This is a genomic window from Paenibacillus sp. FSL H7-0943 (assembly GCF_037963265.1).
Classification (GTDB): domain Bacteria; phylum Bacillota; class Bacilli; order Paenibacillales; family Paenibacillaceae; genus Paenibacillus_AQ; species Paenibacillus_AQ odorifer.
In genome coordinates this window covers 6,805,235-6,893,391 of sequence record NZ_CP150148.1, presented here as the reverse complement: position 1 = coordinate 6,893,391, position 88,157 = coordinate 6,805,235, and the positions used below count along the sequence as shown (strand labels likewise).

Below are 88,157 nucleotides of genomic sequence, written 5' to 3'. Positions count from 1 at the left end.
AGACTGTCACTCCTTTAAATCTTCCAAATGTGGCATCAGCCATGAAGTGGAAATGTCGAAGAAAATAGGTTGGTGCTGATATTTATCCCCAGTAGGCAATATGAAGAGACAAAAAAATATGGATAAATTTGATTTGTTCACAACTTTATCCACAGCTTGTTGATAATTAAGAGAACAAACAAATCTATTCACATTCAAAAGTAATACCATCATAGCAAAACGCCCCTTGTTTTTCAATGAGCAGGGCTATTTTATCCACAAATTCAAGCACTTGTGTACAATTATTAGGAACACCACTACATATTGTTGATAATTTGTTTACGGTTCGACACTTTACGCCAAAGGTTCGATAATTTTATACACAGGTTGTGCTCAAATGTGAGTAGTCGACTTTATTTTTTGATCACAGGTGGATAACTGTCATATCTTGTGGATTACTTTTTTCCTGGGGAGAGTTGTGGATAAACACCTGAGCTTGAGGGGGAGGAACAAGCCTGTTACTAGGTTGACTTTTGCTCATAAAATATGTTTAAATATATAAAGGTGTTTTCTGTAAGGATATGTCTCGATATATAAAAATGATAATTCCTGTAGATACTGTCCCTACTATAAGGACGGCTTAGTCCGTTTCTGCTTATATGACAGTAATTAAGTTCCTGTAAGGGAGGTGCAATTATGAGACCGACATTTAGACCAAATGTGAGCAAACGTAGTAAGGTTCACGGTTTCCGTAAAAGAATGAGCACGAAAAACGGCCGTAAAGTGCTGGCAGCTCGCCGCTTGAAAGGCAGAAAAGTTTTGAGTGCGTAAGTTAGGCCACTAAGGGACCACTGCGGTGGTCTTTTTTTACTGCTTTTTATTATTATTGCTCTGCAAAAGTCTAGGATCTCGCTTAATGCGCTAGCTACACTTTGCGGGGCTATTTAACGTATATTGAGAAATATTTTGTGAGAAGTTGAAATTATTTTTCCTACTATATATAGAAGCTTAATTTCAGCACAGCAAATGTGGTCGTTTATGGCTGCTTGCAAATGCCTATACTATTAGAAGAAAAAATTCGGAGGGACACTTAAACCGGATTTTTATGAAGGAGATTCCCGTGCACAAAAAGTTACGTTTACGAAACCGTGCTGACTTCAGTCGTGTATACCGCCATGGGAAGTCATTTGCGAATCATCAATTTGTAGTGTATTGGTTTGGCAAAAAAGAGGTAGAGCGATTTAGAGTAGGTGTGTCTGTTAGTAAAAAGGTCGGAAACGCGGTTGTCCGTAACCGTATGAGAAGATTAGTTAAGGAAATCGTCCGTCACCATGAACCTGAGATTGCAGGTGGCTTAGACATAGTGTTTATCGTAAGAAAAGGAGCGCTTTCCATGGAGTATGCAGAGCTCGAAAAAAGTGTGCTGCATGTGCTTCGTAAAGCCAAGCTACTCAAGGCTTCCCGCAAATAAAGGGTGCTTAAGAGGCTTGTTTATTTGTATTCATAATTATGGTATGATTTACGGTGGAATGGAATGTTTAAGAGAGGGGTTTTGAAGTGTCTCTAATGAAGACTAGACGAGGAAAATGGTTTCTCCTCATCACGGTAATGGTGTTGTCGTTAGCTGTTCTGTCGGGATGCGCTCCGTCGACTGCTGTCACGCACACTACGGAGGATTTGAAGAATGGAGGCTTCTGGCAAAGTAATGTAGTGTATTATTTCGCCATTGCCTTGGACAAGTTTGCAGATTGGTTTAACGGAGAATATGGTTTAGCCGTACTTGTGATGGTTATTATTGTCCGCACGTTGATTCTTCCGCTTACTATTAAACAGGTGAAGAGCTCGCGTGCAATGCAAGCCATTCAACCGGAACTCCAAAAGATCCAGAAAAAATATAAAGACACACCTGAAAAGGTGCAGCAAGAAACAATGCGTTTGTTCCAAGAAAATAAGGTTAACCCAATGGCGGGTTGTTTACCGCTGATCGTACAAATGCCTATCTTTATCGCTCTCTACAACTCGATCTACTATAATCCACATCTACGGGAGCATACCTTCTTGTGGCTGGAGCTAGGTAAACCGGATCATCTGTTTATCTTGCCAGTGCTAGCAGCATTAACAACATTTATTCAAACTAGAATGATGACCAAAATGAACCCAGTGCAACAACAAGGGCCAATGCAGTTCATGATGATGATCTATCCAGTTCTGATCTTCGTTATGTCGTACAACTTCCCTGCAGCCTTGCCACTATACTGGGTGTACAGTAACCTTTACACTATTATTCAGAACTACTTCTTATACCGCAACAACGATAAACACAAATTGGCAATCGCAAGTGCTGTAAAAAGTACAGATGACTCCAGTCCTGCTCCGAAGAGCAAAGGCGGCAACAAGTCATCGAAGGGAGCCAAAAAGTCAAAATGAGCAAAGTCGTCGCAACAGGGAAAACCATTGAAGAAGCTGTAGAACGGGGACTAACCCAGCTTGGAGTTCAAAAGGACCGGGTAACGGTCAACGTACTTGAGCAGCCATCAAGAGGATTCCTGGGATTGATCGGTGCGAAAGGTGCCAAGGTTGAACTAACCTTGATAGCCGAAGCCGCACCGGCATCAGCGGCGAGTGCTCCGTCACTGCCTCAACAGTCAGCAAGAGAGAGCAAACAGGAGGCCATCGGCGGTGTGCCACGCCAAGATTCCGGACAACCGGTGGAGGAAGCTTACCAAGAAGCCGTTCATTTCATTGTGGATGTCGCTAAGAGCATGGGGCTCGAAGTGGAGGTAGAAATCGTCCACACCAAGGAATCCACAATTCTGCAAATTTCCGGTCCAGATTTGGGACTGTTAATTGGCAGAAGAGGACAAACTCTCGATGCTCTACAGTATTTGGCTAATATTGTAGCTAACCGTTATTCCGACAGTTTTATACGGCTTGTGTTAGATGCAGAGAACTTCCGTGAGCGCCGTAAAAAAACGCTTGAAGAGCTGGCTGATCGTTTAGCCGGACGTGTAATTCGCACTCGTAAAGAGGTTGTATTGGAGCCAATGTCTCCTCAGGAGCGCAAGATTATCCACTCCAGGTTACAGGATCACCGGCAAGTGAGTACCCTCAGTAAAGGCGAAGAGCCAAATCGCCGCGTCGTTATAACCTTGAAGTAAAGACTATATGGATGCAATGACTCCTTGACCAATGTAAGGGGTCATTGTTTTTTTAAAAATAAAAGAACGTTTCTATTCAAAAATATAAGTTTTGGGGTGAAAAACAGCATGCTTAGTGACACCATTGCTGCCGTATCGACGGCATTAGGCGAGGGAGGAATTGCTATTATTCGGGTAAGTGGCCCACAGGCTATTTCCCAAGTGGCACCATTATTTCGTAGCCGAGTTCCATTAACTGAAGCGGAATCGCATACCGTTCATTACGGACATATCGTCAGTCCTGATAACGGAGAGAAGATGGAAGAAGTGTTGGTAACCGTTATGAAAGGACCACGTTCTTTTACGACAGAGGATGTAGTAGAGATCAGTGCTCATGGCGGTGTAATTTCTGTAAGAAGAGTGATGGATTTACTTCTGCAGCAGGAGATAAGGTTAGCCGAGCCGGGGGAGTTCACCAAGCGTGCTTTTTTGGGCGGACGTATCGATTTATCGCAGGCTGAGGCTGTTATTGATCTGATTCGCTCTAAGTCTGACCGGGCTTTTTCTGTAGCTTTAAAACAGGTTAGCGGATCCTTATCGGATCGAATTCATGCTTTACGCCATACACTTATTGAGATGCTGGCTCATATTGAAGTGAATATAGATTATCCAGAACATGATGTAGAATCCATGACAGCTGAATTTATTAAAGATAAAAGCAGTGAGGTTATGGAGGGAATAACAAAGCTGCTTAAGACATCTAATGAAGGAAAAATACTTCGTGAAGGGATTACGACAGCTATTGTCGGACGTCCGAACGTTGGTAAATCATCATTGCTAAACGCATTAGCGCGTGATAACAAAGCGATTGTAACAGATATTCCAGGAACAACACGTGATGTAATAGAAGAATTTATAACGATAAATAATATACCGCTTAAGCTGCTCGATACAGCGGGAATTCGTGAAACGATGGATGTTGTTGAGAAAATTGGGGTGGAGCGCTCCAAAGCGGCAGTTAGTGACGCCGACCTGATTCTACTTGTGCTGAATGCTAATGAAGAGCTGCATGAGGATGAATTGGCATTGATGGAACAAATCCACGGTAGACAGTGCCTAGTAATCATGAATAAAATGGACTTACCGCCCAAACTGGATAAGGATAAGTTGCTCTCATTTTTTGAAGAGTCTAACATTGTACCGATGTCCGTTCTGGAAGAGGAAGGTCTAGACAAACTTGAAGATGCCATTTCGACACTCTTTTTTGGTGGAAAGCTGGAATCGGGTGACTTGACATATGTGAGTAATGTGAGACATATAGCCCTGCTCAAAAAAGCCTATAAATCACTTCAAGACGCATACGATGCTGCAGAACAGTATATACCGATTGATATGATTCAAATCGATGTACGGCTCGCATGGGAACAGCTTGGGGAAATAATTGGCGATACTGCAGCTGACTCTTTGTTAGACCAAATATTCTCACAATTTTGTTTAGGAAAATAAGATTCACGATTTAATATAATTTCAAGGGGGAAACAGGACATGAGTTATGATGGAGGCAACTATGACGTTATCGTCATTGGCGCTGGTCATGCTGGCTGTGAAGCAGCACTGGCTGCAGCCCGGATGGGTTGCAGTACGTTAATGATCACAATTAACCTGGATATGGTTGCATTCATGCCCTGCAATCCGTCCATAGGCGGACCTGCCAAAGGACATGTAGTGCGTGAAATTGATGCGCTTGGCGGAGAAATGGGCCGCAATATAGATAAGACATTCATTCAACTGCGTATGCTGAATACAGGTAAAGGACCAGCAGTACATGCTTTACGTGCACAAGCTGATAAATTCCTTTATCAACATACAATGAAGGAAACTATGGAGAAAACGCCTAATTTGACACTTCGTCAAGGGATGGTTGAGCGTTTAATCGTTGAGGATGGACGTTGTGTAGGTGTAGTTACGAAGACCGGAACCGAATACCATAGTAAGACTGTTATCCTGACAACAGGTACTTACCTGCGTGGTAAAGTGATTATGGGTGAGCTAACATATGAAAGTGGACCTAACAATCAACAGCCATCCGTGAAGCTTTCTGAGAACTTACGGGAGCTTGGGTTTGAATTGGTTCGTTTTAAAACAGGTACTCCACCACGTGTACATCGTGATACGATCGATTTCTCTAAGACAGAAATTCAACCAGGGGACGATGAACCGAAATTCTTTTCGTTCGAAACGAAATCATCCGATAACGAACAGCTTCCTTGTTGGTTAACGTATACCTCTGAGGTTACTCATCAGATTATTAATGATAACCTTCATCGTGCGCCGATGTTCACAGGTATTATCGAAGGAACTGGCCCACGTTATTGCCCTTCTATAGAAGATAAGGTCGTAAGATTCAGTGATAAATCTAAGCATCAGATCTTTTTAGAGCCAGAGGGGAAAAATACATCGGAATACTATGTACAAGGTCTGTCCACTAGTCTTCCTGAGGATGTACAGCTAGCTATCTTACGTTCCATTCCTGGTATGGAAAAGGTAGAGATGATGCGTAACGGCTATGCTATTGAATATGATGCAATGGTTCCTACACAGCTATGGCCATCTCTTGAAACCAAACGTCTTCCAGGTCTGTTCACTGCTGGACAAATCAATGGCACTTCCGGTTATGAGGAAGCAGCAGGCCAAGGGGTTATGGCTGGAATTAATGCAGCACGCAAAGTGCAAGACAAAGAACCCGTAATCCTAGATCGTTCACAGGGATACATTGGTGTACTCATTGATGATCTCGTGACTAAGGGAACGAATGAACCTTACCGTCTGCTTACTTCACGTGCAGAATATCGTTTGTTGCTTCGCCATGACAATGCAGATCTAAGACTTACACCTATCGGTTACGATATTGGTTTGATCACACAGGAGCGTTTCGATAACTTCACAGATAAGAAAGAACGGGTGGAGCGTGAAATTGTTCGTCTGCAAGAAACAAAGGTTAAACCTGTTGATGTAAACCAAGTACTAGCGCAATATGAATCGGCACCTATTGTAGATGGCAGTAATTTGCTTGTTCTGATGCGGCGCCCAGAGCTTGTATATAGTTTTGTTGATCAAGTATCACCATCACCAGAGATGCTGGATGCAGAAATGAAGGAGCAAGTAGAAATCCAAATTAAATATGCCGGATATATAGAAAAACAACTTCAACATGTGGAGCGCCTGCAAAAGATGGAGAAGAAAAAAATTCCAGATAACATTAATTATAATGAAATCCATGGATTAGCGATGGAAGCGCGGCAGAAGCTGACTAAGATTCACCCGATCTCTATCGGGCAGGCTTCTCGGATTGCGGGAGTTACACCTGCTGATATTTCCATTCTTCTTGTATATCTTGAGCATTACAACCGGGTAACCGCGGCGAAAGGATAAGCTATGGATAATACGGAAGTTCAATTCACACAACTATTACAGGAACGAGGCATATCCCTTACAGCAGAACAGTTAGCACAATTTGATCTGTATTATAATGAACTCGTAACCTGGAATGAAAAAATGAATCTCACGGGTATAACTGAGCGAGAGCAGGTATATACGAAGCATTTCTATGATTCTATTTCATTAGCTTTTTTCCTTGATATTAACGAGATCACCAATCTCGCAGATATCGGTTCAGGAGCTGGGTTTCCAGGAATCCCACTTAAAATATGTTTTCCTCATTTGAAGCTAACGATTGTTGATTCGCTCAATAAACGAATTTCATTTCTGCAGCATGTAAGTACGACATTGGGATTAACTGATGTACAATTGATCCATGGGCGGGCAGAGGATGTCGCGCGCAAGTTCACTCATCGTGATGCCTATGATTTGGTTACAGCACGTGCGGTAGCAAGACTGTCTTTATTGAATGAATTTTGTCTTCCCTTCACACGCAAAGATGGGGTGTTCGCTGCAATGAAGGGCAGCGATCCTTCAGAGGAATTAAGCGAAGCTAAGTACAGCTTAAAAGAGCTTCGTGCTGAACTCAGCAAAGTGGAGTCGTTCAGCTTACCAGTGGAGGAGTCGGATCGACATATTGTTATGATCCGGAAGACAGGAGCAACACCAGCTAAATACCCAAGAAAAGCGGGAATTCCTGCCAAAATGCCATTGATGAAATAATGTTTCACGTGAAACATTGCCGATACTCAAAGTTCCTTTAGGAGCATTCTCTTTGAACAAAGGGAATGCTCTTTTTTTATGAAGATGATGATAACAAAAATCGATAAATATCAAATTAGATAAAAATTAGATTTATAAGCTGATTTGGTTGTTGCACCTGTAAAAATGCAGGAAAAATAGGTCTTTACGGAGAATATGATTATGTGGAGAAAAGTGATAGAATAGCATAGTAGACTTTAATTTTGTATATAACTCCTTCTCTGTACTCTTGTTCGAAAGAAGGAGAGATTATGATGCCTGTTCATTACAGGTAATTCCATAATATCAGAATGTTTTAGATTGCTGTACGATATGCTTTCCGTGAAGAAGGTCAAGAAGATCGTACTATAACGAAATTAGGTGGTTATGAACGGAATGAAAGAACAATTTACCAAGCTATTTGGGTTTAACGAGCGGAGCAGCGGAGAAGAAATCAAACAAATACCAGTTCATGAGGTCGTTAGCAGTCCTTACCAACCACGGACTATATTCGATGATGACAAAATTGATGAGTTATGTCAGACAATTAAAACTCATGGTGTCATTCAGCCTATTGTTGTACGTATGCGAGATTCCATATATGAGATCATCGCAGGTGAACGGCGCTGGCGGGCAGTTAAAAAGCTTGGTTTAGAGACGATCCCTGCTATTGTCCGTGAGTTCAATGATTCTCAGGCAGCATCTATTGCGCTCATAGAAAATCTACAGCGTGAAGGTTTGACCTCCATAGAAGAAGCTGTCGCTTATCAGAAGTTAATTGATCTTCATCAATTAACACAAGAAAGCTTAGCACAACGCTTAGGCAAGAGTCAGTCGACTATTGCGAATAAGATTCGTTTACTCCACTTACCTGAAGAGGTTAAGACAGCGTTGATGGAACGTCAGATTTCCGAAAGACATGCGCGTTCACTCTTATCACTGGATAGTGTGGAAATGCAATTAAAAGTTTTGGCAGAGATTATTGCAAAAGGATTAAATGTTAAACAGACGGAAGCTCGTATTGCTTTCTATAAACAAGTTTCGCAAACTAAAAAGTCAAAACGGGTCTCCTATACCAAGGATGTTCGTCTAGCTCTTAATACAATTCGTCAATCTATTGATATGGTGTCAGGCTCAGGTATGGAAATCAAAACGTCAGAAAATGACCGTGGTGACCATTACGAGATTGTAATCCAGATCCCCAAAAGATAAATTGTTTCAAAAGCTGAAGGCGGCCTTAAAGTGATTGGCCGCCTTTTGTGTGACTTAAACCAGGATGTATTGCTCAGTCCTGCATTTTAGAGTTTTAGCTCATATTAAGTAACATAGTTTGGCCGTTTGTACTTGCGATCTACGAGAAGATTCTTCCTAACTATTCGAGGTGAAATTAGTGTCCAAGATTATTGCCATAGCAAATCAAAAAGGCGGTGTCGGTAAAACAACATCCTCTGTGAACCTAGGTGCCGGTATGGCTACATTAGGAAAAAGAGTGCTTCTAGTTGATATCGATCCTCAAGGTAACACTACCAGCGGCGTTGGCATCAACAAGGCGGACGTAGCGAATTGTATATATGACATTCTCATTAATGAAGTAAATCCTCTAGAAACGATACTTGAAACTCAAAATGAAGGACTGCACATCATCCCGGCGACCATTCAATTAGCGGGGGCGGAGATCGAATTAGTATCAACGATTTCCAGAGAGTTGAAATTGAAAAAAGCCCTAAATGCGGTTAAAAATAATTATGACTACATCATCATTGATTGTCCTCCATCCCTTGGGATTTTGACGATCAATTCCCTTACAGCTGCTGATTCGGTAATCATTCCGATTCAATGTGAATATTATGCGCTCGAAGGGTTGAGTCAGCTTTTAAACACCGTGCGTCTAGTACAAAAAAATCTTAATCCGCATTTAAAAATAGAGGGAGTACTATTAACCATGTTGGATGCCCGTACGAATCTAGGGATCCAAGTCATCGAAGAGGTTAAAAAGTATTTTCAGGAAAAAGTTTACAGAACTATCATTCCTCGGAATGTCCGCTTAAGTGAGGCACCGTCTCATGGACAATCCATTATTACTTATGATCCTCGCTCAAAGGGAGCAGAAGTGTATTTAGAGTTGGCAAAGGAAGTGATTTCTTATGAGTAAACGTTTAGGGAAAGGTCTGGATGCTCTGATTCCTTCTTTATCTATTAATGAAGATGATAAGGTAGTAGAAATCCCATTAGCTCAATTACGGGCTAACCCTTATCAACCACGCAAGGATTTCAATGAAGAAGCAATCCAGGAATTGGCTGAGTCCATCAGACAACATGGCGTGATTCAACCGATCATTGTACGTAGTGTTTTGAAGGGGTATGAAATCATTGCCGGTGAACGCAGATTCCGGGCATCGCAATATTGTGGTAAACCTACGATTCCAGCAGTCGTAAGAAATCTAAGTGATCAACAGGTCATGGAGATCGCCCTGATTGAGAACTTGCAACGTGAAAATTTAAATGCAATGGAAATCGCAGTTGCTTATCAAGGTTTGATGGATCAATTTTCACTCACACAAGAAGAGCTATCACTTAAAGTTGGAAAGTCCAGATCACACATCGCTAACTTCCTAAGATTGCTTACTTTACCGGAAGAAGTAAAAGAATATGTTTCACGTGGAACAATGTCTATGGGACATGCACGAGCTATTGTTGCCCTGAAAAATCCGGAAGTTATTAAACAATTGGCTGAACAATGCGTGGAACAGCAATGGAGCGTAAGAGAGCTTGAAGAAACAGTGAAAAATCTGGATCGAAAGCCAACGAACGGTACGAAGATTAAAGTTGTTAAACGTGATCCCTATATTGATAATGTAGAGGAAGTATTACGTGAACGGTTTAAAACAACGGTTAAGATAAAACAAGGTAAGGAAAAAGGGAAGATTGAACTGAATTACTACAGTGCGCAGGACTTAGAAAGATTGTTAGAATTATTGGGTAACTAAATGGGTATCTATGCCAAGAACATATCCTGAGCTATCCGTAATCGGATAAGTAGGGGTATGTTTTTTCAAAATATAAGGATGTATAAAGTGCAGCTGAATATTATCCTTATATTTTCTACAGATAAGGTTATTATCAATAAAGGGCGACAACGTTGTTTCTTCTTAATGAAAAAGAGTATGAGACGAGGAGCGGGGTTATGGAAGACTTCGTATATTTGGATCATGCGGCTACGTCCTGGCCTAAACCTCCAGAGGTGGCAGCTGCGATGATGAATGCTTTGCAGTCGGGAGCAAATGCTGGCAGAGGGAATTATTCGTTGGCCATGGGAAGCGGACGGGTGTTGGTGAGAGCCCGGAGTTTGCTGGCGGAGTTGTTTGGGGTTTCTAATGCACAAGACATAGCGTTTACCCAAAACACTACGATGGCATTAAATATGGCGATTAGAGGTACGCTCAAAGCAGGGGATCATGTAATCTCTACAATGACTGAACACAATTCTGTGCGGAGACCTTTGGAATATTTACGTAAGTCACTAGGGATAAGTGTTGATTATCTGAAGGTGGATCGAGCGGGTCAATTGGATTTGAACGAATTGGGCAAAACGTTTCGACCAAACACTAAAATGGTAATTTGTAATCATAGCTCCAACTTATTAGGTAGTATACTTCCCATTGGTGAAATCGGGGATCTAGCTAAAGCAAAGGGTGCTATATTTCTAGTGGATGCTGCTCAAAGTGCAGGCTCGCTTGATATTGATGTGAAAAAGATGAATATTGACTTATTAGCTTTTCCCGGGCATAAAGGATTGCTTGGACCACAAGGGACTGGTGGGCTCTATATATCACCTGAATTGGATCTCGAGCCCTTAATGCATGGAGGGACAGGCAGTCAATCTGAAAATAGTGAACAACCCTCTGTTCGCCCAGATCGGTATGAAGCGGGAACGCAAAATGCGGTAGGAATTGCTGGTTTACTAGCCGGTGTTCAAAAGGTAAAATCGATAGGGACAAACGTTATCCACGAAAGAGAGTGGAAGCTGACTCAACTGCTGATGGAGGGCTTGTCCCATATTCCAAACATTAAACTATTAGGGCCCACATTAGGGGCTCCGAGAACTGGAATTGTGTCGTTTGTAGTGGATGGGGAAGAATCGGCGAATATAGCCCACCGTCTAGATCGTGAGTATAAAATAGCCGTCAGAGCGGGTATGCATTGTACCCCACTGGCACATAAGGCTGTTGATACACTAGAAAGTGGTGCTGTTCGGGCGAGTGTAGGCGTAGATACAACAGAGCATAATATAAGCAGAATGCTAGCTGCTATGGATGAGTTATATGGCTGATGCCCGCAGCAGATAAATAAAAAGGATGGTCCATTCATGTCTGAAATGAATCAATTAATTAATGAACAGTTGCAGTGGTTTGTGTTTGGTTTCGTAGTAATTATGCTAGTACTGATAGTGACTGTAATCGCCCAGGGAGCTAAGCTGCGGACTATACGGCGCAAATATGAGGCCATGATGGCAGGAAGCGGTGTGGAGGATCTGGAAGGCCTTCTGGTTGATCTGAAGAACCAAAGCGACATGCTGGAAGAAGAACAACGTGAGCAAAAAGCGTTGATAGAAGCTACCCAAGTCAAAATCCGCGGCATGAAGTCAAATATCGCTCTGAAGCGTTATAATGCCTTCGGTGAACGTGGTAATGATTTGAGCTTCTCGGTGGCTATTCTGGATGACAATAGCAGTGGCATTGTATTAACCAGCCTTCATAATCGTGAGAACTCATATATTTACTCCAAGCCTATGCAAAATGGGGAATCACAATATGCCTTATCGCCTGAAGAAAAAGAAGTTATAACTCTCGCGTTGCAGCAGAAGTAGCATGCAGGTTCCATTGTTTTAAAGCAGAATATAGACTTGTAGCGATAATATCAGATAATCGCATGACTAGACTTAGCCGTGTATTCTGCAATACGAAATACTCCATAAAGCCGCCGACATTAACGATTCCAGTCAAATGGATATCTCCAACCGGCGGCAATTGTTTATTTACGCCAGCTCCTGGTCTGAGGGGACCTTCAACGACTTGGATGCAGCCAACACTAGTAGAGTGACCTAAGCAGGCATCTATTCCGATGACAAACGGGTTATTATATTTTCCATTAATTAGAGACAAAGTCTCTTCAAGATTGACGGCATGAACCGGTTCTTCAAGGGTACCGTATAAATGAAACAATGGACTATGAAAACGGGATAATGCAGTACCAACAAGAGGACCGAGAGAATCTCCGGTGGAGCGATCAGTGCCTACACAGATGACGATAATTTGAGTCTCTGGACGCGTGCGTGAAAAGTGAAAAAGTAGCCGATGAGTAATTGCGGAATAGATATCGGGATCTGTATGTGATATTTTTAAACAGGACGTTTCTTGCGCTGCTGTAGCCTTGGATGAGGAGTTCATACCATCTTCCTTTCTAAAGGTGATTCTATTTGTTGGTATCTAGTATATGGATAGAAGAGGGGTTTTATACTCCAGCTGCAAGAGATAGGACGATAAACCTATGGAGAGGCTTGACGTATATGCAGGATGAGATGTTAATAGCGTTTGACTCCACCCAGCAGGCGCTTCGTGCTGAAATGCTGCTTGAGTATGCTGAAATAGAAATTGATATATTTCCAACTCCGAAGGAGATCACCGCAGGCTGTGCAATTTCAATTCAGTTTTTTCAAAATGCGCTGGAAGAGGTAAAAAGAATTATAGTTGAGCAGGAAATAGAAATACGTGGCATCTACGGAAAACACAACGAGAACTACATACTGATTTAGGGGTAGGGAGGAGTACATGCGATGAATATGTGGATACTGGAGGCTGATACACCCGGTGCGGATACATTAAAAGATGCCATTCGCTTTAAAGATAAGGTGTGGAATTGGTTTACCGATGCTGATATGTGGGCGGATGTATTATTTGCGGGTCTACGGATTCTTGTTATTTTTCTCTTAACCCGGGTTATTATTAAAATTGTTTCTAATATTATTGATCGTTCGCTTGAGCGTAAAACCGGTGGCAGACTTCTGTCCAACACACGAAGGTTTACTACGGTTGGGGAATTGATGAAAAATGTAGTGACAGTTATCTGTAATTTTGTGATGATCATGCTCGTGCTTTCTGAGTTCCACTTCGATTTGGCACCATTGTTGGCTGGAGCGGGTGTGCTTGGTTTAGCAGTGGGTTTTGGGGCACAAAGTTTGGTGAAGGATGTTATTACAGGTTTCTTTATTATTTTAGAGGATCAATTTGCAGTGGGTGATGTAATTCAAACGGGGACCTATAAAGGAACGGTAGAATTAATTGGACTGCGAACAACCAGACTGTTAAGCACAACTGGAGAAGTATTTATTATCCCGAATGGATTAATCACGAACGTGACCAATTATTCTCTCTCGAATGCATTGGCTGTAGTTGATGTTCCTGTAAAAATGGAGCGGAGCTTGGAGGCCACGCTAGGTTTGATTGGAGAAGCGCTAAAAGGAATAGAAGAGCGTAACTCTAATGTTCTTGCTTATCCTAATGTGCTCGGTATACAGTCCATGAGTACTTCGGAATATGTAATTCGTATAGCGGCTAGCTGTTTACCTAATGCAAAAGAGGTTGCGGAGAGACAGATTCAGAATGATATTAAGCAGGCACTAGAGAAACTCAGCAGTCTAGAGCAGGCCCAAGCTGCTCAAGCCGAAGAGGAAGCGCGTTTGAAGGCAGAAGAAGAAGCAAAGGCTGAAATTGATCTGGCAAAAACAGAAAATGAGCAGGAAGTATCGGATACGCCTGACACTGGATCAAGACGCCAAATCGCAGCTACACAAGAGGGGAAAAAGGGGGAAGGGTAGTGGAACGTAAAGTTTTTCAGCTTGGAGATATTGTACAGATGAAGAAACAGCACCCTTGTGGTTCTAATGAGATGGAGATCATTCGTATGGGGATGGATATCCGCATTAAGTGTACAGGATGTCAGCATAGTGTTCTGATTCCCCGGGCGAAATTCGAGAAGAATATGAAGAAGGTACTGCGTTCTGCAGAGGGAAATACAGACAATAATTAAGCTTGCAAATGGCATGTCTGCATGATACAATTATTTTTGCTGCGGAGAGGTACCCAAGAGGCCCAAGGGGGCTGACTCGAAATCAGTTAGGCGTGTCACAGCGTGCGTGGGTTCGAATCCCACCCTCTCCGCCACTTCAGCATAATATAACATTTTAATGAATCCTTCGTTCCAGTAACGGAGGTTTTTTTGTGTCCACTGAGCTGTTTGCAAAAGATCATAACATGCAAAAAGAAGGGCCCTTTCGGGTCCTTCTTCAAGAGGCAGTACATCAATGATGTTGGAATTTCTCTGTATATAGCGACTAAAGTGATTTAGGCGTTGCTGAGGTTACTGCTTTTTAGACAATAACCCACTACTATTCCCAGCTAACAATAGATGCTGAATCAGATATCCTGTGATTGTGTTCGTCTACGACGGCCAACGGAACCACACCTCTCTTTTGTACTGCCTGAGTATAGTATGTGTAATGTCGGTTTTTTTATACACATTTATTTTTATTTAATGTACACGTGCTTTTTCAACCTTTTTCCACTTCCGATTTTTGTTACTGGTCTCGGGGAAGGTGTCCCCTTTTTCCATTTTAATATGCTGTGGATTCTGAATTTCGGTGTGGAAGCTTCGCGCTTCACCTACCTCTGTATACATGCCTGGATTGGGGGCTTTGTCGCCTTTTTCATATTCTGTCTTTTCGCCCATCATTATCGCTCCTTCCTTAAGTGCAGATGAATTCACTGATTATTGTGCGCAGGTAGGGTTTTTTTCATGTAAAAAGAGGGTGGAGGGTTGTCCGGTATTAATATTGCTTGCACTCTGCTGCTCGTTTTGGTATATTAATCAGGTGCGAGTCTATGTTTGTGCTCGTTCCTTGCTCCTGACGTGATTAGGGGCCTCAGACCATAAGGAGGTGAAAATTATGCGCAAATATGAAGTGATGTACATTATTCGTCCTGACATTGAACAAGAAGCTGTTCAAGCAGCAGTCGATAAATTCCAAGGCATCATCTCCAATGGCGGGGAAATTACAAAGCACGAAGTGCAAGGTAAACGCCGTCTTGCGTATGAGATCAAGAAATTCCGTGATGGCGTTTATGTTTTGGTTAACTTCAATGCAGAACCTGCAGTAGTTACTGAATTAGAACGTCTTATGAAGATTTCTGACGAAGTTATTCGTTATCTCATTACGAACGACGTTGCTTAAGATCTTGACAAGCTTTGTAATGAATCGCTCTAAAGGAGGGGACCAGAATTGTTGAACCGTATCATTTTGATCGGACGGTTGACCCGTGACCCGGAACTTCGTTATACTCCCGCTGGTGTTGCCGTAACTCAATTTACGCTTGCCGTAGATCGTAACTTTACGGGCCAGAACGGTGAACGTGAGGCAGACTTCATCCCGGTTGTTACCTGGAGACAGCTAGCAGAAACCTGTGCCAATTATTTGCGCAAAGGTCGTCTGACAGCAGTGGAAGGACGCATCCAAGTGCGGAACTATGAGAATAACGAAGGTAAACGTGTATACGTAACTGAAGTTATTGCTGATAATGTTCGTTTCCTGGAATCTTCACAGAGCCGTGAAGGTGGAAATACTTCAAGTGGTGCAAGTAGTATGCCTGAAGAGCCAGCATATGGTGGCGGTGGTAACGCTGGACGCGGAAATAACAACAATAATTTCTCGCGTAACAACAATACTCAAGATCCTTTTTCGGGCGATGGTAAACCGATTGATATATCGGATGATGATTTGCCATTTTAATTAGGAAGGACTGAAAAGAATATGGCTTTTAAACCAAGAGAAGGCGCTGACAACGACAAAAGACCAGCACGTCGTGGTGGACGCAACAAGCGTAAAAAAGTTTGCTTTTTCACTGTGAACAAGATTACTCACATTGATTATAAAGATACTGAACTTCTTAAGAAGTTCATCAGCGAACGTGGAAAGATTTTGCCACGTCGTGTAACAGGTACAAGTGCAAAATACCAACGCGCTCTTACCATTGCTGTAAAACGCTCGCGTCAAATCGCGTTGCTTCCTTACACAACGGAATAGGACGTTTTATAGAAGCAGTCGGGAAACCGGCTGCTTTTTTGTTGTGAAAAGCCAGCGTGTGGATTACGTTGACGTTCCATCTGGAATGTGTTAAATTACAGCTATCCTATAACAAAAGGGGAAATATTGATGTTGGTGACCGTTCTTAACTAGCAATTTCATAACACTGGATTAGGAAGGCTTTAGCAGGCTCGTCTTTTGGCGTTTACGTGCTCTATTTGAGTTCGTTTCGCGCAGAGGTCTGTTGTTCCTAACAGTGGATGATTTAGTTAAGAACACACGAAGCGTCATATGGCCTCTTTACGGCTGTTGTTCTCTTTGTAATTAACCGTGCTCTTAGAGCACGGTTTTTTTGTTTTTCGGCCACCCTGGCTTTTATGGGGACCTTAAGACGCCAGAGAACAATAGCATAAAAAGAAGGGCAAGGACTGCCATAGTGGCATTCTTTGTCCTTTTTGCGTTAGGGAGATTTAGTTCCAAAAAAAGTTAGATCAATAAGGAGGATTTGCTGTGAATTTACAAAGTCTAAACACGTTGGAATACGAAATTATTAAAACCGAGCTTAGCCGTCATGCGGTATCTTATGTAGGAAAGAAAACTGTAGAAGAGCTTATGCCTATGACCTATTTGCCTTCGATTCAAAGAGCGATGGAGGAAACGTCTGAAGCTAAAGAGCTGCTCGAGCGGGGGTCCAGTGTACCGATTCCTTCATTAGAGGGGATTGAGTGGATCATGTCACTAATGGGGACTGGATATTTGTACAGTGAGCAAGACTTCACTGCAGTGGCTACATTTCTAAAGAGCTGTAGTCAATTGCGCAAATATATGGCTTCTAAAGAGCAAAGTGCTCCCCGGATTGCTGCTTATGCTTCCTCGCTGCTGGAATTAAATCATGTGCGGGAAGCAATTGATCGTTGTATCCGCTTTGGGGCGATTGATGATGGAGCTAGTAAGGGGTTAGAGCGGGTTCGTAAACGGATTGGCGTAGCTAAAGAACGTCTTCATAAAAAAATTGACGGGATCATGTCGCGCCATCAATCGATTTTGCAAGAGAATATTTATAGCCAGCGTGGTGGACGATATGTTATCCCCGTAAAGCGGGAGTATCATAAGCAAATAAAGGGATCGGTACTTGATCAATCCACAAGTGGGCAGACGGTGTTCATCGAACCAGATGAGATCGCCTCCATGCAGATTGAGCTGGATTTGTTATTAGGAGAAGAGGCGCGTGAAGAAGCTGTGATCCTCAGTATGCTGACCAGCATGGTAGAACAGGAACAAACTGCACTGCGCCTAAATATCGAGGTTACAGGCACCTATGATTTTATTTTTGCCAAAGCAAAATATGCACGAACGCTGGGAGCATCTGAGGTTACTCTAAATGATAGGGGTTTTCTAAGGATGAACGGAGGCAGACATCCCATGCTGCAGGGCATGATTCCAATTAGCCTGGAGATAGGGAAGGGATATAAATCCCTAATCATTACAGGTCCAAATACAGGCGGGAAAACGGTGGTGCTCAAGACCCTCGGGCTGCTGACCCTCATGGCTCAATCCGGGTTGTTGATTCCGGTCGAGGAGGGGAGTGAGTTTACGGTCTTTACGGATGTGATCAGTGTAATCGGAGACGGACAAAGTTTGGCCCAATCACTCAGTACATTTTCGGCACAAATGAAGAGTATTGAGGGAATGCTGAGAGATGCCTCTAAAGGGGTGCTGCTGCTCATTGACGAGCTGGCGGCAGGTACAGACCCTGGTGAAGGAATCGCCCTCTCAATCGCCATTCTGGAAGAGCTGAGCCGTAAAGGGGCCAATATTATCGTCACAACCCATTTTAATGAGCTAAAAGCCTTTGCCGCTGCGACAGCCGGTTTTCAAAATGCACGAATGGAATTCGACAAAGAAACGCTGCAGCCGTTGTATCGTCTGACTATCGGAGAAGCGGGGGAGAGTTACGCTCTGCAAATTGCCAAAAAGCTGGGTATCCAGGATAACGTTATCAAGCGATCGTGGGAGATCGTTGAGGCGCAGCAGCAAAGGCTGCAGAAAGGTGATGGGTCGGCATGGGCAAGTCTTTTTAGCAAAGAGGGAGAGAAAGGGAAGACTGCACCTGTTATAGAGGATTTTGAAAAAGAAGAAAAGTCTGCGGAATCACTGAGCGATAAGGAGAAGCAGACCCAATATGAAATTGGTGATGCTGTTCTTGTAACTTCACTAGGGCGGATAGGCATTGTTTATGAGAAAAGAGATCACTTAGGAATGGTCGGAGTGATGATCCAGAAGCAAAAAATGCGGATTAATCATAAACGTTTAAAGCCATATCTATCCAAAGATGAGCTATATCCTGAGGAATATGACTTTGATATAATTTTTGAGAGCAAGGATACCCGTAAAAAGCGGAAATTGATGCAGCGTAAGCATGTCGAAGGCCTGAGAATTACGCATAAGGATGAAGAATAATGTAATAAAAGGATCTGCCTATGAGGTAGGTCCCTCTTTTTTTATAAATACTATGAAATATGCGTAAATTCAAGCAGGAGTATAGGCCTAAAGCTTAGAAGTTATTGTAACCATTCTAAAACTTTGTTACAGTAAATATTTATTCCATAGCTTATATGTAGATATACGTTCAACTAGAGAAGGGAAGGAACACATGAAGAATAAGAAGATATGCGGGTTCTTGTTAACAATGCTCGTGATGACTACTGTATTGTCAGCATGCAGCAGAGCAGGTACCAGCAGTAATTCATTATCTTTACATCACAATGAGGTGGTCGAAAAGCCACAGACTGGCGGAGTAGTTACTTATGGATACTCATCGCCGTTTATGGGCTTCTTTGAGCCTGCTTTTTATGAAGGTGAAGATGACTTTCATGTGCTGGAGTTTATTACTGAGGCCATGTTTACGATAGATGATGATTTATCAACGGTTCCTAATATCGCCACTTGGCAGGAGTCCGAGGATCATAGAATATTTACCTTTAAAATTAAACCGGGAATCCGTTGGCATAATGGAGATGAACTGACCGTAGAGGACTGGAAATTTGCGATGGAGACTATTGCTAGTCCAGACTACACCGGATCGCGTTATTATAGTGTGGAAATGATTCAAGGTGCAGAAGCCTATCATAAGGGTGAGGCGAAGAATATAACAGGTCTTAAGGTTATAGATCCTTATACTTTGAAAATAACAATGACAGCTGCCCGCGTAAATACGATTGATAATCTATGGCCGTATCCGATGAATAAAAAATATTATACTGGAGTCGCTGTTAAGGATATGCCTGAGAGTGATCAGATGCGAAAAAATCCGATTGGGATTGGCCCCTTTGAGGTGAGCCTTATTGAACCTGGCCAGCGGGTCGAGATGAAGCGCTTTGATCAATACTATAAAGGTAAGGCTTTATTGGATGGTGTGTTGTATAAGGTATTTGATGACAAGGAAATCATCAGCCTGTTTGAACAAGGCGTAATTGATATAGAGAATGCCCCACGAGATACTTATGAAAAGCTGAGCGAACTCGATAATATTAATATTTTACAATCAAATGAGCTTGCTTATGAGTATATAGGGTTTAAATTTGGGTATTGGGATAGTGAAGCTGAAAAAATCGTAATGGATAACCCTAAATTTGCGGATAAAAGATTACGTCAGGCGATGTATTATGCACTTGATCGGGAGGGGATCATTCAATCATTTTCTCATGGGTTAGGCAAGCCTATAGAAACTCCGGTTTCCAGTGCAAGCTGGGCGAAGATCCCTGACAGTCAGATTAATACGTATCCCTATGATCCGGAAAAAGCGAAGCAGCTGCTTGATGAGGCTGGTTTTGTAGATGTTGATGGAGATGGGCTGCGTGAGGATCAAAAAGGAGAAAAGTTAGTTATTCATTATGATTCTATGCTAGGCAGTCATTCAGCGGAGTTACGAACTGCTGCTATTCTGGAGGATTGGCGAAATGTGGGACTCGATGTGCAGCTTAATGGTGGGGCGTTAAAAGAGCTCAACACCTTCTATGAAGCAGTAGAGGCTGATGATCCGTCCATTGAGTTGTTTAACGGGGTATGGGGATTAGCTAATGATCCTGATCCTTCAGGTCTCTGGAGGGAGAATGATTTGTGGAACTACCCACGTTGGTCCTCGGAGCGGAATGAAGAATTGATTCGCGATGGCACAAGTATGAAGGCATATGATAGAGATTATCGACAACAAATCTATTATGAATGGCAGAAGCTAGTGAATGAAGAGGTTCCAATGATCTTTTTTGCGGAAAGAGAAAGCATTACTGCTGTTAATAAACGTCTACAAGGTGTGCGTGTTGATTCTTTGGGCTCCATAATTGAGCCTAATAAATGGTGGATAAAGGACTAAATTAAAAAAAATAAAAAAAATTACGCAAAAAGTGAAATCAAATTGCTGTTTCATTCGTCATATATATTATGGAGGATGACAACGATGAAGAGACGGATATTGATATGGGCTGGTGCAGCTTTGATAGTCGTTGTCTTAATTACGGTGTGGAGGCCTATCGAGCTGGGCTTTAAACCGGATATTGACGCGGGTTCAGCAGTGCTGCTAGATATGGATAGTGGAGACATATGGGTCAATATAAACGGCGATGTGCCTATGCCACCGGCCAGTGTGTCTAAATTAATGACTGAAATGATTGTGCTGGATCACATAACCTCTGGAACCCTTAGGTGGGAGGATAGAGTCCCTATTAGTGCTTACGCCAGTCAAATGGGAGGTATGAGTCTCTCATTAAAACGAGGAGATTTCTATACAGTAAGGGAGCTATTCGAAGGCATCACCATCTATTCTGCTAATGATGCTGCAGTTGCATTGGCAGAATATATGGCAGGATCAGAGGATTCTTTTGTACTTATGATGAATGATAGAGCACGTAGTTTAGGTTTATCTCCTAATACGGTATTTACCAACGCCTCTGGATTGTCGAGCAAGGATCTTGGTATCATTCGTCAGCCTACGCATATCGGTGGCCAGACGATGATGACAGCGAGGGATACAGCCAAATTGGCAGCTGCGCTAATCCATAATCATCCTGATGTACTGAATATTTCCGGTCGTACTCAGATGCAATTAAAGGATAAAGGGTTATATGTTAGTAATAGCAACCTTATGCTTCCAGGTATGGGCGGCGCTTACGCATACGATGGAGCAGATGGGTTGAAGACTGGATATGATAGCCAGACGGGATATTGTATTGCGGGATCAGCCCAGCGAGAGGGGCACCGGCTTATTGCGGTCGTTATGGGGGCAGAGACCTATGGCAGCCGATTTGAGGGTGCTGCTAAATTGTTCGATTATGGGTTTTTCCGCGGTTTACATTATGGAGAACGGGTAAAACATATTATACATGCCCTTGGAATTCGAAGTTAAATTTGGAGCATCATACCAGTAATTATTACTTGGTATGGTGCTTTTTCCCTATTCATGTCGGTATTTGTTGTTTCTTTTTATCCATTTAGTGATTACAATAGAAATATTGTTTTATCCCATATTATTTTAGAAACGCAAAAAAACTTTTTTCTATAATTTAGAATGACCCGAATTTCCTGAAAGGGGGGACAATAAGATAATGGAATAAGGGACAGTAAATTCGCCGCCGAGAGAAATAAAACCATGACTGCCTGAGAACGATCAGGAGGCATTGTAAATATATGGTATGTGTAATTATTCTACAATAAAGAAGGAATCAAAGATGAAAAAAATAAAGAAAAGATACATTGCGCTAATTGTTCTCGTCGTTGTTATAGCGGGAGGCTTTCTCTTTCGGAATTCTTTGGCCGTATTAGCCTTTGATCTCTTTTTGTCCGATCGGGTAGAAAGCAAGCTGAAAGAAGAATCTTACCAGCCACTTAAGGATGAGAATAAGGTTAAGCCAGAGCCGGTTGTATACAAAAGCGATCCATTCTCGCTGATGCTGCTCGGGACTGATCAACGCGACAATGAAACCGCACGTTCGGACACTATGATGTATGCTGTTGTTCGCCCTGAGGATTACAAAATTCTGCTTATTTCTATTCCACGTGATACGTATACCGAGATTATTGGGCATAACGATAATAAAAAAGATAAGATTACCCATGCTTATGCTTTTGGTGGGCAGCAAATGGCTAAGGATACTCTGGAAGCACTGCTGGAGCATGATATTCAGTATTATGCCACCATTAACTTTCAAGGGCTCAAGGATGCCGTTGATGCTATTGGAGGCGTTCCGCTGCCAATCAAGAAGGATATTGTAAACAAGGGTAAGGACCATGAAAAGTTTACGATCGAGGGTGGAAAGTCGAATTATAACGGTCAAGAAGCACTCAACTATACACGCTACCGTGAAGATAGTGACTTTAACCGGACCAAACGCCAACAGGTTTTTATTGATGTCGTAGCTAATAAAATGTTATCGATCAGCCAAATCGGCAATATTCCTAAGCTGCTGGATATTATGGGCGATAATTTCAAGACCGATATTGAGCCTTCAATGATCATTAGTCTGGCCAAGAAATTTATGGGCGGCAAAGATATGGATATCTCAAGCTTTACGGTAATGGGCGAAGGAAAACGTATTGACGGACTTTATTATGATATCGTTGATGAAGAGGACTTGCGCGAAGCTAAGGCGCTGATTGATAATTGGATGAATGCAGGAACACCTGTAGATCAACTGATTGAGCCGGGAAAAGCAAGTAATGCACTCGAGCCCAAAGCAACAGCAGTTACACAGTAATTCTAATTGGAAAGCTAAACTCATATAAATAAATTGCAGCAGCCATAAACATTCTCATGGCTGCTGCTTACTGTCTTCATGTTATAATGAGTTGGAACTATTATTTAGCTGCTACGTATAATCACATTGGCATGGCAGTAAAAGGAAGTTAAAGAACCGTAATTCCTTCGGAACTCTTTGAGGAGGATCAAGAGATGAATATTGCATTTTTTTTACTTCCGAAACAGGAGGTGGCCTGCGTAACGCTCGATTCTACGCTGCGCCAAACGCTTGAGAGGATGGAGTTTCACCGCTATACAGCAGTCCCGATTCTTAACCGTAATGGAGAGTATGCTGGCACGGTAACGGAAGGTGATCTGCTCTGGTACATGAAAGAGTCGGAGGGTAAGGTTTCGTTTGAGAACGCTTCAAAATTTTTGCTGAAGGACGTTCCATTACGTATGAATAACAAGCCGGTCTCGATTGATGCGGATATGGAAGATCTAATTAATTTGGCTAAGGTGCAGAACTTTGTACCTGTGGTCGATGATATGAACCGGTTTATTGGAATTGTTCGCCGGAGTCAAGTCATAGAATATTGCGAGAAATTTGTAACAAGACAATCACAGGAATCATTATAGTCCCAGTGTATTCGCGGTTATAGAAGCTATCGGAACAAGGCCTGTATTTCCGGCGATAACGGAATGCGGGTCTTTTTTAAAGAAAGCTCCTCTCCAAAAAGAGGCATAGTCAGCATGGATTGAAGCATACTTAAGGGGCGCGGGGCGTCCAGTGTGACACCGAATTTTTTATGCTATAATGGAGAATAAAGCTTTTTGCCGGAGGTAGAGAGACGTGTCCAATGTGCCGAAGGATCTGGATGTAGCCAAGCGCGCCAAGGTAATTGAATGGCTGAAAACCGAAGTGATTGATCAAGTTTCAAGGTTATTTAAAGCGTTATGGGAAGGCAGTACTACCCGTGTCGGTGACAGTCTGGCTAGCTTGATTATGAGCTCTTATATTTTGGGCCGCAGACTAGGGATTCCTTATCGTTCTTTAGATGACTTGCTACTGGAGAAGCTTAGAAAGCACAAGCAGGAAGGGCATCAACTGGAAGATTGGTACCAAGATATATCTGCTTTAGAAGAACATATGCGTAAGAGGTGAATACTGTTGAAATTTCGCTGGTCATCTGTGGCTTGGAGCGTAGCATACTTACTTTTGCTGCTTAGTTTAACGACTCCACTCCTCATCATCACTACCCTGTTTATGATTGTTCCGGCAGTAGTGTTGTTTACTACACTGAACACGAGACAATTTGTACTGCATGTATTGCCGGTGTTGCTGATTGTAGGCTTGATTACACCAATTTATCTGTTGATAGCTGCGTATTTCTTAATACCGGCTCTGGTTATGGGACGTTGGTATAAAAGACATGCCCCGGCCATGTCTACTGTGATCGCAGGTACGGTTACGATTCTTGCACAGTTCCTGCTGCTTTTGCTGCTGGGTACGGCATTATTTAATTTTGACCTGTCTACCTATGTGAACGATGTATTGCAAATGGTTAATTCACCTCTGTCTGAGCTCGGAACTACTAATCCTCTGCTCACTGATATTGGATTTTCAACTGAGGATGTAAACAAGATAAGTCATATGACGGTCCAAATGATCCCTATGACTCTAATCGTAAGCTCCTTCATGATTGCTGTGATTACGCATTCTATTGCCCGCCCGATTCTGAACAGTATGAATTATGCAGTGCCTAAGATGAAGCCTGCACGTGAATGGAGACTTTCGAGATCGTTTATTTGGTACTATCTGATTGGTGTTGTTCTACAGCTCTTCTTCTCAGGGTCGGAGAACAATTTCATCCTCATGATTTCTGCCAATCTTCTGCCATTGCTGCGAATTGGCTTTATGATTCAGGCCATCGGATTTTTCTTCTTCCTGGCGCATGAACGCAAATGGAACAAGATGTCTGCCGTTTTGTTAGCGATACCGGTTATTTTACTGCCGCCGCTGCGCATTATTGGTATTATTGATCTTGCGTTCCCACTGCGGGAGTATGTGACCAAATCGAAACGATAGGGTGAGAGTTCATGCCTAAATTTCTGCAAAGACGCTGGCACGGCTATCATACCGTATGGGCGTTCATGCTGCTGTTGGTCCTTATTATAATTGTCAGTGTTTATAACTGGGCGCTTGGGGTCGCCGGCCTGTTTCTGTCAGGTACTTTATGCTTCTATATGTTGAAAGCGGAGATCTCGTTCCGCCGTAATCTGGTGGAATATATTAATGGGCTATCTTTCCGCATTAAGCGGGTAGAGGGCGAAGCAGTCAGCATGCTGCCGCTTGGAATCATTCTGTTTAGCGAGGATCGAACGGTGGAATGGAATAACCGCTATGCCGGCGATATTTTCGCACGCAAGTCTTTAGTTGGGGAATCACTGCAAGAATTATTGCCTGATATGCAGTCTTTTTTCACAGGTGCTGCAGCGGGTAAGCGGGAGGTCGCCAAAGAGGGTGTGCTCCATGACACCCGCCTTGAGATCACCGTGGATGAACGATTTTATCAAGCTGTCATTATTCCGAGTGAGCGTATTCTTTACTTGTATGATATCACTGAGCTTGTGGTGTTACGTGAGCGGTATGAGGATGAGAAGCTGGCAATCGGCATAGTGATGATGGATAACCTGGATGAATCCGCTCAAGGGATGGATGATCAACAGCGAACCTCGCTGATTGCTAAGGTGACGAGTGAAATCACTGAATGGAGTAAGCAGTTTGAGGTTTATCTGCGGCGGTTGTCCTCGGAACGTTATCTAATGCTGCTTAATCATCGTAGCCTGCAAGCGTTGGAAGAGAGCCGCTTCGTGATTCTAGATGAAGTCAGAGAAATGACTGCTGATCTTAAGGTACCCATGACACTGAGTATTGGTCTGGCCTTTGGCGCAGACTCTGCAAGTGAATTAGGGGCATTGGCCCAATCCAGTCTAGATATGGCGCTTGGCCGAGGTGGTGATCAGGCAGCTGTAAAAGCAGGCCAACGGTTATCCTTCTACGGCGGCAAGAGTAATGCTGCTGAGAAGCGTACCCGAGTGCGGGCGCGGGTCATTGCGCATGCTTTGCGGGATCTGATGCAGGAGAGCGATCGTGTGCTGATCCTCGGTCATCGGACACCGGATATCGATGCTGTAGGTGCTGCAATCGGCCTGTTAAGGGCTGCGCAGATGTATAATGTAGAGGCTAGCATTGTGATGGAGACTCCTAATCCATCGATAACTAACATGATGGAGCAGATTCGTAAGGATGATGAATTGTATAAGTCATTCATCACAACGGAGCAATCCCTACAGATCATGACAGAGCATACCCTGCTTATTGTTGTGGATACACATAAGGCGTCTATGACGATGGAGCCGCGGCTAGTGCAATATGCCAGCAGAATTGTAGTGGTGGATCATCACCGCAGAGGTGAAGAGTTCATTAACGATGCTGTATTGGTGTATTTGGAGCCATACGCTTCATCGACTTGTGAGCTGGTGACAGAGCTGCTTCAGTATATTCATGAGAAGGTAAAGATCAGTCCGTTGGATGCTACAATGTTGTTAGCGGGGATCACGGTGGATACGAAGCATTTTGCGCTTCATACGGGGTCGCGTACCTTTGAGGCCGCAGGCTTCCTGCGCCGGAATGGTGCCGATACCGTACTTATTCAGCGCATGCTGAAGGAGGATTTACAGGAGTATATTTCCAAAGCCGAAATTATCAAACATGCGCGGATGGTGTATGACCAAATCGCGCTCGTAGTTACGGCACCAGGCATGAAAATTCCGCAGCTTCTTATTGCTCAGACTGCGGACACGCTGCTTGGGATGACCAACGTAGTCGCTTCATTCGTCATCAGCGAGCGGCCTGACGGCCTGATTGGCATTAGTGCCCGATCACTAGGACGTATGAATGTACAGGTCGTGATGGAGAAATTAGGCGGCGGAGGGCATCTGTCCAATGCCGCGGTACAGCTTGAAGGAACATGTAAAGAAGCAGAAGCCAGATTACTGCAGGTGCTGGCTGAAATCGAATCGAAAGAGGGGTTATTCGAATGAAGGTCATATTCATAAAAGATGTTAAGGGTCAAGGTAAAAAAGGTCAGGTTAAAGAGGTATCCGAAGGTTATGCTTCTAACTTCTTATTGCCACGTGGATTGGTTCGTCCGGCAACGGAAGGTAACGTGAAGACGCTGGAGAATCAAGCGGCTGCTGAACAACGCCGTAAAGATAACGAAAAAGAAGAAGCACAGCAATTGGGTAAGAAGCTTGACGAGCTAACACTGACAATGAAAGCAAAATCAGGTGAAGGCGGACGTTTATTCGGTGCTATTACAAGCAAACAGATTGCTGAAACACTGGCTTCCACCAAAGGAATTACTATTGATAAGCGCAAGATTGAATTAGGTGAGCCAATTCGCCATATAGGAGTATTTCAAGTAAGCGTAAAATTGCATACTGAAGTAAAGGCCACACTTAAGGTTGAGGTAACGGAGGAGTAACATGGGTGGAGATCTCTTTTTCGATCGGGTTCCCCCGCAGAATCTTGAAGCCGAGCAGGCGGTAATTGGTGCGGTTCTGTTGCAGGATGAAGCGCTCATTACTGCAATGGAACGGGTGAATACCGAAGACTTCTACGATAAAGCGCATCAAATGATTTTTGAGGCGATGGTGCAGCTCGGAGAAGAGAGCCAGCCGATTGATCTTGTTACACTTACATCCAGACTGCAGGACAAAGGAGAGCTTGAAGATATTGGTGGGGTTAGCTACTTAGCTAAGCTGGCGCATGCCGTGCCTACTGCCGCTAACGTAGAATACTACGCCCAGATTATCGAAGAGAAAGCCATGCTGCGCCGTTTGATTCGCACAGCCACGCAAATTGTGAGCGAAGGTTATACGGGCGGTGAAGATGTAGCCGATATGCTGAGTGATGCAGAGCGGCGCATTCTTGAAATCTCCAACCGGCGGAGCGGCAGTGGATTTATTGCGATCCGCGATGTCTTGATGGAAGTGTTCGACAAGGTTGAGTTGCTTCATCAAAATAAGGGAGGTACCTCAGGTATCCCAACCGGATTTGTGGATTTAGATCATATGACTAACGGATTCCAACGTAACGATCTGATCATTGTTGCGGCTCGTCCATCTGTTGGTAAGACTGCATTCGCCCTGAATATTGCACAGAACGTGGCAGTACGTGCTAAAGAAACTGTTGCGATATTCAGTCTGGAAATGTCAGCGCCACAGCTGGTACAGCGGATGATTTGTGCTGAAGCCAACTTAGATGCCAATATTATGCGTACCGGTGACTTCAAGAGTGATGATGATTGGTCCAAGCTGACGATGGGTATTCAGTCTCTATCTGAAGCGGAGATTTATATCGACGATACACCAGGTATCACGGTAACCGATATTCGTGCAAAGTGCCGGAGACTGAAGAAGGAAAAAGGACTTGGCATGATCGTCATTGACTACTTGCAGCTTATTCAGGGCCGCGGTAAAGGCGGAGAGAACCGTCAGCAAGAAGTATCGGATATATCTCGTACACTGAAGCAGATTGCCCGTGAGCTGGATGTGCCGGTTATTGCCCTGTCGCAGTTAAGCCGGGGTGTAGAGCAGCGCCAGGATAAGCGTCCAATGATGAGTGACTTGCGTGAATCGGGTTCTATCGAGCAGGATGCTGATATTGTTGCGTTTCTGTATCGTGATGATTATTACAATGCGGATACGGAGAAGAAGAATATTATTGAGATCATTATAGCTAAACAGCGTAATGGTCCCGTAGGCACGGTAGAACTGGTCTTTCTTAAAAATTTCAACAAGTTCGTTAACTACGAGCGAGCACATGCGGAACCATTTGCTGGTTAAACCTGACATGTATAATTCCCGAACGATTGCACATTTCTTTGTGTAATCGTTCGTTTTATTTGACTTTGAAAAAAACCGCTGTTACACTGAGAATTGTCCTTTAGCGGGTTAAATCTGCTTGGCGTCCGGAGGGCCACGTACATAAGAATGACGTATAGGGTCCATATTATGAAAAATAATGGTGCTAAGTAGCACCTACGGAGGAATGAACATGTCAACGGTAGTCGTCGTGGGAACACAATGGGGAGACGAAGGTAAAGGGAAAATCACTGACTTTCTAGCGGAAAGTGCAGATGTGGTCGCCCGTTATCAAGGGGGCAATAATGCCGGTCACACGATTCTGATTGACGGTGAGAAGTTTAAGCTCAGCTTGATCCCTTCGGGTGTATTTTATAAAGAGAAAACTTGTGTAATTGGTAACGGAATGGTTATTAATCCGGCTGCCTTGATCCAAGAAATTAATTATATTCATGAGAACGGTTTTGATACTAAGAACTTAGTGATCAGTGATCGTGCTCATGTCATTATGCCATACCATATGGTGCTGGATGCTCTCGAAGAAGACCGTAAGGGTCCGAACAAGATTGGTACTACACGTAAAGGTATCGGTCCTTGTTATATGGATAAGGCAGCACGCAACGGTATCCGTATTGCTGACTTGATGGACGCTGAGGAATTCGAACTGAGACTCCGCCCCTTGATGCAAGAGAAGAACCAAGTGATTACGCAGGTCTATGGTGCTGAAGCTCTTAACGTAGAAGAGATTCTGACTCAATACCTGGAATATGCAGAAGTGCTGCGTAATTATGTAACAGACACCTCTGTTATTCTTAATGATGCCATTGATGCGGATCGCAAAGTGTTGTTTGAAGGTGCGCAAGGAGTAATGCTTGATATCGATCAAGGTACGTATCCGTTTGTTACTTCATCCAACCCATCTGCCGGTGGGGTGTGCATAGGTTCTGGTGTTGGACCGTCCAAAATCAAACAGGTTATTGGGGTTGCAAAAGCCTATACCACTCGTGTTGGAGATGGCCCATTCCCTACAGAACTTAATGATGCAACAGGTGATTATATCCGTGAAACAGGTCATGAATATGGCACAGTTACCGGACGTGCACGCCGTGTAGGCTGGTTCGACAGTGTAGTTGTGAGTCACGCTCGTCGTGTAAGTGGAATCACAGGGCTATCTCTTAACTCGCTCGATGTACTTAGCGGACTTGAGACTGTGAAGATCTGCACAGGCTACAAATACCGTGGTGAGGTAATTACTCATTACCCTGCTAGCCTCAAAATGCTGGCAGAATGTGAAGCGGTATATGAGGAGCTTCCAGGCTGGAGCGAAGATATTACTTCTGCAAAAACATTGGATGATCTTCCAGCAAATACACGTAGATATGTTGAACGTGTATCTGAGCTTACAGGTATTCCGATTGCTATCTTCTCAGTGGGTCGTAACCGTGAGCAGACGAATCAAGTATTGCCAATTTATATCTAAAATCTAGTTATAATAAGGAGCCCCGTTAGAGGCTCTTTTTTTTGTTCTGAGGACTATATCTCTCTCTTTTGGGGCCTAGATTTATACCTAGACGTTTCCCAAGGCCGGTTCTAGTCAATACTGGATGTATAGAAGAACATGTACATGATCTACCAGATAGACTTGAACATAGGTGAGAGGAGAAATGAAGATGAAGATCGTGAAGCGTGCACTTAGCGTATGTCTGATTGTGGTACTTGCCAGCACTCTTTCAATTCTAACAACGGGCGTGGTTGTAAATGCTTATATTCAGTCGGTACTGGCTAGCTTCGATATTAAAGTGAATACTCCCGGTCCGGGATTTGGAGGAATGATTCGGAGCATCATTGGCATGGATAACAAATCTGACTCGGATACAGCCAATAAAGAAGTAACCACAGGGAGTACAGTTAGCAAGGAGACCGAAAAAAGCACGGATTCGCCAGCTAAAGGCAAGGGCGAGCCCGTAGATGATAATACTCCGACTGATGCCTTACCAGTTATGGGGCAACTTACAACCGAAAGTTCAGCTGATAACGGAAGTGGAAGTGTTGGTGACCAACAATTAGTAATGACACCTGAGGCACTCAGTGACTTCAAAGATAATCTTCCATCGGAAGAGAAGGTAAATATATTCAATATTTTGATGTCCAAACTACCCCAGGATGAGATGGCAAAAATTTCAACAGCGATGGAGGATGGATTAACAGAAGATGAGGTTAAAGAGCTGCAACAGGTAATTGCAAAATATGTTGATGCAGACGAATATGAGAGCATAATGAAAATGCTTACACCAACTACAGAATCTACGCAATAGCTTTTATAATTGTCACTTTATAGACACAAGAAAAAGGTTAAAATTTCATATTTGCGCAAAAAACCCGCGTATTTGGCGGGTTTTTTATCATGTCTAAAGTTGAAATTTTTCTCTAAGCTATGGTACAGTAAACAAGGACCTCAAGAGGTTAAATTTTTGTAACCTCCTTAACAGCCTTTTTATAGGTTCATTAGAAGCAGGAATTAAGCACTAGTATACGCAGAAATTTACATGGACGTAATCTATATAATCGAGGTCGTACAATTAGCTTGGCCGCTTTTGTCGGAAGTAAAAGCGGACTGAAAGGGAGAGTTTCATGAAGGGATTTAAGTTCATGCGTCGGATGAGCAAGCTGCAGGATGGACATCCAGCAGAATCCGAGGCGAATGTTCAACAGAGCCACAATTTCGATCACGACTCCAAACACTTTCAACAAGAGAAAGGTACTCGCAGATTTCGGCGTGCTTGGATTTTGGGATCTGTCGGCCTTGTGCTTCTAGCTACGGTGTTGGTTGGAGCAGAGAAAAAGTATGTAGCCGCTAACACGGTTACCTATTATCAAGTGTTGGTGAAGGGCGAAGAAGTCGGAAGACTTACCGATCAGACGCAGCTTAACCAGCTATACGATAAGAAACAACGAGAATATCAGGAGAAATATCCGAATTCAACCATGGTGCTGCAAACAGAGGGCATAACAATAGAAGAGCAGAAGGCATACAAGCCAGAAGTTGATAGTGAGGCGACACTTACTAAACTAGATGGAATGCTGAAAGCTTATGCGGTAGGCGTGCAATTGATGGTAGATGGCAAGGCCGTTGGCATAGTTAAGGATCAGGAAACTGCTAATGCTGTGCTCGAAGGGGTAAAAAATCATTATGTCCCACAAGCAGAAGTAGCAACGACGGCTAGTAAGCTAACGAGAACAGCTGCTTCCAGCTCATCTGCTGCAAAATCGAAGGCTCCAGAGCAAGTAGAGTCGGTAGAGATTAGTGAAGATATTTCTATCGTTCCTATCAAAGCAGATCCTAATAAAGTGTTGGATGTGGAGGCAGCGGTCCAGACACTTACTGAAGGTAAAGAGGCGCCTCTTCTTTATACCGTTCAAGAGGGTGATACGATTTCGGGGATTGCCAAACGGTTTGAAATCACCCAAAAAGAGATTTATAGTAACAACCCTAACGTGAAAGAGCTGACGTTGAAGATTGGAGATACACTAAAGCTGAAGGTACCCCAACCAGATGTTACAGTAGTAACTGTGGAAAAAGTGACTGAGCAGATAGTGACTGAGCCGGAAGTGGTTGTGCGTTCGAGCGATCAGCTAGCGGCAGGCAAAAGCAAAGTGGTTCGTCCAGGACAAACTGGACTTAAAGAAATGGAGTATCGGGTAACAAAGGAAAATGGCATGGTTGTTCAAGAAGAATGGTTAGGCCAGACCGTTATAAAAGCCTCGCTGCCAGAAGTTGTTTATCGGGGAACGAAGGTTGTTGGTGAAGGAACAGGCATGTTCAGTTGGCCGGTAAGCGGGGCAACCCTGACAAGTAGCTTCGGTGAGCGTTGGAGCCGTGCCCATAAGGGTATTGATATGGTATCTAGCAATCGGAATATAAAAGCTTCTGATGCTGGGACCGTAATCTTTGCAGGGGTGCAGAGTGGATACGGGAATGTAGTTATTGTGGACCATCGCAACGGATATCAAACCTATTATGGTCATTTAAAAAGTATCTCGGTTTCTACAGGCCAACGTTTGGAGCAGGGTGGCAAGATTGGCGTAATGGGCAGCACCGGACGTTCGACGGGTACACATCTGCATTTTGAGATTCGGAAGAATGGCACTGCTGTAAATCCAATGAAGTATTTGCAATAATTCATACTTAATCCTTTAACTGCTCGATTTTAATCGGGCGGTTTTTATTTTTTTTAATCTACGAGTGACGGCAAAGCCGGTTCTTTTTGCTGGGCAGGGGGATTGCTTATTTCGTAGGATGTGACGGTTAGACAGGTATGTTAAAATAAAGGAATGATCATTAAGTAAGGATAGGAAGGTGAAGCTGGGACATGCAGATGGGAACGATTCTGGTAGTAGATGATGAACAGCCTATTGCTGATATATTGAAATTTAATTTAGAAAAAGAAGGCTACGAGGTTATTTGTGCTTTTGATGGTAACAGCGCAGTGGAGCTGGCATTGTCCAAAAGGCCCGATCTTATGCTGCTTGATCTTATGCTGCCCGGCAAAGATGGCATGGACGTCTGCCGCGAGGTGCGTTCTGCGCACTTGGACATTCCTATCATTATGCTTACAGCCAAGGACGGAGAGATTGATAAGGTACTTGGCCTGGAGCTTGGTGCTGATGACTATGTGACCAAACCTTTTAGTACACGTGAATTGCTGGCCCGAGTTAAAGCCCAGATGCGGAGACAGCATAAACCGTCACCACAGGGGATGGCGAGTGAACCAGCAGAGAATAAGCAGGGCATTTATCATTTTGATCTGTTTATAGATACAGATATGTATATGGTCTATAAGGGCGGGGAGCCACTTGACTTGACCCATCGTGAATATGAGCTGCTCTACTATATGATCAAACATGCCGGTAAGGTGATGACTCGGGAGCATTTGCTGCAGGCAGTGTGGGGATTTGAGTATTTCGGTGATGTGCGGACCGTTGACGTGACGATCCGTCGTCTAAGAGAGAAAATTGAGGAGAACCCCAGCAAGCCCGAATATATTTATACTCGGCGTGGACTTGGCTATTTGATGCATAGCCCTAAAAATGGAGGACTGTGATGAAGTGGCGGTCCTTTATCCGGACAATTCAGGCAAAACTTATTATTATTTACGTGTTGCTGATTCTGATAGCTATGCAGTTGATCGGGGTTTATTTTGTCAGCTCGATGAAGAACTCGTTAACAGATAATTTCACCAAGGACCTTAAAGCACGTGCTGAGATGTTGTCCATCCTGACTGCTGATAAATTTGGTAGTGAGGCTGGAACGGCTGATGAGGAAACGGCTGTGGAAAGTCTGCGCGGGATGGTCAATAATCTGTACATTAACGGGGCTGAAATTCAGGTACTGGATGCCAGCGGCAAAATCATCACCACTTCTGTTCCCTCGCAGAATGACTATGTCGGGCAGCGTAACACCCAGACAGTTGTGAATCGGGCCTTGCAGGGCATCAGTGATAACGAGGAATATATTATTGCGGATGATAATGTGCGGAAAAAGGTTGTGGCTAAGCCTGTGCTCTCGGGGGACAAGGTAGTGGGCGCAATCTATATTGCTGCTGACATGAAGGATCTATACGCCACGATGGGCCGGATCAATAGTGTATTTATCTCAGGTTTGCTGTTAGCTCTAGCGTTAACGGTTGTTTTATGCGTCATTCTGGCGCACACCATTACGCAGCCTATTAAGGAAATGACGAGGCATGCTACGGCTGTCGCTGAAGGCCGATTCAATCGTAAAATGCCTGTATTAGGCAATGATGAAATTGGACAACTCAGTCAGGCGTTCAATTATATGACCGGTAGATTGCGGGAAGCACTTTCGCAGAATGAAGAGGAGAAGGAGAAGCTTACTTCTATTCTGACGAACATGAGTGATGGTGTTGTGGCTACAGATGAGAACGGAGTAGTGATTCTGATGAATCGGCGGGCAGCGTTGATGCTCGGAAATGAAGGTCCGTTGCCGGAAGGCGCTCCTCTAGATAAACTGTTGGGCTTAGATTACGAACAAAGCGGATCTCTGGCTAAAGGCAATGCCCAATCTGCAATGCTTCATCTGACCCATATGGGTGGAGAAGATTCTAATATCGTAAGAGTGACGTTTACTCCCATTCATCGTCGTGAGGGTGGCATTGCCGGCACAATTGCTGTGTTGCAGGATGTCACCGAACAGGAGAATCTGGAGGAATCACGCCGGGAGTTCGTGGCGAACGTTTCGCATGAGCTAAGAACACCACTTACCACTATTAAAAGCTATGTTGAAGCACTGGATGATGGAGCACTTGAAGATCCGCAGCTGGCGGTTCGGTTTGTTGGGGTGATTCGCAACGAAACGGAACGGATGATTCGTCTGGTTACGGATTTGCTGCATCTTTCCCGTCTGGATTCCAAGGAAGCTCTTCTTCGAATTCAGCAGACAGATATTACCGAGATGCTGGAGGATGTTGCGGATCGTTTTTCTTTTCAAATTCGGCAAAAGCGTATCGATATCAGTACAAGGGTCCGCAAAGATGTTACTACGGCGTGGCTTGATCGTGATCAAATCGACCAGGTCTTGGGGAATTTGGTCTCCAATGCGCTAAAATATACGCCAGAAGGCGGTACAATTGAATTGGAAGCGTTGAAGAATGAGGATGGAATGCTCTCCATTTCTGTACGTGATTCGGGGATAGGGATTCCGAAAAAAGATATCGAGCGGATCTTCGAACGATTTTATCGCGTGGATAAGGCACGTTCGCGGAACATGGGAGGCACTGGACTTGGCCTTTCCATTGCCCGGGAAATTGTGAAGGCACATGGAGGCTCCATTTCCCTGCAATCCGAGCTAAATGAAGGTTCAAAGGTAACCTTTACCCTGCCTTTGAACGAGCAAAGGGGGAGTGAGGCGTGAAGGAACGAATCAAATCATGCATTCTAGCCTTGCTCGTGCTCGGAAGCCTGGTTGAAAGCTATTATTTGATCTACCGCTTGCCTGGTGCTGATTCTGCGGTGCTTTCTGAGAACCTGTATGTGAAGACAGATAATATGGGTCCGGAAGAGAAGGTAGAGAACCTGTTATACCCTGACAAAATGATCATCCATATGGGGGAAGGCAAGCATACGCTTTTTTATCCGGACTCTACGTTCTATAGCTTGATCATGAATCGCTTAAAAGGTCGTGGCTTTGAAAGCTTTCAGCGGCACTCGGTACAGGATTATGATTGGAATAAGATCCGCAATGAGAATCCTGGGATTGAGCTTTCGTTCGGAGCGGGCATTCCGGTAACGTTATTGCAGCGGGTGATGCAGTTATCGCCAGATTCCCTTTTTGAAGGAGAAAGCATCGATCGCATTTGGATCTATAACATTAAGAACGATTCCAAGGCCCATGCTATTTTCTTCAGTACGAGAGGCGACATCATATACGAAGCGGCAAAAGCGGATTTAACGGTTCAGGATGTGCAGCAGCATGTTGATTTCGGTAAGAATTGGACGCCTTACAAGACCGTAAGCGGGGATTATTATGTGCCAGACAGTAAGATTTCTCTGGTTCAGGTAGACATGCCTTCCGGGATGTACACCATAGAGCAAATGCAGAGTAATCTTTTCTTCGATGTTGGAAGTACTAGATATATCCGGGAGAAAAACGGCTCGGAGATTTATACGGACAGCAAACGAAGCCTTCAGGTGGACCAGGGTAAGAACTGGATGAGCTATAGCGACCCTGCGGCTCTTCCAGCTGGAGAAAGTACCCCTGCCAAGGATGCTTTGGAAGCTGTAGAATTTGTGAACCAGCATGGCGGATGGAATGGGACTTACCGTTTGGAGGCTACAGAGGAAGGCAGACAGGAGAGAAAGGTCTCTTTTCAACAATATTATGGCTCCTACCCGTACGGCTCCTATCCGATAATGAGCCATTCATCATTACAGTATGGTGTAATAAATCTGGAACTGCAGCAGGGAACAGTATCCTCTTATGAACGTTCTCTAATCTATATACATGAAAGTAAGGCCGTAAAAAAGGTAGTGGAGCTATCTGGAGGTGCGGATCTGGAGTATAGGTTGTCTCTGGTCAGTAAAACTTCGGCAGTGAAGGATTTAACGCCTGCTTATGTGCCTGAGGTGAAGGAAGATCATCTGGAGCTGATACCTGTCTGGAAAGTTACACTTAGTGATGGCAGCGTGCTTACTTTGAATTAATGGGCAAGTGGTTCATATAACATTTAGGAGGTTCGGGTATGGATTGGGGAAGAGCTAAAAATGTACTGATTTGCGCCTTTTTAGGTCTGAATCTGCTGCTATGTTACCAGCTGTGGGTCGATTTGCGCGATCAGGTTAGTGCTAATCTTGATTTTACTTCCCTGTCTGCTGAGACCCAAGCCGTAATGGAGCAGAAAGGGATTCGTGTATTGTGTCCCATTCCGGCCTCTACCCCGCAGCTTCCTAACATTACTTATCGTTATTCTGCTGAAGAGCAGACTGAACCACCAATTAAATTAGATGTACCTATAGACAGCAAGCTGATCTATTCTTCCTTCTCAGAGCTTAGCAAGGCACTTGAGGATAAGATTCCTGACATTTCCAATTATCGCTTTGATTCACAGGAAAGTGAGGTTGGAAAGTTTGTTCTTCATCCGCTGGTTCAAAATCAGTGGTCGTTGTTCCGTGTTAGGCTAGAGTTGATTAACAGTGATCAAAAAATCGTAGCTTACCGCTGGCCGAAGATTGAAATAGGGACAAGCAGCAGCGATAAAGAACAGAAGGTGCTTCCAGCATCGCAAGCACTTAGTAGTTTGATAGAGAAGTATTTCCCGGCAGATTCCGTAGTGAAGGAGATTGAGCTGGGATATTACGGTGAGCTGTTCAACTCGGAAAGTCAGGTAGCTTCGCCGATGTGGCGGTTTATGCTGGAGAACGGCAATGCCTATTATGTGGATGCTATTAGTGCGGACATCATCAGTCCTAAGACAACAGAGTAGAAGGAGTAAGGAAAATGGGGATTTCATTTACAGTACTGTCCAGTGGTTCTACCGGCAATGTAACGGTGGTACGAAACGGGGAGACAACACTTATGATTGACGCAGGTTTTAGTGCCAAGCGGATCGATGAGCTGTTGGCCATGCGTGAACTAACGGGTAATGATATAGACGGGATTCTAGTTACACACGAACATTCCGATCATATCAAGGGACTCGGGGCCATGGCCCGTAAATACGATCTTCCGATTTATGCGAACACCAATACCTGGGGAGCTATCGAGAAGGGAATTGGTAAAATACCGGAGTATAACCGTATGATCATGGAGTCTGGCCAGCACAAGGATTTCGGCAGTATGCGAGTAGAATCCTTTGCGATTTCTCATGATGCAGCGGAGCCAGTGGGTTACAATTTTTATGATGGAAAAGAGAAGTTATGTGTAGCTACAGACCTGGGCTATGTTAGTGATAAGGTAAGAGATGCAATTTCAGATGCAGATGTATTGGTGCTGGAGGCGAATCATGATATCGAATTGCTGAGAATGGGACGTTATCCGTGGAATACGAAACGGCGCATCCTAGGCGACATGGGTCACCTTTCCAATGAGGCAGCTGGAGCTGCGCTTAGCGAAATTCTTACAGGGCGGACTAAACGGACCTATTTGGCGCATTTAAGCCGGGATCACAATATGATGGATTTGGCAAAAATGTCAGTACGCGGCGCAATGGAGGATCGGGGCTGTTTTTTCAAAGATAGTGAGTTCAGACTGTGTGATACGTATTATGATCAACCTACGCCATGGGATAAGCTGAGCCAGTCATAAGCTGATCAAGTTCAGCGGTCTTGCGATCTAATTCTTGACGGGAGATTAGGCCTTTTTCAATCATCAATTCGATCATTGCGCTAAAGGCAAGGGTCATGTGGTAGTGTTCATCCTTTAAGTCACCTAGCTTACCGATAAACTCGACTAAATCCATACTTGTTGAAAAAGAACTCATAATTAATCCTCCTTTAATAGTGTGAATATATAGTGTAATTAGAACTGAAAACTGTAAAAAATTCGCAGGTGTTTTAGCTGAGGAAAATCCCGAATTGCAGGTTGCCTGTGATACAATTAAAAGCGTGATGAGCAATGCTAAAATTTTAGGGACACTTCTATTTTATTGTAGTCTTTTAAGTTGCAAAATATTCCTAATAGAGAAGATATATTAAAAGATTATCATAATCTAACGATTGACCGAAACTCTTGTGGGGTTAATGGATAAAGTGAAACTTTTTAGTGATATTTGGAGTCTAATGGTTACAGAGGTTTGGTTCGGACGTGGTTGCTATAGGTTCAGGTCTTACCAACAGTGAACGCTTGGCAATAGAAGGGGGAGATTTTCGGTGGGATTGTTTGATGATGATTTCTATTCAACTAAAGTTTCGCGGTCCAGAGGGGATGAAGCATCAAAGGGATCGTTTGCTAATCGTAGACATTCTGTACGCAGATCGCGTAAGGGTTTATCTACTTGGCAAATATCCGCCGTTTGCTCCTTAGTCAGCGCTGTGGTGGCAGTTTTGTTATTCAGTATGTTTACAGGCCAGATGAGTCATGAGACTGCTCAGAAGCCGGTTGTAGCAACTGGAAATGTTGCCCCAAGCAGTAGTGATCCATTTGACCGGATTATTCAAGCTGCTGCCACGGTTCGCCCTGCAGTAGTAAGTATTATCAATCATAAAGAAGATAATGAAGAATTAAACATTCTGGATGAGTCTGCACTAGGCTCAGGAGTGATCTATAAAAAGACAGGGAATAAAGCATTTATCATTACCAATAATCATGTCATTGAAGACTCCGGTAATCTCGAAGTAGTTACAGTGAACGGAGAGACTCGTAAGGCAACACTCGTTGGAACGGATAAAGTAAGCGACATTGCGGTACTCTCTATTGATGCCAAAGGAATCGATACCATCGCGCAGCTCGGTGATTCCTCTAAGCTTCGTCTAGGTGAAACGGTCATTGCTATCGGTAATCCGCTAGGACTTGGTGATACATTGACCTCGGGGATTGTTAGCTATACTGAACGGATGGTTCCCGTATCCCTTAATCAGGATGGAGTATATGACTGGGAACAAGAAGTGATACAGACCGATGCGGCGATTAATGAAGGAAACAGTGGCGGCGCATTAGTGGATCTGGATGGCAAGGTCATTGGAATTAACACAATGAAGATTTCAGATACGGGTGTAGAGGGTCTGGGTTTTGCAATTCCTGCGAATCATGTGATAGATATCGCTAATGAGCTGGCTGAAAAAGGACATATTGCCCGTTCGTACTTGGGTGTATATTCAGTTGATTTGAACAATCCGTACGTTCCACTAGCAGAAGATCAACGCAATGAATTGAACCTGCCGAACAGTGTTAAGGATGGAGTAGTTGTTCTAGAAGCCGTTGGCCCTGCGAAGGAAGCTGGACTGCAATTCAATGATGTCATTACCAAATTTAATGATCAATCAATCATATCTACCCTTTCTCTTCGCAAGTACTTATATAATCATACGAAGATCGGTGATGATCTGAAAATTACTTACTATCGAAACGGCGAGGCCAAACAGGCAACAGTTAAACTTCTTGAAAAACCACAGGAATAATATGCTGGAAGTCGGTATATAATGATATAGCAGTTACGACAAGTAGAGCGGACTACCCCTTCGATTCCGAGGGGGTACCTTCTTGAAAAAGCGGATAAAAGTAACGTTTTTGGGAAAGCTATTTTTCTAAAACCATGATAATTATGCCAGAAAAAGGATCTATTTAGGGAATAAACACTAAGTGGCAGCCCTTACATTGGAAGGTAATACTTATTAGGGCAAAAACGGATATATTCGGATGCTTGCTTGCCTTTGCTAATCAGGTGTGGTAATATGATATCAATCATACATTTAGTCCCTAATTCTCGCATTGAAAAGGGCTGTCATATTTGGTAATACAACCTTTTTCAATGTGTGAATTTTTTCTTTGTTTGAAGATAAAAAGAACATATTAATTTAAATTTGTGGAGGTAACACACATGCAAACAGGTACAGTTAAATGGTTCAACGCAGAAAAAGGATTCGGATTTATCGAAGTTGAAGGCGGAAGCGACGTATTCGTTCACTTCAGCGCAATCACTGGCGACGGCTTCAAAACTTTGGACGAAGGCCAACGCGTTGAATTCAACGTTGTTCAAGGCAACCGTGGACCACAAGCCGAAAACGTTGTAAAACTGTAATAATAGAAGAAACCGTCCCAGCTTGTGAAAGTTGGGACGGTCTTTTTATATCTAGTTACTCACTATTGACTTACAGGATGGGAGGAACGGCAATGAACTACCGGAAGAAACCTTTGGAAGAAATACCGGAAGAAAATACCGCAATTTGGGCATGTACCAATGAGGGATGCAACGGATGGATGAGGGATAATTTCGCATTTGAACATGCGCCTTCTTGCCGTCTATGTGACTCTCCAATGGTTCGCAGCACGAAGATGCTACCCCAATTGCTTAATTCGAATGGCGATCTCAAATCGCTGAAGAAGGGTATTTCCATCTAACCAATACCTAAATGAGTCAAGCATTTAATAGAACGACGAACCACTCAAGACGGGTAAACCGTCTTATTTTTTTTGCTTTCTTTATGCTAAATTGTGATCTTTGTCACAAATCATTTGAATTTCACCGTTAAATGACTATCTTTATGTGACATTTATCACAAAAAGAAGTTTAAATTTTTGACAGAATATAATTAACGAAAAGGGGAGAAGGAAGGGACAAATATGGATACAGTAATGCTGTCGCGTATACAATTTGCGTCGACGACAATATTCCACTATTTCTTTGTACCGGTATCAATCGGACTAGCGCTCTTGATTGCAATCATGGAGACAATGTACGTTAGAAAAGGTAATGAAGAGTACAAAAAAATGGCGCAGTTCTGGGGAAAGCTATTCCTCATCAATTTTGCAGTAGGGGTAGTTACAGGGATATTGCAGGAATTTCAGTTCGGGATGAACTGGTCCGATTATTCACGTTTTGTTGGTGATGTATTCGGGGCTCCACTTGCAGTTGAGGCATTGGCAGCCTTTTTTCTGGAGTCTACTTTTATTGGGATATGGATATTCGGTTGGGATAAAGTGTCCAAGCGAGTACATTTACTGTCCATCTGGCTGGTAGCATTCGGTACGATGTTATCTGCATTCTGGATTCTAGCGGCTAACTCTTTTATGCAGCATCCTGTGGGTTTTGCGATAAATAATGGACGTGCAGAAATGAACGATTTCTTCGCGCTTATTACGAACGGACAATTGCTGGTTGAATTCCCACACACCGTACTGGCTGCTTATGCAACAGGTGCTTTTCTTGTAACTGGTATTAGTGCTTATAAAATATTGAAGAAACAAGAGGTTTCTTTCTTTAAAAAGTCTTTTCAGATTGCAGCCATCGTAGGGATTATTTCTTCTATTGGTGTAGCTGTTGCTGGTCACGCCCAAGCGCAATATTTGGTTGAAACTCAACCAATGAAAATGGCAGCTTCCGAAGGACTGTGGGGTAAGAGTGGTGACCCAGCACCTTGGACCGTATGGGCAAACATTGATCCAAAAAATCAAATTAGTAGTGGAGAATTTCAAATTCCTTATATGCTGAGTTTCCTTTCATACAGTAAATTTTCCGGTGAAGTTAAAGGTATGCTTGAGCTGCAAGCGGAGTATGAGCAAACCTATGGCCCCGGTGACTATATTCCACCTGTACGTACGACATTCTGGAGTTTCCGGATCATGGTTCTAGCAGGAACGTTAATGATTGTATTGGGAATGTACGCTATGTACTTAATGTGGCGCAAAAAAATGGACCGTCCGAACACTTGGTTTATGCGGTTTATGTTATGGGGCTTGTTGCTTCCTCCGATTGCGAATACAGCCGGTTGGGTTATGACCGAATTCGGGCGTCAGCCATGGACGGTATTCGGACTGATGACAACGGAAGACAGTGTGTCGCCTAATATTACAAGTGGTCAAGTTCTGTTCTCCGTGATTTCTTTTACAACGATTTATTTAATTCTAGGATTAGTGTTGGTCGGATTGTTTATTAAAGTGATTAAAAAAGGTCCTTATGCAATGGATAACGATCACGGCGATTCGAATGATCCATATAACGAGGAGGGTTCCCATGATATCTCTTAATGAATTGTGGTTTGTGCTGATTGCAGTTCTGTTTATAGGGTTCTTCTTCCTGGAGGGTTTCGATTTCGGCGTAGGGATGGAAACACAAATTCTCGCTAAAAATGATACAGAGCGCCGTGTTCTGATTAACTCGATCGGACCCTTCTGGGATGGGAATGAGGTATGGCTTATCACAGCTGCGGGTGCAATGTTTGCGGCTTTCCCGGAGTGGTATGCAACGCTGTTTAGTGGATTCTATATTCCTTTTGTATTTGCCTTATTAGCTTTGATAGCGCGTGGTGTCGCTTTTGAATTCAGAGGTAAACGTGATTCATTGGCTTGGAAAAGAACTTGGGATGCTTGTATCTTTATCGGCAGCTTCCTTCCACCATTCCTCTTGGCAGTAGTATTTGCAAGCTTTATCAAAGGATTGCCTATTGATGGGGAGATGCAAATGTATGCAGGGTTCACAGATATCGTGAATGTGTACACTGTAGTAGCAGGGCTTACTGTTGTCCTTCTGTGCCTGGTGCATGGTCTCATGTTCACAACACTGCGTACAGTGGGGGATCTACAGGCTCGCGCTCGCAAGTTGGCTCAAAAATTGCTAATCCCGCTCGCAGTTTTATTTACTGCTTTTGTGATTATGACTTATAATATGACGGATATTTTCGAGCAACGTGGAACGATTCTTATGATTATTGTAGCCCTGGGAGTTATCGCCTTTGTACTGTCCGGTTACTTCATGACGAAGAAGAAGGATGGCTACGCTTTTGGAATGACAGGAGCGGTAATGGCGCTTTCGGTAACTTCTATCTTTGTAGGATTGTTCCCGCGTGTTATGATTAGTTCAATTGATCAAGCTTTTAATTTGACGATCACTAATGCGGCTTCGGGCCATTACTCTTTGAAGGTAATGACGATTGTGGCACTGACTATCCTTCCGTTCGTATTGGGATATCAAATTTGGAGTTACTTTGTCTTTCATAAACGGGTTCACGAGAAGGAGCATCTTGAATACTAATGGATAAAAACTTGCTTGGGTATAAAGGAGTTAAGCCAGTCTTTCTGATTGTAGGCTTCCTTACCCTGGTGCAAAGCTTGTCCATACTTCTGCTGGCTAAATCGCTGGCAGAAGTCATCTCTGCGCTATTTGCGGGAGAACCTCTGAAGGAACAATGGGGCACTGCGCTATTGTTCCTTCTTGCATTTCTTGTGCGCCATGCTTGTGCTATGCTGATGAGCCGTGTCTCTTACCGCTTCGCGGAAGCAACGGGCAGCACTATGCGGAGGGAAATGATGGACAAGCTCTTCCAGCTTGGCCCTAGAATGGTGGGCGGGCGTGGAACCGGGGATCTTGTTACACTGGTGCTGGAAGGCGTAACTAAATTCCGCACGTATCTGGAAGCGATCATTCCTAGAATGGTAGGGATGTCTGTTACACCGATCTTGGTGCTTATTTACGTCTTTACGATGGACACTACGAGCGGGATTATTCTTACGGTAACTATGCCGATTATTATTGTTTTTATGATTTTGATTGGGATGACGGCCCGTAAGCAAATGGATCGGCAATTGAAATCGTATCGCACATTATCTAATCATTTCGTAGACTCATTACGTGGGCTAGAAACATTAAAATTTCTAGGACGCAGTCGTAGTCATAGCGACAGCATTGCTACTGTCAGCGATCGTTATCGCTCGGCGACCATGCGTACGCTACGAGTGGCCTTTTTGTCATCGTTCGCCCTGGATTTCTTCACTATGCTGTCTGTAGCTTCTGTAGCGGTAAGTCTTGGTTTGCGGCTTGTAAATGAACAAATGACATTGGTTACGGGCTTAACGATTCTAATCTTGGCTCCGGAATATTTTCTGCCTGTCAGATTGGTAGGTTCAGATTTCCATGCTACTTTGGATGGGAAAGAAGCCGCTGAAGCAATGAAGAGCATTATAGATCAAGATGAGGTGAAGGCTGAAGTAATCGTCCCTAACGGTGATCTATCTGTCGGTTCTGCAGCAAAAACATCGGAACAAATATTCACTTGGCATGAGAATAGCGTGCTCACATTAAATGACGTTAGCGTGAAGTATGAGGAAGCAGGGCTTTCTTCGCTGGAAGCGCTGAACCTGCAATTTAAAGGAGCTAGCAAAATTGGGATTATCGGAGAGAGCGGGGCCGGTAAATCTACTTTAGTGGATATATTAGGGGGCTTCTTACACCCTACTTCAGGAAGTATCACGGTTAACGGTACTACGGTTAGTGCATTAACGGATGAGGCTTGGCGAAAACAGACCTCGTATATCCCGCAGCGTCCGTATATTTTTAGCGGTACGTTAGCTGATAATATACGTTTTTATTACCCTGAGGCTTCTATGGAGGCTGTTGCCGCGGCAGTGAAAGCTACTGGTTTATCGGGTTTGGTGGATACTCTTCCGCATGGCTTAGATGAGATGATTGGTGGCGGCGGCCGTTCGTTCAGCGGTGGCCAGGAGCAACGGGTGGCATTAGCCCGGGCACTGCTTAGCAGCCGTCCGATTATGCTTCTAGACGAGCCAACGGCGCATCTGGATATTGAAACGGAATATGAGCTGAAGGAGACGATGGTGCCCCTTTTTGAAGGAAAGCTGGTCTTTCTGGCTACCCATCGCCTGCACTGGATGCTCGATATGGACATTATTGTAGTAATGAAGCAAGGCCAAGTGGCAGAAATCGGTACCCATCAGGAGTTACTTGCCCGCAAGGGTGCGTATTATGAGTTGATTGGGTCGCAATTGGAGGGAATCCATTGAAACGTGAAGGATGGTTTGCTCCCTATGTATCGTCGTATTTTTGGCGTTTTGTGTTAATTATTGTGCTTGGGGCGTTGACGATTTTTACTGCCTCTTCATTGATGTATACTTCAGGATTTCTGATCTCAAAAGCGTCTACACCGGTCGAAAATATCCTGATGATCTACGTGCCGATTGTTGGTGTACGTACGTTCGGAACAAGCCGGGCAGTCATTCACTACGTAGAACGGCTGATTGGGCATGACACCATTTTACGGATTCTTTCTAAAATGCGTGTGCGCCTGTACAATATTTTGGAGCCACAGGCCTTGTTCCTGTCGTCGCGTTTCCGTACTGGGGATATTCTCGGGATGTTAGCTGATGACATCGAATATTTGCAAAATGTATATCTGAGAACCGTATTTCCAAGTGTTATTGCTTTATTGATCTACGGGGTTGCGGTGATTGCGTTGGGCACCTTTGATATCGGTTTTGCGTTATTAATGGCTTTGTATATTTTGGTGCTGGTCGTGGTATTGCCGCTTATATCTTTGTTGTTCACCCAGAAACGTCAACGTGAAGTGAAGGTAGAGCGTAATCGCCTCTATCAAAAGCTGACGGACGCCGTTCTCGGTATGGGCGATTGGGTCATTAGTGGACGGCAAAGCCAGTTCGTGGAGACCTATGAAGCAGATGAGAAAAAAGTGGCCAAAACTGATGCAGCGCTGCGCAGCTGGGCGCGTCTACGTGCGTTCATCGGGCAAGCAGTCGTTGGGGTTGGTGTACTTTCGATGTTATATTGGGCCGCCGGAGAGTATGCGGATGGTGCTATTGCAGGTACTTTGATTGCGGCGTTTGTCTTGGTTGTTTTTCCTGTAGCAGATGCTTTTTTGCCAGTATCCGAAGCAGTGGAGAAAATCCCGCAGTACCGTAACTCGCTGGAGCGGTTGTCTGGAGTGGTCGGAGAAGAGCAGAATATAGTTTCCGAACAGGCATCTGTAGTCGATGTTCTACCTCAGGTCATAAAAAGTGCTCATATCAAGCTCGAAAATGTGGGTTACCGCTATGGATCAGAGGATAATTGGTCGGTTCGTGATCTCAGCCTCGACATCCCACAAGGTAAAAAAATTGCCATCATTGGCCGTAGCGGGGCAGGGAAATCGACGTTGTTAAAGGCTATTCAAGGGGTTATCCAACCTTCTGCAGGTTCGGCTATGATTAATGGAATCGCGGCTGCTGCCTATGGCGATAATATTCCTTCTATTATAGCGGTGCTAAATCAAAGCCCACACTTATTTGATACTACGGTAGCGAACAATATTCGTATGGGTGATCCGAAGGCTTCCGAACAAGCGATTAAAGAAGCTGGCGCATTAGCCAAAATGGATACGCTGATCTCCTCGTTACCAGATGGATACAGTACCTTTGTCCGTGAAGCGGGGCAACGTTTCTCCGGTGGAGAGCGCCAGCGGATAGCGTTAGCTCGTATTTTGCTGCAAAATACACCTGTCGTCATTCTTGACGAACCGACCGTAGGGTTGGACCCAAGCACGGAGCGTGATCTTTTGCAGACGATGTTTGAAGCTATGGACGGTAAATCTCTGATCTGGGTAACGCATCATTTGGTTGGTGCGGAGCAGATGGATGAAGTGATTTTTATGGAAAATGGCTCGGTAGAAATGCGTGGAACCCATGCAGAGCTGATGGAAAAAGAACCTCGTTACCGCAGATTGTATGAGCTGGATCGTCCAGTGGAGTTTCTAGGGTAGGATGGAGAGTTTGCAGATAACATTTATAGAAATTAGAGAGATATAAGTGAAGAGATTCCTTTTGCCCGTTTGGGGTGGGAGGAATCTTTTTTTTCGGTAGGGCAAGAATATAGACAATGGATGAACAGATTGCTGGAATGGATAGATAGGAGTTCCATTTTCGTGGGAAGTATGGTAGAACAATAGAAGGAGTATTAGGCCGCAGCGGCACAGAAAGGGATGCTTGGTTGAATGTATGTAGTATGTAAAGAACATGTAGAGTTAGCCATCGACAAATTTGTGGACGAGTATGAGGATGCACCTGATATTGTGGACTTGAAGGAGACCGAGTTCTCGGACTGGGACCCGCCGGCCAAATGTGCGGAATGTGAGAAGAATGCGGAATATTTAGTGGTCTAAAGGACTGTTAAAATTTATTAAAAACACCTTGCAGTTCCGGAAATGGGCCGCAGGGTGTTTTTTTGCATGAAATAATATATGTGTTAGCCGATTAGGTCTTATGCATCTGCTGCATCTACTATGTCGGTCAGCGAGCTACTTCGGTTGCCTCGGCGATAGAGAATAGCTGAGATGATGGCGATCAATGCTGCAATAGAGAGTCCCCAGTAGATATTGGAGTAGGCTGCAGAAAGCGGCAGTCCGCGCTGCCATTCCAGAGCGCTTGCGGCCATAGCCACGCTGAAGGCGCCGCTAAAGAATTGCAGCAGCTGGAACAGGCCCATCCCAGAGCCGATTTGCGAAGAAGGCAGAATCCGAGAGATTTCATTGGATACACTACTGGACAGTGTCGTGAAGGCCAGACTCATAATCATATAGATGAACATGACGGAAATCCATGACCGCCCAGCAAAGAAAGCGAATAGGATGGTAGCGGTCAATACGAGCAATGGTGCAAAACGTAAAATCCCCGCATTGCCATAACGGTCAATGATTCGCCCCACGGAGCGGGAGACAAAGATGGCGAGCAGCGAACCCGGAAAGATCACAAGCCCGGCATGGCTTGCGCTGAAGCCGAAACGGTGAGTCAGAATCTGCGGCAGCAGGAATAACGTGGCAAAACTGCACAGGTAGGAGGCAACTCCGATCAGAGCCAACACGAGATATGAGCGGTTAAGGAAAAGCTCCGGCATCACGAATGGATCAGGTGTGCTGCGGATACGGCCAACAAATAAAGCAATGGCGACAATTCCGGCGATCAAGGCAATCCACAGCCCGCTGGTCAGGAACAGCAGCAGCCCGGTCGTGCCGACGCCCAAGAACAGCCCGCCAAGCACATCAAAGGAGCCACGGGTGGGTACTTCTTTGGGCAGCAGAATAAGGAACAGCGGCACTAGAAGCAGAATAGCTGCCGTTACAGAGAATAACCAAATCCAACCGAGATATTCGACGATGGCTCCGCCCGCGACCGGCCCAAGCCCTAGACCCAGCGAGACGGCTGACATAATTGTCGCCATTGCTTTGCCGCGGCGGGCTTGCGGGATATAGCGGGTAAATAGGACAAGCGACAAGGACATTACTGCGCCCGCGCCTGAGGCCTGGAGAATACGAACGATAAGCAGGAAGATAAAGTTGGTGCTGAAAAAGCCGGCAACAGCCGCGAGGCCCAGCGTCAACAAGCCTATAACCAACAGACGGCGAATCGGCAGAAAATCAGAAAGCCGGCTGTACGTGATTGAGGCAATCGAGAACATAATGGAATACCCGGTGACAATCCAAGAAGCGGACGCAGCCGTAATCCCGAAGGCTTCGGTCACATCAGGCAGCGCCAGATTGAACATAGCCGTATTCATGATGACGAGAACCACAGCGACACTGAACAGCAGGGTCAGCAGGCCTTCTCGTGGAAGAGGCGCTTCCGGAACGGAGGCTTCATGATCCGCATTCGCGGAGAGGTTATTTACAGAAGTCATGTGCGAAGCACTCCTTTTATTATTGTTTAATAGTTCGATTCCTTACGAACAATTGAAATATAGCATGCGTTGATATAAAATGCAATTAGGAACACCAATATTTTTTTCGCATTCATCGTACGACAAAAGGGGATAATCATCCGTGAAAATACTATTTCATCCGGACCGCAAGGACATTCAGCTTGCCTCCGTATTGTATGCACTCAGCGATCCGATTCGCTTACATATCGTATCGGATATTCACTTAAATGGAGAACAGGCTTGCAACTGCTTCAACGTCCCTATCGCAAAATCCACCATGTCTCACCATGCCCGTACTTTGCGCGAGTCAGGGGTTGTTTTTACACGAGTTCAAGGAACACAGCGCATGTTGTCCCTGCGGACTGAGGATCTTAATGCACGTTTCCCAGGCTTGCTGGACTCTATATTGAGTGCTTATGAAGCTGGGGAGAAACCGGATTTTGTGATGGAGGAGCAGGGGGAGAGTAAGTAGAAGTAGATTGAACCTGCTGAGGACGGGGAATACATGAAATTCTAGATTCAGGCAATCTAGGAATACGTGGGATCAGATCCAGGGATTGCATGAAAAATAGGACATTTAGGGACTGCGCAAGAGTAGGCCGTTTTAATTGTCGTTTCTTTTCCACCAAATATGTGATAGAACAGAAGGTACTTACTAAAACTACAAGGGACGCCCAGTGCGCGTCCTTTTGCTATTTCTATAGAGGATTATGACAGGAGGCACTTATGCTTATTCAAATTATTGGCGTAGGAAAGTTGAAGGAAAAGTACTTGATCGATGGCATCGCGGAGTATGCAAAACGGCTGACACCATACCTGAAGTTTCAGGTCATTGAGGTGGCAGATGAAAAAGCACCCGATTCTCTAAGCGAAGCAGAGGTCGTGCAGGTGAAGGGACGCGAGGGCGAACGCATCCTCGCGCAGATTAAGAGCGAGGCGCATGTCATTGCGCTCGCGATCGACGGCAAGCTGTGGAGCTCGGAAGAGCTTGCCGCAGAAATTGACCGGCTCGGCACCTACGGGACGAGCCATGTCGTGTTCGTCATCGGAGGGAGCCACGGGCTCTCCGACGAGGTCATGCGCCGCGCGCAGCAGCGCATGAGCTTCGGGCGCATGACGCTGCCACATCAGCTCATGCGCTTGGTGCTGGTGGAGCAGGTGTATCGCGCGGTGAAGATCAATCGGGGGGAACCGTATCATAAGTAGGGGCAAGTTTTTTGCTGACTTTTTCGTGCAGAAATTGCAAGGTATTCATTTTTTATTTCCGATAAAATTACCTTGAAGGGAGGGAATACGATGGATTGGTTGGACAGGATGAATAGTGCCATGGAATATATCGAAACAAATCTAGCGGACACTATTTCATTTGATGAAATAGCACAGAGAGCCTGTTGCTCTACCTATCATTTTCAAAGAATGTTTCCATTTATTACTGGCGTATCGTTATCGGAGTACATTCGACGTCGACGGTTGACATTGGCGGCATTCGAACTGCAGACAACAGACTCAAAGGTTATTGATGTAGCTATGAAATATGGATATGATTCGCCGGAGGCGTTTGCACGGGCCTTTAAGAATCTTCATGGTATTATGCCGACATCTGCGCGCGATACAGGTGTTTCTCTAAAAGCCTATCCTCGAATGTCCTTTCATATTTCAATAAAAGGGGATGTCGAAATGAATTACCGTATTGAGCAAAGAGGTTCTTTTGAGATGTTTGGAGTATATGGATTTATAAATGCAGACCAGAAAACAGCGTTCTCTGAAGTTCCTCAATTCCGTATAAAATGTGATGATGATGGCAGCGTTGATCTTATGAACGACTTACTGGGACGTTTTGGTGACACCATGTTACACGCCGCCCTTTACGATCACACTAAAGAATCTTTCAAATACATGGTCTGTTATCATTTACCTAAGGGTCTTGAAATTCCGGAGAGATTTACAAAACTTTCTGTCCCAACATTAACGTGGGCGATTTTCCCGGAGCCGCAATGTGATATGCAAAAACTATGGCAACGAATCTATTCTGAGTGGTTTCCGACATCTGAATACGAACAGGTTGAGGGCCCTAGTTTCGAAATGTATTATGGAATGGCACGGCATGGGAATGTTTCAGGAGAAATCTGGATACCGGTGAAGAAAAAATAACGCTCTTATGCGAGCGAAATGTAGGCGTTAACGAAGATGACAACTGAACAAATCTAGATTAATAAAGGGTCATCCCCACAAAGGATGGCCCTATAACTTGCCGTTACAGACAGCGCGGTGAACCGTATCATAAGTAGTGGTAAAGCGGAGAACAGAACTCAATATTAGTTTAAATGACTTGAACTGCACGGCATAACGGTTGAAAGCCAATACAATTGAAATAACAAAAATGTAAAAAGAGCCTCCACTTCGATTTTAGTGGAGGCTCTTTTAAGGCTGCTAATCAATGCGCCAGATGCTCGCTCATACTTATGTAAAATTAAATGTTTGCTACTTGGCAATGATAGGCACCCATAATTCCTGCTCAATTTTGGCTCCAGGAGCCAAATAATTCTCTATACATGAGGAGTGAAGAGTTTATTGTTATCTCAGCTGAGAGCGATATTCAGGATATTGTAGGTATGCTTCGTGACGCTAATGATGAGAAGATACGCGTACGCGTGGCGAAAAATGTACTTAAAGAATTATTATGAGATACGTCCCTCAGAGCAAATGAGGTCATTTAAAACAAGCGCACAAGCCATTGGCTTGTGCGTTTTGCTGCAGCTTAAGTATAGTTCTTATTTTATGATTAATGGTAATAGTCTGAAATTTGATTTTCTAATAATCTTATTAATTTAAACGGGAGCGGCCATGTCGTCATTTATCGGATTTATAGTAGTTATTATCGTATTATCCATCTTAACTGGGATGAAGCAGGGGACTAAGAAGAAGAGAGGACGCAGTACGGCAAGCGGAAACCTGCTGTTAAGAAAAGCAATAACAAAAGCGTGAAAACGACCTTTAACTGTTCTTCAATAACATGCAGTCCTGACGATGTACTTTTAAGAACACCTTTGGACAAACTAGCATGCAAACTTGCCGTTACAGACAAAGCGCTGAACCGTATCACAAGTAACTACAAATTTTATTAATTTTTGGGTCATAAGGAGGAAGAAATGACTGAATTACTAGCTCCAGCAGGAAATATGGAAGCTTTAAAAGCTGCAATTTCTAATGGTTGTGATGCAATATACTTAGGAATGCAAAAATTTGGTGCACGTGCATACTCATCTAATTTTGATTTAGAAACGTTAAAAGAGGCTGTTACGTATGCGCACCTGAGGGACGTTAAACTCTATGTTGCAATGAATACCATCGTTTTTGAAAACGAAGTTGAAGAGATGAAAGAGCAGATCCACGAATTAAATAAAATCGGTGTGGATGGCATTATCGTCCAGGATCTGACTGCGTTCGATTATATCGTTAAAAACTTTCTTGATATGGAAGCACATTGTTCAACTCAAATGGGAATAGACGATTTAGACGGAACTTTATTATTAAAAGAACTTGGTGCCAAAAGAGTTGTTCTGTCCCGTGAGGTTGAGATTGAAAAAGTAAAAGAGATCAAAAGAAAAGCTGAGATACCTTTAGAAATTTTCGTTCACGGTGCTTTATGTGTATCTTACTCGGGAAACTGTCTAATGTCAGGATTAATGGGTAATCGAAGCGCAAATCGCGGAAGATGTGTGGGTTCATGCCGTAAGGAGTATGAACTCATGGATAAGACAACAGGTACATCTTTAGGGAAAAACCATATTCTATCTACCAAGGACTTAAACACAATCGACTATATCGAGGATTTAAAAGAAATCGATTCTTTAAAAATAGAAGGCCGAATGAAAGTGCCTACGTATGTTGCTAATGTTGTATCCAAATATCGCATGGCCTTAGATCATAAAATAACCGAAGAAGATAAAGAAAATCTAAAAAAAACATTCAATCGAACATTTACTAAAGGATATTTGTTTCACGAAGATAGGAGAAATATTACAAACATTTTAAGACCTAATCACTTTGGTTATGAAATTGGAACAATCAGCAAGATTGTTAAAGATAGGTATGAAATAACACTTACACGTCCTTTAAATCAGAACGATACCATTCGAATCAGTCACAACAATGAAGATGTTAATTTAACGGTTGCAAAACTGTACGATAAAGAGGGCGAATTAATCAACAAAGCAGAGGATGTCTGCTATATCAAAATCAAAGAAAAGATGTCTACGGGAGATTTAGTATATAAAACGAAGGATTATTTCTATAACAAAGAATTAGAATCATCACTGGAAAAAGAATTTAAGCGGTTTAACCTCGATATTAGAGTATATGCACGTCCAGATTCAAAGCTTGTCATAGATGCGGAGGGCTTAGGCTGTCATTATTCATATGAAAGCGAGGAAATACTAGGCGAAGCCATTAATAATCCAACAACAAAAGACCAGGTAATCAAGCAATTTTCAAGATTAAATGATACGATATTCGAACTTAATCATGTGGATTTTGAGGAATGCAATGCTTTTATTCCAGCTAAACTGTTAAATGCAGCAAGAAGAGATATTGTACTGGGCTTATATGACTTAAAGCTTAACAGCCAGAAGAAAAGAACCAAGGCTTTGGAAGCAAAAGAAAAAATAAGCTTTGCCCCTGAAAAACCATACTTTACGGCCTCTGTAACGACTAAGGAGCAGTATGATGCTTGCGTGAGCTGTGGAATTAAGGAAATCTATTATGAAAATGTTGTTAGAAGAAATCAGAATCGTTATAAGGAAAAAGAAGGGCAGCTACTAATCGGAGGATACGGCGGAATTTATCACTACAGAGAAACGAATCCGTTTGTTACGGACTATTCTATAAATGTTGTTAATGCTACTAGTTGCTATGAATTATATAAATTAGGTGCAAAACGAGTCACTTTATCTTATGAATTGAATAAGAGCCAAATTGAAGATTTAAGGAATGCCTATTATGAAGAAAATGACGGCTATCCTGCACTGGAAATGATTGTATATGGCAAGGTTCCTTTGATGTTTACAAAATATTGTCCGATGAAAAAAATGAATCAATGCAGAATTTGCAAAACGAAGAGCTATGAGTTAAAAGATGAGCACGGAACGTTCCCTATCATTTCCCATAATGATTGTACAACGACTCTCCTTAATGGGAAGACGCTTAATCTTTTAGATGAGCTACAAAACATCAAAGGAATCGAGGCGCTCAGATTAAACTTCACAGTTGAATCCAAAGAGCAGGTTGTGAAAGTCATTAATATGGCGTCAGGCAAATTAAATGGCTCTATGAATAATGCTGTCTTTAATCAGGAAACAGACACAAGAGGACATTTTAATAAAGAGATTGTGTAGTCGTGGAATTCATTAAATGTTCTAAAATCTTGGGGAATACTATAAGTAAATCCGAGACAGGTGCAATTCAATCCAATCCTAAGGATGAACTTCAGATGAAAATATTATTAGTTGAAGATGATAAGACGATCGCGTCGGGACTGGAATATTCGCTGCAGCAAGAGGGTTATTGGACTGTTCTCTGCCATAATGCCGCTTCAGCCCGAAAGGTGCTCGCCGAAGACATCGATCAGTTCACTATTACGAGCTAGAGAAGCTGTCCATCTATTTACGGGAGATTAGCAGCGGCCAGGCCTCCCTTGACCCTCGCGATAATCAAGAAGGTGAGCTTAGCATCTTAAAGAATGATATTTACAAGGTGACACGCATGCTCTCCGAGCATCGTTCTCTATTGCAGCAGGATAAGCTTCAACTGACCGATGCCATCTCCGATATTTCACATCAACTCAAAACACCGATCACCTCTATGACAGTCATGGCAGATCTGTTAAGCGCCCCTGATCTGCCTCCACTCAAAAGAACGGAGTTCACCCATCATATTCGCATTCAACTTGAACGGATCGATTGGCTTGTTTCATCTTTATTAAAGCTAGCGAAAATGGATGGGGGACTATCCCGTTCAAAAAAGATCGAATACACATGAAAACCCTAATCCTAAATGCACTGGAGCCGGTTATGATTCCGATGGATATTAAGGGACAGACCGTTTCCATCACAGGGGATGACAACGTCTCTTTTGACGGCGATTTCCATTGGACTGCTGAAGCGGTTATCAATATTTTGAAGAATGGAGTGGAGCATACACCTGAGGGCGGTGCGATTACCATCATATTTTCCGACAACGTGCTATTTACGGAAATCGTTATTGCTGACAACGGAGAGGGCATCCCGAAAGAGGATTTGCCTTATATATTCAAACGTTTTTATAAAGGAAAGAATGCTAATGAAGGAAGCATCGGTATAGGGCTTGCGATGGCTCACAGCATCATTGCAAGCCAGAACGGCGTGATTGATGTAACGAGCGACAGCGGGACTGGTACAGAGTTTCGGATCAAATTTTATAAGCATGTGATTTAACAGCACTCCATAAGTGACTAAACTGTCACCTCCAATGTCACTGTAAAGTCATTTTGGACAGATAAAATGATATTCATCAGATGAACGATGGAGGTACAACCATGCAAATGAAGCAGCAGCGCAAGATTACTTTTTTTATCACGATAGGCTACACCCTGATTATTCTTTATTTTATGTTTTTTGCTTTCGGCAGAGCGGATAAGGTAGATCTAACCAGTCAGTACACCTTTATTTTTTTGCCGGACGATTTTTTTAGGGTGCCGGGTCTTTCCGATCTTCTACATCCGACACTGATGGACTTGGTGGGTATTGGAAACATTGCAGCCTTCATACCTTTTGGCATACTGTTTCCGTTGTTATACCGCACCAGCTTTGTTCGCTTCATGACAGGGTTTATCCTGTCCATTCTTGTGGTGGAGACCATCCAGGCACTAACATTCCTCGGCAGCTTTGACACGAACGACGTCATAAAGAACTCATTGGGCGCTGCTATTGGATTCGGGGCCTACAAGATTGGCTTCCGTACAAAAAACTACTGGAGAAATATCACTGCTACGGGAATTGCCAGTGCTGTCTTAATGCTCGGCGTGTGGGGGGTCTTAGGAGTAGTTGATCAAGTGTTCACCAAAGAGTTGGCCCCTTTTGTAGCGATAAACGAATGGGAAGATAGTACCGGAAATCGATTAACGGGAACCAAACAGGACAGTCTTAAGATTGGCGGTCAAGACGTGACACCCCAATATAATGTGTATGGCATCGAAGGTAAAAAGAAGGAAACATATACGTATTCGCTAGGCAATAAGGGAGATCTGTATCTTAGCTTGAATTATGGAATTCCTGATCATAAGGATTTTCAGGGCAGCATTAAGGTTACCGTTGACGGGCATGAGCTCCTGTCTGTATCTGCAGAAGATCAGCTCCATGAGCCGGATATGAGGATCCTTTATCTCACCGGGGCTAATGAGCTTAAGATAACCATTGAGGGGAATGAAACCCTTTGGGATGTTGGATATAGAGAGATGGTATACACCTGGAATTGAGCATCTAGGGAAGGAGGGATGGCAATGGAGATTTTAACAATTGAAAATTTGTCCGAAATATACGGTACAGGCGAATCGGCGGTGAGGGCGCTTGATGATGTTTCCTTTTCGGTCCAAAAAGGTGAATTCGTCGCAATTATCGGACCTTCCGGATCGGGGAAATCGACATTCCTTCATATGCTAGGCGGTGTGGATCGACCGACTGGCGGGAAAGTGTATGTTCAGGATACGGATATGTATACCTTGGACGAAACGCAGCTGGCCATCTTCAGACGCAGGCAAATCGGGCTGATCTTGTGAATACGTTGAATTTGCAGCATCGATTAAACCATCTGCCAAATCAGCTATCCGGTGGACAGCAGCAGCGTGTCTCGATTGGCAGGGCGATCATCGGCAATCCTGCGATCATGCTGGCCGACGAACCCACCGGGAATCTGGACAGCAGGAATAGCAGCGAGATCGTCGTTTTATTGAAAATACTGAATAAGACCTATCATCAGACACTGATCGTAATCACGCATGACGAACGGATCGCCCTGCAAGCCGACAGAATCATTTCGATTGAAGATGGGAGGATTGCCAAAAACGAGGTGATAAGGCGATGAATATTGTCAATACATTAACCATCCGGCATCTGAAGCAGAACAAGAGACGAACACTTGTGACTATTTTTGGCGTAATTATTTCGGTATCCATGATGACCGCTGTCATTACGCTTATTTTTTCCTTTGCGGATTTAATGATCAGACAAACGATCACAGATACAGGGGAGTGGCATATTCAGTATCAAGATATAACTAAGAAACAGCTTGCGGCGATACAGGGCGATGATGCAACCAAAACGGTTGCAATCACAAGAGACCTTGGGTATGCCCCATTAGAAGGGGGACAAAATACCAATAAGCCGTACTTGTTCATTAAGGAATATAATGTGCAAGGGTTCACACAATTTCAGATTGAAATAAGCAAGGGACGTCTTCCGCACACGGACAAGGAGGTTGTGATCTCCGAGTCTGTTGCAACAAATGGCAAAGTGAAGTACGAAATCGGCGACCGTCTAACGCTTCGCGTCGGCGACCGATTCGAACAAGGGGGCGATCATCCCCTGGATCAGACGGAACCGCTGCGCAGGAAAGACGGCACATTGACCGAGACATTACAGCATAGCATAATTAGGGATTATACGGTGGTAGGCTTCATTAAACGTCCTGTGTCGGAAACGGCTTGGGCTCCGGCTTATACGATCATTAGCTATGTCGATGATCATATCATCGGGGGGGACGATCGGGTCGATGCGTCGGTGGTCTTGCAGCGGGTCAATCCGTTCTTGTTCGCACATGCGGAGAAGCTGGCTGAGAAAAACCAAATTGACACTGTCCAATATAATAACGATTTGCTTCGTTATTATGGCTTGTCCAGCAGCGGGGCCTCATCCAGCATGATGTTCTCATTATCGGCAATCATTATAGGGACTATTATAATTGGCTCGGTTGGACTCATCTATAACGCTTTTGCGATATCCGTCTCGGAACGTTCCCGCCATTTAGGGATGCTCGCGAGCGTGGGGGCGACGAAAAGGCAGAAGCGAAATTCCGTATTTTTTGAAGGTATCGTCATTGGTTTGATCAGCATTCCCATTGGCATCTTATGCGGTCTTGCCGGAATCGGAATCGCCTTTTCGTTCATGAACACAATGATTGAAGGGGCATTATGGACTAGTGAAAAGCTGAGGCTTATCGTCACGCCGTTATTGCTCTTGATTACTTGTCTTGTTTCGATGCTGACGATTTTCGTTTCGGCGTATCTCCCGGCGGTTAAAGCATCCAGGGCATCTCCCGTGGACGCGATTCGCCAAACCACTGACGTAAAGCTTACGGCCAAAGCAGTGAAGACGTCGAAGATCATTCGTAAGCTCTTCGGAATCGAAGCAGAAATCGGGCTGAAAAACTTAAAAAGGAACAAACGAAGACATCATGTTATTCTTTTTTCGCTTGTCATCAGCATCGTTTTGTTTTTGACGATATCGTTTTTCACGACTGGCCTGACACAATCTCTGGCATTGTCGCTGGAAGGCATCAATTACGATATTGAAGTGTCGTCCAGTAATGGCGAAAGACTAGATGACCGGTTGATGCAATCGCTTGTATCTCTGGATGGCGTCACGGAATACAACGTGAGTCATGAGTTAGTCGGGAACGCTTGGGTCGATGCAGCAAGCATCGCCGACGAGTTGCAAGAGAAGGTTAAGCAGGATAAAAGTATGCTGCAAGACGGGAAATACCCTTACGAAATTAAGCTCTATGCAATGAATGATTCGAGCCTGCAAGCCTATGCCAGAGCGGTTGGCGCAGATTACGAACAGCTTACGGATCTGGATCATCCCGCCGCAATCTTGATGGATACGATTCATTACAAAGATATAGATACGGGGAAATATATTCAGACGAAGTCCATATATGCGAATATCGGACAACATATCGAGCTAACGAGTTTTATTAAAGCGAGCGGGGAAGAAACGAAGGCAAATAAAGTGATATTTGCCGTATTGACGGATAAGGCACCGATGGGGATGAGCCCGGTAGGCGTAGGCGGGTTAAATATGATCGTGTCGGAACGCGTCATGAATCGGCTGGCAGACGGCGAGGAGCTGGCTAACGCTTCGATGTACCTCCATTTGAAAAGCACGGAACCGGTGAAAACGCAGCAGGAAATTGAAGCGATGAATGAGACCAATCTGAATGTCTACAATGTATATCAATTCAGAATAAGAGAAGAACAACAGATTCTGCTGATGAACGTCTTTTCTTACGGTTTTATCGTATTAATCTCTGCGATTTCTGTTGCGAACATCTTTAATACGATCTCAACAGGGCTGGCTCTTCGCAAACGGGAATTCGCGATGCTGAAATCCGTAGGCGCGACGCCAAAGGGGTTTGCAAAAATGCTGAACTATGAGAGTGTTTTTTATGGGGTCAAGTCGCTCTTGTATGGGCTTCCTGTCAGTTTCGCCGTGATGTTTCTGATCTATAAAGCATTTGCGAACAAATTTAGCTATGGGTTCACCCTGCCCTGGATGAGCATTCTGTCTGTCATTGTGTGTGTATTTGTCATTGTCAGCTCTGCGGTTGTTTATTCCGGAGCTAAAGTAAAAAAGGAGAATATTATTGATGCATTAAAGCAAGAGAATATATGATTCACTTACTTCACCCAGAGGAGGAGACGTTACCCGACGTCACACACAATCATGCGAGTCGACCGATTGCTCTCCATGCTGCTGATCATCTCCGGTAAAGGTACGGTAACGGGCAAGGAGCTTGCCGAGCATTTCGAGGTATCCTTGCGGACGATCTACCGGGATATCGAAAAAATAAGCGAAGCTGGCATACCGATTGCCTCGTCCAGCGGCAAGGGCGGAGGATACTATATTATGGACTGATCCCTTTATGGGCGTCATTCCACAGGCCCTTTGTCAGGCGAATGCGCAGCAGACATGTGTTAGGGTCTTCGTCGTTATTGGCTTCGTTATACCACCCGGCGAATATTGTGCGCAGCTTTGTCATCATCTCCGCGTTTTTCTCGTCACATACCCAGCCCAGGTTTTCACCGATACCATCGGCCGTAAAGTTTTCGACGATGATACAAACAGCGACTTCGGGGTTTTGGGCGATCTGCTGCATCTTGCCTGAGGTTGCGTAAGTAACGGTGTAGAACGCACCGTCCTCATAATAGGCGTCTACAATGCGGGCGGAGGGACGGCTTTTGCCATTAGCCCCCGGTTCCAGTGCGATGGTGGATAGTGAGATCAGGCCGTCCTTGTTACCCGCTTGTTCTTCCAGCAGCTTCATGGCTTCGTCGTACTTGCTCATTATATTACCTCCTAAAGTGTCATAAGGCATACATTATTAAGCTTATCATTGTAAAATCTTAGTGCATGTGAAGAATAATACGATAAAATATTAAATCGCCATCAATCCAAGCTTATACTCGATGGTCTTTTTTTTATGCCATTTAATCTCCAGTCTACAAATATATCTATTTTTTTTATGTAATAGACATTGTAAATTACCCTGGTCCTATTGTAGAATCAAGAAGTTGTCGAATAATGGTGTAAAATGCCATCCTTGGAACTCACTAGGACGACAGACTCATTGATATTTTTAGAGTAAGAAGGGGGAAGAAACAATGTTATTCCAAGCAGCACGCCGTAAACTCAGTCTGATGATTGTGTTTGCCCTATTATTAAGCACTCTTACGCCACATATGGTGTTTGGTGAGGCCGCGCAGTTCAAAGACATCACAGGCTCTTATGCGCAAAAGGAGATTCAATCATTAACTGAAGCAGGAATAATCTCAGGTTATGAAGATAACTCTTTTAAACCGAAAAAGGCTATGTCACGTGCCGAACTGGCGAAAATCATAGTTCTGTCGTTGGGTCTAGAAGAAAATGCTGATCAAGCCGCACCGTTTAAAGACGTTGCCGCGAACAGTTGGTATCGCGGTTATGTAGGTGCATTGGTAAAGGCAGGCATTACGGAGGGGACATCGGCCACCACCTTCAGTCCTAATGCAAATGTCACCCGTGAGGAGCTGGTCGTGTTTTTCATCCGAGCTTTCGAATTGGATGAAACAGCGAAGAAGCTTCCGGTTGATAGCAAGCTGTCGGATATCTCAGAGGTGTCCGAATGGGCAAAAGCGCAAGTATCCCTTGCCTTCAAAAATGGTTTCATCAACGGGGTCCAAGGCAGTGACGGCACTCTGAAATTCAAACCGAAAGAGCATGCGGAGCGCCAGGCTCTGGCTCGTCTGGCTTATGAGTTCAAAACCAATAAATCAGTATATGTCGAGAAATCCAAACAGCTTCTGGCTGAAGAGCTTAATAAGGGCAAGAGTCCTGAGGCAACACCGACTGCCACCCCGGCAACAACTGACCGCGGGACATCTGTGACAGCACCGGCGCCGGGAGCTTCAGGTCCGGGAACGCCAGCATCGGCAACCCCAGCACCAGTGACACCAACACCGACACCAACACCGACACCGACACCAACACCAACACCGACACCGACACCGGCACCGACACCGGCAAATGCTCTCCAGGTTGTGGTGAAGGGGGAGAGTTCAGATGCCATTTATGTGGAAGAGCCAACAGAAGTTATATTCCGCTCATCGATTAATGCGCCAGGAACGGTAATCGCTAGTGTCTATCAAGTAGATGACAGCGGCAAAGTCATTTCGCAAATCATTTCGTTGTACGATGACGGTTTGGAAGCCCATGGAGACAGTCTTGAGGCAGACGGACTGTACAGTGGCAAAGCAGTATTGACTGAAAGTACGGAGGGTTACATAAATCTGCAGGCGTTTGTGGGAGATGTGCCAAGCAGCACAGTTTTTAAATTATCTGTAATGAAGCATCTTACGGATGAACAGCTTGCACAAACGGAAATCATTGAAAATAATACACAGAGTAAGCTTGATCAACTGGCTACTTCATATGGTAATTTGCAAAAAGCAAAGGAAGAAACTGTGGCTTGGCTCCAAACCCAAGCAGAAGTAGAGCATGCTGGGATTTCGGGTGAAGGAGGAAGCATCTGGTATTTGCTGGACAACGGGATTCTAGGGGGGATATCCGCAGCTCCTGAGAATACAAAAGGGTTAAGCAGCACCGTAGAAGAGGCTGCGTCCAGTGCTGCATTGGCGGCTGAGGCGCTAACGCAAAATGTGGAACAAACCGTAGCCACCATAGGAAGCCAGCGGGTTGCTGTAATTTCTCCGTTCTCAGGCACACTTCCATCTTCGACTGTTTATGATGCTGTATATCACAGCTTCGACCAGTCGAGTTACCCTTTCCTTGTGGAAAGAGTAAAGGACACCGCAGCGGGCGTTAATTTCTTTAAAGGGCTGAATCAGTATGGCGTCGTGGTCTTGGATACCCACGGAGATACTTACTATGATGAAATAGTGCTACAGAAGCTCCATAATAAATACGGCATTGATTTCAAATACGCTGGACCGCAAGTCATGTTCTTGACAGGAGAAAAGGCAACGACAGAGAGCAAAAAGACCTATGAGTTGGACTTGAAAAAGGGAAGATTGGCTATTATATCCGGTTATTATGCTATTACACCGTCTTTTATTACACGGTACAACGATATGCTTCCTGATACCATCGTATATAATGGCAGCTGCCGCAGCGCGTACAACGATTCCATGGCAGATGCCTTCATCAACAATGGTGCTGGTACTTATTATGGATATACCGATTATGTAAAGCTTGCATATGATCAAGCTATTGCTAAATCCGTATTTACCGCTTTAAACGATGACAACATGACAACCGAAAAAGCCTTTCAGGCAGCAGTAGCTGCCCATGGAGCAAACGATGGGTTGGCAGCATTCTTCATGAAAGGAAGCAGCATGGGCACTAAGACCGAAGGGGTCATCAACGGAACCTTTGAAAACGGAACTTGGACCGGCTGGAATGGAAACGGCGATGTTCGGGTGATTTCCAAGCTGGGACCGCTTAAACCGACAGAGGGGAACTACATGGCTATTATCAGCACTGGCCTTGGGTATGAAAACAATGATCAAGGAGGATATGACTACAATTCAGACAGTTATATCGAGCAAAGTTTCATTGTTCCGGCGGGTGCAACAACCCTATCGTTCGATTACAATTTCATTTCTGAGGAGCCTAAGGAATTCGTTGGAAGCAAATTCAATGACACCTTCAGAGCAACGGTAACTTCCAGTGTATACATTAATACGGCTTCCCTCATTACTTCTCACATAAATGGCGGCAATACAGTGACGTCCAGTGTCTATGGTAATGATTCTGTTATTATCGGGGCTGAATCGATTAATGAATCCACGGCCTATTGGATTGAAGAGAACAAAGTAGCGATTGATTTCTACGGCGGGGATCATACAACATACATGACGAATTGGAAGCATGTACAATTTGATGTAAGCCAATTTGCCGGCAAGGGCTCCATTGTCCTTCGGTTCCATGTTTGGGATCAAGGAGATAGTATCTACGATACGGCGGTACTAATCGATAATGTAATATTAAAGTAATCAAAAAACGGCTGGATCAGGGGAACCTGACCAGCCGTTTCTTTTGGAAATAAGCTAATGGGCGTGCGTTTGGATATGGATTCCAAATAAAATGTGCATATTGCACATAATTTGTGTTATACTTTATTATGTGCAATATGCACATAATATGGGGTGGAAGAAGGGTGTAAATATGAAGGCAGCAATCGTAAAGGTTAAGGGGACGATTCCCGTAATGGGTCATTTTGATTCCCCCGTTGGGACAGAGGGGCTAGTTATAATTAACGTTACGGCCACAGCCTTGAGTCGAGTTAGCAAGTTCCGTTCAATGGGTATGCACTATTCTTCTGAAGATAACTTTCCAATTGTAGCCGGTATCGACGGTGTAGGAACTTTGAAAGATGGGTCTCGTGTTTACTTTGCGCTGCCTACTGCACCATATGGCAGTTTGGCTGAGCAAACAATCGTCAACGAAAAGCTGACTGTCCGTTTACCAGATGGTATTGATGATCTCACTGCTGCCGCTATCGCCAACCCTGCTATGTCGTCATGGGCTGCATTGGTATTTCGAGCTGGTTTTAAATCCGGTCAAACTGTATTGATTAATGGCGCTACTGGTGCATCCGGTAGTTTAGCAGTTCAGATTGCTAAGGGTCTGGGGGCCAAGAAGGTCATTGTAACAGGACGCAACGAATCAAAGTTGCAAGCACTTGAAGCTGATGAGGCCATTGCATTTGATATGACAGCCGACAACGGTCAAAAAATGTTTGAAAACGTCCTAATGCCAGTTATTGCTGAAGGTGTTGATGTTATATTGGATTATCTTTGGGGCGACAGCGCACTCGCCATCATGTCAGCTCTTGCTAAGGCGAAAACGGATCGTTCAACCCGTTTTGTAAGCATTGGAACTTCATCTGGCCAAGAAAGCATTCATTTACCTTCATCTCTTTTACGCTCATCAACAATCGAACTCGTAGGTAGCGGAGATAAGAGTGTTTCCAAAGCTGATATGCTATCCGCTGTTAGAGGTGTCTTTGAAATGGCCGCCGAGGGGAAGATAAAAATTACCACAAAAGAGTTCGCTCTAGAAGATATTGAAGAGGCCTGGAATGCCCCGCTAATGCCTCGTCCTGTTGTAAGGGTGAAATAAAATGGAAAACGATATTTTTAAAGCGCTGATCGATTTAGTTTCCATTATCAATAGGCCAGACCGCGATAAGAAGATGATTGCTAATGCTGGCGTAAATTTGGAGGCAGCAACCTTTCGTGTCTTTGTGGGCATCGTGCATCTCCAACCGACTAGTGTTGGTGATTTGGCCGCCATGATGGGAAAAAACTATTCGAGTGTTAGCCGGCAAATCGATAAGTTAGAAAACGCGGGGTTGGTTCATACGTATCCATCAAGTGCAGATTCCCGCATTCGTGTGTCTGAATTGACGAAAAGCGGGGAGAAAATCAATGCAATGATTAGCCTCACCCGTGAACGAATTTTGCATGAAGCTTTGGATGACTGGACTCTGGAGGAAAAAAACAGCTTATTGAATAACTTAAGGCGTTTATTTGAATCGCTGCAAAGATTCGACTAGTTGCAGATTATGACTGTTCACACACAGTTCGATGTTTATTGCCATGGTGGATATTCGGGTAAAAGGAATTACGGATTCAATGGGGAACCATTCTGAAATCGGATTTACGAGGAAGCCGCAAAAATGCTAAAACGCTACTGACACAACGTTGTCAGTAGCGTTTTTGTATATTAGGTGTATAGCGAGTAGCGCATTGTTTTGGAGATAGGTGACCTTGCTCATAATCTTATTATAGAGGTGGAATTTATTCATGAGTAATATCAAATGGGAAGTGGATCCGGACCACAGCTCCGTCGAGTTTTCGGTGACGCATTTAATGATTAATAAAATCAAAGGAGTATTTGAGCGTTTCCAGGCGATTTTAAGTTTTGATCCCAACGAGTTAACGACCATGGGTATTCAGGCTTCCATAGACGCAAATAGTATCACAACTCGCCAAGCGCAACGAGATGAACATTTGAGGGGCGACGATTTCCTTCATGCTGCCAAGTATCCAACCATTGCATTTCAAAGCACCAACTGTGTCTTTGCTGGTGAGCGGCAATATGAACTTACAGGCAATCTAACACTGCATGGAGTAACCCAATCTGTTACTTTTCATACTGTTTTTGAAGGACTAAACAAGGACCCCCGCGGACGGGAACGTGTAGGATTTCATTCAACAGCCAGTATTGATCGTAATGAATTTGGATTGAAATTCAACTCGCCTCTGGAAACGGGTGGAATTATAGTCGGAAATGAAGTGAGGATCGAGCTTTGTATTGAGGCAATTAAAATAAATTAGTGACCCTAAAGACTATCCTTTTATCGGGATGGTCTTTATTCAAAACTTGCTGTTACAGAAATTGCGCTGAACCGTATTACTAATTAATTTACTCTTGCACCGAGCGGAGAAGCTGCTTGGGCTTTTTTTATGTGCAGAAATGACTAGAAGATGCCTTGACTTATATTTGCATTAAATATTACCTAAATCGTATTTATCGAGCAGGAAATAACAGGAACTAAATTGAAAAAGTATACCCTATAGCAGCACTGACCGGGAGGATGGCATGCAATTTCAACCAATTTATTATAATGGGGAATTATTTCTACCGAAGATCGAATTAAATATGACACCGAATCAATCGGTTGGCATCATAACGGACTTGAAGCGAAAGCAGCTTTTAATGAATCAATTAGGTGATCATTCCCAATATTATTTATTTCGGGCTGGGCAAAACGAGTATATGCGTTTATCGGTGGAGGAACTAATCACTTTTCTAATCAGAATAACGGAGAGGAATGAGCGTGCCGCTTCGTTGATAGATTATTTTGCTTTAAAGGAAGAACGGAAGGTAAAGATCAAGGATCTAAGCTCATCGAAAAGAATGTATGTGACATTGCTGCGTGTGTTTTTTGCGCATCAGCCTACATTTGTACTGGAGGAACCCTATTTTTACTTGGAAGAGCAAGATTGTCGTCAACTCAAACGGATTCTTGATGATCTTTCACAAGAAAAGCAGATTTTAATTTTAACTTCGAATTTAGAGGATGCCCTTATTTCCTGTGATGCCATTTATCGGTTGAACGAATCGGGATTTCATCCATTGGATATTCGGGACTTCGACGAGGATAAGCAGGAAGTACAGAAACAAGACGAGGCCAATATAACCTTGCAGAAGATCTCTACCAAAAGAAATGACAAAGTGATTTTATTTAATCCGCCTGAAATTGATTTTATAGAAAGTGTAGAGGGGTCAATCCTTGTTCATGTGGGCGGTGAAAATTATGACTGTGCGCTAACGCTGACCGAGCTCGAGCAGAGATTATTAAATTTCGGTTTTTTTAGGTGTCACCGATCCTATATTGTTAATCTGCAAAAAGTAAGAGAGATTATTACATGGACGAAAAATAGCTACAGCTTGCGATTAAATACAGGTCAAGATGCCGTGGTTCCGTTATCCCGTTCAAAATTGTCTGAATTAAAAGCTCTTCTTAACATTTAAAGGGTACCATTCAGGCGCTTACAGCTACATTTCGGCGCGTTTTGATGGCAGGGAGCATGTAATCTGTATATGTTTAAGCCATCAACACTAAGGATGTGGAGTTAATGAATGTTATCCGGGTAGAACGTATCCGTAAGAGATTTGGAGAAAAGGATGCGTTAGCAGATGTTTCTTTTTCAATTCCTAAGGGTGAAATTTTTGGTTTCCTTGGCCCGAGTGGCTCAGGCAAAACAACATTAATCAAGATTCTAACGGCACAATTAAATCCGACAAGTGGACAGGCAAGTGTATTTGACCAGCCCGCGGAGATGATGCAGCAGTCTGCTCAGAAGATGCGTTTTGGCATTTTGACGGATAACAGTGGTCTATATGAGAGGTTAAGTATTGAGGAAAATCTGGAGCTGTATCGTAAGCTATATGATCTTCCCAAATCTGCGGTCGACAAGGTGCTGCAGTTTGTAAACTTAAGCGGAGAGCGCAAAAAGAAAGCCAACCTCTTATCCAAAGGGATGCGTCAGCGTGTCATGCTGGCATGCGCGATTATCCATGAGCCGGAATTATTATTTCTGGATGAACCAACTTCGACTTTAGATCCGGTAAACACAGCACATATTTATAAAGGCTTACGCTACTTAAATGAGAAAGGAACAACGATTTTTCTGACTACGCATGATATGTCTGAAGCAGAATTGATATGCAACCGTGTAGCGATTCTGTATCAGGGACAAATCCAAACCATAGGCTCTCCAAAGGAACTTAAACGACAGCACCGGGAGAACGTAATTTGTGTGGACTTAATCAATGGGGAAACCTACGAGCTCCCGATCGATGAGGGGGCGGCTGATCAAATCGCGGATTGGATGAAGCGGGGGCTAATTGACCGGTTAGAGATGAAAGAACCAAGTCTAGGTGATATCTTTATTAAAATGACAGGAAGTGAGCTACTATGAGTATCTCATACAAACGTGCCCGGGCGATATTTGTGAAGGATTACAAAGAGTTTTCACGTAACTACGCGCTGTCCATTATGCTGATTTTTCCTATTATTATCGCTCTGATTTTCAAGAGGGCAGGTGCGTCTTTACCTGGAGCCAGCGGTTTTCTTTTTAATAGTTCGTTTGTATTGCTAACATGTTTCGCACAAGCCTGCTTGATTGCGGAAGAGAAGGAGCGTAACACTTTACGGTCATTAATGATGACACCGGCTACGACCATGGATGTACTAATCGGTAAAAGCAGTTTGGTCTTTTTCATGTCTGTTGTTGTTCTCGCTATTTCCACATTATTATTTGGCTATGAGCCAGCTAATATATGGGCGTTTGTGGCAGTAATCATTCTTTCGATTATTCTGTACACTGCAGCCGGGACGATCTGCGGCTTATTCTCCAAGACGTTGCTTGAAGCCTCATTATCTATACTCCCTGTGGCGTTCATATTTATGGGGGCACCGTGGGGAGAAGTACTAGCGAAGGATTATCCGGTCTTCAAAGTGCTGGATTACATGCCAAGCAGTCAGCTTGTGCATCTGCTGGGTCTAAGTAATACAGGTTATACGACGGGCGATGTATTGAAACCACTCCTCATTAATTTGGTATGGACGGTTGTGCTAACAGTAGTGTCTGTCATTTTGTATCAGCGGCGGTTGAAGGACGAGTAAGGGAGCTCTGAAGGGACTTTAGCCAGCCTTTGGTGGGTCTTTGGTAGGGTTGAAACAAGCGGCCGACTGAGACTATACGACGATTATTTTCCAATTGAGGCTGTGATGTTGTCATGACGGGGCTTGCCGGGTAATAAAGATGATTAGAACTTTCAAATTTGGCTGATTTTGGATTGGGAGCCAAGGAAACGGGGGGAAAGATCATGGCGGCACAGACAGTATCAGGCATCAGCTCCGTACAGACCATTGCGGCCTACGGCGGTACACAGAGTGATGTCAGTTCTCTGGAGAAACAGCGAAACCGGCTGATGATGGAACTGGATAAAGTGAATGCGGCACAAGGAAGTGAGATGCAGACGCCTTATCGCCGGGAGCAGCTGCAGCGGCAAATCCGGCTGCTGGAGTCCCAACTGGTACAGAAAAGCGGGAGCAGCACCTCCGTAAATTTTGTGCCTGCTTCTCCGCTTCAGGATCACCTCCCCCTTTGGGGAATTGAAGGAAAGGGAGGCCTCAAGGGCATCGGCCTGACTGATCCCCGGACGGCGACGGTGGACGCGGAGGGTCATTTCGACGCGTTAATTTAGGCAAGCGAGCGAAGGTGCGGAAAGCGTCAGGTGATGAACTGACGGCCCATAATCATGAGGCTAGCTGAGCTTCCACCGAGGAGACCAGCAACACGGTAGAAACAACAAAATAGGCGAGAGGGAAGCTTCAACACTTCCTCCTCGCCTATTCGTGTTCATGCAGTTGCTTAGCGTTCAACTACTTTACTCTGGTGTTCCTTGGGTTACCCCATGGATATACGAGAGCGTTGGGGAATCGACGGCCCCTTGTCCCGGATTATAGGTGAAGGAGTACTCGATGGTATCCCCGTGTTGCAGGTGATTTACAGGGTAGGTATAGTTTCCGTTTCCTGCTGGGGTCATGGCTACGTTTAGCTGCCCACCGTTATTTAGCTTATAGTGTAAGTCGGCAAAGGTTGCGCCGTTCACATAGAACAGCAGGTCGTCACCTATTTTCTTCAGACCCCGCACCTCATCGCCGACGATGATAACACCGGATGATGATGCCGGTACAACAGTGATGGTGGAGAGGGCTGTTTTATTGCCGTCGGCTGTTGTAGCCGTTACGGTTGTTGTGCCTGGAGTGAGTCCCGTCACGAGACCGTTCGGATTCACGGAAGCGACGCTGGTACCTGATACGTTCCAAGTGACCTGCTTATTGGTTGCATTAGACGGGGCAATATTGGCGTTCAACTGCACAGTCTGTCCGACCTCCACCTGCGCAGTAGTTTGATTCAGAGAAATACCGGTAACCGGTACGTTTACCGGATTCTCGCTGTTGCCTTCTTTATAGACACGAACATAATCCACTTGCATTGTTGCAGGAATATCGGACGGATCTGGGGTATGGCCGCTGTCGAAGTGCCCGCCGATCGCCAGATTCATAATGATGTAGAAGGGTTGATCGAATGGGGCGTTCGGATTGTTAGGTGCAGCTACGGAATACCATTGATCTCTACTGACTTTAAAGAAGAACTTGCCGTCCACATACCATTTCATATTATCTTCTTCCCAGATCATGGAGTACACATGATAATCATTGGCGAAGGTCTGGCCTTCAGGGAAGTGATATTCACCAGCAATATATCTGTTTACAGGCCATTGTCCGCCAAAGTGTATGGCCCCGCTGGTCGTGCCGGGCAAGCGTCCTTTGGCTTCCATAATATCAATTTCTCCGGATGCGGCCCACGCTCCATAAGCGGTATCTTCCGGAAGCATCCAAAGCGCTGGCCAAACGCCGTTACCTGTAGGCAGCTTAGCACGAATATCTACTCTGCCGTACTGGAAGGACAAGTGATCTTTGGTGTTAATCTTGCCGGATGAGTACTGGGCATACCGGCTTGGGTCCTGTGGAAAGGATTTTGAATCGTTCAAAGCTCTGATATTCAGCTTTCCGTCCTGTACAAATACATTTTGTGTACTGTCTGTATAGTGCTGCAGTTCCGCGTTGCCCCAGCCCCAGCTATTCGGATCGTCAGTAATATAATAACCTTGTTCGTGGCTCCATTTGCTCGTATCGAGTGCTGTTCCGTTAAATTCATCCTGCCAAATGAGATTCATGCCCTCTATCGCCGGGTCGTTTGGTGTTCCGATGGCAATGTCATCATGATCGGATACATCCGGACGTGGGGCATCTGGATTACCGATAAAGGTATAGTTGACGTAATTGTTGCCGACACTTCCGCCCGCCTGTCCATTTAATGGATAGCCAATACGGATTTGCACATCCTCTTGGACGGGCTGGAACCAAAGCCCATAGATATAGTCAGCCCAATATCCCCACTGGTTGGCATCGGACATGTTGTTATAGCCATTGCCGGCGTATACAAATCCGCTTTGGCTGGAATCACTCATAGCAACCCATTGTCCGTTGATGTTAATTTGGTATACGTAATTTCCTAGCTCAGTGCCTATTGGAGCGCCCCCATCAATTTTGGGTAGCGGGACACCTATTACACCTTTTGCATCTGCGGTAAAGGTCGTTCCCTCATAAGGAGTTAAGACATATGAATTTCTTACAGGTTTATTAAAGGTGAGGGTATAAACGACGTTAGCCGTTGAGGTTTTCGATTCTAACTTGACGTTGATAGACTCTGTTACGGTGAACCAGTAGCCACCGCCGCCTTCGGTGAATTGTCCGAAGTTGTTATCGTAGATCCAGCCGCTGGCTGCATTATTGTCAATATCAATCCATGTACTGCTGCTTACAGGTCTTACATATACCTTCAGATCTTCAGCTACAGCTTCATAGGTAACGGCCGGATCATTGTTGAAGGTAGGATAAGTAAAGCCTGCACTTCCTGTAAATCCTGCTGTAATCTGCGGCCCTTGTGTAGGGGCCATAGCAGTAATGGTCGTTTTGTTTATGTTTTGAAATACCAGGGTGTAATCAAGTGTAACTCCATTAGCCTTGGAGAATAGCTGAATCTCCGTTGTTGTGGAGAGAGTGAACCAATAGCCATTCAAGCCACCGTCGCTCCAGTGTCCCCAGTTTTGGTTGTAGGTATAGCCGCCTGCATTGTCAATATCCACCCAGTTTCCAGCAACTTTTACTTTTACACCGACGTCATCGGAAACATCATTCCAGGTGGCAGAGCCCCCATTAAATGTAGGCATGACGAAACCATAGCTAGCTTGCCCAACCCCTGATTTTGAGATGACAGGACCGTCTGCTGCTGAAAAGTAAGACATAGAGGTAACTGTGGTTCCTGCTGCCTGCACCTTTGAAGTCGGCAATAGGCCAACCCCGGCTAACAGTACTACTGCTAAGAACAAACTAAATACCTTCTGCTTAAAACCACTCTCCGTATTGTAAAGTCGTTTCATACTTGCCCTCCTTTAATAAAATAATGAAGAAACGAAACCGCTTACATTTAGGGACATCTCTATTCTATCGAATATAATAATCAGCTAAAAGGTACAATTATTTTTGTTCTAACCCAATTTTTTGGCTTTTGATTATTTATAGCGCTGTGTCACGGTACTTTTCCCCGCTGTCGTGCTTCCGGCGCATCATTTGCCGATATTCTGTGGGCTGCATATCCATGACATCCCGAAAGGATCGTGTAAAACTTTTGTAGCTTTCATACCCTACCATGGTGGCTACCTCTACAATTTTATGATCGGTTTCGGCCAGCAGCCGCCGGGCTTTATCCAGGCGCACATCGCGCAAGTATTCTGCAAAGCCTTTGCCGATATTTTTTTTGAACAGGTTAGAAAAATAGGCATAATTAAGCGACACGTGATTCGATACCATCGCGAGATCCAGGGGTTTATGATAGCTTTCGTGTATAAAGCGTATGGCTTCATTCAAATCTTGCGAGTTGCGATAGCTGCACTTATATTCATAATAAAATTGGTTCAGCCGAAGCAGCTGTTGTTGCAGCGCCTGAATATAATCGCGAATACCCGGATAATCGAATAGATTTCGTAAACATTCGATGTCCAGCGCTTCTTCCCCCATGTACGGGCGGATCACACGTACAGATTCCTCCAGCATCTGTACAATGGCACGGCATAGCTGCTGTGTGTATTGGATGTGATAGCGTTGCAATGTATCTTTGTGAAATATCATAGAAATGCCTTGGGTGATTGTACCGCTGTTTTTGGTGCCGATTAACTGAAACAGGGCGTATAACTCTTCATAGGGAAGCTCCCACTGCTGCTCCAGTCGCTCAATATGTGTTGGCAAGATGCAGCTCTTCTCTGGAAATAGGTAACTGTGGCGATAGAGCTCCAACGCTTGTGTATAGCTGCGGGGCAACTCCTTCAATCCTTGCTGCGGGCTGGTCATAGCAGTAATGGCATCTATTTGTCCTGCTTTGAGGGCGGCCGGGAAGGCTCCCGTATCTACGGCCGCATCAACCGCGAGAATCAGGTACGGGCGGTGTTGCAGGCATATACACCCTCGTCTGCCATACACACGGTAGGCAAGGGATTCCATGCTGTGGCTACTGTCGGCTCCCGGTTGGTTAATCCATAATTCCTCCCGCAGCAGACACAGGCGGTAATTACTCCACAACTCTGGATTCTGTTGCTGGGTCTGGATAACCCACGCCTCATCAATCATTGCACCCTGCATGAACATACTCAGTTCTTTGCGGTCTGTCTCCCGGGCGCGGCGCGAGATATGCTCCATATTACGCGAGAGCGTCTGCCGTGTTTTTATCTCATTCGCTACATGTTCTACTGCGGTTTGCAGATCTTCACGTTTCACAGGTTTGAGCAGGTAGCCCTTTGCTCCAAGTTCGATGGCCTTTTGAGCATAGGCAAAATCACTATAGCCGCTAATAATCAGATAATCTACCTCGATGTGCTTCTGTTTGCTCTGCGCCATCAGCGTCAGTCCATCCATATCGGGCATCCTGATATCAGTAATCACCAGTTGGATGTTGTGCTGACTCAATATATCCAAGGCCTCAATTCCGTTTACTGCACAGTAAATATTGTCCAGCTGCAGCGCAAATTGGCGCAGCATAGCCTGCAGCCCATCACGAATGTGCTTTTGATCGTCCACAATTAGAATATTGATCATGCCCTACCATCCTCCAAGATTCACATTTTCCCAAGGCAAACGTATGGTTACACAAGTATAGGCGCCCTGCACACTGTCAATCCAAAGACCGCAGTCCTTACCATAATGAAGCTGTATGCGCTTATGCACGTTCTCCAAGCCCAGTCCGTTTTTGCTGGTAACAATCGGTGAATCTGAGTCGCCCCGCAGCACAGCCTGCAGACTGGACAGCATTTCCGGGTCAACACCTGCCCCATTATCTCTTATCTCAATTAACAGAAGGCTGTCATTTTCTACCAATACGGTAATTTGGATATGTACGCTGCCGCCCGAGGGCGCTGCATGATGAACGGCATTTTCGACGATGGGCTGCATGCACATTTTAGGAATTGTATAACGCAGTACCTCCTGCGGGAGATCGGCCGTCAACTCAATGCTGCCATCCTCCATAAAGTTTATGAATCGGACATAGCTGTGTATGTTGGCAAGTTCTTCGCTAAGCGCAACCGTATCGCTGCGCCATTGCATGCTGTATCGCAGTTGTGAGCCTAAAGACACCAACGCTTCCGCGATAGCCTGCTGTCGCTGAACCTCCGCGAGCATACGGATGGATTCCAGCGCGTTATATAAAAAGTGTGAATTGATCTGCGAATGCAGCGAGTGCAGTTGTGCATTTTTGGCGATCAGCTGTTTATCTACCACTTGGGTCATCAGATGTTTGATTTCGTCTAACATATTATTGTAGCTGACGGCCACCTCGTCGATTTCGTCACCGGTTTCGTTTTTATCCAGGCCGGTATCAATTTTCGCATCCAGTTGGCCTTGCCGCACCTTGCGCATAGAAACCAGCACCCTGTCGAGCCGGCGAAAAATGCGCCGAGTGGTATGTGAAACGAGCAGTAACATCAGCAGCAATACACATAATGTGATCGCTACTACGAGCAAATACCAGCTTCGTGGGCCTTTCATCAGCGCTTGATGAGAGGCAATATCCACTACATAGGCGTTCAGTGGGGCGATGTAGCGATATAACGCGTAGTAAGTATGGTCGCCTACCTTTACCTTAATGGGGCTACTCTGCTGCAGCACATCCAACCGCTGGTGAATGCTGCCTAGAATTTTATCCAATTCTTCACCGGCATTTTGAGAAAAAATATGCTCAGGATTGTATACCGATCGGGAAGAGTCGGCTCCATCCATCACTACAGAAAAGAAATCCCCCCCGCTATCCTCAAGCAAGTCACTGAAAAAGACGCTATGCTGGGCGCGGATTTCCATAATGGTAGGGAGCTTCTGCTGTTGCCCCTGAAGGCGTACCAGCCGGTAATAGGATAGCGTATGCTCTCCATCTTTAAAAGCAAATAAGCGGTATGCCGCACCGCCTTCCTCCCGAAGTGTCACCCAGTAGTCCTTCGGCCAGAACTTGTCATAATGATAGATTTCAGGCCAAATCTCAAATAGGTTTGGATTATCGACATAGAAACTGAGCTCGCTGATCATCTCGTAGCTTTGAATGATATTATGCATTTGCTCAAATTGATTTTGTCTAAATTTTACGAGACGCAGGCCATCCCCGCGCATATTGGAGTGAATAAAATCTACAAAAGCCTTTTGATTCAGCGCAGTAGAGGAAGCGTTCTCAATAATACCCATTTTGCTGCGCAGCTGTTCGTTAATTCTTGAGACATGACTGCTGCCGGTAGCCATAGCGTCCTTGTATAGCTGACTTTCCTGTGTGCGGATAAATAAAAAGGATACCACAATCGCAGGGATGGCAATCATCATGCTAAAGGCCAAAAACAATTTTTTGGAGATGCGGGAATTACGGTACAGCTTCTTCATTTTAGTCAGCAGATACTTCATTTAAGTAGCCTCCTACCCTTGTAATATACCATATATTACAAACTGCCCGGTAGGTAACTAGGCTGTTTTGTTAAATGGTTAAAAGAAGCGAAAAAGGGAATACCGGCCAACCTTTCGGTGGCCGGCAGTAATCTTTATACGGGCATTATTACTCTGACATTTTGGATTTTCGCACATCCAGTTCAGCCTGGCGGTATTCCATCACCTTGCCAAAGTTGTAATTCTCGCGGCGGTCAAGGAAATTGTCGAAGATTTTATCAAATTCAGCCTCATTCTTGGCCGTAATTAGCTCAGGGAGTACTTCCTCCCAATTTTGCGAAATACGGGACCAGGCTACCGACACATCAGAATCGCCCTGTGGATCTAAGCCCTTATAGATACCGCTATCAATATCGGCCTGCTTATTGGCGAAGTCTTCCATTTGCTTAATGACAGGAGATTTCTCCGGTCTCCACTGGTTGACGATTACAGGGTTTCGCATCATCCAATAGGTATCCATGATGCCGTATTCTTTCTCCAGCTTCTCAATATCAGTGTCGAGTAATTTTACCATTTCAGGCTTCAGTTGCGGCTTGCCATCCACCATCTCCCATGTTTCGCCTTCCTTGCCAAGGAACAAATCTCGCTGGCCTTCTTCGCTGGCCAGATAGGTCAAAAAGCGGATGGCTCGTTCAGGGTTTTCGGTTGATTTGCTAATCATCGTCACCATCCAGCCGTCCATGTTGCCAGGGAATAACTTAGGGTTATCGCCCTTGCTGTTCTTTGGCCCATCGACTGCGATGTAGTAAGAGTCCGGGTTGCCGCTAGCAGCCAGCATAGGATTGACAGCCGACATACCGGTCCACTCGCGGACCATCATGAAATAGCGGGCGTTGTTTGTTTTTTCCTCTACCTGAGTATCGGAATCCACCAGGAAATCCACATTAATCAACCCGCGCTCGTAAGCCGTACGGAAGGTTTTAAGCCAGGCAATATAATCGGGATCGGTAATGCGGTCGTATACTTTTCCGTCTTTCTCATGCGGTACGGCCAGTAGGTTCTGCAGATATTCGGTCATCCCGTAAGGGACGTTCCCTTGTGCAAAAAAGGGACTGATGGGCTGGCCTTTATATTGGGAGTACTTATCCTTTACCAGTTGCAGTGCGTTCAGAAAGCCCTCTGGAGTGCTAAGGTCCGGGCTGCCCATCTCCTCATACAGATCTTTCCGCACCAGGAAAGTCTGGTTGGCGGCCGTCATGCCAGTTTCATGCATCAGGTTGGGGCTATATGAATCATTCGGAACGCCATAGGTATTGCCATTTTCTTGACGATACCACTTCAGTGTACCGTCCCCGGCCACCTTGAAGAAGTAAGGGTCATACTTATCAGCTAATTCATTTAAGGCGTAGACATGATCGCCTTCCCACAGCTTTTTGACAGCGGTTTCCCACGAACCCATTGATATCAAGTCTGGCAGCTTGCCCGAGGTCATCATTAGGGTAATATGCTCATTCGCTTCACCAGAAGGTACTTCAAGCTTGATGTTTACGCCTGTTTTTTCCGTTACGTACTTGGAGGTCAAGCTGTCTCCCCAAGTGTGGGTATACCAGTTAGCACCTACGAACCAGGTCAAATCAACAGGGCTGGTATCCAGCTTCCATGCCGGATCATCGGGATTGAGCTTTGCTTCACTCTGCGGCGGCTGTGTACTATCTGTAGGCTGTGGTGTTGGCTTATTTTCACTATTCGTTGAATTGGAACACGCGGCTATGCCTAGCATCAGGCTTGCGGCCAGAACGAGGGTCAACCCCGGCTTAATGAGATTGCGTTTCATGACATAATCATCCTTTCTTTGCTGCTTCTGAATTTTTGTATACCAGTTTCTAGACACTCACACTCTTATCCCTTAATGGCGCCAATCATTACACCTTTGACCAGATAGCGTTGAATGAAAGGATAGACTATCAGAATAGGCAGTGTGGCCACCATCATGGATGCAAATTTAATAGAGTTGCCGGGAAGTCTTGCGCCGAATTGCGCCATAGCTTGCTGCTGCATGAAGGACATAGAATTCTCCGCAATGATTTTGTACAGCATGGTCTGTAGTGGCAGTAATTCCTGCGAACGGATGTAGATGACCCCCTGGTAATAATCATTCCAATGATAAACGGCTGAAAAAAGCGATATAGTCGCAATGACAGCCATGCTATTGGGCAATACGATTCTGAACAGGACAGCATAGTCTGAAGCACCGTCTACTTTCGCAGATTCCTCCAGGCTGTCAGGTATGGTGCGGAAGAAGCTCATGAAAATGACCATATTAAAAAAAGTGTACATAGAGGGAATGATGAATATCCAAAAATTATCATATAATCCCAGCTTCGTCATCAGAATAAATGTAGGGATCAGCCCGCCTGAGAACAGCATCGTAACCAATGCGATTTTAAGATACAGCTTGCGTCCGATCAGATTAGACTTGCTCATTCCGTAAGCAATAATGGCGGTAAACAACACATGCGTTGCTGTCCCGATGACTGTGCGCAGAGTGGTGATGTAAAAACCGTTCATCATTGTCTTATCATTGAACACAACACTATAGCTGGCCAGCGATAATTCTTTGGGAAACCAGTTGACGGTGCCCAGGGATGCCTGCTGCGGCGCATTAAGCGAGTTAATGAATACAAACCACATCGGGTATAGTGTTAAAAAGCAAACCGCCAGCATCAGCAGGGTGTTGCAGACCTCAAATACTCCAATTTGCCGAAATCTTTTGCGTCTTTCCATACCTCTGTCCTCTCCCTTCTAAAAAATGCTGTCGCCGGTTAGTTTTTTGGATGTGTGATTTGCCAAAAACAACAAACCTAGCGCCACAATAGAGCGGGCGAACAGGACGGCTGTTGAGAAGGAATGGCGCCCGGAGACCAACCCCATGTTGTAGATATACAAGTCTAGGCTTTCCGCCATCCTCATGTTCATATTGTTCTTCAACATAAAGATCTGCTCAAAGTTACTGCCAAGTATCCCGCTGACAGCGAGGATGAACAAAATAGCGATGGTGGGGCGTATACTCTGAATGGTGATATGCCACATCCGCTGCCGCCGGTTTGCGCCATCCAGCTCAGCCGCTTCGTACAACCCCGGATCAATGCCGGATATTGCCGCTATGTAGATAATGGCGCTCCAGCCGGTTTCTTTTAACGTATCGGTAAAAAAGGTGATCCACCAAAAGTACTTAGGGTCGCTGTTAAACAGGATTTCGCGTTCCTGGAGCCCGATCGCCATCATCAACTGATTGATCACACCGCCCTCGCCCAGCCAATTGAGCGCAATGCCGCCAAAAATCGTCCAGGCAATAAAGTGCGGCAGGTACGAAATGGTTTGTACCGTTCGCTTAAATCGAAGACTCCGTATTTCATTCAGCAGCAAGGCAAACAAGATAGGAATGGGAAAACCCAGGACCAGCTTGATGCTGCTCATCCCCAGAGTATTGCGAATCGAACGCCAAAAACGCTCATCCGTCAAAAAATCCTGAAAATGCTTCAGCCCGACAAACGGTGATTCTAGTAAGGGTTTGGCGATGCTGTAGTCCATAAATGCAATAATGAGCCAAAACATAGGGATATAACAAAAGATAAACATCCAGATGATTCCCGGGATAACCATGCTTTGCAATTGCCACTGCTTAAAAAGCGCTTTCATTTGTTCCGTTCTGTATTGGAACATTTTCCGTGCCCCCTTTCTATTTCATCGTATGAAAAAGCGTATAGGAAAAAAAGCCCATGATTATCGACCCTATCCCATTTTTTTAGATTTGTTTGACCAGCCGCAAAAATTAAGTATGCTGTGATTAAATGAAGGGAGTGTGCAAAGGATGAATAAACCTATATGGGAACAGAATTTCTTAGATAGAAATGCCGATTTGAAGCTATGGAATATCCGCCTTGGCAACGACTTATTAGATAATGAAGGTAATCCCATAGACCCAGGTTGGGGCAACGGAGAACAGCAGTATTACACGGATCATTCCAGCAATCTGTACATCGATGAATTTGGCTTAAACCTATGCGCACGCAGTGAATCCTATGGAAAGGATGGGCGCAATTTTGCATATACCTCGGCTCGTTTGGATACAAAGGACCATTTTTCCTTTTGCTATGGGAAGTTAGTTGTGCGTGCAAAGCTGCCGGTGGGGCAAGGGGTTTGGCCTGCCATCTGGTTGCTTCCGCAGGAACAGGCTTACGGACCTTGGCCAGCTTCCGGCGAGATTGATATCATGGAAGCCAAAGGCCGCTTGCCTCAGCAAATATCCGGAACACTGCACTACGGAAAGGATTGGGAACATCAAATCGTCGAGGAGTTCTCGCACCATTTTGAAAGCGGAACCATTAATGAATTCCATGATTATGCACTGGAATGGACCGCCAGTTCGATTCGATGGCTGGTAGACGGACATTGCTTTGCCGAGCGCTGCTTGGAGCCAGGGGTTATGCCCTTTAACGAGTCATTTTATCTGGTGCTGAACCTTGCAGTGGGCGGCTGGTATGACAATGTAGCGGTTGACGAGGCTGTACTGCCAGCGGTGATGACGGTTTCAGGGATATGGCTGTACCCATAATTAAGAATCTTTGTGAGGCTCTATTATCGATTTTCAATACCTACATCCCATCTGGTAGAATAGGGAAAACCATATTTCTCTATATTCTAGTAACTTGATTATAAGCTTGGGAGGTAGACCATGGACAAAGAACTAATCGCACAGCTGACACAGTGGCATGAAGATGATGAACACCAGAAGATTGTAGACACTCTGATGGAGATTCCTCCAGCGGACAGAGATTACGAGATGGTCAGCAGTCTGGCAAGAGCGTATAACAATTTGGAACGTTATGAAGAAGCCCTTGAACACTTCGCGAAGATTGCGGAACAAGGACAGAATGATTATCTGTGGCATTTTCGTGTGGGATATTCCTACTATTATTTGAATCGATATGAGGAAGCGGTGAGAGTGCTGGGTATTGCCCATGACCTCGATCCGGATGATGAGAATACGGCCATGTTTCTGAAATTCAGCCAGCGCAAGCTACGCAAAGAACAACACGCCGCAGCCAGACAGGCAATCAGAGAGCAACATAATGATTCGGGGACGACTGCAACTCCTTTTGAAGGGATGGACCTCTCCGAATTTTGGAAAGATAGCGATTATGCGCTAAAAGAATATGTTTCGGCCCCGCCTACGGATGAGCTGATTGCTTCTGTAGAAGAAGAACTGGGTTACAAGCTTCCTGCCTCTTATATCAGTCTGATGAAGCAGCACAATGGGGGAGTGCCTTATAATACTTGTTTTCCTACGGAGGATGCGACCTCATGGGCTGAGGATCATATTGCGATTACGGGCATTATGGGCATCGGACGTGAGAAAAGCTATTCACTCTGCGGCGATCTCGGCAGTCCGTTTATGATTGAGGAGTGGGGATACCCTGACATTGGCGTGGTAATTTGTGATTGCCCTTCGGCAGGTCATGATGTCGTGATGCTGGATTACCGGAATTGCGGGAAGGACGGTGAACCCGAGGTGATTCATGTGGATCAGGAAGATAATTATGAGATTACGTTTCTGGCCCCAGACTTCGAGACGTTTATACGTGGCCTGGTGAGTGATGAGGAATACGACACCTCTGAAGAAGATAAAGAGGAGGATTTGCGCAAAGTAGCCGTAGGCCAATTCTCACCATTGCTTGCGAAGCTGTGCAGCCATGTGTCTGAGGTGGATCAGCTTGAGCAGAAGATCCGTAAAGTATGTACCCGAATCGTTGAAGAGAAGGGACATTTCTCCTTTCATGCGGATGAGCTTTCTACTCTGATGTATGATGTGCAGTTCTGGCTATACACAAGCTCTTATCCAAATACAAGCCGTCAACAATATCTGGATGTATATGAAGAAATGATTGCTTTTGGCGGCGAGTTCGGCCAAGGCGGGTATGCTCCCGGCTGGATCAGCGATTGGCTGGATGGCCGAATACGGGAAGGACTGATCGTTCAGGAAAACGGGGTGCTTAGCTTCACAGATCAAGCCCGTTCTGAGGTCATTGCACGGCTGGAAGCGGAAGCTGCAAAATAGGAGACGTTGATTCGGGATTTATTTCCTCGCGGAACTCGATTGATCACGATAGTATTCAAGGGTCATCCCACAAGGGATGGCCCTTAAACTTGCCGTTTCAGACAGTGCACTCCGCATAATAAGCGAAAGAAAATTAAAGCGCTTACTCGTGAGTGTTTATATAAAAATGTAATTATTAACATTTTTCGACAACATTCACCTTACTTTTACATGGTAGTTATGATATATTCTGGGCGAATATGGATAACAAAAAAGAGAAAGGGGAATGAGTATGGAAGCGTTGGTGTGGACATCCAATCATAAGCTGGAGCTCTGCGAATGGGAAGAGCCGCAGATTGCAGCACCGGATGAAGTCAAGATCCGGATTGAGATGACAGGTGTATGTGGAACAGATTTAGCAGTCATAACTGGGAAAGAGGAGGGGGTTCCAGGGGTCATTCGGGGTCATGAGGCAGTAGGGACTGTAATCCAAATCGGCAGCAACGTTGACCGTGTTAAGGTAGGCGACCGAGTAGTTATCGATCCGAATCAAAGCTGTGATGAATGCTATTTTTGCTTGAAGAAACAGCCGCACCTCTGTACGGGCATCGATGGAAATGGGATGCCTATTGCGGGTTTGAATCGAAATGGGACATTCACTTTTTTTTACTCAACTGCACAAACGTTTGCACACCGTCTTCCCGATCATATGAGCTGGGAGACGGGGGTTTTGATTGAGCCGCTTGCCTGTGTACTGCACAATTTCAAAGAAGCCAATGTCACAGCAGACGACAAGGTACTTATTCTTGGATCGGGTCCAATGGGACTGTTAAGCCAAATTGTGAGCAAGTCGAAATCTGCGCTCACGGTAGCGACTGAAGTCAATCCCTATCGGCTAGCTTTTGCCAGAGAGATCTCAGATTTTGCTCTAACCCCTGCCCAATTAAATCAAGCTACCGTAGACAAAATCTGTGCGGGACATAAGTTTGATGTGATTATCGATACGGTGGGCACTCAACTCGAAATGGCGGAGAAGTGGATTGAACGTGGAGGCCGCATCGTTCCTTTTGGTATTAATGCGAAGTATCGCTACACCTTTTCCCCTACCAAATTCGTGCAGCATGCAATAAAAATTATAGCAGCAGGTGAATACCGCTACATGTTCGAGGAAGCTTTGCGGTTTGCCGCTGAAACTCCTGAAATGGAGAAACTAGTAACTAGAAAAGTTAAGCTCAGTCAGCATGAAGCAGCGATAGATGAGTTAATCGGCTATGAATTGAACTCTTTGAAGGTGGTTGGGAGTGAAACCGTAAAGACGGTTTTTGTTCCCTAAACGTAAGACTACAATCAATGAGAGGTGGCACTGTTGATGAGCAATGATAGCAAATTCAGATTAATTCAAGATTACTTGTCTACACAAAAGGCCAAAGAGGTAGAGCCAATTTGGATACCCGCAGTGTGGAATGAGTGCCAATATGAACGTGTTCTTTTAGAAAAAGAGGGTGAAATTTGTGTACACCCGTATGATTTTTTGACTGATCATTTGAATTATGTGGACAGGCTTTCGTGGAGATATCTGCTTAAGGAACGCATAAATCTGGACGATAGCGCGATCTATTCTTCGCTTATTCGCTATTCTACGGCTTGGGATTACAACCATGACGGAAAAATTGAATCGGGTACTTTTTTAAGATTCTTTATTCTTCTGCCTCTGCTAAAGAAAATGGGCATCAATATTCTGTACATGCTTCCAGTTAACCAGAACAGCAAGTTGAATCTGAAGGGGGATATTGGGTCCCCTTACGCAGTGCAATCGTTATTCCATTTGGACGAGAACCTGCACGATAGCCTATTGGATGATATGGAGGAGTTTACGATCCACGATGAGCTCAGCGCTCTGGTAGAGGCTTGTCATTTACTTGATATTAAGACTGTTGTTGATTTCATTCCCCGTGTGACGGCGAAAAACAGTGTGTTCATTACTGAGCATCCTGAATGGGTATATTGGATCAAAATGGACGAATTAGAAGGCTTTGCGCCGCCCGCGATTCCCCAGCTTGGATTTTTTGAGGAGTGTACGCCGGACAAATTGGAGACGGTCTACCGCAGCCAGGAGACAGCAGTATTTCTGCGGAAGTTCACGCCACCGCCCAATGAACTCCATCCAATTCTTTGGCAGCGCTTAAAGGAGAAAGCTGCTAAAACTGGAGATGAGCTATTAACTTTGGTGGAGCAAGAGATGGGGATAACGACTGCTCCAGCGCATTCGGATTGGATAAATGATGTGCAGCCGATTTGGACAGACATTACGTTCTTACGCCTCTACAAGGATTTCTCTCCGCAAGTGAGACATCTTATAAGTCCGGATCAGGCGCCATATGTCCTTTTTGATACGATTAAATGTAATGACTACCCGGGAGAGGAGCCGAATCTGGAGCTGTGGGATGTTCTGGAGGAGGCAGTACGGGTTAATCTCGAAAAATATGGGATTGACGGCTTCCGCATCGACATCGGACACGTGCTTCCTATTCCGTTGTTGACTCGTATTTTTGACACGATTAAAGAGATGAATCCAAATGCGATCTTAATCAGCGAAGATTTGTTCAATCGCAACCACAAGAAGGCGGCAAGCACCGGCTATAACATTATGCTTGGCAGTGGGTGGAACGTCATGACACAAATTACTAAAGACAATCTCGTTTCATTCTTAGAAGAGCTGCCTGAGTTGAATATTCATGTATTTGCTTGTGCAGAAACAGCAGATACTCCTCGGATCACCAGCCGTGGCGGTGTTGAGGTTGCTCGGATGATTGCGGTATTTAATCAATTTCTTCCGAACGCAATTCCATACGTGACGACGGGTTATGAAATGAATGAGGAGCAGCCGCTCAACTGTGGTCTTGGAGACAACACGAACGGAGAGGAGATTTCCCGAGCTTTTTTTAACGTCATGCAAATTAATTGGACCAATCCTACACCGATGCTGCCGCTGTTGGCGGAGCTAAGTGAAATCAAGAGAGATTGGCGCCACCTAGTGAAGCCGGAAAACTTTTTCGTGGCTCAATCCCCGGAAGGTATTGTTCTGTATGGGTATATGCAAGGGGATGAAACGCTGCTGTGCTGCTTTAACTTGAGTGCTGATGCTTTCTGTCAAGTTGATTTGAAGGTAGCCGTACCTGGCCGATGCCCAATGACGGTAACACTGGATAGTTCCTTAACGGGTAGCAGCGTAGGTCAGGCGTTCGAATGCTTGCTGCTTGCGCCTAATCAGGCTCTAGTGCTCGTAAACAATCATAGACAATTTAGGTAAGGGAGAGAGGCTGCAATGGAAAAGAACAATAAGGAAGTCGTGATATGGCATGAGTTTGATGGTCCGGGAGATACCTCGATTGAGGTGCTGGAGGGAATTTGTAAGCTGTATACTGAGCGCTTTGGGGTACAAATTACGCCACAAGTCATGAATATTACGGAGCTGACTGCGCGTCTGAACCAAATTAAGGACACCCAGCAAGGTCCGCATCTGGCGATGGTTCCTGCCGACATGTCCTCCTATGTTGAGAACGGTCTTTACTCCGAAGTGCCGGGCGGGCTATTTGACGATACGCTGACTGAGGGTGCTCTTTCAACGATGCAAATGAATGGTGTTCAGTATGGTATCCCGGTATTGCGGGGCAATCATCTGGTTGTGTATTACAACCCGTCGATTTACCCTAGTGCGCCGACGACATGGGACGTGTTCGAAGAGGCAGCAGAAAGGTTATCCGCCCAAGGTATCGTACCGATTGGAGCAGACTTACAGCAAGGCTATTGGTTTATTCCGTTCCTTACAGCTTTCGGCGGCTGGCCTGTACAGAATGGAAAGCCGAATATCGTCACCTCTGAAATGAAGCAGGCGCTTCAGTTTATTAGCGACAAGATGGATCAAGGCGTGCTCGTTAGTCTCGACGGCTCCACAGGACTGCTTGAGCAGTTCATTGACGGTAAGATCGGCGCCATTATTTGTGGCGAGTGGATTTATAACCATCTAGATAAGCATATGAACAATAGGCTTGCGGTTTGCCAGCTTCCGAGCATCGAAGGGCGGCAATCGTTTTCCATGTCTTCTTCTATTGGCCTGATCTACCCTAATCATTCATTAACGTCCGAGGAGCGGGAAGATATTTTATCATTCACGTGTTTTATGCTGAGTGACGAATGCCAATCGATGTGGACGCTGGGTGTACAGCGGATTCCGGCTCAGGAAGAGGTACTGAACCGTCTAGCTGCCTCTGCTGCGCCTAACAAAAAGATGATTTTATCGCTTCTAGATCACTCACGGCCGATGCCGACTTATCCCTTCATGATCCATGTATGGGAGGCGTTAAATGCAGGTCTTATCGAGCTGCCCTTGAGCAATCCTGAACAAGCATTGAACAAAATAGAACAGACTATTCAAGCCTCTTGGGGCGCATTTAAAAGCTAATTAGAGATGGGGAGAGCCAAATGAAAACAACGATATTCAGCCAAATTTCTATTGATGGAAAGCTCACTATGGGCGCTGGTAATTCGAGTAAAGAGCTTTTTTCTTTGTTTTCCAGTGAGGATATGGAATTTATTCATCTATTCCGGGGGAAGGTGCAGGGAATTATGGTCGGCAAAAATACAATTTTGACGGACAATCCCTTCCTTACTAATCGGTATGAGGAAAATAAAAATCCAATTCGTATCATTCCGACAACTACCTTGGATATTCCGCTAGATTGCAATGTACTCTCGGACCAAGGGAAGACGATTATTGTCACGACCGAGAAAGGACGGGATGAAGAAAAAATCAAACAGATCCGGCAAAGAGGGAAGGAGTGCCTTATCTGCGGCGAGGATAAAGTAGATTTTGTGGAGCTTGAACGTCAGTTGGAGGAGAACTATGGGATTACCAGTCTGATGGTCGAAGGCGGTGGATTCTTAAACTGGCATATTTTCAATCAGGATATCGTCGATGAGATTATTCTAATGCAGCTTCCAATCATCATAGGCGGCTCCACAAACATTACTTTAGTGGATGGAGACGGGTATCAGCAATTGAACTTTGCGAAAAAGTTCAAGGTTGTAGAAATTCAACCAAAAGATAACTACACGCTCATGCGCTACAAAAAGGTGATCTAACCTCACACTAAGTCATAGACTGCGAATGGCAATGAGTTCTGGAAAAATCGAGAATATGGGGGTTGTGAACGATACATGTCAGAGAAAGAAGATTTCTACAAAAGTGTGTATAAAATCGCTGTGCCCGTTACGCTTCAAAGCTTGCTGATGGCGTTGCTTAATTTGACGGATCAATTGATGGTTGGGCAGCTGGGAGATGTGGCAATTGCCTCGGTGGGGATGTCGACTAAAATATACGGGATCATCGCGGTTGTCTTGGCCGGTTTATCGACGGGTGTATCCATATATGCAGCCCAGTTTTGGGGAAATAAAGATTCCAAAAGCGTCTCTCAAGTACTGGGTCTCGGACTGATCACCGGCTTTGCGTTTTCATTCCTGTTCTCTGCGGCTGTCTTCATCGATTCGCCGCTCTTTCTGAGCCTGTTCACTACAGACGTGAATGTAATAGATGAGGGTTATATTTTTCTCCAGATAA

The 88,157-nt window shown here is 44.5% G+C and carries 78 protein-coding genes, 1 tRNA gene and 3 pseudogenes (1 of these 82 cut by a window edge); 71 read left to right on the top strand and 11 right to left on the bottom strand.

Features of this window, described 5'->3' with window-relative positions:
- Nucleotides 1–675 precede the first annotated feature (675 nt).
- The 12 genes from rpmH (at nucleotide 676) to NSQ55_RS30150 (ending at nucleotide 12,162) form a co-directional block, all read left to right on the top strand.
- On the top strand, nucleotides 676–810 hold the full coding sequence (gene rpmH, locus NSQ55_RS30205) for a 50S ribosomal protein L34 (protein ID WP_036677745.1): 135 nt from the start codon (nucleotides 676–678) through the stop codon (nucleotides 808–810).
- 289 nt (nucleotides 811–1,099) lie between these two features.
- Nucleotides 1,100–1,450 (top strand): ribonuclease P protein component, encoded by a 351-nt coding sequence (gene rnpA, locus NSQ55_RS30200; protein WP_076182243.1) that lies wholly within the window; start codon nucleotides 1,100–1,102, stop codon nucleotides 1,448–1,450.
- Between the two features lie 86 nt (nucleotides 1,451–1,536).
- Complete coding sequence (locus NSQ55_RS30195; RefSeq protein WP_036677747.1) at nucleotides 1,537–2,406, top strand: YidC/Oxa1 family membrane protein insertase; 870 nt, start codon at nucleotides 1,537–1,539, stop codon at nucleotides 2,404–2,406.
- On the top strand, nucleotides 2,403–3,137 hold the full coding sequence (jag, locus tag NSQ55_RS30190) for an RNA-binding cell elongation regulator Jag/EloR (protein ID WP_036677749.1): 735 nt from the start codon (nucleotides 2,403–2,405) through the stop codon (nucleotides 3,135–3,137). Before NSQ55_RS30195 ends, jag begins: the two co-directional genes overlap by 4 nt.
- Before the next feature lie 108 nt (nucleotides 3,138–3,245).
- Nucleotides 3,246–4,622: a tRNA uridine-5-carboxymethylaminomethyl(34) synthesis GTPase MnmE gene (mnmE, locus tag NSQ55_RS30185; RefSeq protein ID WP_076124328.1), complete on the top strand. Its 1,377-nt coding sequence runs from the start codon at nucleotides 3,246–3,248 to the stop codon at nucleotides 4,620–4,622.
- A 39-nt stretch (nucleotides 4,623–4,661) separates the two neighbouring features.
- Entirely contained in the window at nucleotides 4,662–6,548 is a 1,887-nt protein-coding gene (gene mnmG, locus NSQ55_RS30180; RefSeq protein ID WP_339170645.1) for a tRNA uridine-5-carboxymethylaminomethyl(34) synthesis enzyme MnmG, read from the top strand.
- Nucleotides 6,549–6,551: 3 nt separating this feature from the next.
- Nucleotides 6,552–7,277: a 16S rRNA (guanine(527)-N(7))-methyltransferase RsmG gene (gene rsmG, locus NSQ55_RS30175; protein WP_076181706.1), complete on the top strand. Its 726-nt coding sequence runs from the start codon at nucleotides 6,552–6,554 to the stop codon at nucleotides 7,275–7,277.
- A gap of 414 nt (nucleotides 7,278–7,691) precedes the next feature.
- Entirely contained in the window at nucleotides 7,692–8,507 is an 816-nt protein-coding gene (gene noc, locus NSQ55_RS30170; RefSeq protein ID WP_036677760.1) for a nucleoid occlusion protein, read from the top strand.
- A 178-nt stretch (nucleotides 8,508–8,685) separates the two neighbouring features.
- Complete coding sequence (locus tag NSQ55_RS30165) at nucleotides 8,686–9,447, top strand: AAA family ATPase (RefSeq protein ID WP_036677762.1); 762 nt, start codon at nucleotides 8,686–8,688, stop codon at nucleotides 9,445–9,447.
- Complete coding sequence (locus NSQ55_RS30160; RefSeq protein WP_339170643.1) at nucleotides 9,440–10,282, top strand: ParB/RepB/Spo0J family partition protein; 843 nt, start codon at nucleotides 9,440–9,442, stop codon at nucleotides 10,280–10,282. The genes NSQ55_RS30165 and NSQ55_RS30160 overlap by 8 nt, the downstream gene beginning before the upstream one ends.
- 197 nt (nucleotides 10,283–10,479) lie before the next feature.
- Nucleotides 10,480–11,625: an aminotransferase class V-fold PLP-dependent enzyme gene (locus tag NSQ55_RS30155; protein ID WP_076124323.1), complete on the top strand. Its 1,146-nt coding sequence runs from the start codon at nucleotides 10,480–10,482 to the stop codon at nucleotides 11,623–11,625.
- Between the two features lie 36 nt (nucleotides 11,626–11,661).
- Nucleotides 11,662–12,162 carry a DUF4446 family protein gene (locus tag NSQ55_RS30150; protein ID WP_036677768.1) on the top strand — a complete coding sequence of 167 codons (501 nt, stop codon included), beginning with the start codon at nucleotides 11,662–11,664 and terminating at the stop codon, nucleotides 12,160–12,162.
- On the opposite strand, the gene yyaC is transcribed toward NSQ55_RS30150, so the two are convergent.
- Nucleotides 12,134–12,742, bottom strand: coding sequence for a spore protease YyaC (gene yyaC, locus NSQ55_RS30145; RefSeq protein ID WP_076303497.1), 609 nt, complete (start codon nucleotides 12,740–12,742; stop codon nucleotides 12,134–12,136). The two genes, NSQ55_RS30150 and yyaC, sit on opposite strands and share 29 nt — an antisense overlap.
- Before the next feature lie 119 nt (nucleotides 12,743–12,861).
- On the opposite strand from yyaC, the gene NSQ55_RS30140 reads away from it, so the two are divergent.
- The 4 genes from NSQ55_RS30140 (at nucleotide 12,862) to NSQ55_RS30125 (ending at nucleotide 14,515) form a co-directional block, all read left to right on the top strand.
- Nucleotides 12,862–13,107, top strand: a complete 246-nt coding sequence (locus NSQ55_RS30140; RefSeq protein WP_076124321.1) for a DUF3343 domain-containing protein — start codon at nucleotides 12,862–12,864, stop codon at nucleotides 13,105–13,107.
- Between the two features lie 21 nt (nucleotides 13,108–13,128).
- Entirely contained in the window at nucleotides 13,129–14,169 is a 1,041-nt protein-coding gene (locus tag NSQ55_RS30135) for a mechanosensitive ion channel family protein (protein WP_339170642.1), read from the top strand.
- Nucleotides 14,169–14,381, top strand: a complete 213-nt coding sequence (locus tag NSQ55_RS30130; RefSeq protein ID WP_036677772.1) for a DUF951 domain-containing protein — start codon at nucleotides 14,169–14,171, stop codon at nucleotides 14,379–14,381. Before NSQ55_RS30135 ends, NSQ55_RS30130 begins: the two co-directional genes overlap by 1 nt.
- Nucleotides 14,382–14,424: 43 nt before the next feature.
- A tRNA-Ser gene (locus tag NSQ55_RS30125) sits at nucleotides 14,425–14,515 on the top strand.
- 367 nt (nucleotides 14,516–14,882) lie between these two features.
- On the opposite strand, the gene NSQ55_RS30120 is transcribed toward NSQ55_RS30125, so the two are convergent.
- Nucleotides 14,883–15,080, bottom strand: a complete 198-nt coding sequence (locus NSQ55_RS30120) for a YjzC family protein (RefSeq protein ID WP_036677774.1) — start codon at nucleotides 15,078–15,080, stop codon at nucleotides 14,883–14,885.
- 217 nt (nucleotides 15,081–15,297) lie between these two features.
- On the opposite strand from NSQ55_RS30120, the gene rpsF reads away from it, so the two are divergent.
- The 21 genes from rpsF to NSQ55_RS30015 all read left to right on the top strand — a co-directional run bounded on the left by rpsF (nucleotide 15,298) and on the right by NSQ55_RS30015 (nucleotide 38,912).
- Nucleotides 15,298–15,582, top strand: a complete 285-nt coding sequence (gene rpsF, locus NSQ55_RS30115; protein ID WP_036677776.1) for a 30S ribosomal protein S6 — start codon at nucleotides 15,298–15,300, stop codon at nucleotides 15,580–15,582.
- Nucleotides 15,583–15,630: 48 nt separating this feature from the next.
- Nucleotides 15,631–16,137 (top strand): single-stranded DNA-binding protein, encoded by a 507-nt coding sequence (gene ssb / locus NSQ55_RS30110; RefSeq protein WP_036677780.1) that lies wholly within the window; start codon nucleotides 15,631–15,633, stop codon nucleotides 16,135–16,137.
- Between the two features lie 21 nt (nucleotides 16,138–16,158).
- On the top strand, nucleotides 16,159–16,431 hold the full coding sequence (rpsR, locus tag NSQ55_RS30105; RefSeq protein WP_036651767.1) for a 30S ribosomal protein S18: 273 nt from the start codon (nucleotides 16,159–16,161) through the stop codon (nucleotides 16,429–16,431).
- Nucleotides 16,432–16,941: 510 nt separating this feature from the next.
- A complete protein-coding gene (locus NSQ55_RS30100) occupies nucleotides 16,942–18,891 on the top strand; it encodes a DNA mismatch repair protein MutS (protein WP_076181710.1) in 1,950 nt (649 codons plus the stop codon).
- A 193-nt stretch (nucleotides 18,892–19,084) separates the two neighbouring features.
- Nucleotides 19,085–20,803 (top strand): oligopeptide ABC transporter substrate-binding protein, encoded by a 1,719-nt coding sequence (gene opp4A, locus NSQ55_RS30095; protein WP_076191470.1) that lies wholly within the window; start codon nucleotides 19,085–19,087, stop codon nucleotides 20,801–20,803.
- An 84-nt stretch (nucleotides 20,804–20,887) separates the two neighbouring features.
- A complete protein-coding gene (locus NSQ55_RS30090) occupies nucleotides 20,888–21,832 on the top strand; it encodes a D-alanyl-D-alanine carboxypeptidase family protein (RefSeq protein WP_036677789.1) in 945 nt (314 codons plus the stop codon).
- Nucleotides 21,833–22,154: 322 nt separating this feature from the next.
- Nucleotides 22,155–23,180, top strand: a complete 1,026-nt coding sequence (locus tag NSQ55_RS30085; protein ID WP_076099795.1) for an LCP family protein — start codon at nucleotides 22,155–22,157, stop codon at nucleotides 23,178–23,180.
- Between the two features lie 194 nt (nucleotides 23,181–23,374).
- Nucleotides 23,375–23,800 carry a CBS domain-containing protein gene (locus tag NSQ55_RS30080; protein WP_036677795.1) on the top strand — a complete coding sequence of 142 codons (426 nt, stop codon included), beginning with the start codon at nucleotides 23,375–23,377 and terminating at the stop codon, nucleotides 23,798–23,800.
- 223 nt (nucleotides 23,801–24,023) lie between these two features.
- Entirely contained in the window at nucleotides 24,024–24,326 is a 303-nt protein-coding gene (locus NSQ55_RS30075) for a MazG-like family protein (protein WP_170914153.1), read from the top strand.
- Between the two features lie 6 nt (nucleotides 24,327–24,332).
- A complete protein-coding gene (locus tag NSQ55_RS30070; RefSeq protein ID WP_076124314.1) occupies nucleotides 24,333–25,250 on the top strand; it encodes a DUF2232 domain-containing protein in 918 nt (305 codons plus the stop codon).
- Nucleotides 25,251–25,261: 11 nt separating this feature from the next.
- Nucleotides 25,262–27,268: a DHH family phosphoesterase gene (locus NSQ55_RS30065; RefSeq protein WP_076124313.1), complete on the top strand. Its 2,007-nt coding sequence runs from the start codon at nucleotides 25,262–25,264 to the stop codon at nucleotides 27,266–27,268.
- A complete protein-coding gene (gene rplI / locus NSQ55_RS30060) occupies nucleotides 27,265–27,711 on the top strand; it encodes a 50S ribosomal protein L9 (RefSeq protein WP_036677804.1) in 447 nt (148 codons plus the stop codon). The genes NSQ55_RS30065 and rplI overlap by 4 nt, the downstream gene beginning before the upstream one ends.
- 1 nt (nucleotide 27,712) lies before the next feature.
- Nucleotides 27,713–29,074: a replicative DNA helicase gene (gene dnaB / locus NSQ55_RS30055; RefSeq protein ID WP_036677807.1), complete on the top strand. Its 1,362-nt coding sequence runs from the start codon at nucleotides 27,713–27,715 to the stop codon at nucleotides 29,072–29,074.
- Between the two features lie 211 nt (nucleotides 29,075–29,285).
- Nucleotides 29,286–30,572 (top strand): adenylosuccinate synthase, encoded by a 1,287-nt coding sequence (locus NSQ55_RS30050; RefSeq protein ID WP_076105178.1) that lies wholly within the window; start codon nucleotides 29,286–29,288, stop codon nucleotides 30,570–30,572.
- A 190-nt stretch (nucleotides 30,573–30,762) separates the two neighbouring features.
- Nucleotides 30,763–31,407 carry a hypothetical protein gene (locus NSQ55_RS30045; protein ID WP_339170636.1) on the top strand — a complete coding sequence of 215 codons (645 nt, stop codon included), beginning with the start codon at nucleotides 30,763–30,765 and terminating at the stop codon, nucleotides 31,405–31,407.
- Nucleotides 31,408–31,723: 316 nt separating this feature from the next.
- Entirely contained in the window at nucleotides 31,724–33,271 is a 1,548-nt protein-coding gene (locus NSQ55_RS30040) for a M23 family metallopeptidase (protein WP_339170635.1), read from the top strand.
- A 191-nt stretch (nucleotides 33,272–33,462) separates the two neighbouring features.
- Complete coding sequence (yycF, locus tag NSQ55_RS30035) at nucleotides 33,463–34,194, top strand: response regulator YycF (RefSeq protein ID WP_076124308.1); 732 nt, start codon at nucleotides 33,463–33,465, stop codon at nucleotides 34,192–34,194.
- Complete coding sequence (walK, locus tag NSQ55_RS30030) at nucleotides 34,194–36,023, top strand: cell wall metabolism sensor histidine kinase WalK (RefSeq protein WP_036677817.1); 1,830 nt, start codon at nucleotides 34,194–34,196, stop codon at nucleotides 36,021–36,023. Before yycF ends, walK begins: the two co-directional genes overlap by 1 nt.
- Nucleotides 36,020–37,312 carry a two-component system activity regulator YycH gene (yycH, locus tag NSQ55_RS30025; RefSeq protein ID WP_339170632.1) on the top strand — a complete coding sequence of 431 codons (1,293 nt, stop codon included), beginning with the start codon at nucleotides 36,020–36,022 and terminating at the stop codon, nucleotides 37,310–37,312. Before walK ends, yycH begins: the two co-directional genes overlap by 4 nt.
- 38 nt (nucleotides 37,313–37,350) lie before the next feature.
- On the top strand, nucleotides 37,351–38,091 hold the full coding sequence (gene yycI, locus NSQ55_RS30020) for a two-component system regulatory protein YycI (RefSeq protein ID WP_036677823.1): 741 nt from the start codon (nucleotides 37,351–37,353) through the stop codon (nucleotides 38,089–38,091).
- A 14-nt stretch (nucleotides 38,092–38,105) separates the two neighbouring features.
- Entirely contained in the window at nucleotides 38,106–38,912 is an 807-nt protein-coding gene (locus tag NSQ55_RS30015; protein WP_036677825.1) for an MBL fold metallo-hydrolase, read from the top strand.
- Here NSQ55_RS30015 and NSQ55_RS30010 read toward each other — a convergent pair.
- Nucleotides 38,881–39,087 (bottom strand): hypothetical protein, encoded by a 207-nt coding sequence (locus NSQ55_RS30010; protein ID WP_036677826.1) that lies wholly within the window; start codon nucleotides 39,085–39,087, stop codon nucleotides 38,881–38,883. The two genes, NSQ55_RS30015 and NSQ55_RS30010, sit on opposite strands and share 32 nt — an antisense overlap.
- Nucleotides 39,088–39,475: 388 nt before the next feature.
- Here NSQ55_RS30010 and NSQ55_RS30005 point away from each other — a divergent pair, with 388 nt between their 5' ends.
- The 8 genes from NSQ55_RS30005 to NSQ55_RS29970 all read left to right on the top strand — a co-directional run bounded on the left by NSQ55_RS30005 (nucleotide 39,476) and on the right by NSQ55_RS29970 (nucleotide 48,205).
- Entirely contained in the window at nucleotides 39,476–40,723 is a 1,248-nt protein-coding gene (locus tag NSQ55_RS30005; protein WP_076124305.1) for a trypsin-like peptidase domain-containing protein, read from the top strand.
- Nucleotides 40,724–41,142: 419 nt separating this feature from the next.
- Nucleotides 41,143–41,343, top strand: coding sequence for a cold-shock protein (locus NSQ55_RS30000; protein ID WP_019914582.1), 201 nt, complete (start codon nucleotides 41,143–41,145; stop codon nucleotides 41,341–41,343).
- A gap of 92 nt (nucleotides 41,344–41,435) precedes the next feature.
- Nucleotides 41,436–41,663 carry a cold-shock protein gene (locus NSQ55_RS29995; RefSeq protein ID WP_036677829.1) on the top strand — a complete coding sequence of 76 codons (228 nt, stop codon included), beginning with the start codon at nucleotides 41,436–41,438 and terminating at the stop codon, nucleotides 41,661–41,663.
- Nucleotides 41,664–41,885: 222 nt separating this feature from the next.
- On the top strand, nucleotides 41,886–43,289 hold the full coding sequence (locus tag NSQ55_RS29990; protein ID WP_339170612.1) for a cytochrome ubiquinol oxidase subunit I: 1,404 nt from the start codon (nucleotides 41,886–41,888) through the stop codon (nucleotides 43,287–43,289).
- Nucleotides 43,276–44,292 (top strand): cytochrome d ubiquinol oxidase subunit II, encoded by a 1,017-nt coding sequence (gene cydB, locus NSQ55_RS29985; RefSeq protein ID WP_076278208.1) that lies wholly within the window; start codon nucleotides 43,276–43,278, stop codon nucleotides 44,290–44,292. Before NSQ55_RS29990 ends, cydB begins: the two co-directional genes overlap by 14 nt.
- Nucleotides 44,292–46,058, top strand: coding sequence for a thiol reductant ABC exporter subunit CydD (gene cydD, locus NSQ55_RS29980; protein WP_076282217.1), 1,767 nt, complete (start codon nucleotides 44,292–44,294; stop codon nucleotides 46,056–46,058). Before cydB ends, cydD begins: the two co-directional genes overlap by 1 nt.
- Complete coding sequence (cydC, locus tag NSQ55_RS29975; protein ID WP_339170607.1) at nucleotides 46,055–47,806, top strand: thiol reductant ABC exporter subunit CydC; 1,752 nt, start codon at nucleotides 46,055–46,057, stop codon at nucleotides 47,804–47,806. The genes cydD and cydC overlap by 4 nt, the downstream gene beginning before the upstream one ends.
- A gap of 231 nt (nucleotides 47,807–48,037) precedes the next feature.
- Entirely contained in the window at nucleotides 48,038–48,205 is a 168-nt protein-coding gene (locus tag NSQ55_RS29970; protein ID WP_063829780.1) for a CxxH/CxxC protein, read from the top strand.
- A gap of 98 nt (nucleotides 48,206–48,303) precedes the next feature.
- Here the strand turns inward: NSQ55_RS29970 and NSQ55_RS29965 are convergent, their stop codons facing one another.
- Nucleotides 48,304–49,716, bottom strand: coding sequence for an MFS transporter (locus NSQ55_RS29965; protein ID WP_339170601.1), 1,413 nt, complete (start codon nucleotides 49,714–49,716; stop codon nucleotides 48,304–48,306).
- A gap of 142 nt (nucleotides 49,717–49,858) precedes the next feature.
- Between NSQ55_RS29965 and NSQ55_RS29960 the strand changes: the two genes are divergently transcribed.
- From NSQ55_RS29960 to NSQ55_RS29910, 11 genes and pseudogenes are all read left to right on the top strand, one after another.
- Nucleotides 49,859–50,209 carry a helix-turn-helix transcriptional regulator gene (locus NSQ55_RS29960; protein WP_076181727.1) on the top strand — a complete coding sequence of 117 codons (351 nt, stop codon included), beginning with the start codon at nucleotides 49,859–49,861 and terminating at the stop codon, nucleotides 50,207–50,209.
- Nucleotides 50,210–50,463: 254 nt separating this feature from the next.
- The gene (gene rlmH, locus NSQ55_RS29955; RefSeq protein ID WP_036677839.1) at nucleotides 50,464–50,943 is read left to right on the top strand and encodes a 23S rRNA (pseudouridine(1915)-N(3))-methyltransferase RlmH; all 480 of its coding nucleotides are present in this window, start codon (nucleotides 50,464–50,466) and stop codon (nucleotides 50,941–50,943) included.
- Between the two features lie 90 nt (nucleotides 50,944–51,033).
- A complete protein-coding gene (locus tag NSQ55_RS29950; protein WP_094869785.1) occupies nucleotides 51,034–51,888 on the top strand; it encodes an AraC family transcriptional regulator in 855 nt (284 codons plus the stop codon).
- Nucleotides 51,889–52,581: 693 nt separating this feature from the next.
- The gene (locus tag NSQ55_RS29945; RefSeq protein ID WP_339170595.1) at nucleotides 52,582–52,722 is read left to right on the top strand and encodes a hypothetical protein; all 141 of its coding nucleotides are present in this window, start codon (nucleotides 52,582–52,584) and stop codon (nucleotides 52,720–52,722) included.
- Between the two features lie 164 nt (nucleotides 52,723–52,886).
- On the top strand, nucleotides 52,887–55,130 hold the full coding sequence (locus NSQ55_RS29940) for a DUF3656 domain-containing protein (protein WP_339170592.1): 2,244 nt from the start codon (nucleotides 52,887–52,889) through the stop codon (nucleotides 55,128–55,130).
- Between the two features lie 95 nt (nucleotides 55,131–55,225).
- A pseudogene (locus NSQ55_RS29935) lies at nucleotides 55,226–55,372 on the top strand (DNA-binding response regulator); the annotation flags it as partial.
- Nucleotides 55,369–56,207, top strand: a pseudogene (locus tag NSQ55_RS29930) (HAMP domain-containing sensor histidine kinase); the annotation flags it as partial. The pseudogenes NSQ55_RS29935 and NSQ55_RS29930, both read left to right, overlap by 4 nt.
- Nucleotides 56,208–56,308: 101 nt before the next feature.
- A complete protein-coding gene (locus tag NSQ55_RS29925; RefSeq protein ID WP_036682416.1) occupies nucleotides 56,309–57,247 on the top strand; it encodes a VanZ family protein in 939 nt (312 codons plus the stop codon).
- A gap of 24 nt (nucleotides 57,248–57,271) precedes the next feature.
- Nucleotides 57,272–57,852 (top strand): annotated as a pseudogene (locus NSQ55_RS29920) (ABC transporter ATP-binding protein).
- Nucleotides 57,849–60,440, top strand: a complete 2,592-nt coding sequence (locus tag NSQ55_RS29915) for an FtsX-like permease family protein (RefSeq protein ID WP_339170589.1) — start codon at nucleotides 57,849–57,851, stop codon at nucleotides 60,438–60,440. Before NSQ55_RS29920 ends, NSQ55_RS29915 begins: the two are co-directional and overlap by 4 nt.
- A gap of 51 nt (nucleotides 60,441–60,491) precedes the next feature.
- On the top strand, nucleotides 60,492–60,683 hold the full coding sequence (locus NSQ55_RS29910) for an HTH domain-containing protein (protein WP_339170588.1): 192 nt from the start codon (nucleotides 60,492–60,494) through the stop codon (nucleotides 60,681–60,683).
- Here NSQ55_RS29910 and NSQ55_RS29905 read toward each other — a convergent pair.
- Nucleotides 60,673–61,113 carry a pyridoxamine 5'-phosphate oxidase family protein gene (locus NSQ55_RS29905; protein ID WP_339170586.1) on the bottom strand — a complete coding sequence of 147 codons (441 nt, stop codon included), beginning with the start codon at nucleotides 61,111–61,113 and terminating at the stop codon, nucleotides 60,673–60,675. The two genes, NSQ55_RS29910 and NSQ55_RS29905, sit on opposite strands and share 11 nt — an antisense overlap.
- Before the next feature lie 316 nt (nucleotides 61,114–61,429).
- Here NSQ55_RS29905 and NSQ55_RS29900 point away from each other — a divergent pair, with 316 nt between their 5' ends.
- From NSQ55_RS29900 to NSQ55_RS29865, 8 genes are all read left to right on the top strand, one after another.
- Nucleotides 61,430–64,318, top strand: a complete 2,889-nt coding sequence (locus NSQ55_RS29900; protein WP_339170585.1) for an S-layer homology domain-containing protein — start codon at nucleotides 61,430–61,432, stop codon at nucleotides 64,316–64,318.
- Nucleotides 64,319–64,490: 172 nt separating this feature from the next.
- On the top strand, nucleotides 64,491–65,447 hold the full coding sequence (locus tag NSQ55_RS29895) for a zinc-binding alcohol dehydrogenase family protein (protein WP_339170583.1): 957 nt from the start codon (nucleotides 64,491–64,493) through the stop codon (nucleotides 65,445–65,447).
- Nucleotide 65,448: 1 nt separating this feature from the next.
- Nucleotides 65,449–65,883 carry a MarR family winged helix-turn-helix transcriptional regulator gene (locus tag NSQ55_RS29890; RefSeq protein WP_076124286.1) on the top strand — a complete coding sequence of 145 codons (435 nt, stop codon included), beginning with the start codon at nucleotides 65,449–65,451 and terminating at the stop codon, nucleotides 65,881–65,883.
- A 250-nt stretch (nucleotides 65,884–66,133) separates the two neighbouring features.
- Nucleotides 66,134–66,667 (top strand): YceI family protein, encoded by a 534-nt coding sequence (locus tag NSQ55_RS29885; protein WP_076278212.1) that lies wholly within the window; start codon nucleotides 66,134–66,136, stop codon nucleotides 66,665–66,667.
- 265 nt (nucleotides 66,668–66,932) lie between these two features.
- Nucleotides 66,933–67,868 (top strand): LytTR family transcriptional regulator DNA-binding domain-containing protein, encoded by a 936-nt coding sequence (locus NSQ55_RS29880; RefSeq protein ID WP_339170580.1) that lies wholly within the window; start codon nucleotides 66,933–66,935, stop codon nucleotides 67,866–67,868.
- Nucleotides 67,869–67,972: 104 nt separating this feature from the next.
- Nucleotides 67,973–68,818, top strand: coding sequence for an ABC transporter ATP-binding protein (locus NSQ55_RS29875; RefSeq protein ID WP_339170578.1), 846 nt, complete (start codon nucleotides 67,973–67,975; stop codon nucleotides 68,816–68,818).
- Nucleotides 68,815–69,525, top strand: a complete 711-nt coding sequence (locus NSQ55_RS29870; RefSeq protein ID WP_339170574.1) for an ABC transporter permease — start codon at nucleotides 68,815–68,817, stop codon at nucleotides 69,523–69,525. The genes NSQ55_RS29875 and NSQ55_RS29870 overlap by 4 nt, the downstream gene beginning before the upstream one ends.
- A gap of 203 nt (nucleotides 69,526–69,728) precedes the next feature.
- Nucleotides 69,729–70,109, top strand: a complete 381-nt coding sequence (locus NSQ55_RS29865) for a FlxA-like family protein (RefSeq protein ID WP_076124277.1) — start codon at nucleotides 69,729–69,731, stop codon at nucleotides 70,107–70,109.
- A 183-nt stretch (nucleotides 70,110–70,292) separates the two neighbouring features.
- Here NSQ55_RS29865 and NSQ55_RS29860 read toward each other — a convergent pair whose 3' ends face one another.
- The 6 genes from NSQ55_RS29860 to NSQ55_RS29835 form a co-directional block, all read right to left on the bottom strand.
- Complete coding sequence (locus NSQ55_RS29860) at nucleotides 70,293–72,914, bottom strand: family 16 glycosylhydrolase (RefSeq protein ID WP_339170569.1); 2,622 nt, start codon at nucleotides 72,912–72,914, stop codon at nucleotides 70,293–70,295.
- Nucleotides 72,915–73,050: 136 nt separating this feature from the next.
- Complete coding sequence (locus NSQ55_RS29855) at nucleotides 73,051–74,622, bottom strand: response regulator (protein ID WP_076181764.1); 1,572 nt, start codon at nucleotides 74,620–74,622, stop codon at nucleotides 73,051–73,053.
- 3 nt (nucleotides 74,623–74,625) lie between these two features.
- Nucleotides 74,626–76,464, bottom strand: coding sequence for a histidine kinase (locus NSQ55_RS29850; protein ID WP_339170566.1), 1,839 nt, complete (start codon nucleotides 76,462–76,464; stop codon nucleotides 74,626–74,628).
- A 148-nt stretch (nucleotides 76,465–76,612) separates the two neighbouring features.
- Complete coding sequence (locus NSQ55_RS29845) at nucleotides 76,613–78,277, bottom strand: extracellular solute-binding protein (RefSeq protein ID WP_339170565.1); 1,665 nt, start codon at nucleotides 78,275–78,277, stop codon at nucleotides 76,613–76,615.
- A 65-nt stretch (nucleotides 78,278–78,342) separates the two neighbouring features.
- Complete coding sequence (locus tag NSQ55_RS29840) at nucleotides 78,343–79,227, bottom strand: carbohydrate ABC transporter permease (RefSeq protein WP_339170563.1); 885 nt, start codon at nucleotides 79,225–79,227, stop codon at nucleotides 78,343–78,345.
- A gap of 18 nt (nucleotides 79,228–79,245) precedes the next feature.
- Nucleotides 79,246–80,166: an ABC transporter permease subunit gene (locus NSQ55_RS29835; RefSeq protein ID WP_076124267.1), complete on the bottom strand. Its 921-nt coding sequence runs from the start codon at nucleotides 80,164–80,166 to the stop codon at nucleotides 79,246–79,248.
- A gap of 148 nt (nucleotides 80,167–80,314) precedes the next feature.
- Between NSQ55_RS29835 and NSQ55_RS29830 the strand changes: the two genes are divergently transcribed.
- The 7 genes from NSQ55_RS29830 to NSQ55_RS29800 all read left to right on the top strand — a co-directional run.
- A complete protein-coding gene (locus NSQ55_RS29830; RefSeq protein ID WP_339170560.1) occupies nucleotides 80,315–81,058 on the top strand; it encodes a glycoside hydrolase family 16 protein in 744 nt (247 codons plus the stop codon).
- A gap of 120 nt (nucleotides 81,059–81,178) precedes the next feature.
- Nucleotides 81,179–82,561: an SMI1/KNR4 family protein gene (locus NSQ55_RS29825; protein ID WP_076303515.1), complete on the top strand. Its 1,383-nt coding sequence runs from the start codon at nucleotides 81,179–81,181 to the stop codon at nucleotides 82,559–82,561.
- Nucleotides 82,562–82,826: 265 nt separating this feature from the next.
- Complete coding sequence (locus tag NSQ55_RS29820) at nucleotides 82,827–83,873, top strand: alcohol dehydrogenase catalytic domain-containing protein (protein WP_248548889.1); 1,047 nt, start codon at nucleotides 82,827–82,829, stop codon at nucleotides 83,871–83,873.
- A gap of 36 nt (nucleotides 83,874–83,909) precedes the next feature.
- Complete coding sequence (locus tag NSQ55_RS29815) at nucleotides 83,910–85,850, top strand: alpha-amylase (RefSeq protein WP_339170556.1); 1,941 nt, start codon at nucleotides 83,910–83,912, stop codon at nucleotides 85,848–85,850.
- Between the two features lie 15 nt (nucleotides 85,851–85,865).
- On the top strand, nucleotides 85,866–87,002 hold the full coding sequence (locus NSQ55_RS29810) for an extracellular solute-binding protein (protein WP_339170553.1): 1,137 nt from the start codon (nucleotides 85,866–85,868) through the stop codon (nucleotides 87,000–87,002).
- 20 nt (nucleotides 87,003–87,022) lie between these two features.
- Complete coding sequence (locus NSQ55_RS29805; protein ID WP_036682374.1) at nucleotides 87,023–87,682, top strand: dihydrofolate reductase family protein; 660 nt, start codon at nucleotides 87,023–87,025, stop codon at nucleotides 87,680–87,682.
- Between the two features lie 75 nt (nucleotides 87,683–87,757).
- A protein-coding gene (locus NSQ55_RS29800; protein WP_076124257.1) for an MATE family efflux transporter crosses the window boundary here: on the top strand, nucleotides 87,758–88,157 show its 5' portion. 965 nt of this gene lie beyond the right edge of the window; 400 of the gene's 1,365 nt are visible here — the first part of the coding sequence; the start codon lies at nucleotides 87,758–87,760; its stop codon lies beyond the right edge, outside the window.

Excerpts from the sequence above, each read along its gene's own strand:
- NSQ55_RS29890 (WP_076124286.1), top strand. The coding sequence starts at position 65,449 with ATGGAAAACGATATTTTTAAAGCGCTGATCGATTTAGTTTCCATTATC.
- NSQ55_RS29900 (WP_339170585.1), top strand. The coding sequence starts at position 61,430 with ATGTTATTCCAAGCAGCACGCCGTAAACTCAGTCTGATGATTGTGTTT.
- NSQ55_RS30065 (WP_076124313.1), top strand. The coding sequence starts at position 25,262 with ATGCCTAAATTTCTGCAAAGACGCTGGCACGGCTATCATACCGTATGG.
- rsmG (WP_076181706.1), top strand. The coding sequence starts at position 6,552 with ATGGATAATACGGAAGTTCAATTCACACAACTATTACAGGAACGAGGC.
- cydB (WP_076278208.1), top strand. The coding sequence starts at position 43,276 with ATGATATCTCTTAATGAATTGTGGTTTGTGCTGATTGCAGTTCTGTTT.
- NSQ55_RS29995 (WP_036677829.1), top strand. The coding sequence starts at position 41,436 with ATGAACTACCGGAAGAAACCTTTGGAAGAAATACCGGAAGAAAATACC.
- mnmG (WP_339170645.1), top strand. The coding sequence starts at position 4,662 with ATGAGTTATGATGGAGGCAACTATGACGTTATCGTCATTGGCGCTGGT.
- NSQ55_RS30160 (WP_339170643.1), top strand. The coding sequence starts at position 9,440 with ATGAGTAAACGTTTAGGGAAAGGTCTGGATGCTCTGATTCCTTCTTTA.
- NSQ55_RS29820 (WP_248548889.1), top strand. The coding sequence starts at position 82,827 with ATGAGTATGGAAGCGTTGGTGTGGACATCCAATCATAAGCTGGAGCTC.
- NSQ55_RS29895 (WP_339170583.1), top strand. The coding sequence starts at position 64,491 with ATGAAGGCAGCAATCGTAAAGGTTAAGGGGACGATTCCCGTAATGGGT.
- NSQ55_RS29885 (WP_076278212.1), top strand. The coding sequence starts at position 66,134 with ATGAGTAATATCAAATGGGAAGTGGATCCGGACCACAGCTCCGTCGAG.
- NSQ55_RS30050 (WP_076105178.1), top strand. The coding sequence starts at position 29,286 with ATGTCAACGGTAGTCGTCGTGGGAACACAATGGGGAGACGAAGGTAAA.
- NSQ55_RS30085 (WP_076099795.1), top strand. The coding sequence starts at position 22,155 with ATGAAAAAAATAAAGAAAAGATACATTGCGCTAATTGTTCTCGTCGTT.
- dnaB (WP_036677807.1), top strand. The coding sequence starts at position 27,713 with ATGGGTGGAGATCTCTTTTTCGATCGGGTTCCCCCGCAGAATCTTGAA.
- NSQ55_RS29805 (WP_036682374.1), top strand. The coding sequence starts at position 87,023 with ATGAAAACAACGATATTCAGCCAAATTTCTATTGATGGAAAGCTCACT.
- NSQ55_RS30090 (WP_036677789.1), top strand. The coding sequence starts at position 20,888 with ATGAAGAGACGGATATTGATATGGGCTGGTGCAGCTTTGATAGTCGTT.
- NSQ55_RS29970 (WP_063829780.1), top strand. The coding sequence starts at position 48,038 with ATGTATGTAGTATGTAAAGAACATGTAGAGTTAGCCATCGACAAATTT.
- mnmE (WP_076124328.1), top strand. The coding sequence starts at position 3,246 with ATGCTTAGTGACACCATTGCTGCCGTATCGACGGCATTAGGCGAGGGA.
- NSQ55_RS29855 (WP_076181764.1), bottom strand. The coding sequence starts at position 74,622 with ATGATCAATATTCTAATTGTGGACGATCAAAAGCACATTCGTGATGGG.
- NSQ55_RS29860 (WP_339170569.1), bottom strand. The coding sequence starts at position 72,914 with ATGAAACGACTTTACAATACGGAGAGTGGTTTTAAGCAGAAGGTATTT.
- NSQ55_RS30045 (WP_339170636.1), top strand. The coding sequence starts at position 30,763 with ATGAAGATCGTGAAGCGTGCACTTAGCGTATGTCTGATTGTGGTACTT.
- NSQ55_RS29835 (WP_076124267.1), bottom strand. The coding sequence starts at position 80,166 with ATGTTCCAATACAGAACGGAACAAATGAAAGCGCTTTTTAAGCAGTGG.
- NSQ55_RS30140 (WP_076124321.1), top strand. The coding sequence starts at position 12,862 with ATGCAGGATGAGATGTTAATAGCGTTTGACTCCACCCAGCAGGCGCTT.
- NSQ55_RS29865 (WP_076124277.1), top strand. The coding sequence starts at position 69,729 with ATGGCGGCACAGACAGTATCAGGCATCAGCTCCGTACAGACCATTGCG.
- jag (WP_036677749.1), top strand. The coding sequence starts at position 2,403 with ATGAGCAAAGTCGTCGCAACAGGGAAAACCATTGAAGAAGCTGTAGAA.
- NSQ55_RS29965 (WP_339170601.1), bottom strand. The coding sequence starts at position 49,716 with ATGACTTCTGTAAATAACCTCTCCGCGAATGCGGATCATGAAGCCTCC.
- rpsF (WP_036677776.1), top strand. The coding sequence starts at position 15,298 with ATGCGCAAATATGAAGTGATGTACATTATTCGTCCTGACATTGAACAA.
- NSQ55_RS29915 (WP_339170589.1), top strand. The coding sequence starts at position 57,849 with ATGAATATTGTCAATACATTAACCATCCGGCATCTGAAGCAGAACAAG.
- NSQ55_RS29845 (WP_339170565.1), bottom strand. The coding sequence starts at position 78,277 with ATGAAACGCAATCTCATTAAGCCGGGGTTGACCCTCGTTCTGGCCGCA.
- NSQ55_RS30135 (WP_339170642.1), top strand. The coding sequence starts at position 13,129 with ATGAATATGTGGATACTGGAGGCTGATACACCCGGTGCGGATACATTA.
- NSQ55_RS29875 (WP_339170578.1), top strand. The coding sequence starts at position 67,973 with ATGAATGTTATCCGGGTAGAACGTATCCGTAAGAGATTTGGAGAAAAG.
- NSQ55_RS30040 (WP_339170635.1), top strand. The coding sequence starts at position 31,724 with ATGAAGGGATTTAAGTTCATGCGTCGGATGAGCAAGCTGCAGGATGGA.
- NSQ55_RS29990 (WP_339170612.1), top strand. The coding sequence starts at position 41,886 with ATGGATACAGTAATGCTGTCGCGTATACAATTTGCGTCGACGACAATA.
- NSQ55_RS29950 (WP_094869785.1), top strand. The coding sequence starts at position 51,034 with ATGGATTGGTTGGACAGGATGAATAGTGCCATGGAATATATCGAAACA.
- NSQ55_RS30120 (WP_036677774.1), bottom strand. The coding sequence starts at position 15,080 with ATGGGCGAAAAGACAGAATATGAAAAAGGCGACAAAGCCCCCAATCCA.
- NSQ55_RS30150 (WP_036677768.1), top strand. The coding sequence starts at position 11,662 with ATGTCTGAAATGAATCAATTAATTAATGAACAGTTGCAGTGGTTTGTG.
- NSQ55_RS29945 (WP_339170595.1), top strand. The coding sequence starts at position 52,582 with ATGTCGTCATTTATCGGATTTATAGTAGTTATTATCGTATTATCCATC.
- NSQ55_RS29825 (WP_076303515.1), top strand. The coding sequence starts at position 81,179 with ATGGACAAAGAACTAATCGCACAGCTGACACAGTGGCATGAAGATGAT.
- NSQ55_RS29830 (WP_339170560.1), top strand. The coding sequence starts at position 80,315 with ATGAATAAACCTATATGGGAACAGAATTTCTTAGATAGAAATGCCGAT.
- NSQ55_RS29815 (WP_339170556.1), top strand. The coding sequence starts at position 83,910 with ATGAGCAATGATAGCAAATTCAGATTAATTCAAGATTACTTGTCTACA.
- yycF (WP_076124308.1), top strand. The coding sequence starts at position 33,463 with ATGCAGATGGGAACGATTCTGGTAGTAGATGATGAACAGCCTATTGCT.
- NSQ55_RS29810 (WP_339170553.1), top strand. The coding sequence starts at position 85,866 with ATGGAAAAGAACAATAAGGAAGTCGTGATATGGCATGAGTTTGATGGT.
- cydD (WP_076282217.1), top strand. The coding sequence starts at position 44,292 with ATGGATAAAAACTTGCTTGGGTATAAAGGAGTTAAGCCAGTCTTTCTG.
- rpsR (WP_036651767.1), top strand. The coding sequence starts at position 16,159 with ATGGCTTTTAAACCAAGAGAAGGCGCTGACAACGACAAAAGACCAGCA.
- NSQ55_RS29870 (WP_339170574.1), top strand. The coding sequence starts at position 68,815 with ATGAGTATCTCATACAAACGTGCCCGGGCGATATTTGTGAAGGATTAC.
- NSQ55_RS29910 (WP_339170588.1), top strand. The coding sequence starts at position 60,492 with ATGCGAGTCGACCGATTGCTCTCCATGCTGCTGATCATCTCCGGTAAA.
- NSQ55_RS29905 (WP_339170586.1), bottom strand. The coding sequence starts at position 61,113 with ATGAGCAAGTACGACGAAGCCATGAAGCTGCTGGAAGAACAAGCGGGT.
- NSQ55_RS30000 (WP_019914582.1), top strand. The coding sequence starts at position 41,143 with ATGCAAACAGGTACAGTTAAATGGTTCAACGCAGAAAAAGGATTCGGA.
- rpmH (WP_036677745.1), top strand. The coding sequence starts at position 676 with ATGAGACCGACATTTAGACCAAATGTGAGCAAACGTAGTAAGGTTCAC.
- rlmH (WP_036677839.1), top strand. The coding sequence starts at position 50,464 with ATGCTTATTCAAATTATTGGCGTAGGAAAGTTGAAGGAAAAGTACTTG.
- NSQ55_RS29880 (WP_339170580.1), top strand. The coding sequence starts at position 66,933 with ATGCAATTTCAACCAATTTATTATAATGGGGAATTATTTCTACCGAAG.
- NSQ55_RS29850 (WP_339170566.1), bottom strand. The coding sequence starts at position 76,464 with ATGAAGTATCTGCTGACTAAAATGAAGAAGCTGTACCGTAATTCCCGC.
- yycI (WP_036677823.1), top strand. The coding sequence starts at position 37,351 with ATGGATTGGGGAAGAGCTAAAAATGTACTGATTTGCGCCTTTTTAGGT.
- yyaC (WP_076303497.1), bottom strand. The coding sequence starts at position 12,742 with ATGAACTCCTCATCCAAGGCTACAGCAGCGCAAGAAACGTCCTGTTTA.
- NSQ55_RS30010 (WP_036677826.1), bottom strand. The coding sequence starts at position 39,087 with ATGAGTTCTTTTTCAACAAGTATGGATTTAGTCGAGTTTATCGGTAAG.
- noc (WP_036677760.1), top strand. The coding sequence starts at position 7,692 with ATGAAAGAACAATTTACCAAGCTATTTGGGTTTAACGAGCGGAGCAGC.
- NSQ55_RS29925 (WP_036682416.1), top strand. The coding sequence starts at position 56,309 with ATGCAAATGAAGCAGCAGCGCAAGATTACTTTTTTTATCACGATAGGC.
- NSQ55_RS30080 (WP_036677795.1), top strand. The coding sequence starts at position 23,375 with ATGAATATTGCATTTTTTTTACTTCCGAAACAGGAGGTGGCCTGCGTA.
- NSQ55_RS30015 (WP_036677825.1), top strand. The coding sequence starts at position 38,106 with ATGGGGATTTCATTTACAGTACTGTCCAGTGGTTCTACCGGCAATGTA.
- rplI (WP_036677804.1), top strand. The coding sequence starts at position 27,265 with ATGAAGGTCATATTCATAAAAGATGTTAAGGGTCAAGGTAAAAAAGGT.
- walK (WP_036677817.1), top strand. The coding sequence starts at position 34,194 with ATGAAGTGGCGGTCCTTTATCCGGACAATTCAGGCAAAACTTATTATT.
- NSQ55_RS29840 (WP_339170563.1), bottom strand. The coding sequence starts at position 79,227 with ATGGAAAGACGCAAAAGATTTCGGCAAATTGGAGTATTTGAGGTCTGC.
- NSQ55_RS29940 (WP_339170592.1), top strand. The coding sequence starts at position 52,887 with ATGACTGAATTACTAGCTCCAGCAGGAAATATGGAAGCTTTAAAAGCT.
- NSQ55_RS30155 (WP_076124323.1), top strand. The coding sequence starts at position 10,480 with ATGGAAGACTTCGTATATTTGGATCATGCGGCTACGTCCTGGCCTAAA.
- opp4A (WP_076191470.1), top strand. The coding sequence starts at position 19,085 with ATGAAGAATAAGAAGATATGCGGGTTCTTGTTAACAATGCTCGTGATG.